The following is a 109,276-nucleotide window of genomic DNA, read 5'->3' as shown; positions in this document are numbered from 1 at the left end:
CGGTAGGACCATGGCGCGCCGGGGTCGGGATTGCAGGCATGCCAGGCGCCGGGCTCGATCAGCACCACGCCGCCCGCCTCCACGGGCTGCGGGCCGTGGGCATGGTGGAACACGGTGCGGCCCGCGTCCACGATGCCGATCGAGTACTCGGCATGCATGTGCAGCCGAAAGCAATGCGGCGAGCGCGCGCTGTCGCGCAGCTCGGCCCAGGGAGCGGCCGGATGGCGGTGGAATCGGTGGGGAGAGGCTGAAGTCATGGCGGCCAGCCATCATGCCAGCATGGCCGCCACGCTGGCGACCAGCAGCAGGGCCAGCAGGCGGTGGAACAGGCGCTGGCGGCGTTCGGTGCGCAGCCAGCCCGAAAGCAGCTGGCCCAGCAGCGCCCAGCTGCCGACCCCCACCAGGCAGGCCAGCAGCGAGATGGCGCAAAACTGCAGCAGCGCCCACGGCGCATTCGCGTGGGGCAGCACGAACAGGCCCACGCCGGCCAGCGCCACCAGCCAGGCCTTGGGGTTGAGCGTCTGCACGGCCGTGCCCTGCAACAGCGCTTGCAGCAGGGCCTGCAGCGGGCGCTGCGATCCGGCCTGCTGCTGCGCACCGGCCTGGCCCACAGGCGCGTTGGCCAGCCGCCAGGCCAGCCACAGCAGATAGGCGGCGCACAGCCACTGTGCGGCCGCAGACAGCTGCGGCAGCGTCTGCAGCAGCCACTGTGCGCCCTGGCCCATGACCCAGACCACGGCCGCATAGCTGGCGCTGGCGCCCAGCACATAGGCGGCAGAGACCAGGCGCGAGCGGGCTGCGCCGTGGCGCAGGGCCAGCACATTGACGGGGCCGGGCGTGATGGCACCCACGAGGGTGAAGACGCCCATGGCGAGCAGCGAGGAGGACATGAGATTTCGCGCGGACGCAGGACTGCACAAGGCCCGCAGTCTCCCCCCGCACGCCGCCCCTGTATTGAACGCAATTGCGGGGCGCCGGCATGTCCGTCACAGCCTCTAGGGGAGCATGGCGTAGGCCACGATCTCCAGCTTCATGCCCGGCACCACCAGCGCCGAAATCCCCATGCTGGAGCGGTTGGGATAGGGCGCCTCGAAGAACTCGCGGTACACGGCGTCGATGGCCGGCATGTCGGCCACGTCGGTCATGTAGATCAGCACCTGGGTCACATGCGCCAGCGTGCCGCCTGCGGCCTGCAGCGCGTTGCGCAGGTTGGTGAAGGTCAGGCGCGCCTGCTGTTCGATGGGGCCGGTGTCGATGCTGCCGTCGGGCCGCACGGGGCCGTGGGCCGTGAATAGCATCTGGCCGCTGGCCTTGACGGCCCAGGAGAAGGGCTGCTTGAGCGGCGGCAGTCCCACGTCGATGATTTGCTTCATGGTGTCTTGGTTCTTGGTGGTTGTTGTCAGGCGGAAGGCCTTACAGCGCGGTTCTCACGGACCAGATTTCGGGGAACAGCACCACGTCCAGCATCTTGCGCAGATAGCTGACGCCGCCCGTGCCGCCCGTGCCGCGCTTGAAGCCGATGACGCGCTCCACCGTGGTCACATGGCGAAAGCGCCACAGGCGGAAGGCGTCCTCGATGTCGGCGAGCTTTTCGCCGAGCTGGTACAGGTCCCAGTGCGACTGCGGGTCGCGGTAGACCTGCGCCCAGGCGGCCTCGACCTCGGGGCTGGCCGTGTAGGGCTGGGTCCAGTCGCGTTCCAGGTGCCCGGCAGGAATGGCCAACCCCTGGCGTGCCAGCAGGCGCAGGGCCTCGTCATAGAGCGAGGGCGAGCGCCATGCCGCCTCCACCTGGGCCAGCAGATCGGGCCGGTGGGCATGGGGCTGGAGCATGGCGGCATTCTTGTTGCCCAGCGCGAACTCGATGCAGCGGTACTGGTAGCTCTGGAAGCCGCTGGAGCTGGCGAGATACGGGCGCATGGCCGTGTACTCGGTAGGCGTCATGGTGGCCAGCACGGACCAGGCGCCGACCAGCTGCTCCATGATGCGGCTCACGCGGGCCAGCATCTTGAAGGCATCTGCATGGCGCTCGGCCGCCACGGCGGCCGTGGCGGCGCCCAGCTCGTGCAGCATGAGCTTCATCCACAGCTCGCTGGTCTGGTGCTGGATGATGAACAGCAACTCGTCATGCGTGGGCGACAGCAGTTGCTGTGCGCCCAGGATGGCGTCCAGCTGCAGGTAGTCGCCATAGCTCATGGACTGGCTGAAATCCAGCTGCGCCCTTTCCTCGGCGACGATGCGCTCGGTCAGGCCGCCATGGACGGGGCAGCCGCTCATTGCGGCGACTCCAGCACCGTGGCAATGGCGTCGGCCACGTACTGCACGTTGGCGCCGGACAGGCCCGACATGCACATGCGGCCCGAGCGGATCAGGTACACGCCATGCTCGTCGCGCAGGCGGTGGACCTGGGGCTCGGTGATGCCTGTGTAGCTGAACATGCCGCGCTGGGTCAGCAGGAAGCCGAAGTCGCGCCGCTCGCCAAAACGCTCCTGCAGCGCGCTGTGCAGCTGGGCGCGCATGTCCTTGATGCGCCCGCGCATCTGCGCCAGCTCCTGCGCCCATTGGGCGCTCAGTTCGGGCGACGCCAGCACCTGCTGCACCAGGCGCGCGCCACGGGTGGGTGGCGAGGAATAGTTGCTGCGCACCGTGGCCTTGAGCTGGCCCAGCACATTGCCGGCCGTGGACGCGTCGTTGCAGACCACGCTGAGGCCGCCCACGCGTTCGCCATACAGCGAGAAGTTCTTGGAAAACGAATTGGCCACGAAGGCCTGGGCGCCCGCGTCGGCCAGGGCGCGCACGGACCAGGCGTCTTCATCGAGCCCATCGCCAAAGCCCTGGTAGGCCATGTCCACAAAGGGGATCAAGCCGCGCTCCACGATCACCGGGATCAGTTGCTGCCACTGCTCGCGCGACAGGTCCACGCCCGTGGGGTTGTGGCAGCTGGCATGCAGCAGCACCACGCTGCCCGAGGGCAGTTCGCGCAGTGTTTGCAGCATGGCGTCGAAGCGCAGGCTGCCCGTGGCCGCGTCGTAGTAGGGATAGCTGTGGGTGCGCAGTCCCGCGCCCTGGAAGATGGCCAGGTGGTTGTCCCAGGTGGGATCGCTGAGCCAGACCTCGGCGCCGGGGAAATAGTGCTGGATGAAGTCCGCGCCCAGCTTGAGCGCGCCCGAGCCGCCCAGGGTCTGCACGGTGGCGATGCGCTGACTGCGCACGGCCTCATGACCGGCGCCGAACACCAGGTCCTGCACCAGCTGGCGGTAGGGAGCAATGCCTTCGATGGGCAGGTAGCCGCTGGGGCTTTGCTCGCGGGTCAGGGCATCGCCGGCCTGGCGCACGCAGTCCAGCACGGGCAGGCGGCCGGCCTCGTCGAAATACAGGCCGATGCTCAGGCTGACCTTGTCGGCGCGTGGGTCCTGCTGGAAGGCCTCCATCAGCGACAGGATGGGATCTCCGGGGTAGGGCGGGACGTGGCTGAACATCGAGGCGCGGGCGGTATCGAGGGGGGCAAGAGTCGTCATGTGTCTAAGGCAGAGAGAGAAACGGGAGGCCGGATGTCACCGGGCGGGAACCTGGGCTTGGGTGGATGTTGGGGTCTGGGTTGGGGTTGGGGTCTGAGGGGAGGGCTGGCCGGCCGGCCGGCGATACCAGATGGCGTAGACGGCGGCCAGCAGCAGCAAAAAGGGCAGGCCCGTGAGCACGGTCAGGCGGAATACGTCGGTGAACAGCGTGGACACCAGGGCGGCCAGCATCAGCGCCGCGCCCAGCAGCGTCAGCACCGGAAAGCCCCACATGCGAAAGGCCAGCGGCTTGTTGCCCTGGCGCACCCAGTGGATGCGGAAGAACAGGTGGGTCACGAAAATCATGAACCACGTGAACATGGCGCCGAACATGGCCACGGCCATCATCAGCATGAAGGACTGCTCGGGATTGATGATGTTGAACAGGGTGGCCACGGCAATGCCCAGGCACGACAGCAGCAGCGCCGGCAGCGGCACGCCGCGCGAGTTCACGCGGCCCAGCACGGCGGGCGCATGGCCGGCGCGCGAGAGGCTGAACATCATGCGGGTGGTGATGTACAGCTGGCTGTTCATGGCCGACAGGGCGGCCACCAGCACCACGAAATTGACCACGCTGGCCGCGCCGGGCAGGCCAATGATCTCCATCACCTTGACGAAGGGGCTGCCCTCCTTGCCGGCGGCCGACCACGGCACGATGGCCAGCATCAGCGCGATCGTGGCCAGGTAGAACACCACCAGGCGCACCATGGTGGAGCGGAAGGCGCTGGTGACGGCGCGCTGCGGGTCCTTGGCCTCGCCGGCGGCCACCGCGATCATCTCGATGCTCAGGTAGCTGAAGATGGCGATGATCACGCCCACCCAGGTCCCCCACAGGCCGTTGGGGAAGAAGCCGCCGTTGTTGACGTAGTTGGCAAAGCCCACGCCGTCCGGACGGGCGCCGAACACCACCCAGGCGCCGACCACGATGAAGGCCGCGATGGCGATGATCTTGATCATGGAGAAGCTGTACTCCACGGCGCCGAAGGCCTTGACGCTCATCATGTTCACGCCGATGAGCGCGCCCGAGAAGATCACCACCCAGGCCCAGCGCGGCACCTCGGGGAACCAGTAGCCCATGTACAGGCCCACGGCCGTCACCTCGGTGCCCACGGCCAGCACCACGCAGGCCCAGTAGGCATAGCGGACCATGAAGCCGGCCATCGGGCTGATGTAGTGCTCGGCATAGGCGCCGAACGAGCCCGAGGTCGGGTGGGCCACCGTCATCTCGGCCAGGCAGCCCATGAGCAGCAGCGAGATCACTGCGCCGATGGCATAGCTGATCAGCACGCTGGGCCCGGCAAAGCCGATGGCAAAGCCGCTGCCCAGGAACAGGCCGGTGCCGACGGCACCGCCGATGGCGATCATGGTCATCTGTCCGGCGGACAGCTGCTGTTTGAGTCCGGCTTCGCGCTGGACGATGTCTTCGAAGGCTGGCATGGGTTGTTGTCTCCGTTGCTGTGGGGGGCTTCGGAGGCGGATGCTATGGACGGCCTTCGCGGGGCGTTTAGTAGTTATCCCTAAATCGACTTGATCTTGGATAAGTTATTCTGTGAAACATGAATTCATAGGTGGTTTATGCCAATCGACATCGACAGAACGGACCGGCTGCTGATCCGCGCCCTGCAGGACAACGCGCGGCTGACCTCGGGTGAGCTGGCGCAGCGTGTGCATTTGTCGCAGTCACCGTCATGGCGGCGCATCAAGCGGCTGGAGGACGAGGGCGTGATCACCGGCTACCACGCCGCGCTGAGCCGGCGCGCCATAGGTTTTGGCGTGCTGGCCTTCGTGATGGTGGGCATAGACCACCAGAACGAGGAGTCCTCGCGCCATTTCCAGGAAGCGGTCTGCGCCATTCCCGAGGTCGTGATGTTCCACGGCATCTCGGGGCCGGAGGACTTCCTGCTGGTCGTCGTGGCGCGCGATCTCGACGCCTATTCCGATCTGCTGCTCAGCCGCCTGCACCGGCTGCCCGGCGTGCGCCAGGTGCACACGCATTTCTCGCTGCAGGAATTCAAGGGACAGCTGGCGGGGCTGCCGGTGGAATGACGGCCGGTGGCGCCTGGCAGGCTGCTACAGCAGGCCGCTGTCCAGCGCCTGCATGCCATGGCGCACGCGCACGCGGTTGCAGGCATCGCTGCCGGCGGCGAACTCGCGGCAGGGCGAGGGGCGCCATTCATAGATGCCGCAATGGGCCTTCTCGCCCACCTTGCCGACCAGGGCCGCGCAGCGGGGACGCGCCCAGTCGGTTCCGCGCATGCGGCAGGTGTGGTCGGTGACTTCCTCGGCCAGCCCGGCTGGCACGCGGCCGCCCTGCGCCTGCGACTCGTGCACGGAAAAGTCCACGCGAAACGATGCGCAGCAGGCGCCGCAGCTCAGGCAGGGATGGGTCATGGCGTGGGGAAGGGAGTGCGCAAAGGCCGTGTCGGCGTCGGCCGCCATTGTGCCGCGCGCCGCCCGCCTGGGCCCGCCAGGGGGCAAAGCCGGGAACGCAAAACCCTGTCCCGCACTCCGATACCATGCGCGGTCCCGCCGCCCGGGTTCGATCAAAATCAAAATGAGAATAAAAATCAATTGATACAACACGCCATGCATTCGATGAACCCCGCGACGGACGCTGCGGCTCCGTCCACGCTGTCCGCGCCTCCCATGTCCTCCTCTGCTGCCGTTGCCGCCGTTGCTGCCACCACGGCCATCACCCTTGATGCCCTGCCCCGCCAGGTATCGGCGCGCGTGGTCGAGCTCCATGCCGCACGCGATGCCAGCGAGCAGGAACTGCTGCTGCGGCTCATGGAGATCGGCTTTCTGCCCGGCGAGCCCGTGCGCATCCTGGCCGCGGGCTTTCCGGGCGACGACCCGCTGGCCGTGCGCGTGGGCCAGACCACGTTCGCTTTGCGCCGCCATGAGGCGGCCCTGGTGCGCGTGGCGCCGGAGGCGGTGGCATGAGCGCGTCGTCCTCTCCCAAACTCATTCAGCCGCTGCAGCCTGCCCAGGGCGGCGGCGGCAGCGGTGATTCCGCACTGCGCCTGGCCTTGCTGGGCAACCCCAACTGCGGCAAGACGGCGCTGTTCAACCTGCTGACCGGCGCACGCCAGAAGGTGGCCAACTACGCGGGCGTGACCGTGGAGCGCAAGGAAGGCTGGCTGAGCACGGCCAGCGGCCGGCGCGTGCGCGTGCTGGACCTGCCGGGCACCTACAGCCTGCACGCGCACAGCGAGGATGAGCGCATCACGCGCGACATCGTCTCGGGTCGCCATGCGCGCGAGGCGCCGCCCGAACTGCTGGTCTGCGTCACCGACGCCACCCATCTGCGCCTGAACCTGCGCCTGGTGCTGGAGGCCCAGCGCCTGGGTCTGCCCATGCTGCTGGTGCTCAACATGAGCGACATGGCCAGGCGCCAGGGCATCGATATCGACCGCGAGGCGCTGTCACGCGCCCTGGGCATGCCCGTGCTGTCCACGGTGGGCGTGCGCCAGGACGGCGCGCGCGAACTGCTGCAATGGCTGGACGGCCCCGAAGCCCGCGCCCTGGCGGCGCCGCAGCTGCAGGCCCCGGCCCGCCCGGGCGATGCGCGCGAGCAGGTGCTGGCCCTGCACCAGCAGGTGGCCCGCATCATGGCCGACTGCGTCAAGGAGCCCGTGGTGGACACCCGGCGCGACGACCGCATCGACGCCGTGGTGCTGCACCCGCTGTGGGGCATGCTGCTGCTGGCGGCCACGCTGTTCCTGATGTTCCAGGCCGTGTTCAGCTGGGCACAGCCGCTGATGGATGGCATCGAGGGCGGCGTTTCGGCCGTCTCGGCCCTGGTCAACGAGCACATGCCCGAAGGCGCGCTGCGCAGCCTGCTGGCCGATGGCGTGATCGCCGGCACGGGCGCCGTGCTGGTCTTCCTGCCGCAGATCCTGATCCTGTTCCTGTTCATCCTTGCACTCGAGGATTCGGGCTACCTGCCGCGTGCCGCCTTTTTGCTGGACCGCATCATGGGCAAGGTCGGCCTGTCGGGCCGCTCCTTCATTCCGCTGCTGTCCAGCTTCGCCTGCGCCGTGCCCGGCATCATGGCCACGCGCTCCATCACCAGCTGGCGCGACCGCCTGGTGACCATCATGATCGCGCCGCTGATGACCTGCTCGGCGCGCCTGCCGGTCTATGCGCTGCTGATCAGCGCCTTCATTCCCGAGCGCACGGTGGGCGGCATCTTCAACCTGCAGGGCCTGGTGCTGTTCGCGCTGTACGTGGCCGGCATCGCCAGCGCCATGGCCGTGGCCGGCGTGGCCAAGCTGGTGGGCCGCAGCGCCGGCCCCACGCCGCTGCTGATGGAGCTGCCCTCCTACCGCTGGCCCAGCCCGCGCAGCCTGGCCCTGGGCCTGTACGAGCGCGCCATGATCTTCCTGCGCCGCGTCGGCGGCATCATCCTGACCGTGAGCATCGTGCTGTGGTTCCTGGCCAGCTACCCGGCGCCGCCCGATGGCGTCACCGAAGCGGCCATCCGCTACAGCTTTGCAGGCCGCATCGGCGGCTGGCTGGAGGTGGTGCTGGCGCCGATCGGCTTCAACTGGCAGATCGCCATCGCCCTGGTGCCCGGCATGGCCGCGCGCGAAGTGGCCGTCAGTGCCATGGGCACGGTCTATGCACTGTCCGCTGCCAGCGACGAGGCCATGGCCGAGCAGCTGGGGCCGCTGATCGCCCATACCTGGTCCCTGGCCACGGCGCTGTCGCTGCTGGCCTGGTTCGTGTTCGCGCCCCAGTGCATTTCCACGCTGGCGGCCGTGTGGCGCGAGACCAATGGCTGGCGCTATCCGCTGCTGATGACGGGCTACCTGTTCGCGCTGGCCTACCTGGCCAGCTTCATCACCTACCGCGTGGCCCTCGCGCTGGGCGCGGGCTGAGGAGGGCATTGAGCATGTGGCAAAACATCATCGTGGGCGTGATCGTGGTGGTGGCGGCCGTGTCCCTGGTCTGGCGCTACCTGCCGGCGCGTTGGCGGCTGAAGGCCGGTCAGCTGCATCCGTCGCTGGCGCCCAAGGACGGGGGAGGCTGCGGCGGCTGCAGCGCCTGCGGCGGAGACAGCTGCGCACCGGGCAGGCGCCAGCCATAGCGCCAGATCGGTCGACAGGCCGGTCGCCGGGCCTCCGGCCGGTTGCACGCTCAGGCAGCGGCCAGCCAGATGCGGGCGCCGTCATCCAGCGCAGGCAGGCCATGCGCCAGGCGCGCAGCGTTGCAGCGGTCCGTGCCCATCTCGAATTCCCGGCAGGTCGATGAGCGCTGCTCGTAGATGCTGCATGCCACCTGTTCGCCGCAGCGGCCCGTGAGGGCCGTGCAGCGCACGGGGCGGCGCTCGGTGCCGTTCATGCGCCAGCGGTTGCCGTGGACCTCATGGGCCAGTTCATCGGGAACGGTGCCGCCCATGGAGCGCAGCTCGTAGACGGAAAATTCGACACGGAAGTGTTCGCAGCAGACGCCGCAGTTCAGGCAGGGATGCAGGGCTTCGGACATGGAAGTTCTTCTTCGGGAGACAGCAGGGCACGCACAGGCTTGCCGCGCCCGGTGCCCGGGGCGGCGCATAAGGCTGGGAAGAGGGGGTGCGGCCCTAGGTATGGCCCTGGAGGAACTTCAGATAGAAGGTGTGGATGCGCACGAACAGCGCACGCACCCGGGCCGCGAAATGCCGGCGCGGCCCGAAGAAGGAGGGCACGCGCGTATGGCGTGCAATGTGCGGATGGCGCAATGCGCAGCCGCCCAACGGAAACACCGCCTGGGGGCGCTTGGCCTGCAGGCGGTGTCTGGAGTGTTCGTGGCTCAGGTGCATGGGTGTGAGGGAATGCGCCTGGGCCAAAGGAGTGGGCGTGATCAGCCCGGCTGGCGGCCCAGCAGCAGGTACTCCATCAGTGCCTTTTGCACGTGCATCCGGTTCTCTGCCTCATCCCAGACCACGGACTGCGGCCCGTCGATGACCTCGGCCTGCACTTCCTCGCCACGGTGGGCGGGCAGGCAGTGCATGAACAGGGCGTCGGCACGCGCGGCGGCCATCATCTCGGCATCCACGCACCAGTCGGCGAAGGCCTTCTTGCGGGCCTCGTTCTCGGCCTCGTAGCCCATGCTGGTCCACACGTCGGTGGTCACCAGGTCGGCGCCCTTGCAGGCATCCAGCGGGTCCTTGAAGACCTTGTAGCAGCCCTCGCGCGGCGCCTTGCCGCCAAAGGCCAGCTTCTCGTCCACCTCGTACCCGCCCGGCGTGCTGACGTGGACGGTGAAGCCCAGCAGGTCGGCCGCCTGCAGCCAGGTGTTGGCCATGTTGTTGCCGTCGCCGACCCAGGCGACGGTCTTGCCCTGGATCGAGCCGCGGTGCTCGATGAAGGTGAAGATGTCGGCCAGGATCTGGCAGGGGTGGAACTCGTTGGTCAGGCCGTTGATGACGGGTACGCGCGAGTACTCGGCAAAGCGCACGATCTTGTCCTGGCCGTAGGTGCGGATCATCACCAGGTCGGTCATGCGGCTGATGACGCGCGCGCTGTCCTCGATGGGCTCGGCGCGGCCCAGCTGGCTGTCGCCCGTGGTCAGGTGGACCACCGAGCCGCCGAGCTGGTACATGCCGGCCTCGAAGCTCACGCGGGTGCGCGTGCTGGCCTTCTCGAAGATCATGGCCAGCGTGCGGTCGCTGAGCGTGTGGTGCTTTTCGTAGTTCTTGAACTTCTTCTTGATCAGGGCCGCGCGCTCGAGCACATAGGCGTACTCGTCGGCCGTGAAGTCGGAAAACTGCAGATAGTGCTTGATGGCAGTCATAGGCAGGTCCTCATTCGGACAGGAATTGCACGATCAGGGGCTTGAGCTTGGCGACCACTTCGTCGGCCTCGGCCTCGGTCATGATCAGCGGCGGCACCAGGCGCACCACGGTGTCGGCGGTCACGCTGAACAGCAGGCCGGCTTCGGCGCCACGGCCCAGCAGGGCGCCGCAGGGCTTGTTCAGCTCGATGCCGATGATCAGGCCCTGGCCGCGAACATCGACCACGCCCTTGACGTCGGCCAGCTCCTTTTGCAGCGTGGACTTCAGGCGGTCTCCCACCTTGGTGGCATGGGCCAGCAGGCCGTCTTCTTCCATGATGCGGATGGTTTCGATGCCCGCACGCATGGCCAGCGGATTGCCGCCGAAGGTGGAGCCGTGGTTGCCCGGCTGCAGCACGGTGGCCGCCTTGCCGTGGGCGACGACGGCGCCGATGGGCACGCCCGAGCCCAGGCCCTTGGCCAGGGTCATCACGTCGGGGACGATGCCGGCCCACTGGTGGGCGAACCACTTGCCCGTGCGGCCCATGCCTGCCTGGACTTCGTCGAACATCATCAGCCAGCCATTGGCATCGCACAGAGCGCGCACCTGCTGCATGTACTCGATGCGCATGGGGTGCAGGCCGCCTTCGCCCTGGATGGGCTCCATCATCACGGCCACCACGTCGGGGTTGTCGGCCGTGGCCTGTTGCAGCGCTTCGAAGTCATTGACCGGCACGCGCAGGAAGCCGTCGAGCAGCGGGCCGAAGCCGTCGCGCACCTTGGGGTTGCCCGTGGCCGTCATGGTGGCGATGGAGCGGCCGTGGAAGGCATGCTCGTAGACCACGATCACCGGCTTGGCGATGCCCTTGTCCACGCCGTACTTGCGCGCGATCTTGATGGCGGCCTCGTTGGCCTCCAGGCCCGTGCTGCAGAAGAAGACATTGGTCATCTTCGCGCGCTCGGTCAGCAGCTTGGCCAGCGTTTCCTGGCCGGGCACATGGTAGTAGTTGGAGGTGTGGATGAGCTTGGCCACCTGGTCCTGCAGCGCAGGCACCAGCTTGGGGTGGTTGTGGCCCAGCGTATTCACGGCAATGCCGCCCAGCGCATCGAGGTACTGCTTGCCGTTGACGTCCCACACGCGGCAGCCCTGGCCTCGCTCCAGAGCGATCGGTACGCGGCCATAGGTGTTCATCACGTGGGACGAGGCAGCCTCGATGAAAGCGGTCATTGCAAAAATCTCCTGAGCTGGAAAGTAAACGGCATCCGGGCGTTGCCGCCGCAGATGCCTGAAAAACAGCGAAGCCCGATTCTAGGGGCCGCGCAATGGCCTACCGTTGCGGTTTGCGCATCACAGCCATGCAATGAACCTACGCCACACTTGGTTAGTGCGCTGCACAACGGTCCAGCTCTTATATAAGAGATAAAATGCCCGCTTGGCCTGCCGGCAGCGATCCTGTCTGCGGGCTCTGACTTTTTTGAAGGACTTGCGCAAACAGGAAGTGGCAAGGTGCTGGGCCCCTTGGCAAGCCGCCTGTTTTGCTCCTTGTTGCGCAAGTCGTATTTTGGTGCGCATCCTGATGGTCTCTCCCTCCAGCAAAGAACTGTTCATCCAGGGCATCACCCACGAAGGCAAGACTTTCCGGCCCAGCGACTGGGCCGAGCGGCTGGCAGGCGTCATGAGCCAGTTCCGCCCCGGTGGTGCCCAGCGCGGCAGCCACCTGAGCTACTCGCCCTGGTGTGTTCCCACAACGCTCAACGGCGTCAAGTGCGTGGTCGTGCATCGCGACCTGCGCGACTACGAGCCCATGGCCTGGGATTTCTGCCTGAATTTCGCCAAGGACAACAACCTGCAGGTTGCCGAAGCCTGCCTGATACCGGACGAGCCGGCCCGCTGAGGCCGGCTTCTTTTTTTGCGGGGCCGGTTCCCGCCCGATGTGAAGCGCGCCTGGGGTGCGTTTTTTTTCGGCTGCGCTTTGCTGGAGCCGGGCTTTTCCTTCGGTGCGATTGCCGATGGCGGCGCTTTTGTCCAGGCACAAAAAAACCGCCCGAAGGCGGTTTTCTCGTTCGCTGACAGCGCACCCGTTACAAACGGCAGATGGCCGGGGCCATCCGTGCGGTTGCCTAAGTGGATTAGGCGGCGGGGGCTGCCAGGGCCTTGACCTTGGCGGACAGGCGGCTCTTGTCGCGAGCGGCCTTGTTCTTGTGGAAGATGCCCTTGTCGGCGATCGTGTCCAGAACGGATTGGGCTGCGGCAAACAGTTCGGTTGCCTTGGCCTTGTCGCCAGTCAGAACGGCCTTCTCGACCTTCTTGACGGCGGTGCGGTACTTGGAACGCAGCGAAGTGTTGGCTGCGTTGAGCTTGACGTCCTGGCGGGCGCGCTTGCGGCCGGATGCCAGGCGGGGGTTCTTCTTTACGGGCTTGGATGCCATGATATGTATTCCTAGTGTCTGAGGATGTTGTCGGCGAAGCGCGGGATTATAGCATGCAGTCCCTCCAGGGCCTGTGGGCCCCAGGCCGCGCAATCGGGCCTGTTGCAACGGAGTGCAAGAGCCGTCCGGCCCGCCCGGGCACGCAGCTCCGATGGCCGTGCCAGCGCATACACTCCCCACGGTGTCACTGTTCAAAGCCGCCTCCACCGTTTCCCTGCTGACGCTGGCCTCCCGTATCACCGGGCTGGTGCGCGATCTGCTCATGGCCTCCATGTTCGGAGCCAATGCGCTGACCGATGCGTTCAATGTCGCGTTCAGGATTCCCAATCTCTTCCGGCGCCTGTTCGCCGAAGGCGCCTTCAGCCAGGCCTTCGTGCCGGTGCTGGCCGCCAGCAAGGCCAAGGAGGGGGAGGAGGCCACGCGCAGGCTGATCTCCCATGTGGCCACGCTGCTGTTCTGGGTGCTGCTCGTGACCTGCGTGCTGGGCGTGGTCGGCGCGCCGCTGCTGGTCTGGCTGCTGGCCAGCGGCCTGCGCCAGTCGCCCGAAGGCTATGACGCAGCCGTGCTGATGACGCGCTGGATGTTCCCCTACATCGGCTTCATGTCGCTGGTGGCGCTGTCGTCCGGCGTGCTCAATACCTGGCGGCGCTTTGCCGTCTCGGCCGCCACGCCCGTGCTGCTGAACCTGGCCATGATTGCCGCCGCCTTCTGGGGTGCACCCTGGCTGCAGGCGCGCGGCATAGAGCCCATCTATGCCATGGCCGGCGGTGTGATGCTGGGCGGCGTGCTGCAGCTGGCGGTACAGCTGCCGGCGCTGGCAGGCCTGGGCCTGCTGCCGCGCATCGGGTTTTCTCCAGCTGCCTTGCGCCAGGCCTGGCAAGAGGCCGGCGTGCGCCGCATCCTCAGGCTGATGGCGCCGGCGCTGCTGGGCGTGGGCGTGGCCCAGGTCTCGCTGATGATCAATACCCAGATCGCCTCCTATCTGCAGCCGGGCAGCGTGACCTGGCTGTTCTATGCTGACCGGCTCATGGAGTTTCCGACGGCGCTGCTGGGCGTGGCGCTGGGCGTGGTGCTCACGCCCCAACTGGCCGCGGCCAAGGCGGCCGACGACTCGGAGCGCTACTCGGCCATGCTGGACTGGGGGCTGCGCCTGGTGGTGCTGTTTTCCGTGCCCTGCGCGGTGGGGCTGCTCACTTTCGCCGAGCCGCTCGTGGCCACGCTGTTCCACCGTGGCGCGCTGCAGGACAGCGATGTGGGCCAGATCGCGCTGGCGCTGGTGGGCTACGGCGCCGGCCTGGTGGGCCTGGTGGCCATCAAGGTGCTGGCGCCCGGCTACTACGCAAGCCAGGACATCCGCACGCCCGTCAAGATCGCCATCGTGGTGCTGATCATCACCCAGCTGCTCAACCTGGTGCTGGTGCCCTTCATGGCGCATACGGGTCTGGCGCTGTCCATCGGCCTGGCGGCCCTGGTCAATGCGGGCTGGCTGCTGTGGGGGCTGCTGCGCCGGGGCGTCTACCGTCCCAAGCCCGGCTGGGGGCGGCTGGCCTTGCAGGTGATTGCGGCCAGCAGTCTGCTGGCCGTGCTGCTGACCTGGGGAAGCCAGCATTTCGACTGGATTGCGCTGCGTGCCAACGGATGGCAGCGCGTGGGCCTGCTTGCCGGCCTGATGGCGGCCTCGGCCCTGCTGTACTTTGGCGCGCTGTGGGCGGCCGGGCTCAAGCTGCGGGCACTGCTGCGGCGCTAGCCCGAACCCGCATAATTGCAGGCCTGGGCGCTGCAAATTCACAAGGCATCATGAGCTGGAGCTACGACGACACGCCAACGGCCCTGCAATACTTTGCAGCGCTGGTGCAAAGCGATGAACACCTGCCGCTGATGGAGGCGGCAATCAGCATCGCCCAGGATGCCGTGCCCGATCTCGACCTGCAGGCGGCCAGCGCCGAACTGGACCGGCTGCAGGTGCGCCTGGTCCAGCGCCTGGCTGGCGAAACCGATCCGCTGCAGTGCCTGCGCGGACTCAACCAGTTCTTCTACGGCGAGCTGGGCTTTGGCGGCAATCTCAACGACTACTACGACCCCGCCAACAGCTACATCCACCATGTGCTGCAGACGCGGCGCGGCATTCCCATCAGTGTGGCGCTGATCTGGCTGGAGCTGGCTGCGGCCATCGATCTGCCGGCGCAGGGCGTGAGCTTTCCCGGCCATTTCCTGGTCAAGATGCGCCTGCCCCAGGGGCAGGTGGTGATGGACCCGTTGAGTGGCGAGTCCTTTTCGGCCAACAGCCTGGCCGAGCGGCTGGAGCCCTTCTGGCAGAGCGCGGGCCTGTCGGCCGAAGAGGCCGCTCCGCTGGGCATGTACCTGCAGGGCGCCTCGCCGCGCGACGTTCTGGAGCGCATGCTGCGCAACCTGCAGGAGATCCACCATGCCCGGCGCGACTGGCCGCTGCTGGTGGCCGTGCTCAACCGGCTGGCCGTGCTGCGGCCCGACATGCCCGAGATCCTGCGGGACCGGGGGCTGGCCTATGCGCAATGGGGGGTGACCGAGCGTGCGCTTGAAGACCTGGAGCGCTTCCTGCAGTCCCAGCAGGGCGCGCAGGCCGTGGCCGTGCGCGAGGTGATCCGGCGGCTGAGAGGGCTGTAGCCGCCCGCGCGTGGGCTGATCAGACCAGCCGGACGGCTTCCAGCTCTTTCTTGAGATAGGCGTAGAACAGCGGAGCCGCCACCAGGCCTGCAGGGCCGAACACCGATTCGGCCACGAACATCACCGCCAGCAGCTCCCATACGCCCATGTGCGTGCGCTGGCCCACGACCTTGGCGTTGATCACGTACTCGGCCTTGTGGATCAGGATCAGAAAGCCCAGGCAGGCGGCGGCGGCCACAGGGGACACCGACAGGCCCACGATGGTGATCACCGCATTGCACAGCAGGTTGCCCACGATGGGCACCAGGCCTGCAATGAAGGTCAGCGTGATCAGGGCTGGCGTGTAGGGCAGGGTCAGGTTCCAGTGCGGCAGCACGCCCAGAAGGAAGATGGCCGTGAGAAAGGTATTGAAGGCCGCAATCCAGAACTGGGCCGCCACGATCTGGCGGAAGGCCAGTCCCATGAGCCGGATGCGCTCGCGCAGCGCTGCCACCAGGGGCGGGCGGCGCGTGACCATGGGCCGCACGGCGGCCAGGGCGCCGATGATCAGGCCCACGTAGGCATAGAGCAGGCCGGTGAGCCAGGCGCGGCCCGCATGGGCCAGGGCGCCGGCCTTGGCGGCCAGGTAGCTGGCCAGCAGGTGCTGGATTTCCTGTGCGCCGTCCGGCAGCTGGTCGGCCATGTCGGCCGGAAGCTTGTCACGCAGCTCCAGCACCGTATGCGCCAGATAGTCGAGCAGCTCGCGGTACTGCTGTGGCGCGTCGGTGATGTAGGTGCGCGTGTGCGACAGCGCGCCGCTGAGCAGGGCCAGCGGCGCAAGAATGACGATGGTGGCTGCCACCAGTTGCGTCCAGCGCGGCAGCGAGCCGCGCCGGGACTTGGGCTGGGCGCGTGACAGCAGCCCGGCAAGCGCGCGCGTGACCAGAAAGCCCACGCAGACGCACAGCATGCCCGGCAGCAGCCCCTGCCACATGATCAGCAGCAGGGCGCCGGCCATCAGCACATAGCTGGACAGCGTCACGCCGCGCGTGGGCGCGGGCTGCGGGGAGATGATGGGCGAGGGCAGGTGCTGGGTCATGCGCTGCGGGCCCGTGGTCAGCGGACCTCGACAGGCTCGCCCTCGCCGCGTGCGGCGATGCGTCCGATGGTGTGGACCGTCTCGCCCAGCTTCGCGAGCGTGGCGGCCGTGGCTTCGGCAGCCTCGGCGGGCACGACAACGACCATGCCGATGCCGTTGTTGAAGGTGCGGTTCATTTCCACGGCGTCGATGCCGGCCGTCTTCTGCAGCCAGGCGAACAGCTCGGTCTGGGGCCAGCTGCCGGCATCCAGGTGGGCGGCCAGGCCTTCGGGCAGCACGCGGGGGATGTTCTCCAGCAGGCCGCCGCCCGTGATGTGGGCCAGCGCCTTGATGGGGTGCTGCTCCAGCGCCGCCAGCACGTTCTTCACGTACAGGCGCGTGGGTTCCATGATGGCCTGCTTGAACGGCTTGCCGTCCAGCGTGTCGGGCAGGCTGCCCTGGCTTTCGGCGCGCTCAATGCACTTGCGCACCAGGGAGAAACCGTTGGAGTGCACGCCGGCCGAGGCCAGTCCCAGCACCACGTCGCCAGCAGCCACGCTCTGGCCCGTGAGGATCTTGGACTTTTCGACGGCGCCGACGGCAAAGCCGGCCAGATCGTATTCGCCGGCCGGGTACATGCCGGGCATTTCGGCGGTTTCACCGCCGATCAGTGCGCAGCCCGACAGCTCGCAGCCGCGCGCAATGCCGCCGACCACGGCAGCGGCCGTGTCCACGTCCAGCTTGCCGCAGGCGAAGTAGTCGAGGAAGAACAGGGGCTCGGCGCCCTGGACCAGCACGTCGTTGACGCTCATGGCCACCAGGTCGATGCCGACGGTGTCGTGCATGTTCCACTCGAAGGCCAGCTTGAGCTTGGTGCCCACGCCGTCGGTGCCCGAGACCAGCACGGGCTCCTTGTAGCGCTTGGGCACCTCGAACAGTGCGCCGAAGCCTCCGATGCCGGCCATCACGCCTTCGCGCATGGTCTTCTTGGCCAGCGGCTTGATGCGCTCGACCAGCGCGTCGCCAGCGACGATGTCGACGCCGGCGTCTTTGTAGGAGATCGGGGTAGAGGAGGGGGCAGAAGAGCTCATGGATGGGTACGGTGCGGTAGGCCCGAGGCCGGGCTGGAACCCCGGGATTCTACGGCGCCGGCCGCCGGCAGGCGCGCGCGCCAGTGGGCTTCGAGGGGGCTTTCGTTGCACAAGCGGGCCGGCTGCCGCCGTGCCGTGCGCCGCGCAGACTAAAATCCCTGTTGCGCCCGGGAACGCCCCGGCGTCGCCCGCCTTGCCGCAGCGCTGCGGCAGGGCGGGCCTGTCTTTGCTATCAACCCAATGCCGTTGCCGATTCCTTTGCCTGCTTTTGCCGCATGGACCCGCCTGGACACAGGAAAGGGGGCGCTGCGCGTATGTCGCAGATGAAGCAGCTGGCTCTGGATATCAGCATGGCGTCGAGCCCGACGCTGTCGCGCTTTTTCGTCGGCCCCAATGCCGCGGTGATCGATCATTTGCGCCATTGGGTGGGCGATGGCCGCATGCAGACGGCCCGCACGCCAGTGCCCACTTATCTTTGGGGCGAATCGGGCTCGGGCAAGACCCATCTGCTCAAGGCCGTGCGCGAGGCCCTGCGCGAGCAGGGTGCCATGGTGGGCTGGATGGATGCCTCCACCCTGTTTCCGCCGCCCTTCGACGAGCGCTGGGCGGCAGTGCTGATGGACGATGTGGACATCTACACTCCGCTGCAGCAGGCGCGGGCCTTCAACTGGTTTGTGAATGCGACGAGCCCGGCCACGGGCTCGCCGCGCTGGGTGCTGGGGGCCGGCCCGCTGCCGCCGGCAGACCTCAAGCTGCGCGAGGATCTGCGCACGCGGCTGGGCTGGGGCCATGTGTTCCAGCTGCAGCTGCTCGACGAAACCGCGCGCCGCGCGGTGCTGCGCCAGGAGGCCGATGCCCGTGGCGTTTTTCTGGGCGACGATGTGATGGACTACATGCTCAAGCGCTTCTCGCGTGACCTGGGCAGCCTGATGCAGCTGCTCGACATGCTCGACGGCTTTGCGCTGCGCAACAAGCGCGCCATCACCATTCCGTTGCTCAAGACGATGCTGGAAACCGAATGAGCCCGCATTTTCTTGTGGGCAGGGACTGCGGGAGCCGGCGGAGCCTGCGTTGCAAGGGCAGCGCGGGACCCATTTTTTTAGGATATGCATGACCTCTGATCAGAAGCAACTCCGGCCCCGGCTGGCGTTGTTCGACCTGGACCACACGCTGCTGCCGCTCGATTCGGACTATGAGTGGGGCGAGTTCACGACGCGCATCGGCTGGACCGATCCGGTCGAGTTCGGCCGCCGCAATGCCGAGTTCTTCGCGCACTACCAGGCGGGCACGCTCGACGTGCACGACTATGTGCGCTTTGCCACCGAGGCCTTCTGCGCCCGTGGCGCGCAGCAGGCCGCCGAGGCGCACGAGCGCTTCATGCGCGAGGTGATCACTCCCGCCATCCGTCCCCAGGCACTGGAGCTGCTGCGCACGCACCAGCAGGCGGGCGACCAGATCATCATCGTCACGGCCACCAACGAGTTCGTGACGCGCCCCATCGCCGCCGCCCTCGGCGTGCAGGAATTGATCGCGGTGGAACTGGAGCGCGACGCGCAGGGCTGGTTCACGGGCGAGATCCGTGGCACGCCCAGCATGCGCGGCGGCAAGGTGCAGCGCATGCAGCAGTGGCTGGATGCGCGCGGCCTGCAGTGGAGCGGCGTGGAGACCTTCTTCTACAGCGACTCCTGGAACGACGTTCCCCTGCTCGAGCGCGTGGACCACCCCGTGGCCACCAACCCCGACACTCGGCTGCGCGCCCTGGCCCAGGAACGTGGCTGGCGCATTCTGGACCTGTTTGGCGAAGCACCATGATCAAGAACATCATCGACAAGCTGCTGGGCAAGGCCTCGGCCGCCCCACGGGCGCGCAAGTCGCCCTTCGGCAAGCGCCAGGAGGTGCCCGTGCAGGTGCACGGCATCGATCCCAACCTGGTGGACCGGCGTGCCCTCGACGTGGTCGAGACGCTGCAGGACGCGGGCTACGAGGCCTACATCGTCGGCGGCGCCGTGCGCGACCTGCTGCTGGGCCTGCGCCCCAAGGACTTCGACGTGGCCACCAATGCCACGCCCGAGCAGGTCAAGGGCCTGTTCCGCCGCGCCTTCATCATCGGCAAGCGCTTTCGCATCGTGCACGTGGTCTATGGCCGCGGGCGCGAGAACGAGGTCATCGAAGTCTCCACCTTCCGCGCCTTCCTGGACAACAGCGCGGCCGAGGCCGTGAGCGGCAACGAGCGCACCAGCAAGGCCCAGCTCGCCGGCATGCACCATGCGGTGGACGCCAGCGGCCGCGTGCTGCGCGACAACGTCTGGGGTCCGCAGGACCAGGATGCCACGCGCCGCGACTTCACGATCAACGCCATGTACTACGACCCGCGCACGCAGATCGTGGTCGACTATCACAAGGGCATTGACGACGCCAAGAAGCGCATGCTGCGCATGATTGGCGACCCGGCCACGCGCTACCGTGAAGATCCGGTGCGCATCATCCGCGCCGTGCGCTTCGCCGCCAAGCTGGCGGGCAAGGGCTTCAAGCTCGAGCCCAAGACGGCCAAGCCCCTGGTGGAGTGCGAGCCGCTGCTGGCCGATGTGCCGCAAAGCCGCCTGTTCGATGAAATGCTCAAGCTGCTGCAGACCGGCCATGCGCTGGCTTCGGTGGAGCAATTGCGCGGCCTGGGCCTGGCGCGCGGCATCTACTCGCTGCTGGATGTGGTGGTCGAGCGTGCCGAGCAGCCCTTCGTGCAGGCCGCTCTGACCGATACCGATCGCCGTGTCGAGGAAGGCAAGCCCGTGGCGCCCAGCTTCCTGCTGGCCTGCGTGCTGTGGCATGACGTGAAGACCGGCTGGGAGCGCCGCCTGAACCAGCGTCAGCACCCGTTTCCCGCGCTGCAGGAATCCATCGACGAAGTGTTCGACCAGCGCATCGGCGATGTCTCGGGACGCGGCAAGCTGGCCGCCGACATGCGCGAGATCTGGGTCATGCAGCCGCGCTTCGACAAGCGCACGGGCGCCACGCCGTTCAGCCTGGTGGCCCAGCCGCGCTTTCGCGCGGGCTTCGATTTCATGCGGCTGCGCGCCGACATCGGCGAGGTCGAGGAAAGCCTGGCCAGCTGGTGGCAGGAGTTCCAGAATGCCGACGACGCGCGCCGCGACGACCTGATCGCCCAGGCGCGCGACGAGCAGCGCGCCCGCCAGCGCAGCGCCGAACCCAAGGTGCACCGCGTGCCCAAGGTCCGCCAGCCGCGCGATGGCGTGAACCTGGCGGAAGGCGTGCAGCCTGAGGATCCCGCACCGGCACAGGCTGGCGGCGAGGAGGCTGCAGCGCCCAAGAAGCGGCGGCGCCGCCGCCGCAAGCCCCAGGGCGGGGGCGATGGCGGCATGGGCGGCGATGACTGAGCCAGGCCACTGGGTCGCCATCGGCCTGGGCGCCAACCTCGGTGACTGCGGCCAGGCCCTGGGCCAGGCCTTGAAGGCCATCGGCGGCCTGACGGGCACGCGCCTGCTGGCCGTCTCCTCGCTCTACAGCACGGCGCCCATCGATTCCAGCGGTCCCGACTATCTGAACGCCGTGGCCGCTGTGCGCACCACGCTGCAGCCGCTGGCGCTGCTCGATGCGCTGCAGGCCATCGAACTGGCGGCCGGGCGCGAGCGCCCCTACCGCAATGCGCCGCGCACGCTGGACCTGGACATCGAGCTGTGGGGCGACGAGCGCATCGCACTGCCGCGCCTGAGCGTGCCGCACCCGCGCATGCACGAGCGCGCCTTCGTGCTCGTGCCGCTGGCCGAGATCGCGCCTGAGCGCGTCACGCCCGCGCAGCTGCAGGCCGTGGCGGGGCAGGGCATCTGCCTGGCGCACAAGCCTGGCTGGCATCTCCGGCAAGCCTGAATCCCGACAGTGGCCTGAATGAAAAAGCCGCAGCGCCCTGAGGGCGGCTGCGGCTTTTTGCCAGGCGGGACGCGATGGATCGGCTCAGTCCACCTTCGCTCCGGAGGCCTTGACGATGGCCTGGTACTTGGCGCGCTCGGCCGCCATGAACCTGTCGAACTCGGCGGGCGTGGAGGACACGGGCTCGGCCATCAGGGTCTCGAAGCGGGTCTTGGTCTCGGGCGCGGCCAGTGCGTCGGCAAAGGCCCGGCTCAGCTTGTCCAGCACGGGCTTGGGCGTGCCGGCCGGGGCGACCAGGCCCCACCAGGTATCGATGGCAAAGCCGGGGAAGGTCTTGGACAGCGCGGGCACGCCGGGCAGCAGCGTGGTGGGGTTCAGCGAGGTCACGGCCAGCGCCTTGAGCTTGCCCGAGCGGATATTGGGTGCAGCGGCAGCCAGGTTGTCGATGTTGAAGTCCACCTCGCCCGACAGCAGGGCCAGCTGGGCCGGGTTGGCGCCACGGTAGGGCACGTGCAGGGCGAAGATGCCGGCTTTTTGCTTGAGCATTTCGCCGGCCAGGTGGCCTGCGCTGCCGTTGCCGCCGCTGCCGTAGTTGAGCTTGCCGGGGTGGGACTTGGCGTAGGCGATCAGGTCGGCCACGCTGTGGATCTTGAGCTGCTCGGCACGGGCCGCATTCATCACCAGCACGTTGGGCACGCGCACCATCTGGGTGATGCCCGCGAAGTCCTTGCCCGCGTCGTAGGGCATCTTGGTGTACAGCCAGGGATTGACGGCATGGGTGGCCGTGGCGGCCAGGCCGATGGTCATGCCGTCCGGCGTGGCGCGGGCAATGGCGTCGGCGCCGATGTTGCCGCCGGCGCCGGCCTTGTTGTCGATGATTACCACCCCCAGGGAGTCACGCACCCGCTCGGCCAGCGCGCGCGCGGTGATGTCCAGCGGACCGCCGGGCGCATAGGGCACGATCAGGCGGATGGGCTCTTGCGCCAGGGCAAGCGGGGAGGCCAGGGCAGCAGCGGCCGCCATGACCGAGAGAAGGCTGTTTCTACGGTTCATAGGGGCGCTATTGTGCAAAAAAATTGCGACACCTGGCTGCGCGCAGGTATGGGAAGCAGTTTTTCTGCGTATTGCTTGATCCGTGCCACCTTCTGCGCACTCAGGAAGCCTTGTCGGCCTCGGAGGTGAACGCGTCCGCGTAGAACTCTTCCGCCGGCAGGCCGCGTTGCTCCACATAGGCATGGCGTGCCGAATCGACCACGATGGGCGCACCGCAGGCATAGACCTGATGGCCGGACAAGTTGGCAAAGTCGTCCAGCACGGCCTGGTGCACGAAGCCCGTGCGGCCGGTCCAGCCGTCTTCCGGCAGCGCGTCGGAGACCACGGGCACATAGCACAGCTGGGGCATGGCCTCGGCCTGCTCGCGCACCCAGGCGTCGAGGTAGAGGTCCTCGGGCCGGCGTCCTCCCCAGTACAGGGTGACGGAGCGGGTGATGCCCTTGTGGCGGATGTGCTCCAGCAGTGCCTTGATGGGGGCGAAGCCCGTTCCCGAAGCCAGGAAGATGAGGGGCTTGTCGCTGTCCTCGCGCAGGAAGAAGCTGCCGAACGGGCCCTCCACGCGCAGGATTTCCTTTTCCTTCATGGCGCCGAACACGTGGTCGGTGAACTTGCCGCCCGGCATGTGGCGGATGTGCAGCTCCAGCCCCGGTGCCGTGTCCTGCACATGGGGGGCCGTGGCCATGGAGTAGGCGCGGCGGGCGCCGTCGCGCAGGATGAATTCCACGTACTGGCCTGCGTGGTAGCGGAACTTGTCTGCAGCGGGCAGCTGCAGGCGCACCTGCATCACGTCGTGCGACTTCTTCTCCAGCGTGGCCACGCGCACGGGCATCTTCTTGATCGGGAAGGCGCTGGCATCGGTCACCTGGCGCGACTCCAGCACCACCGAGGTGCTGGGCGTGGCGCAGCAGGTCAGCACATAGCCGTCGGCCTCTTCCTGGGCGGTCAACGCTTTTTCCGAGTGGGCGCCATGGGTGACCTCGCCGAGCAGCTTCTTGCACTTGCAGGAGCCGCAGGCACCGTCCTTGCAGCCATAGGGCAGGCCCACGCCGCAGCGGATGGCGGCGGCCAGGATGGTCTCGCTGCCCTGCGTGGCGAAGGCGCGGCCGCTGGGCTGTACGGTGATTTCGTGGGAAGCGTTGGCTATCTCGGTCATGTTCTCGGTATCCTCGGGGGCGCTGGCGGCGTGTGGAGCGCGCCGGCGATCTTCTTTCCCGGACGGACATGCCGCTGCCGCGACCGGCGGCGCGCGGGTGGCCGCCCTCGCAACAGGCCAGGATTTTGCCCTCAAACCAAAACCCATTGGGTGCGCTGCCGGCGCGCTTTCGACGCGAACGCGTGCTCATCGTCGGCTGCGGCGACGTGGGGCTGCGCGTGGCTGGTGCATTGGCGGGCGCGCCCGTCGCCCGTTCGGGTGCCGCACGACGGGGCCCGCGCGTGCTGGCCCTGACGCGTGGCGCCGAGCGCCTGCAGGATCTGCGCGGGCGCGGCATCACGCCGCTGCTGGGCGATCTGGACGCGCCTGCCACGCTGCGCCGTCTGGCCGGCCTGGCCACGCGCGTCGTACATTTGGCGCCGCCGCCCAATCCGCCTGCCGGCGAAGATGGCTGGTGGCTGGACCCGCGCACCACGGCTTTGCTGCGCGTGCTGCGCCTTCGCGGCCGGCCGGCCTGCCTGGTCTATGGCTCGACCTCCGGCGTCTATGGCAACTGCGAGGGCGCCTGGATCGACGAAAGCCGCCCGCCCGCACCGGCCACGGCGCGTGCCCAGCGCCGCGTGAACGCCGAGCGAGCCGTGCGCTTTGCCGGGCGCGGCGGCCTGCGCGCCAGCATTCTGCGCATCCCGGGCATCTATGCGCCGGACCGGGAAAACGGCACGCCGCGCGGGCGCCTGCTGCGAGGGACACCCCTGCTGTGCGCCGCAGAGGATGTCTATACCAACCACATCCATGCCGACGACCTGGCCCGCGCCTGCGTGCGGGCGCTGTGGCTCGGCCGGCCGCAGCGCATCTACCACGCCAGCGACGATACGCAGCTGCGCATGGGCGACTACTTCGACCTTGCGGCCGATCTCTATGGACTGCCGCGCCCCGCACGCATCACGCGCGAGCAGGCGCAGCGCGAGCTGCCGGCCAGCCTGCTGAGCTTCATGGGGGAGTCACGCCGCCTGCGCAACCAGCGCCTGAAGGAGGAGCTGGGCCTGAGATTGCGCTACCCGACCGTGGAGCAGGGGCTGCGCGCCTGAATCAGCGCGGGTGGATGCCGCCGTTGGTGTCGTAGCAGCGGAACACGTTGCAGTGCGAGATGGGGGCCGAAGGCGGCAGCGGCTGCGGCGGCACGGGGCGTCCGACGATCCACGGCCGGTTGATGGCATTGGGCTGCAATGCGCGCGATTGCTGCAGCTGTTCATAGGCCTTGGGGCCCAGGCAGGCCATCTCCATCTGCTGCTGGGCGGCCTGGCTGCGCGGGCCCCAGGTGGCGGGATCGGGATTGGCCTCGGCCAGGATGGTGTCCAGGCGGCGGCGCGCCTGCTGGCAGGCCGGGGAGTCGCCGCCGTCGCGCTGGGCCGAGTTCTCGCGCTCGCGCCGGCTGCGTGCCTCGCGCTCTTGCTGCTGGGCACGCGTGCGGCGCTCGGCCTCTTCGCGGGCCAGTTGCTGGTTCTTGCGCTCTATGGCGGCGGCGGACTGCGCGCGCTCGCGCTCCAGCTCTTCGGGGCTGGGGGCTTCCTGCACCTGCACGCGGTTTTCGCCGTCCTTGCAACTGCTGTTGGTGTAGGTGACGCGGCCGGTCTTGGCGTCCGTGCAGCGGATGACCTGGGCCGAGGCCGGGCCTGCAGTGAGCGCCAGCACCAGCGGTACAAACATCGGTACAAACATCTGTACAAGCGCCGCCAGCGCCCAGCGCGCGGCCGCCGATGAACGGCGGCCGGTGTGGCCAAGGTCTTGGGTGCGGTGCATGGCGGTTTCCTTTCCCATCACAAGCGGCACAAGGATGTGGTGTATTGCCGATTATGGTGCGGCGCCCAGGGGCTGGAAATGCCGCCGGTCAGCCGTTCAGCGCCAGTGGCGCGGATCCTGGGTGGGGTAGGGGTTGCCGCCGCCCTGGCTTTCACGCTGCATGCGCTCGATGGCGCGTTGCTGCTGCTCCCGGTCCCGTTGCTGGCGTTCGCGCTCGCGCTGCTGCTGGCCCTGGTCGCGTTCGCGCTCCCGCTGCTGGCGCTCGGCTTCGCGGCGCTGCTGCTCCTGCATGCGCTCGCGCAACTGGCGGTCACGGTCCTGGGCCTGGCGGTCACGGTCCCGGTCGCGCTCGCGCTCGCGCATTTCACGCTCGCGTTGTTGGCGGTCACGCCAGGCATCGCGGTTGCGTTCCTGCTGGATGCGCTCGCGCTCGTACTGCAGGCGCTCACGTTCGCGCTGCAGGCGCTGGCGCTCGTACCAGCCGTTGTCCGGATAGGCGGGCTGCGTGGGATACGAGGGGTAGACGACGCCGCCCGACGGATAGCTGGGATAGGACGGGTAGCTGGGATAGCTGGGGTAGCCGGAGCCCATGTCCGAATAGCCATCGGGCGGCACGGCGCAGGCGGTGACCAGGGCTGCAAGGCCAAGGCCGGCCAGCAGGCGCAGGGGGCGCAGGCCAGGCTGCGGGCGCTGCTGCGTGGGGGAGGCGTTGGTTCGGGTCATGGTGTGGTGTCCGGGCAAAGGCGTGTTTCCTGTCTGGATCTCTTCATATGACGTTTGACAGGCCTCAATGGTTGACCTGGATCGTCCTGGCGAGGCAACGACGGCGACAGCGGGACTTCTATTTTGATAGCAATTGGTCCATGTACTGTAGGTGCTTCCAGATGAAATCCGCAGGCACAGCGCGCAATGGCTGCGGTCGCCCCGATCGCCGCAATGGCATCTGCGCGGGACTAGAATGGCCGCTGTCTTTGGCGGCGCGCAGTCCGTGCGCCGCAAAGCAGCGTTCTCAGGGCGGGGTGAAATTCCCCACCGGCGGTATCTGGATCTGTCTTTCGGCATGTGTCCAGCAGCCCGCGAGCGCCCGGCTAGCCGCAAGGCCGGCCGGGGTCAGCAGATCTGGTGAGATGCCAGAGCCGACGGTCACAGTCCGGATGAAAGAGATCGCGCAGCACCTGCATGGCAGGCGCCATGCCCATGGTTGTCCCATGGGCTGTGCCGCGCCATGCGGCGCCATGGCGCGCGCCCTGATTCATTTGTCTCATCTCGAAAGAGCACCATGAATCAGACTCCTGTCTCCTTGAACTTCTCCGCACACGGCACGGCCTCGGGCACGCCGTGGAAGGCCGTCGCGGGCCGCAGCCGCGTGGCCGTGATCTGCGCGAGCTGGCATACCGATGTCGTGCACCAGGCGCGCGACTCCATGGCGGCCGAGCTGCAGGCCCAGGGAGTGGCCGCGCAGAACATCAGCCACTTCAACGTGCCCGGCGCCTTCGAGATCCCGCTGCTGGCCAAGAAGCTGGCCGACAGCGGCCGTTTCGACGCGGTCATCGCCTGCGCGCTGGTGGTCAACGGCGGCATCTATCGCCACGAGTTCGTGTCCTCGGCCGTGATCGACGGCCTGATGCGCGTGCAGCTCGATACCGAAGTGCCGGTGTTCTCGGCCGTGCTCACGCCGCGCGATTTCCACGAACATGGCGACCATGTGGAGTTCTTCCGTGCCCACTTCGTGAAGAAGGGCGTGGAAGTGGCGCATGCCTGCCTGGCGGCGCTGGACCAGCTGGCGCAGGTACAGGCACTGGGCCAGGCGCGCGCGGCCTGAGCCGACCAGCCTCCCAGCACAGCTTTGGCTGGGGATGGATTCTCGTAAACACTGAGTTGGGGCCGAGTGTCGCGGTCCCGTCACGCGGCGTGACGCGCCATTGCCAAGCCGCGATGACGGGAATAACGTGACGGCCTGTTTCAACTGAGGAGTGCGCGATGAAGATGTCCCGGAAGTTGTGTATTGCGGCCGTCGTGGCCGGCATGGGTGGCGTGGCCATGGCCCAGGAGCAGGTGATCCGCATCGGCCACATCGGCCCCGTGTCCGGACCCCAGGCCAATTTCGGCAAGGACAACGAGAACGGCGTGCGCATGGCCATTGACGACCTCAATGCCAAGGGCATGGAGATCGCCGGCAAGAAGGTCAAGTTCCAGCTGGTGGCCGAAGACGATGTGGCCGATCCCAAGCAGGGCACGGCCGCTTCGCAGAAGCTGTGCGACGACAAGGTCGCCGGCGCCGTGGCCTTCCTCAACTCGGGCGTGGCCATCCCCTCGTCCAAGGTCTTCCAGGACTGCGGCATTCCCATGATCACGGGCGCGGCCACCAACCCCGACCTGACCAAGCCCGGCTGGAACACCACCTACCGCGTGATTGCCAATGACAACGCGCTGGGCGCGGCGCTGGCCAAGTACGCGGCCGAAACGCTCAAGCTCAAGACCGTGGCCATCATCGATGACCGCACGGCCTACGGCCAGGGCCTGGCCAATGTGTTCAAGAAGGATGCGGAAAAGCTGGGCGTGAAGGTCGTGGCCTCGGAGTTCACGAACGACAAGGCCACGGACTTCATGGCCATCCTGACCTCGATCAAGGCCAAGAAGCCCGAAGGCATCTTCTACGGCGGCATGTATGGCCAGGCTGGCCCCATGCTGCGCCAGATGGCCCAGCTGGGCATGAACGATGCCAAGTACTTCGGCGGCGACGGCCTGTGCGTGCCCGAGCTGGCCAAGGTGGCCGCCGGCGCCAAGCCGCTGGACAACGTGATCTGCGCCGACGGCGGCGCCTCGCTGGCCAAGATGCCTGGCGGCACGGAATGGAAGAAGCGCTACGACGCCAAGTACCCCGGCCAGTTCCAGGTCTACAGCCCGTACTTCTACGACGCCACCATGATGCTGGCCGACGCCATGAAGCGCGCCAACTCCTGGGACCCCAAGGTCTATATTCCCTTCCTGCAGAAGGCCGACTACTCGGGCGTGACCTCCAAGATCGCTTTCGAGAAGAACGGCGAGATGAAGAACCCTTCGTACACGCTGAGCGTGTTCAAGAACGGCCAGAAGACGGCCCTCGACTGAGAGCCTGTCCTCCCTTCGTTTTCATGCCCGCCTTGTGCGGGCTTTTTTTATCGGCCCGGGACCTCGGCCGGGGCCTGCGCCGGCGCATCGACCACGCCGGGCAACTGCGCCAGATAGGCCTGCAGCGCGGCAATGGCCTGGCGCACCTTGGCGGGCTGGGCCTGGCGCTGCGGGGTGACGGCCCAGATGTCCAGGCCACCGAAGTCCCAGTCGGGCAGCAGGCGCACCAGGCGTCCTTCGGCCACCGCGTCGGCAACGTCCATGCTGCCCAGCAGGGCCAGGCCCAGGCCGGCCTCGCACATCTGCTGGAGGGACAGTTGGTTGTTGCTGGCCACATGGGGCTGCACCTGCAGGCTGTAGGTCTCGCCCGTGGCCGGGTGGCGTGCCTCGGCCCGCAGGGCCTGGCCCTGGCCTTCGCGCGCAAGGCCCAGCCAGCGCGCGCTGGCCAGCGGTGCCGGGTGGCGCCAGGCCGCGCCGCCGCCGTGCTCCTGTATCCATGCGGGCGAGGCGCACAGCCAGTTGCGCATGGCGCCCAGGCGCCGGGCCGCCCAGCCCGAGTCGGCCAGCCGGCCAAAGCGCAGCGCCAGGTCGATGCGGCTTTGGATGAGGTCGATGGGCGCATCGTCCACATCCAGGTGCAGGCGCAGTGCCGGATGCCGGGCCAGCCAGCTGCCCAGGGCCGGCGCGATATGGCGCGCAAAGCCCACGGTGGCCGACAGGCGCAGTTCGCCGCCGGGCTCGTCGCGCGCAGCGGCCAGTTCGGCCCGCGCCTGGCTGGCGGCCTGTGCCATGGCGGCGCACTGCTGGTAGTAGCGCTCGCCCGTGTCGGTGAGGGCGATCTGCCGGGTGGAGCGGTGCAGCAGGGTGACGCCGCCGTCGCGCTCGAGCTGGCGCACCTGCTGGCTCACGGCCGAGGGGCTCATGCCCAGGGCGCGCGCGGCGGCGCTCATCGATCCGTGCTGCACCACGGCGGCGAAAACGGCCATGCGTTTGTAGTCGTCCATAGGCTGTATTGTGAAGTGGTGCTTCAAGCTGTTGGTGAAAACTGCCGTCTTCCGCAGTGATTGTGAACGGCGTAATCTCAATGCCATCGTGAACAGGCGCCCAGGCGCCGCAAAGGAATGAAGATGAAAGTGGCACTCATTGGCGCAACCGGCTTTGTGGGGTCGGCGGTATTGAAGGAGCTGCTGCAGCGTGGTCACGAGGTCGTGGCCCTGGTGCGCGACCCCGCCAGGCTGGCGGCCCAGCCGCATCTGCACGCCGTGCAGGCCGATGTGCTGGATGCCGCCGCCGTGCAGCGGGCCGTGGCAGGCGCGGACGCCGTGGTCAGCGCCTACAACGCGGGCTGGGGCAATCCCGACATCTATGAGGACTTCATGCGCGGCTCGCGCGCCATCGTGGCGGGCACCAAGGCGGCTGGCGTCAAGCGCTATCTGGTGGTGGGCGGTGCAGGCAGCCTCTACATCGCGCCAGGCAGGCAACTGGTGGACACGCCCGAGTTCCCGGCCGCCATCAAGCCCGGCGCCTCGGCTGCGCGCGATGCCCTCAACGATCTGCAAAAGGAGCAGGGCCTGGACTGGACGATGCTGAGCCCGCCGATTGCCCTGCACCTGGGTGACCATGGCGAGCGCACGGGCCAGTACCGCACGGGCAAGGATGAGCCGTTGATGCAGGCCGACGGCCAGCCCGGCACCATCTCCGCCGCCGATCTGGCCGTGGCCCTGGTCGATGCGCTGGACAAGGGCCTGCACCTGCGCGAGCGCTTTACCGTCGCTTACTGAGCACCGGGGGCTCCCGGCTGGTGCGCAGGCGGCCTCCATGGCATGCTGGTGCCTGTCACGAACAGGCAGGAGCGCCGCCATGATCGATCACACGGGAATCCTCGTATCGGACTTCGACCGCAGCCGGGAGTTTTATGCGCGGGCGCTGGCTCCCCTGGGCTACGAGATCCTGATGGAGCTGTCCGCCGAGCTCACCGGCCACGGCGACACGGCCGGCTTTGGCGAGCCGCCCAAGCCTGATTTCTGGATCACCGGCGGCGAGCCCAACCAGCCGCCCATCCATGTGGCCTTTCGCGTGGACAACCGCAACATGGTCGATGATTTCCACGCGGCCGCCCTGGCCGCAGGCGGGCGCTGCAATGGCGAGCCCGGCCTGCGACCGCACTACCACGACGACTATTACGCAGCCTTCGTGCTCGACCCCGACGGCCACAACATCGAGGCCGTCTGCCACCTGCCGCCCGCCTGAGTCTCCCTGGCGGCACTGGGGCCTGCGCGGCAGCTGACATCAGGCGGTCGCATGGCGCAGCACAATATTGCGCTGCAACAAAAAAGGCCCCACGTTCCCCATGCCCCCTTCCGTTTCCGCTGCGGCCGGCTCCGTTTCCGCGTCATCCACACCCACGGCCGCCCAGGCCTGGCTCAGCGTGATCGCGCTGGCGCTGGGCGCCTTCGTCTTCAATACCACCGAGTTCGTGCCCGTGGGCCTGCTCAGCAGCATTGGCGCGAGCTTTGGCATGCCCACCGAGCAGGTCGGGCTGATGCTGACCATCTATGCCTGGATCGTGGCCCTGGCCTCGCTGCCCTTCATGCTGCTCACGCGCAATGTGGAGCGGCGCAAGCTGCTGATGGGCGTGTTCGCGCTGTTCGTGGCCAGCCATGTGCTGTCAGGCGTGGCCTGGAGCTTTGCCTCGCTCATGGTCAGCCGCATCGGCATTGCGCTGTCGCATGCGGTGTTCTGGTCCATCACGGCCTCGCTGGCCGTGCGCGTGGCGCCGCCCGGAAGGAAGGCCGTGGCGCTGAGCCTGCTGGCCACCGGCACCTCCATGGCCATGGTGCTGGGCATTCCGCTGGGCCGCATCGTGGGCGAATGGCTGGGCTGGCGCACGACGTTCCTGGCCGTGGGCGGGGTGGCCGCCATCGTCATGGTGGCCCTGGCCCGGCTGCTGCCGCGCCTGCCCAGCGAGAACGCGGGCAACCTGGCCAGCGTGCCCATGCTGCTGCGCCGTCCGGCGCTGCTGTCCATCTACATCCTGCTGGTGGTCGTGATCACCGGGCAGTTCACGGCCTACAGCTATATCGAGCCCTTCGTGCAGGACATCGCGGGCTTCGAGGGCAAGGTGACCACGGCCGTGCTGCTGCTGTACGGCGGCATGGGCATCGTGGGCAGCGTGATGTTCAGCTGGTGGGGCCTGCGCCATCCGCGCGGCTTTCTGCTGGCCGCCATTGGCGTGCTGTCGGCCAGCCTGCTGATGCTGGTGCCGGCCTCGGGCCATGAGGCATCGCTCTACGTGATGAGCTCGGTCTGGGGTGTCGCCATGATCTGCTTCGCCCTGGCCATGCAGTCCCAGGTGCTCAAGCTGGCTGCCGACGCCACCGATGTGGGCATGTCCATGTTCTCGGGCATCTTCAACATCGGCATTGGCGGCGGCGCGCTGCTGGGCAGCCAGGTCAGCATGCATGCGGGCATGCAGAACATCGGCTGGATCGGCGGCGGCCTGGTGGCGCTGGGCCTGGCCTGGTGCGTCTGGGCCTTCGTGCGCTGGTCTGCCGGCTTCCAGGCAACTGCGCACTGAAGTGGGTCAGCCGCCGGGTGCCCGCATGGCCTGGGCGTAGCGCTGCGGTGCCAGGCGAGACACCAGCGCGCAGACCACGAGCACGGCGGCCATCTGTGCCAGCCAGCCTGCGCTGAATCCGCCCGTGAACTGGTGCAGCCGGGCGATCACATAGGGCGCCAGCGCCGCAATCAGAAAGCCGCCGCCCTGCATCAGCGCATTGAGCGCCCCGGCCTGCGTGGGGTGGGGAAGATGGTCGAGCGCCACCACCATCATCAGCGCGAAGCAGCCACCCAGGCCGATGCCGAGGATGACGATGTTGAGCAGCGGCGCCGCATCAGGCCACCAGGCCAGCGCGGCCAGGCCGATGATCTGGCACAGCAGCGTGAACCCCAGCCATGGCCGCCGGTCGGCATGGCGCGCGGCCAGCACGGGCAGTCCCAGCGCGGCGCCGGCCTGTGCCACCGACAGCAGGGCGACCAGGCCGCCGCTTTGCGCGGGGCTCCAGCCGTGCGTCTGGTAGAAGGGCGCAAGCCAGGCCACCATGGCCGCATAGCCGCCGTTGATGAGGCCGAAGCAGGCCATCAGCAGCCAGGTGCGCGGGCGTTGGCGCAGCCAGCCGGTGTCTTGCGTGGCGTTGGCCCCTGCCATGGGCGCCAGAGCCGGCAACGCGCGCAGCGCATGCCGCGCCAGCGCCAATGCCAGCAGGGCGGGCGCAGTCCACAGCGCCAGTGCAAAGCGCCAGTCCAGCCCCCATTGCACGGCCAGCGGCGAGATCTGGGCACCGAGCGCCCCGCCGCCCATGAGCGCGGCCGAGTACAGCCCCATCATCTGGGCCATGCGTGCGGGCGACTGGCGCTTGATCAGGCCCGGCAGCACGCCTTGCACCAGGGCCACGCCAGCGCCGCACAGCGCGGCCGTGGCCAGCAGGGTGGCCGCACTGGAGCCCGCCACGCGCAGCGCGCAGCCCAGCGCAATCACCGCCAAGGACCCGACCACGGCGCGGCGCGGACCCAGGCGCTGAAGCGCGGCCGGGGCCAGCCAGGCGCCCACGCCCATCAACGCCATGGGCAGCAGCGTCAGCCAGGACAGCGTGGACAGATCCATGCCGGTGGCGGACTGGATCTGCGGTCCCAGCGGGCCGATGGCCGTGAGAAACGGGCGCAGGTTCAGCGTGACCAGCACGACGGTGGCCAGCCACAGCGCCGTTGGAATGGCGTGTGCTGCGGCAGGCGCCTCGGTGCGTGTGGGCGCAATGGACGACATGGCTTCAGGCCCAGGGGGCGTTGCCATACAGCTGGGCCGCCGTGATGCCCGTGTCCAGCCGCGTCAGGGGCAGCGGTGGCGGCTGCAGCGGCATGCGCAGCCGCTGGTAGGCGCCCTCGCTGGACAGGCCATACGGCTGTGCATCCGCGTTGTCGAAGGCGAAGAAAACCTGCTCGGCCCCGGCCATCACCAGCGCCGCCAGGCACATGGGGCAGGGGTGGCCGCTGGCGTAGATGGTGCAGCCGGCCAGGCTGGCGTTGGCCTGGGCGCGCGTGCCCGCGCGCAGCGCCTGCATTTCGGCATGGGCGCTGGGATCATGGCTTTGCACGATCTCGTTGACGCCCGTGGACAGGATCTGCCCCTCGCGCGCGAGCAGGGCGCCGAAGGGCCGCCCGCCCCGCAGGCGGTTGTCGTGCGCCAGCTGCACGGCATGGCGCAGCAGGCGGATGTGTTCTTGTTCTTGCATGGGGATGGCTGGGCAATCGGGAGCTGAGGCCGCAGTCTAGGACGGGGGCCATCAATTGGAAAATTAAATGATCAAATGCCGGGCAGTGACAAAGCCACTGAAATCCGCCCACGCCCATGCAACCCTCTTCCATAGACCCCACCCTGCTGCGCAGCTTCTGCGCCGTGGCCGAAACCGGCAGCTTCACGCGCGCGGCGCAGGGCGTGCACCTGACCCAGTCCACGGTCAGCCAGCAGATCCGCAGGCTGGAGGAGCAAATGGGCTGCACGCTGCTGGACCGCAGCGGGCGCCATGTGGAATGCACGCTGGAAGGAGAGCGCCTGCTGGCCTATGCGCAACGCATCCTCGCGCTCATGGACGAGGCCGTGGAGCAGTTGGCTGGCGCCACCGAAGCCGTGCTGCGCATCGGCGTACCAGAGGACTTTGCCGGCAATGCCTTGATGCCCGCCTTGGGCGCGCTGGCGCGCAGCCAGCCGCAGTTGCGCCTGGAGCTGACCAGCGGGCTGTCGCAGGCGATATGGCAGCAGTTCCAGTCCGGCGAGCTGGACCTGGCCATCGTCAAGCAGCGCAGCGGCAGCACGCCCGGCATGGCGCGCTGGCCTGAACCGCTGGCCTGGATAGACAGTGCGCGGCATCCCTGCCACGGGATGGATCCCTTGCCTTTGGTGGTGTTTCCACAGGGCGGCCTGTACCGCAGCGAGATGACGCATGCGCTGGATGCCGCCGGCCGGCGCTGGCGCCTGGCCTATGTGAGCGCCAGCCTGGCCAGCCTGGAAGCCGCCGTGGAGCAGGGCCTGGGCATCAGCCTGCTGCCGCGCCGGCTGGTCGGGCCCGGCCACCGCCTGCTCGACGGCATGGCCGGCTTCGCCCCCGTGCCTGATGTGGAAGTGGCACTGCACGTGCGCGCCCAGTTGTCGGCGCCTGGCCGGCGTCTGGCCGGGCGCCTGTGTGAGGTGTGCGAGGCGTTGCTGGGCGTGTCTTAGTCGAACAGCTCGGCGTGCGTGCCGGCTCGCACGAAAATGATCGATTCGTTGGCGCCCTGGCCATCGAGCCGGTAGATCAGCAGGAAATCGCCCCCCACGTGGCACTCCCTGTGATCGGCCCAGTCGCCGGTGAGGGCATGGTCAAGCCACTGAGGCTCCAGGGGGGCGTCGTTGGCAATCAGCAGCAGCATGGCCTCCTTCAACCGCTTCATGTCATGGCGGCCGGAATGCGACAGCCGGACCCAGTCCTTGGCGAAAGCCTTGGTCCGGTCCGATGCGCGGGGAAGGACTGCGCGCTTACTGCTCGCTGCCTTTTTCGAGGTCATGGAGCAAATCGTCCGCGGTGGCAAAGCGTGCCTTGCGCATGGCGCGTGCCTCCTGCATGGCTGCGCGCGTCTCGGCGTTGGGTGCCCTGAGGTCGAAGGGCAATTGCTGGTCGGCCACCACGCGCATCAGGAAGACACGTACGGCATCCGACACCGTCAAGCCCATGCCGGCCAGGGTTTCGGCGGCCTGTGCCTTGATCTCTTCATCCACGCGCACGTGGATCATGGTGGTGGTTGCCATGGTGTGCTTCTGCAAAAATGGGTGAGATACATTGTATCTCGCAGGGCAGAAGACAGGTAAGCAGGCAGGTTGCTGGGATGTCGCTTGGCGGCTCCCGCCTTCGAGCCCTCCAGTAAAAATCCCCGCCGTGGCGGGGATGGTCAGTGGGTGACGCGCAGGCTCAATCCATCGTCAGGTTCTGCTTTTGCACCACGTCCTTGTAGACCGCCAGTTCGGCCTTGATCTCTTCAAAGAAATGCTCGGGCGTGTCGGCCACGATCAGCGAGCCGGTTTCCTCGATGCGCTTCTTGATGGCCGGGTCCTGCAGCACCTTGCGCGTGGCGGCATTGACCTTGTCCACGATGTCGCGCGGCAGGTTCTTGGGGCCGACGATGCCGTAGTAGGCCATGCGGTTGACGGGGGCCAGGCCCACTTCCTTGAAGGTGGGCACATCGGGCAGCGCTGCCAGGCGCTGGGGCGCGGCCACCACGATGGGCACCAGGCGCTTTTCCTTGACGAAGCCCAGGGCCGAGGGCAGGTTGTCGAAGATCAGCGGAACCTGGCCGGCCACGGCGTCGTTCAGCGCGGGGCCGCTGCCACGGTAGGGCACGTGGGTGATGTCGGTGCCCGTGGACAGCTTGAACATCTCCATCATCAGATGGGTGATGCTGCCGTTGCCGGGCGAGGCGTAGGAGTACTTGCCGGGGTTCTTCTTCACCTCGGCCAGGAACTCCTGGTAGTTCTTGCCCGCGAACTTGGGGTGGGCCGCAATGATGTTGGGCGTGGCCGCGATGTTCACGATGGGCGTGAAGTCTGTCAGCACGTTGTACGGGATCTTGGGGTTGATCGCCGGGTTGGTGGCCGTGGTGGACACGGTGGCGATGCCCAGGCTGTAGCCGTCGGGCTGGGAGCGCGCCGTCTCGGCCGCGCCGATGCTGCCGCCGCCGCCGCCCTTGTTCTCGACCACCACGGGCTGGCCCAGGGCGCGGCCCAGCGGCTCGGCCACGATGCGCGCGATCAGGTCGGTGGTGCCGCCGGCCGCGAAGGGCACGAGCAGCTTGATGGGTTTGGCAGGGTAGCCCTGGGCATGGGCTGCGCCCGACAGCGCGAGGGCGCCGAGGATGCCGGCGAGCGCGATGCGAGTGGTGTGAGTCATGGTGTTGTCTCCTTGAATGGATGTTGTGAGCGTTTGTTGTGAGGCACCGACGGGTGGGAAGGCTGGGTTTTTTTAAGACATTCGTATGGCGGTGCTTGAGGAAAAAGATGGGGAGAAGGCGGTGTTGCCTGGCGCAGGTGATCAGACCACGCCGCGCGAGCGCAGCGCCTGGATGGCCATGGGCGCAATGCCCAGCTCGCCCAGCACTTCATCGGTGTGCTGGCCCAGGGAGGGCGGTGCGCTGCGCAGCACGGGCGGGGTATCGCTCAGCCGCATGGGGCTGGCCACGCCGGCGATGCGCGAGATGCCGTCGCCGGCCTCGCGCGGCAGCTCGACGCGTATGCCGCGTGCGCGCACCTGCGGGTCGTCGAAGGCCTGGGCGATGGTGTTGATGGGGCCGCAGGGCACGGCCTTGTCTTCCAGCAGCGCAATCCATTCGGCCGTGCCGCGTGTCTTCATGAGGGGCACCATCCGCTCCAGCAGCGCCTGGCGATTGCGCACGCGCGCGGTGTTGGTGGCAAAGCGCTCGTCATGCGCCCAGCCGGCTTCGCCGACGGCGGCGCAAAAGCGCGCGAACTGGCCGTCGTTGCCAATGGCCAGCAGCACGTTGCCGTTGGCCGTGGCGAAGTCCTGGTAGGGCGCCAGGCTGGGGTGGATGTTGCCGGCGCGGCCCGGCGATTCGCCCGTGGCCAGAAAGCCGGCGGCCTGGTTGGCCAGCACGGCCATGCCCACGTCGAGCAGGGCCATGTCGATGTGCTGGCCCCGGCCCGATGCCTGGCGCGCATGCAGCGCAGCCAGGATGGCATTGCTGGCATACAGCCCCGTGAAGACATCGATCACGGCCACGCCCACCTTGAGCGGGCCGCCTCCGGGCGCCTCGTCGGCATGGCCGGTGATGCTCATCAGCCCGCACATGGCCTGCACCATGAGGTCGTAGCCCGCGCGCTCGGCATACGGGCCGGTCTGGCCGAAACCCGTGACCGAGCAATAGATCAGGCGCGGGTTGAGCGCCTTGAGGCTTTCGTAGTCCAGCCCGTACTGGGCCAGGCCACCGACCTTGAAGTTCTCCACCAGCACGTCGGCCCCGGCCGCCATCTGGCGAATCAGCTGCTGCCCATCGGGGGTGGACATGTCGATGGTGACCGAGCGCTTGTTGCGGTTGCAGGCCGTGAAATAGCTGGCCTCCTGCGTGGCCTGCCCATCGTCGCGCGGCAGGAACGGAGGCCCCCAGTGGCGCGTGTCATCGCCGGCCACGGGCCGCTCGACCTTGATCACATCGGCGCCCAGGTCGGCCAGTGTCTGCGTGCACCAGGGCCCGGCCAGCACGCGGGAAAGATCAAGCACCTTGATGCCAGCCAATGCGGCCGGCGCGGAGGATGTGGAGGACATGAGAGGGAAGAAATATGAGCGCGCCCGATGCCGCTGGTAGTTCAGCTCAGGGCTTGAGCTTCCATCACCCATAGCGTGTGACATGGGCGTGGAGCAGGCCAGGGACGCCGAGCAAGAGCCGCCTCGCGGCGAGGGCGTCGTCCCCCTCCGCGAAGCGAGAAGGGGGAAGGCGCGAAGCGCCTCAGGGGGTCAGTTGGCAAAAGCTGCGATGCCGGTCTGCGCCCGGCCCAGGATCAGCGCATGCACATCGTGCGTGCCTTCGTAGGTGTTGACCACTTCCAGGTTGACCAGATGGCGGGCCACACCGAACTCGTCGCTGATGCCGTTGCCGCCCATCATGTCGCGCGCCATGCGGGCAATGTCCAGCGACTTGCCGCAGTTGTTGCGCTTGATCAGCGAGGTGATCTCGATCACGTTCTGGTGCTCGTCCTTCATGCGGCCCACGCGCAGCGCGGCCTGCAGGCCCAGGGTGATCTCGGTCTGCATGTCGGCCAGCTTCTTCTGCACCAGCTGGTTGGCGGCCAGGGGGCGGCCGAACTGCTTGCGGTCCAGCGTGTACTGGCGCGCCGTGTGCCAGCAGAACTCGGCTGCGCCCAGGGCGCCCCAGGCAATGCCGAAGCGTGCGCTGTTCAGGCAGGTGAAGGGGCCCTTGAGGCCGCGCACCTCGGGGAAGGCGTTTTCCTCGGGGACGAAGACATCGTCCATCACGATCTCGCCCGTGATGGAGGCGCGCAGGCCCACCTTGCCGTGGATGGCCGGGGCCGACAGGCCCTTCATGCCCTTGTCCAGGATGAAGCCGCGGATCTCGCCCACATGGCCGTCCTCGGTCACTTCCTTGGCCCAGACCACGAACACGTCGGCCACGGGGCTGTTGGTGATCCACATCTTGTTGCCCTTGAGGCGGTAGCCGCCGTCCACCTTGTAGGCGCGGCTGGACATGCTGCCGGGGTCGGAGCCGTGGTCGGGTTCGGTCAGGCCGAAGCAGCCGATGAACTCGCCGCTGGCCAGCTTGGGCAGGTACCTGTTCTTCTGGTCTTCGGTGCCGAATTCATTGATGGGCACCATCACCAGCGAGCTTTGCACGCTGGCCATGGAGCGGTAGCCCGAGTCCACGCGCTCGATCTCGCGCGCCACCAGGCCGTAGCTGACATAGTTCAGGCCCGCGCCGCCGTACTGCGTGGGGATGGTGGGGCCCAGCAGGCCCAGCTCGCCCATCTCGCGGAAGATGCTCACGTCGGTCTTTTCATGGCGGAACATTTCCAGCACGCGGGGTGCCAGCTTCTCCTGGCAGTAGGCATGGGCCGCGTCGCGGATCATGCGCTCGTCTTCGCTCAGTTGCTGGTCGAGCTGGAAGGGGTCATCCCATTGGAAGCTGTTGCGGGCCATGGCGTGGTTTCTCCAAAAAACAAAGAGGTCAAGGGCGGGTCGCTGCCATATGCCAAAGCCGGGCAGGCTGTGGCCATGGAGCGTTGTTGCGACGCATCTTAGAAGCGGGCCTGCGCGTGGCGCAAACGATGTTTGTTCATCCATGAATGCGTAAAACGCATGTATGAATGGGTTGTTGCGGGTTATTCCCTATGATGTGAGGCTCTGAAGTGCATTGAATTCATGAGATATGCGTAGAGCCCTGCCATCCACCCAAGCCCTTGCCTGCTTCGAGTCGGCCGCCCGCCACATCAGCTACACGCGTGCGGCGCAGGAGCTGTCGCTCACGCAAAGCGCGGTATCGCGCCAGATCATTGCGCTGGAGGAGTTCCTGGGCGTGCAACTGTTCCGGCGCACGCGCCACGGCGTGCTGCTGACGGAGGCCGGCACGCAGTACGCCCAGCAGGTCTCGCGCTGGCTGCACGGCCTGGAGCGCGACACGCTGGACATCATGGCCCACCAGGGCGAGGGAGGCCCGCTCAACCTGGCGGCCGTGCCCACCTTCGCCACGCGCTGGCTGCTGCCGCGCCTGCCGCAGCTGGCGCGCGAGCATCCCGAGGTCACGGTGCACATCGATGTGCAGACGCGGCCCTTCCTGTTTGCCGATACCGTGTTCGATGCTGCGCTCTATGCAGGCACGCCCGAGCAGGTGGCACGCTGGCCCGGTGTGCAGGCGCAATGGCTGATGGACGAAGAGGTGGTGCCCGTGTGCAGCCCGCAATTGCTGGCCACGGCGCAGGCGCGCGAGCCGGGCCGCGCCTGGCTGCCCGTGGGGGCGGACATCGTGGCCCGGATGCCGCTGCTGCAGCAAAGCACGCGGCCCTACGGCTGGCAGCAGTGGTTCGATGCCATGGGCGTGGCCGCGCCGCGCGCGCTGGACGGCATGCGGCTGGAGCTGTTTTCCATGCTGGCCGTGGCCGCCAGCCAGGGCCTGGGCGTGGCGCTGATGCCGCCTATGCTGATCGAGCAGGAGCTGGCGCGCGGCGACCTCATCATTGCCTGCCCCCAGCCGCTGCGCGGCAACCGCGCCTACTACCTGGTCACCCCGGCCCTGGCGCCCGATGCCCAGCCCGCGCCCGCCCTGCGCGTGTTCTCTTCATGGCTGCAGCAGCGCGCCAGGGAGCACCGGCCTGCCTGAAAATTAAGCAGGCCTTGGATTGTTCAACGATGACAGTCACTTAACTGACTTATCCTTGCTGCTGGCGGCGCTTGTCCACAGGCTTGTGGGGGTGTCTCTGGGGAAAACCCGCAATCGCGCTCAAAACCAGGGCAGCACGGCCAGGCACAGCGGCATGACCACGGCCGTGGCCACGCCGTTCAGGCCCATGGCCAGGGCCGAGAAGGCGCCCATGGTCGGATTCACCTGCAGCGCGCGTGCCGTGCCGATGGCGTGGGCCGTAAGTCCCAGGGCAAAACCCTGCACGGCCGGGTCATCGCTGCGCACCAGGCGGATCAGCAGCGGCGCCATCATCGTGCCCGCAATGCCGGTGATGGCCACGGCCACGGCCGCCAGCGAGGCCGGGCCGCCAAAGCGCTCGGCCATGGGCAGGGCGATGGGAATGGTGGCCGACTTGGGCGCCAGCGCTACCAGCGTCTGCACCGTGGCGCCCAGGCTCCAGCCAATCAGCAGTGCCGACAGCAACGCCACCACGCAGCCCACGGCCAGCGCCACGCTGATGGGCAGCCACAGCGCGCGTATGCGCTCGCGCTGGGCGTACAGCGGAATTGCCAGCGCGACGGTGGCCGGGCCGATCAGCAGTCCCAGCAGCGAGACGCCGCTGCGGTAGCTGGCATAGGAGGTGCCCGTGGCCAGCAGCACGCCCACGATGACGACGACGGCCGTGAACACGGGAATCAGGAGCGGATGGTTGCCGCTTCGGCGGTACAGCGCCATGGCCGCCAGGTAGACGGCCATGGTCAGCACCAGCCAGGGCAGGTGGGCGGTGGAGGCATTGCCGGACAGCGACTGCCAGGCGCTGTGCCAGTGGGTGGTGAGCACGCTCATGCCTTGTCTCCCTGGTGGGCAGCCGCTTCGCGGGCGCGCTGGCGCTCCAGGCACCAGCGGAAGGTGAAGGCCGTGGCCAGGAAGGTAATGGCCGCGCCGGCCACGCAGGCGATCACGAAGGGCTGCCATTCGCGCGACAGCCGGTCGAACTCCAGCATCACGCCTGCAATGACGGGAATGAACAGCAGCATCATGTTCTGCAGCAGCACGCCGGCGGCCTTCTCCAGCGACTCGGGCAGGCGGCCGTGCAGCAGCAGCGCCGCCAGCAGCAGCAGCGTGCCCATAAGCGCTCCCGGAAGCGGCAGCCCCGTGAGCTGGACGATGGCCTCTCCCAGCAACTGGAAGGCGAACAAGGCGGTGATGGCGTACAACATGAAAACCTGAATCCCTGGAGCAGATGGCAAGAGCGGAGAGCAGAGGGCGGCGGCAAGAGAGCGGGCTGCCCGTTTCCCGGACAGGGCAGTGCCCTGGCACCTGTGGGACGCCGCCGCAAAGCGTGCCATCATCGCCCACATCGCGAAAAAAGGTGCGGACACCGATTGCGCGGCGTCCCGGCCAACGCTATGTTGGGACCCATGCCTTGGGCAGTGCCGGGGCATGAGACTTTGAATAGCGAAGGAGTAGCGATGGCCGAAACCACATATCACGCACCCGTGTACGAGCCGACGGTGGATGAACTCGAAGTGCTCAAGAAGCTGGAAATGGGCGAGCCCGTGTCGCTGGAAAGCGCGGCGCGCGAGCATCTGTCCAAGAGGCTGCGCGAGCGTGGACTGGTCGAAGTGGACAGCAGCCATCAATGGCACATCACGGCGGCGGGCCGTGCCCAGATCCGCCGCTCCGATGCCTGAGGCGCGGCGCGACAGGTGACCCCGATTTCAAGGGTTTTCCCTTGGATTCAGGGGCTGCCTGATTTGCAGGCAGCCTAGCTTGCGGCCAGTGAATGCAAGCACTTGGACGCCTCGTTCACTTGCTGTTCACTGAATATCCACAGGGTTGTTCAAGGGTTCTGTGGAGAAAAAAAGCCACCCCAGGGTGGCTTTTTTCATGGGCATCACCAGGCTTTTGCAGCGGGCGCACCGGGCTGGTGCCCGCGCCGGAAATTGGCTGCATGGCGATGGTGCAGATACCGGTTTTCAGAGGGAAGGTGCCGGATTTCGCGCACTGGGCAAGGCTAGGGGGCAGGCCGCGGTGGGGGCGATTCGAGGCGGGCTGGACATGCGCCTGATTGCAGTCCGTTTCCGCCTTGGCGGTGGCTTGATGCCAAAGTTGTACACAGGTTGGGTGGTGTGCGGGTGAAAGCGCGCAGGGGCTATCCCGCCCAAGGCATGAGGACGCAGGATCTGGTCAGGCTGGAGGCCTTGAATTGCAGTGCAGCCGCTGAAAAGGGCTGGTGCAGGAAGGAGGGGTGTGCGGACACTGTGAAGACAGCGGCCGGAAAAGAAATAGCCGAAAAAGCAGCGGACTGCTTTTTCGGCTACGTAATCTCTGGTGCCCGGGGCCGGAATCGAACCGGCACGCCTTGCGGCGGGGGATTTTGAGTCCCCTGCGTCTACCAATTTCACCACCCGGGCTACTTAGCGCAGGGGCGAATTATGGCACAGTGTGAGGCTATGAAAATTTATCCGACCATCGAAGACGCCATCGGCCGCACGCCCCTGGTGGCATTGCAGCGCATCGGTGCGCAGTCTCGCCAGGAACGTGGCAACGTGGTGCTGGGCAAGCTGGAAGGCAACAATCCGGCCGGTTCGGTCAAGGACAGGCCGGCCCTGTCGATGATCCGCCGCGCCGAAGAGCGCGGCGACATCAAGCCCGGCGACACGCTGATCGAGGCGACCTCGGGCAATACCGGCATTGCGCTGGCCATGGCCGCCACGATCAAGGGCTACCGGATGGTGCTGATCATGCCCGAGGACCTGTCCATCGAGCGTGCCCAGACGATGAAGGCCTATGGCGCCGAGCTGATCCTCACGCCCAAGAGCGGCGGCATGGAATACGCGCGCGACCTGGCCGACCAGATGGTGGCCCAGGGCAAGGGCGTGGTGCTCGACCAGTTCGGCAACCCCGACAACCCGCGTATCCACTACGAGACCACCGGCCCCGAGCTGTGGGAGCAGACCGGCGGCGAGATCACCCATTTCGTGAGCGCCATGGGCACCACGGGCACGATCACCGGCGTGGCGAAGTTCCTCAAGGAAAAGAACCCTGCCATCCGCATCGTGGGCGCCCAGCCGGCCGAGGGCTCGCGCATCCCTGGCATCCGCAAGTGGCCCGAGGAATACATGCCCAAGATCTACGACGCCTCGCTGATCGACGAGACCGTGCTCGTGGGCCAGGACGATGCCGAAGACATGGCGCGCCGCCTGGCGCGCGAGGAAGGCATCTTTGCCGGCATCTCGGCGGCGGGCGCCTGCTGGGTGGCCCAGCAGATTGCCGAGCGCGAGAACAACGCCACCATCGTCTTCGTGGTCTGCGACCGCGGCGACCGCTATCTGTCCACGGGCGTCTTCCCCGCCTGACGCAGCGACAGGCCCGCCTTCCGGCGGGCCTTCCTGTTTGCATTGAGCCAGGACAGCAAAAAACCAGGAACAGCCCCATGCACTATGAAACCCGCTATTGCACGCACTGCGCCACCCCCCTGCAGTGGGTGATCCAGGCCGAGGACGGCGGCGATGTATCGCGCCTGCGCTGCCCCGAGTGCGGCTGGACGCACTGGAACAATCCCACGCCCGTGCTGGCCGCCATCGTGGAGCTGGACGGCAAGGTGCTGCTGGCGCGCAATGCGGCCTGGCCCGAGAAGGTCTTCGGCCTGATCACGGGCTTCATGGAGGCCGGCGAGTCGCCCGAGGAGGGCGTGGCGCGCGAGGTGGCGGAGGAAACCGGCCTGAAGGCCGAGTCGCTGGAGCTGATCAGCGTGCATGAGTTCCTGCGCATGAACCAGGTGATCATCGCCTTCCATGTGCGCGCCAGCGGCCAGGTCCGGCTGTCGCCCGAGCTGCTGGAATACCGCCTGCTGGAGCCCGAGAAAGTCCAGGCCTGGCCTTCGGGCACCGGCATGGCGCTGGCCAAGTGGCTGCGCAGCCGGGGGCATGATCCTGTGATCCGTGACTTCTGGAAGCGCGCCGAGCAGGCCCAGGAGGCTGAAGCGAGTCGCGCCGATCAAGACACTGCTGCCGGCCTCCGCCGCGATGCCGCCTAGAATCCCAGGCTCAAGAGGTGCATCCGATGGAAATTCACAAGGAAATCGACACGCGCGGGCTCAACTGCCCGCTGCCCATTCTCAAGGCCAAGAAGGCGCTGGCCGAACTGGACAGCGGCCAGTTGCTCAAGGTGGTGGCCACGGATACCGGATCGCTGCGCGACTTCCAGGCCTTCGCCAAGCAGACCGGCAATGAACTGGTGGAGCAGCAGACCGTGGGCGCGGAGTTCATCCACATCCTGCGCCGGCGCTGAGCGGCTGCACGCGGCTCGCTCCAAAGAAAAAGGCCTGCTTTCGCAGGCCTTTTGCATGGGGCAGGGGCGGCCCTGGGGCCCGGCCTCAGATGCTCAGGCCCTGCAGGTATTCGCGGAAGCTCGCGCCCACGTCCTCATGCTGTAGCGCCAGCTCCACCGTGGCCTGCAAAAAGCCTTCCTTGCTGCCGCAGTCGTAGCGCTTGCCCTGGTACTGGAAGGCGTAGACGGCTTCATGGGCCATCAGGCGTTCGATGGCGTCTGTCAGCTGGATCTCGCCGCCCACGCCCTTGGGCTGGTTGCGGATCTCCTCGAAGATGGCCGGTGTCAGCACGTAGCGGCCAGCCACGCCCATGCGCGAGGGCGCCTTCTCGGGCGCGGGCTTTTCCACGATCTTCTCGATGCGCATCAGCGCGCCGCCAGCCGGCTCGCCAGCCACGATGCCGTAGCGCTTGGTCTGCTCCAGCGGCACTTCCTGCACGGCCAGCAGGGAGCGGCCCTGTTTCTGGAAAGCCGAGGTCATCTGGGCCATCACGCCCGGGCCGCCGGACTCGCCCACCATCAGGTCGTCGGCCAGCAGCACGGCAAAGGGCTCGTTGCCCACCAGCGGCTCGGCGCACAGCACGGCGTGGCCCAGGCCCAGGGAGCGCGGCTGGCGCACGAACAGGCAGTTCATGTCGGCGGGGCTGATGCTGCGCACCAGCTCCAGCATGGCCTGCTTGCCGGCGTTCTCCAGCTCGTTTTCCAGCTCGTAGGCGGTGTCGAAATGGTCCTCGATGGCGCGCTTGCTGCGGCCGGTGACGAAGATCATGTCGCGGATGCCGGCCTCGTAGGCCTCTTCCACGGCGTACTGGATCAGCGGCTTGTCCACCACGGGCAGCATCTCCTTGGGAGAGGCCTTGGTGGCGGGCAGAAAGCGCGTGCCGAGCCCGGCAACGGGAAACACGGCTTTGCGGACACGGGTCTGGGTGCTCATAAACGGATCTTTCAACCCAGGCGGGCGAGTTGTTCCTGGATGCGGATCAGCGTTGCGCCGAAGTCGGCCACGCGCTTCTTTTCCTGGTCGATGACGGCCGGGGGTGCCTTGGCCACGAAGGCCTCGTTGCCCAGCTTGGCATTGGCCTTGGTGATTTCGCCTTCCAGGCGTGCGGCTTCCTTGGACAGGCGGGCCTTTTCGGCCGCCACGTCGATCTCCACGAACAGCGCCAGGCGCGCCTCGCCCACCACGCAGACGGGCGCGGCCTGGGCGGCCTCGGCCCAGGCGGCTTCGTCGTCGAACACCTTGACTTCGCTGAGCTTGGCCAGGTTCTGAAGCACGGCGGCGTTGGTGCGCAGGAACTGCGCCTCGTCGTCCGAGCTGGCCACGGCCAGCAGCGGCAGGCGCTGTGCGGGCGACACGCCCATCTCGCCGCGCAGCGTGCGGCAGGCGTCGATCATCTGCTTGATGCGGCCCACGTAGGCGATGGCGGCCTCGTCGATCTTCTCGGGCTGGGCCTCGGGGTAGCGGGCCACGGCCACGGACTCGCCGGGCAGGCCGGCGACCGGGGCGACCTTCTGCCACAGGGCTTCGGTCACGAACGGGATGATGGGGTGGGCCAGGCGCAGGATGGCCTCCAGCGTGCGGATCAGCGTGCGGCGCGTGGCGCGCTGCTGGGCCTCGCTGCCGGTCTGGATCTGCACCTTGGCGATTTCCAGGTACCAGTCGCAGAACTCGTTCCAGACGAAGTCGTACAGCGCGTTGGCCACGTTGTCCAGGCGGAATTCGGCAAAGCCCTTGGCCACTTCGGCCTCGACCTTCTGCAGCTGCGAGGTGATCCAGCGGTCGGGCTGGCTGAACTGCATGTAGCCCGCGAACTCGCCGCCGGCCTGGCATTGCTCCTTGGTGTGGGGCAGCAGGCCGCAGTCATGGCCTTCGCAGTTCATCAGCACGAAGCGGCTGGCGTTCCACAGCTTGTTGCAGAAGTTGCGGTAGCCCTCGCAGCGCTTGCTGTCGAAGTTGATGGAGCGGCCCAGCGAGGCCAGGGCCGCGAAGGTGAAGCGCAGCGCATCGGCGCCGTAGGCGGGAATGCCCTCGGGGAATTCCTTTTGCGTGTTCTTGCGCACCTGGGGGGCGGTCTCGGGGCGGCGCAGGCCCTGGGTGCGCTTGTCCAGCAGGGTGTCCAGGTCGATGCCGTCGATCAGGTCCACGGGGTCGAGCACGTTGCCCTCGGACTTGCTCATCTTCTTGCCCTGGGCGTCACGCACCAGGCCATGCATGTAGACATGGCGGAAGGGCACGCGGCCCGTGAAGTGCGTGGTCATCATGATCATCCGGGCGACCCAGAAGAAGATGATGTCGTAGCCCGTGACCAGCACCGAGCTGGGCAGGTAGAGGTTGTAGTCATCGTCGGCCGCCTCGGTCTGGTTCGGCCAGCCCATGGTGGAGAACGGCACCAGGGCCGAGGAGTACCAGGTGTCCAGCACGTCCTCGTCGCGCGTGAGCGTCTTGCCGGGGGCCTGGGCCTGGGCTTCTTCCTCGGTGCGGGCCACGTAGACCTTGCCGTCCTCGTCGAACCAGGCCGGAATCTGGTGGCCCCACCACAGCTGGCGCGAGATGCACCAGTCCTGGATGTTGTTCATCCACTGGTTGTAGGTGTTGACCCAGTTCTCGGGCACGAACTGCACCTGGCCGCTGGAGACGGCATCGATGGCCTTCTGCGCGATGGACTTGCCCGTGGCATCGCCTTCGCCGACCTTGTTCATTGCCACGAACCACTGGTCGGTCAGCATGGGCTCGATCACCTGGCCCGTGCGCGTGCAGATGGGCACCATGAGCTTGTGCTTCTTGGTCTCGACCAGCAGGCCGGCCGCGTCCAGGTCGGCCACGATGGCCTTGCGCGCCACGAAGCGGTCCATGCCGCGGTACTTCTCGGGCGCCTCGTCGTTGATGGTGGCCGTCAGCGTCAGCACGCAGATCATCGGCAGGCCGTGGCGCTGGCCCACGGCGTAGTCGTTGTTGTCATGCGCAGGCGTGACCTTGACCACGCCCGTGCCGAACTCGCGGTCCACGTAGTCGTCGGCAATGATGGGGATCTCGCGGCCCACCAGGGGCAGGATCACGGTCTTGCCGATCAGCGCCTGGTAGCGCTCGTCCTCGGGGTGCACCATCAGGGCTGCGTCGCCCAGCATGGTTTCCGGGCGCGTGGTGGCCACCACGAGCTGGCCCGAGCCGTCGGCCAGCGGGTAGGCGATGTGCCACAGCGAGCCGTCCTTTTCCTCGTTCTCGACCTCGAGGTCGGAGACGGCGGACATCAGCTTGGGGTCCCAGTTCACCAGGCGCTTGCCACGGTAGATCAGGCCCTGCTGGTACAGGCGCACGAAGGTCTCGTTGACGATGGACGACAGCTTGTCGTCCATGGTGAAGTACTCGCGGCTCCAGTCCACGCTGTCGCCCATGCGGCGCATCTGGCCGGTGATGGTGTTGCCGCTCTGGTTCTTCCACTCCCAGACCTTGCTCACGAAGTTCTTGCGCGCCTCGGGAGGCGTCGCGCCCATGTCGTGGCGGCTGGCGATGCCCTGCTCCTGCAGCTGGCGCTCCACCACGATCTGCGTGGCGATGCCCGCGTGGTCGGTGCCGGGCACCCAGACCGTGTTGTGGCCCTTCATGCGGTGGTAGCGCGTGAGGCTGTCCATGATGGTCTGGTTGAACGCATGGCCCATGTGCAGCGTGCCCGTCACATTGGGCGGCGGCAGCTGGATGGAGAACGAGGGCTGGGATGCATCTGCCTGGCCCGTGCCGCGCACGCCGGCTGCGCCGTAGCCGCGCTTTTCCCATTCGGGGCCCCATTGGGCCTCGATGGCGGCGGGTTCAAACGATTTGGACAGGCTGTCGAGGCCTGGCTGGGCAATGGTGTCGCTCATGGCTTGCTTGCGGGGAATTGTGCGAATGGCGTTTGGCAAATGAAAACGGCATCCGTTGAAGGGATGCCGTCTGCATATGCGAAATGGATGACGGTTTGACGGGGATTCTACCGACCCCGCCCGCCTGCCTGTTCGCCGGGTCTTATTCAGGCCGCTGCGTCGGGGACGAACTCGGGCCGGTCGTTGCTCTGGGGCTTGAGCGGCTGGGCGGCCTTGCCTTCGGCGCGTTCCTTGCGCCATTGCTCCTTGCGTGCCGTCCACTCGTTCAGGCGGGCGTGGGCGGTGGTGCTTTCGCGCGCCATCTGCACTTCGTCGGCCAGCTGGGCCGACAGCTCCAGGCGGATGCCGTTGGGATCGAAGAAATAGATGCTCTTGAAGATGTGGTGGTCGGTCACGCCCAGCACCTCGATGCCATGCGCCACCAGGCGGGCCTTGGTGTTCTCCAGTTCCTCGACGGTGTCCACGCGGAAGGCGATGTGGTTGATCCACAGCGGCGTGTTGGGCGAGGGCAGGGCCTTTTCGTCGTCGCCGATGTCGAAGAAGGCGATGAACGACCCATCCTTCAGGCGGAAGAAGAAGTGCGTGTAGGGGCAGTACTCGCCCGTGCTGGGCACGTAGTCGCTCTGGATGATGTGGTAGAGCGGCAGGCCCAGGATGTCCTCGTAGAAGTGGCGGGTCTCCTCGGCATCGCGGGCCTTGTAGGCGTAGTGGTGCAGCTGCTGCACGGCGGCGGGCGGTGGCAGTGTGGACAGGTCGGGACGGGCGCTTGTGTTCATCGAATGTCTCCTTGGTGGATGTCTTGATTCTACTATTCGTAATCAATTTACCTAAATGAAATGTTGCGATGGATGCAGGGATATGCGCGCTGCGGTGTCCGGGCCACCTGCGGTGCCGAGTTGCCGCCAGCACTTGACCTTCAAGTCACTTCACGCTTTCTCATCGAGGTCCGATCCCCCCGCTTGCCATGGTCGCCATGGATGCGGGGGCCCTCTGTTCACAACCGTTTTCAAGTCAAGGAACCTCATGAGCGACAGCCATCAGCACGGCGACGTGCGCGCCCTGCCGGAATCCCGTCTCTGGTTTGCCTTCGGATTGACCGGCACCTTCATGGTGGTGGAGATCATCGGCGGCATGGTCACGGGCAGCCTGGCCCTGATCTCCGACGCCATGCACATGCTGACCGACGCGATGGCGCTGCTGCTGGCCCTGGTGGCCATACGCGCCGGCCGCAAGGCAGCCGACCTGCTGCGCACCTACGGCTATGCGCGCTTCGAGATCCTGGCCGCCGCCGTCAATGCGCTGGTGCTGCTGGGCGTGGCCTTCTACATCCTGTATGAGGCCTACCGCCGCCTGTCGGCACCTGCAGAAATCCAGTCCCTGGGCATGATGGCGGTGGCGGCCGCGGGCCTGGTGATCAATCTGATCTCCATGCGCCTGCTGTCGGGCGGCAAGGACGAGAGCCTGAACGTGAAGGGCGCGTACCTGGAGGTGTGGGCTGACATGCTGGGCTCGATCGGCGTGCTCGCCGGTGCCGCGCTGATCTGGCTGACGGGCTGGCGGTGGATCGACTCGGCGGTGGCCGTGGGCATCGGCTTCATGGTGTTCCCGCGGACCTGGACCCTGCTGCGCGAGTGCATCAATATCCTGCTGGAAGGCGTGCCCTCGGGGATGAGCCTGCAGGCGGTGCGCGAGACGATTGCGGGCACGGCGGGCGTGGCAGCAATCCACGATGTCCACCTGTGGGCGGTCACGCAGAGCAAGCCCATGCTGACCGGCCATGTGGTGCTGCTGCCCGGCGCGGACGGCGAGCAGGTGCGTCGCGATATCGAGGACAGGCTGCAGGCCGGCTTCGACCTGCACCATACGACGCTGCAGATGGAGCGCGAGGACCGCTCCCCGGCAGAGCACATCCACTAGGATGCCAGTCTTCATGGACCACACCCGGAGTGCACCGATGCTTGAGCTTCGACCCAACTGCGAATGCTGCGACAAGGACCTGCCGCCAGAGTCTGCCGAGGCCCGCATCTGCACCTTCGAGTGCACGTTCTGTGCCGGCTGTGCGGATCATGTGCTGCACGGCGCCTGCCCCAACTGCGGTGGCGAGCTGGTGGCCAGGCCGCGCCGGCCGGCGGACAAGCTGGAGCGGTATCCGGCCTCGACGAAGCGGGTGCTCAAGGCCGGTGGCTGCGCTGTACGGGCCTGATCAGAGCACAGGCCTGGCTCTGCGGCCACGGAACGCAGCCTCCACCACCAGCACGGCTGCAAAACCCATCACATAGGCCAGCACATCCCACCAGTCGGCCGTGCTGCCCAGCACGATGCGCAAGGCGCGGTTGGGAATGTGCAACTGGAAGGTCGATGCCAGGAACTGGCCCAGCTCCACCAGCAGGCCCACGCACAGTGCGGCCGATGCCAGCGTCAGCACGCGCGCGGCGATCACGGTCTTGAACACGGCATAGACCCAGGCCACGGCCAACACGTCGCCGAAGAAGCTGCGCACCCAGCCCCAGCGTGCGCCGACGGTGGCCAGCAGCACGAGCAGGACAAACAGGGCCACCGCCCACACCAGGGAAACAGGATCAAAACGCCATCGCATGGCCGCCATCATCGGGCCAAAAGCGGGTCCGGTCAGCGAGCCGGGTGCGCAGTGCCTTGCGCAGCGGTGGCCAGCGGGTGCGCTATCCCGCCATCGCCGTAGCTGCCCACCACCTGGGCGATCACCACCTGGTAGCCCTTGAGCCAGCGCGCCTGCTGCCGCTTGGCCTCTATATGCGCAGGGTGGCGCATCAGCTCTTGCAGCGCCTCCCAGGTCTGCCAGTAGTAGACGTTGGAGACCAGGCCTGTGGCGGGGTTCTCCCAGGCCTCTTCGCCCAGGTAGCCGGGGATGGCGCGGGCGATCGCGGCGATCCGGCCGTCAAGGGCATGGAACTGCGCGTCGTATTCGCCCGGCGCGAAGGTGAAGGTGGATGTGTACATCGGTGGTTGGCAACCTGTGTGAGGGTGGCTGGCGCTAGATGCGCGGCGCCGCATCCATGGTGCGGGCCAGCGGCTCCTGTCCGCGCTCGCGCAGCGCGCCGATGGCGCCGTCCAGGTCGCGGGCCTGCCGGTTCTGGCTGAGCTTGGCCTTGCCCTCCAGGCGGGTGATGCGGATCTGCAGGCCGACGATGGCCTGCAGCATGCCGTCGATGAATTCACGCGGCGAGTCGGACATCTTCCAGGGCTGGGCCTGCGATGCCTCATGGACCCGGGTGAGCCGGCCGACCAGGCCGCGCACGAATCTCTCGTCGTCATGGATGCTGATTTGCCCGTGCACATGCACGGCCTCGTAGTTCCAGGTGGGCACCAGGCGGTGCGTCTCGTGCTTGCTTGGATACCAGCTGGGCGAGATATAGCCTTCGGCACCACGGAAGATGACCAGCACCTCGGCGCCGTCGCGGCACTGCTGCCAGATGGGATTGGCGCGGGCCACATGGGCGCTCAGCGTGCCCATCTCCCCTGGGGCCGCATCCAGCAGGAACGGCAGGTGGTTGGCGTCCAGCACGCCGTTGGCCTGGGTGACGAGCGTGCCCAGGGGGTGGCTGCGGATCAGGCCGTGCAGGCTGTCGGAATCGGTGAGGGAGAAATGGGCGGGCGTGTACATGGAGCTTGGTGCAACGGTGGACCGGCATCGGGGGAAACCGGACTATCCACCATCCCTGGCACAATGAAAAATCCAGTTTCGTGATTTTTTGGAAGACCAGTTGAAGTCCCATTTCGCTGCCGATACCGGGGCTGCGCCCGGCGCCCGCCGCATCCACGAATGGCTGAAATCCCAGATGGCCGACGGCAGCCTGGCCGTGGGCGCGCGCCTGCCTTCCACCCGCGCGCTGGCGCTGGACCTGGGTGTGTCGCGCACCACCATCACGGCGGCCTACGAGCAGCTTGCGGCCGAGGGCTATCTGGAGACTGCACAGGGCGCCCGGGCGCGCGTGGCAGCTGGCGCGGAGCAGCGCAGCCGCGCGCCCCGCATTGCGGCTGCGGCGCAGGATTGCCGTTCCCGCCTGTCTTCCTATGGACGGCGCGTGGATGCGCTGGCGCAGGCCCAGCCCGCTCGCGCCGGGGATGAAGGGCCTGCCGTGATCGACTTTCTGTACGGCGCCCTGGCCTTTGATGACTTTCCCACGCTGGCCTGGCGGCGCGCCTACAACCGCGCCATCGTGCAGCGCCAGTCCTCCCTGTCCTACGACGCGCCCGAAGGCGAGCCGGCGCTGCGCATGGCGCTGCAAGGCTATCTGCGAAGGGCGCGGGGGCTTGTCTGTTCGGCCGATCAGATCGTGGTGGTGCAGGGCTCGCAGCAGGCCATCGACCTGTGCGCGCGCGTGCTGGTCGATCCGGGCGAGACCGTGCTGATGGAAGAGCCCTGCTACCTGATGGCGCGCCGCGTGTTCGAGGCCCAGGGCGCATGCCTGCAGGAAATGGCCGTCGATGAACAGGGCCTGGATACCTCGGCGCTGGTCGGGCGCCAGGCGCGTCTGGCCTATGTCACGCCCTCGCACCAGTTTCCGCTGGGCGGCGTGCTGCCCATAGGCCGCAGGCAGCAGTTGCTGGCCTGGGCGCGCGCCACGGGTGCCTGGATTCTGGAGGACGACTACGACGGCGAGTTCCGCTACGGGCTGCGTCCCATCGACGCCCTGCAGTCCATTGACGAGGTGGGTTGCGTCATCCATGTCGGCACTTTCTCCAAGGCCTTGTCCCCGCAGATGCGCATGGGCTACCTGGTGCTGCCGCCGTCCCTGGTGCCCGTGTTCCGGGAAGCCCGTCGGCTGGCCGACCGGCATGCGCCGCGCCTGGACCAGCTGGTGCTGGCCGCGCTGATCGAGGACGGCAGCTACGAGCGCCATGTGCGCGCCGTCCGCCGCCGCAACGAAGGCCGCAGGGCGGCATTGCTGCAGGCGCTGGAGCGGCACCTGCCGGGCGCGGTGCAGGTCGAAGGTTCGGCCTCCGGCCTGCATGTGGTGGCCTGGGTGCCTGCCGTGCACCAGCGCGATGAAATTGCCCTGGTGCGTCTGGCGCGAGAGCGCGGCGTGGGCGTGCGCCCCATCTCGCCGCTCTATGCGGCCGGTGACGCCCATCGCCGCCAGTCCTGCGCCGGGCTGGTCCTGGGCTATGCGAGCCTGCAGCCTCAGGCCATCGAGCAAGGGGTGCGCAGGCTGGCGGGCGTGGTCAGTCAGTGGCAGACCCAATCCGCAACGCAAAAAAGCCCGTGACCGGGGTGCCGGTTCACGGGCCTTGGGTGCCGACGCCTCTAAAGGCGCTTTGCCCAGCGCGGTCTTACTGCTGCTTGACCGCTTCGATGGACATCACCAGGCGCACTTGCTTGGGGAAGCCGTAGTCCACGCCGTAGTTCACGCCGAAGGCGGTGCGGTCGATCACGGCCTCGAAGTCGCCGCCGCAGGTCTCGCGCTTTTGCAGCATGGCGTTGGGGTAGCAGGTGAACTTGTTGGCCTTGATGGTCACGGGCTGGGTCTTGTCCAGGATGGTCAGCTGGCCGGTGACTTCCTTGAGCTTGTCGCCGTCGAAGACGAACTTGTCGGAGACGAACTTGGCCTGGGGGAACTTGGCCACGTTGAAGATGTCGGCGCTCTTGAGGTGCTTGTCGAAGGCGGCGGTGCCCGAGCTCAGCGAGTCCATTTCCAGCACGACTTCGACCTTGCCGGCCTTGGCGTCACGGTCGAATTCCACGGTGCCGCTCTTCTTGTCGAAGCGCACGCGGTTGGTCGAGGCACCGTTGTGGTCGATCTCGAACGTGGCGAAGGTGTGCGTCGGGTCGATGGCGTAGGTTGCGGGAGCCGCCTGGGCAGCGGTGGCGAACAGGCCGGCAATGGCCAGGGCAAACACGGAAGTGCGCATGAAAGAACTCCTAGGTTGGGGTTGCACGAAACGGAAAAGAAAACGGCCAATCCTGGGCAAGAGTGCCGCTTACAGCTTGCCCACGCCGGTCAGGGCCAGCTTGAATTGCACCTGGACCTCGTCGGCCACCATGGAGGTATCGCCCCATTCGCCTTCGCCGATCTTGAACTGCAGGCGCTTGAGCGGCAGAGTGCCGGTGGCCGTGGTCGTGGTGCCGGACTGTGCCAGTTGCACGGGAATGCTCACGTTCTGGACCTGGCCCTTGATGCTGAGCTTGCCGTCCACCTGGTACTTGCCGCCGCCCAGCGCCTTGACGGCCGTGGAGTCGAAGACGGCCTGGGGGAATTTGGCGACATTGAACCAATCGGCCTTGGGCAGCTCGGCATCGGTTTCCTTGGCGCCCATGGTGGCGCTGCCGGTGTCCACGGTGAAGCGGATCTTGCTGGTGTCAGGCTTGGCCGTGTCGAACTGGACCTGGGCGTCGAATTTCTTGAAGTGGCCCTGCAGGGGCACGCCCATCTGCTTGGCCGTGAAGTTCACGGCGCTCTGGGCGGGAACGAGCTTTTGCTCGGCCAGGGCCGCCTGGGAGGTCAGGGCCGCAGCGGCCAGGGCAATGGTGGTCAGCGTGGCGGAAAAGCGCATGGCAGGACTCCTTTGGGGGGCGGGAAACATTCGATCGGGGATGGCTGGGGCGCGCGCAGCGCGGTGCGCAGGCCCTGGCTGGGGGAGAAAACTCAGGCGCGGCCCGGCAGCATGCGGGAGATGAGGCCGTCGCGGTCGATGAACTGGTGCTTGAGGGCGGCGCCCACATGCATGGCGATCAGCGCGACCAGGGCCCAGGCCGCCCAGCCGTGCAGGGGCTTGAGGGTTTCGGCCAGCTCGGGGCTTGCGCTCACGAAGTCGGGCAGGGGCAGCACGCCGAGGAAGACGATGGGAAAGCCGGCCGCCGAGCTGTAGGCCCAGCCCAGCAGGGGCACGGCAAAGAACAGCAGGTACATGGCGTGGTGGGTGCCGTTGTGGGCCCAGTGCTGCCATTGGGGCATGGCGCGGGCCACGGCGGCGGGCAGCTCGGGCGGGCGATGGGTGATGCGCCAGACCAGGCGCAGCAGGCTCAGCGTCAACAGCGTGACGCCCAGCCACTTGTGCCAGTTGTAGAGCTTCAGGCGCGAGGGCGAGAACGGCAGGCCTGTCATGTACCAGCCCAGGGCCAGGGCGGCGATCAGGCCCAGGGCCAGCAGCCAGTGGGCAGCCATGGCCACGCCGTTGTAGCGCGTGGCTTTGGGGGAGGATTTTGCTGGCGCGTTGGCGCGGGCTGAGGACTCTGTCATGGATGGCGGCAGGCTTTGGAACCGTTCAGGGCCCCTGCAAAGGGGCCCTGGATGGCAAGAAAGGGTGCGGTGCGCTCTGCGTGGACTTCGTGCACTGCGGACAACGTGCAGTGTAGGAAGCGGCAAATCCAAAAGAGTTCAGCGGTATTGACGGCTCGATTCAAAAAAGATGAAGGCTCGCCGTGCCGCGCGGAGGGCTCAGGGCCGGGTCGGATCGGCAGGCAGCACGACCACGGACTGCGCTGCCTGCTTCCAGGCGGCAGCCGCTGCATCGGCATCGCCGCGGTGCTCGGCCATCAGGGCCAGGCGCTGCCAGGCGCGGGTGCGCAGTGCGCTTTCCTGCAGGTGGGGGGCTGCGCGCAGCAACAGCTGCTGGGCCTTGCCCCAGAGCTGGCGCTGCACGCATGCCATGCCGGCCAGGTATTGCAGGCGGGCTTCGCGCGGATGGGCATTGCTGGCCGCCTCGATGCGAGCCAGCCAGGCGCCGTCCAGGCCGTCCAGGCAGGGCTCCAGCACCTGGACCAGGCGCGGCAGGTGGGATTCGCTGCGCGGGCCTGCGTGGGACAGCAGGCGCTCCCACACGGGCAGCAGCCAGGCACGGGCCTGCGCGGCCTCGCCGCCCAGGGCCATGAGGCGCGATGCGGCCGGCAGCGCAATCTCGGGCATGGCGCGCTCTTCCGTGTCCAGCGACAGCCAGAAGTGCTGCAGCTGCGTGGTGTCGCGTGCCTCGTTGATGCTCTCCAGCACCAGGCCGCGCACCACGCTGGCGGCGGCCGCAGGCGAGAAGGCGCGGTGCTTGGCCAGCAGGCGCGCCGTGTCCAGCGCCGTCGATGTCTGGCCTGCCAGGCGCGATGCCTTCAGGCGGATGCGCAGCGCGATCGTGCGGCGTGCCGCGCCCTGTGGCAGTTCGGCCAGGCGGCGCAGCGCGTCGGATGCGTCGCGGTCGTCCAGGGCCCAGCGTGCCGCGCGCATCTGTGCGCCTTCGCGCATTTCCTGCTCCTGGGCGTTGCCCTGGGCCGGTGCGTTGGCCAGGACCTCACGCCAATGGTGGTCGCGCTGCTGGCGGTCCTGCAGTGCATGGGAGGCATCGGCGGCCACCATGTGGGCGGCGGCGCGCAGCCGCATGCCGTGCGGCACGGCGGCATGGGTCTCGGCCAGGGACTCTTCCATGGCCAGGGCCGCCAGCGCGGACTTGCGTGCGCGCAGGAAGCGGCCGGCCTGCTGGTGCGACAGGGCTTCCAGCAGGCTGTGGTGCATGGCGCGCTCTTTCTGCTGGCTGCGCCAGCGCCGCGCCTGGTGCGGCATCTGCAGCAGCGCGGCCAGCGCGCGCAGCGCGGCATACAGCAGCACGAAGGCCAGCACGATGATGGCAATGGCCAGGTTCAGTGACAGGTCCAGGCGGTAGGGCGCCCAGAACAGGGTCACCGTGCCCTGGTTGGAGCCCGCGAACAAGGCGGCCGCAACGGCCATGCCGAACAAACCGATCAACCACAGTGCAGCGCGCATTCGTCTGTCTCCCGGCTGCTCAGCGGCCTGCGGCGGCTGTTGCCAGCGCCGCCAGGGTTTCTTGCAACGCCGGCTGTTCGGTGGTGCGCAGATTGGCCTGGATCTGTTGCAACTGGGCCTGCACGATCTGGGTGCGCCGCGCGGCAGGATCAAAGTACTTGTTCACGGCCATCCCGGAAGCTGCCAGGTCGGCCCGCGCCGCATCCCACTGGCGCGACAGCAGGGCCAGGCGCGAGTTCAGCAGCTTGAGCTTGAGGTTCTCGCGCAGGAAATAGGCCTGTTCCGGCGCCAGCAGGATGGCGTCCGGGTGGTCTATGCGGCTGACGCGCAGCAGGTCCTGGGCTTCTTCGCGCACGGCCGTCCAGCCGCGCTCGCCCCAGGATTGCCACCAGCGCCATTCGGTGGGGCTGCCCTCGATGGGGGCGGGCTCGGGCTGGCGGGCCGCCTGGCCGGCCACGCCGCGATGGCGGCTGGCGCGGGGCTGGGCCACGGCGTTGAGCAGGGGCATTTCGTCGACCAGGCGCACCAGGTCCTCGATGCGCGTGAGCAGGCCGGCGGTGTCGGTCACGCTCATGCGGGCCAGCCGTTCCAGGTCGCGGTCCAGCGCGCGCATGACCGGGGCCAGCCGGGGCTGGGCGGCGCGTTCAATGCGCTGGCGGGCGTTCTTGAGCGTGGCCACCAGCGGCTGCAGGCTGCCGGACAGCTCGGCCTGCTGCTGTGCCAGGCGGATGGACGATTCGATGTCCACCACCAGGTTTTCGTCGCGCGAGCGCGACATGCTTTGCAGGAGTTCGTCGAGCTGGGTGCGCTGCAGAGACAGCTCGGCAATGCGCGCCTCCATGACCGAGGTGCGCGCCGCGCTATCGCGGGCCAGGTCCTGGGCATCGCGCGCCAGGGTGCGGGCTTCGACCGACTGGGAGCCGGACTGCGCGGACTGGCGCGCCAGCTGTTCCTGGATATTGCCCAGGCGCTGCCACAGCATGCCGCAGGCAATGAGCGCCGCGACGGCCACGGCGCCCACGCCGTAGACCAGGGCCGAGGAGCCGCCGCGCAGGTCTGCAGCGGGGCTGCTTTGGGCGGAGCCGGCTGCGAAGGCTGCTGCGGAGGATGCGGGCGTTAGGTCCTGCGGGGTGGGGCGGTCTTGCGCTGCGTCGGAACTCATGGCGACGATTCTATCGACGCAACCACGTCCTCCAGAGCGGGCCGGCATTGCTTGACATCTCCGAATCCCATGTGTCTTGCCTGGGCAGCGATTCGCTCGTGCGTAGCGAGCGCTCGCGCTTTTTGCCACGATTGGCCCGGCAGGAGCTGTTGCAGGTTGGCAACGGATTCGGCGCTGCTGAGCAGCCACAGCGTGCCATCTTCGGCCGCCAGGCGTGCCAGTGCCGTCTGGGCTGCATCCCAGGCAGGCAGTTCGCGCTGGTACACGGCCAGCATTTCGACCTGGGCACCTGCCTCGCGCAGTCGGGCGGCCAGCCAATCGCGGCCGGCGCCTGCCGTGGCCGGCACGGTCCTGGGCGCTCCTGCCTGGCTGTCGCCACGCACGATGAGCACGCGGTCGCCCGCATGGATCTGGTCATGCACGCGCTGCCATAGCGTTTCGGATTCGAACTGGGCGGCGTCCGGTGGCGGGCCGTCGATCTGTGCTGGCGCAATGCCCAGGGCCAGCAGCGCCTGGGCGGTGCCGGGGCCGGGCGTCCAGGCGCGGGTGGAGGCCGGAAGCCGTGCGGGGTCGGTGCCGAAGAAATGCTGGACGGCGTTGCCGCTGACGAACATCACGGCGCGGTAGCCCGGGCCTTCGCGCAGCGCGTTGCGGGCGGCCTGCAAGGCCTGTTGCGTGGCCGCATCGCGGCAGGGGCCTATGGCCATCAGCGCCAGCGGCTGGGCCGGAAGGCCCCGGGCCTGCAGCGCATCCACCCACGCGGCCGCGTCATGGGCCGGGCGGGTGACGAGTATGCGCGGTGGCATGTGGGCGTGCCGTCTAGAGCTTGGGGACCGGCTGGGCGCCCGCCGCCTGCAGCAGCGCAGCCACGTGCTGGCCCAGTGCGTCGGCACTGGCGAAGTCGGTGACGGTGGCATCGGCGTGCACCTGCACCAGCGGCAGCCGGCCTTCCGGGTCTCCCCAGGCTGCGTCCAGGCGCAGTTGCTGGCCGTCGAAGGTGCCGTGCGCCGCCAGCGGCATGGAGCAGCTGCCGCCCATGCAGCGGCTGACGGCGCGCTCGGCGGTCACGGTCAGCCAGGTGGTCTGGTGGGCCAGCGGGGCCAGGGCGTCGATCAGGTCCTGGCGGTCGGCGCGCACCTCGATGCCCAGCGCGCCCTGGCCTGCGGCCGGCAGCATGCCGGCGGGCTCGAACCTGGCGCGGATGCGGTCGGCCAGGCCCAGGCGCATCAGGCCTGCGGCGGCCAGCACGATGGCGTCGTAGTGGCCTTCGTCCAGCTTGCGCAGGCGGGTGTTCACGTTGCCGCGCAGCGGCTCTATCTTCAGGTCGGGGCGCAGGGCCTGCAGCAGTGCCTGGCGGCGCAGGCTCGATGTGCCGACGACGGCGCCCTGCGGCAGCTCGGCCAGCGCGGCGTAGCGATTGGAGACAAAAGCGTCGCGCGGGTCTTCGCGTTCCATCACGCAGGCCAGCACAAAGCCTTCGGGCAGCTCCATGGGCACGTCCTTGAGCGAGTGCACGGCGATGTGGGCGCGTCCTTCTTCCAGCGCCACTTCCAGCTCCTTGACGAACAGGCCCTTGCCGCCCACCTTGGACAGCGTGCGGTCCAGGATCTGGTCGCCCTTGGTGGTCATGCCCAGCAATTCCACTTCATGCCCCCGGGCGCGCAGCAGTGCCTGGACATGCTCGGCCTGCCACAGTGCCAGCTGGCTCTCGCGCGTGGCGATCACGATGGAGTGGGGGATCAGTGGTTTGGTATTCATCAGGAGCCTCGGGGGGAGCGCGGGATGCTAGCATGCTGCGCCGCAGTAAACCCGGCACCAGGACCGAAGCCCAAGCAAACCGATACGCTGACCGATTCCAGGAGATTCGTTGATGGCCACCGCCCCCCGCAAGAGCAATGCGCGAGATGACAGGCGTGATGACAAGCCTGTCCGCAAGACGGACAAGGACCTGCCGCTGATCGAGGACATACGCCTGCTGGGGCGCATTCTGGGCGATGTGATCCGCGAGCAGGAAGGCGTGGCGGCCTTCGAGCTGATCGAGCAGGTGCGCCAGCTGTCGGTGACCTTCCGCCGCGATGCCGACGAGACCGCCGACCGCGCGCTCAAGCGCCTGCTCAAGGGCCTGACCACGGACCAGACGGTGAGCGTGATCCGCGCCTTCACCTATTTCAGCCATCTGGCCAACCTGGCCGAGGACCGCCACCACATCCGCCGCCGCGCCGTGCACGAGCGCGCGGGTAACACGCAGGAAGGCAGCATCGAAGTGGCGCTGGCGCGGCTGCGCTGGGCCGGCATCTCGGCCGGCACCGTGGCGCAGACGCTGGCCAGGAGCTATGTGGCGCCCGTGCTCACGGCCCACCCCACGGAAGTGCAGCGCCAGAGCATCCTGGTGGCCGAGCGCGACATCTCCCAACTGCTGGCCGCGCGCGAGGACATCGTGGCCCGCGCCCAGCTGTACAACAGCGCCAAGGACGCGCTCACCCCGCGCGAACTTGAACGCAACGAGGCCCAGCTGCGCGCCCGCGTCAGCCAGCTGTGGCAGACACGCCTGCTGCGCTACTCCAAGCTCACCGTGGCCGACGAGATCGAAAACGCGCTGTCCTACTACGAAGCCACCTTCTTGCGCGAGATTCCCAAGCTGTATGCGCAACTGGAGCAGGAGCTGGGCAACACCCTGCCCGTGCACAGCTTCCTGCGCATGGGCCACTGGATCGGCGGCGACCGCGACGGCAACCCCAATGTCACGGCCCAGAGCCTGGAGCTGGCGCTGTCGCGCCAGGCCGACGTGGCGCTGCGCCACTATCTGCGCGAGGTGCACTACCTGGGCGGCGAGCTGTCGCTGTCCCAGCGCCTGGCCGATGTCACGCCCGAGATGCAGGCGCTGGCAGAGCGCTCGCCCGACACCAACGAGCACCGCTCCGACGAACCCTACCGCCGCGCGCTCACCGGCATCTACGCGCGCCTGGCCGCCACGCTCAAGGTGCTGACCGGCGGCGAGGCCGCGCGCCATGCCGTGGCGCCGCAGAACGCCTATGCCTCGCCCGAGGAGTTCCTGGCCGACCTGCGCGTCATCGACGACTCGCTCAGCCGCAACCATGGCGAGGTGCTGGCGCCCCAGCGCCTGCGTCCGCTGATGCGCGCCGTGCAGGTTTTCGGCTTCCACCTGGCCACCGTGGATCTGCGCCAAAGTTCGGACAAGCATGAGGAGGTGGTGGCCGAGCTGCTGGCCACCGCGCGCCTGGAGCCCGACTATTCGGGCCTGCAGGAAGACGCCAAGTGCGCCCTGCTGGTGCGCCTGCTGGAAGAGGCGCGGCCGCTGCGCGTGGTGGGCGCCGACTATTCCGAGCATGCGCGCGGTGAACTGGCCATCTTCGAGGCCGCGCGCCGCCTGCGCGCGACCCTGGGCGCCGAGGCGATACGCCACTGCATCATCAGCCACACCGAGTCGGTCAGCGACCTGCTGGAAGTGCTGCTGCTGCAAAAGGAGGCCGGGCTGCTGCGCGGCACGCTGGACGACGGCGCCGTCTGCGACGTGATCGTCGTGCCGCTGTTCGAGACCATCGGCGACCTGCGCAGCGCCGCGCCCATCATGCGGCGCTACTTCCAGCTGCCCGGCGTGGCGGCCATGGTGCAGCGCAGCGGCGGCGAGCAGGACATCATGCTGGGCTACAGCGACAGCAACAAGGATGGCGGCATCTTCACCAGCAACTGGGAGCTGTACCGCGCCGAGATCTCGCTGGTCGAGCTGTTCGATGATCTGGCCGACAGCCATGGCATCAGCCTGCGCATGTTCCATGGCCGCGGCGGCACGGTGGGCCGTGGCGGCGGCCCCAGCTACCAGGCCATCCTGGCGCAGCCCCCGGGCACCGTGCGCGGCCAGATCCGGCTGACCGAGCAGGGCGAGGTCATCGCCTCCAAGTACGCCAACCCCGAGATCGGCCGGCGCAACCTGGAGACCCTGGTGGCCGCCACGCTGGAGGCCACGCTGCTGCAGCCGACCAAGCCGGCCACGCGCGCCTTCCTGGACGCGGCGGCGTTTCTGTCCGAGGCCAGCATGGGTGCCTACCGCGCCCTGGTGTACGAGACTCCCGGCTTCACCAGCTACTTCTTCAGCAGCACGCCCATCCGCGAGATTGCCGAGCTGAACATCGGATCGCGCCCGGCTTCGCGCAAGCCCTCGCAGAAGATCGAGGACCTGCGCGCCATTCCCTGGGGCTTCAGCTGGGGCCAGTGCCGGCTCACGCTGCCGGGCTGGTACGGCTTCGGCGCGGCGGTGCAGGCCTTCATCGGGCAGCCGGGCAAGGATGGCAAGGCCCAGCTGGCCCTGCTGCAGAAGATGTACCGCCAGTGGCCGTTCTTCCGCACCCTGCTGTCCAACATGGATATGGTGCTGGCCAAGAGCGACCTGAACCTGGCCTCGCGCTATGCCGACCTGGTGCCGGACGCACGCCTGCGCCGCCGCATCTTCAGCGCCATCGAGGCCGAGTGGCACAGCACCGTCGATGCGCTGGCGCGCATCACGGGCGACAAGCAGCGCCTGGCCCACAACGAGGCGCTGGCGCGCTCCATACGCCATCGCTTTCCCTACATCGATCCGCTGCACCATCTGCAGGTGGAGCTGGTGCGCCGCTGGCGCGGCGGCCAGACCGATGAGCGCATCAAGACCGGCATCCACCTGTCGATCAATGGCATTGCGGCCGGCGTGCGCAATACGGGCTGATCGAGGGCGCGAGCGGGCCGGGAGGCCCCTCGCGCCGCGATGCGCAGGGCGCCGGCCGGCCGCCGTGTAGGATGTGCTTCGGACAGGGGCGCATGACTCCTGCCGGGAAGTGAAGGGTGGGAGCTTATGGGCAACAAGACGCCATGGCCGGGGTTCCCGGACATGCAACTGTTCCTGACGCAGCGCCTGGCCAGGCTGGCCGGTGCCAACTCCATGCGGGCCATACGCGAAGGCCTGCTCTGGCTGGTCCCATGCCTGCTGGTCTCGGCCCTGTTTCTCATACTGTCGGCGCTGGCGCAGATGTCCGGCCAGCCCGAGCCCGTGGTGCAGCTTCTTGCGGGCCTGCATGCGCAGATCGGCAGCATCCTGCCGCTGCTGGTGGCCGCCTCCATCGGCTACATGCTCTCCATACGCCACAGGCTGCCGCGCCTGCCGGTGACCTTTCTGTGCTTTGCCCATGTGCAGATGGCCATCTTCCTGCTGCGCGAGCATCCGCGCGCGGCCGCCACGCTAGTGCTGTTCATCGCCATAGCCTCGCCCCTGATCACCGTGCCGCTGATGGCCAGGCTCAGCGCCATGCGCTGGACGCGCATTGCGCGCACGGGCTTTGTGGGCGAGAACGTACGCGAGGTGATGAACCTGGTCGTGCCCGGCTCCATCGTCGCGCTGCTGCTGGTGGTGCTGCTGCTGGGCCTGCAGCAGGTGCTGCCCGATATCACCCAGGCCGAACTGCCGCTGGCCATCGCCACCCCCGAGAGCCCCTATCGCAGCGGGTTGACGCTGACGCTGCTCAATTCCGTGCTCTGGTTCTTTGGCGTGCAGGGCTACTACGCCATGCAACCCTTCTTCCAGGTGCTGGACCAGGCCGTGCTGGCCAACGCCGCCGCCGTGGCCAAGGGGCTGGTGGCGCCCTGGGCGCTCAACGGCGGCCTGATGGGGTCCTTCGTCTTCATCGGCGGCTCGGGGGCCACGCTGTCACTGGCGCTGGCCGTGCTGCTGTTTTGCAAGGGGCGCGGCCTGCGCATGCTGGCGCTGGCCGCGCTGCCCATCTCCCTGCTCAACGTCAACGAGATCCTGCTGTTCGGCCTGCCGGTCATCCTGAACCTGCGCCTGCTCGTGCCTTTTCTGGCGGTGCCCGCCATCAACCTGGTCGTGGCCGTCACGGTGGTGCAGGCCGGCTGGGTGGCTCCGGCCTCGATGGTGCTGCCCCTGACCGCGCCCGTGGTCTTCAATGCCTACGTGAGCACGGGCGGCGACATGGGCGCCGTGGTGCTGCAACTGGCGCTGACGGTGTTGGGGGCGCTGGTCTATGCGCCTTATGTGCGCTCCATCGACCGGCTGGGCCAGGACGATGGCGCCATCGTGCTGCGCGCGCTGGACACCACGTTCTCCCGGCTGCCCGAGGAGGCAGGCCTGGTCACGCGCGATCCGCTGGTGCTGGCGCACGAGACCCAGGCCCGGCGCGAGACCATGCTGTCCCATATCCGCCGCATCAGCGAGTACGAATTCCACCTGGAATTCCAGCCCCAGGTCTCGCACCGCAGCGGCTTGTGTCTGGGCTGCGAGGCCCTGTTGCGCGCCCACGATTCGCAGGGCAGGCTGCAGCAGCCCGGCGGCTTTCTGCGCTGGCTGGGTGATGCCGGCCTGATGCGCGAGGTCGATCTGTGGGTGGCGGGCGCTGCCGTGCGCCAATGCCGGCTGTGGCGCCAGCACGGTTTTTCCCTGCCGATCAGCATCAATGTCACGGGCGCCACGCTGACATCGCCCGAGTACTGCTCGCGTCTGCTGATGCTGCTGGCGCAGGCCAGGGGCCAGGTGGGCGTGGAGATCACGGAGGAAGCGCTGGTGGGCGATGTGGAGGCGATCCGCAAGGCCATAGGCCAGATCCACGCGCTGGGCGCCAAGGTGGCCATAGACGACTTCGGCACCGGTTTCTCGTCCATGAGCTACCTGCACCAGTTCGACGTGGATGCCATCAAGATCGACCGCAGCTTCGTCGTGGCCAGCGGTCATGCCAAGGGCGCGCTGGTGCTGGACGGCCTGCTGCGCTTTTGCGAGGCGCTGCAGCTGAACGTGGTGGCCGAAGGCGTGGAGACCCAGGCGCAGCTGCAGGCCCTGGGCTTCGAGGGCGAGCTGCTGGTGCAGGGCTGGTACTTCAGCCGGGCCCTGCCGGGAGAGCAGTTGCCGCAGTTCGCCAGCGACTGCGCCGCCAGGGCAGGCGGCGAGACGGTCTGAATCCGTGCTGGTGCATCGCTGCGGCGATGCAGGGGCTCAATGCAGCATCAGGGAGCCGGCGCTCTTGCTCTTGCCGGCGCGTGCGGGCGGATTGCACAGGCCGCACTGGTAGTGGCGCTCGTTCTCGTAGGGCTCGGTCACGAACTGGCCCTTGCACACGGAGCACTGGGTGCGGGTCAGCATCTGCGCATCGACAAACTTCACCAGGCGCCATGCGCGTGTGAAGGACAGCAGCGCCTCCAGCTCGGCGGCCTGGATCTGCTCGGTATAGAGACGGTAGGCCTTGGTCAGTTGTTCAACGGCATCCAGCTCGGCGCCCTTGGACAGGTATTCGTAGATATTCAGGAACAGCGAACTGTGGATGTTCTCCTGCCAGGTCAGGAACCAGTCGGTCGAGAACGGCAGCTGGCCCTTGGAAGGCGACTTGCCGGCGATCTCCTTGTACAGGCGGATCAGGCGCTCGTAGGACAGCGTGGTCTCGGATTCGAGCACCTGCATGCGTGCACCCATCTCGATGAGCATGGCGGCACGCTCGATCTGCTTGGACTCGTTCAGGACACTTTTGACGGCGGTGGACATGGCGGGCTCCAGAGTTCTTCGGGCGGATCAGAGGACTTCGGAAACGCGGCTGGCCATCAGGATGTTGGCGTGCAGCGTATTGGTTGCACCGTTGCCGATCTTGTTGCTGCTGTGGTTGGTCAGCAAGCTCCAGACCATTTCGTCGTCCACGCGGAAGCTGGCGAGCAGGGTATTGCGCGAGGCCAGCTTCAGCACCTGGGCTGCCGACAGCGCGGCCAACAGGTCGCAGGATTCTTCGTTCAGTCCCAGGCGGAACACCGCTTCCGCCTTGTCCTGGCGGATCAGGGTCTGGGCCAGCATCAGGTAAGTGAGGTTGGCTTCGCGGATTTCGGCAAGCAGCTGTTCATTGTTCATAGGACCATCCTTTGCATCTCGGCAGCCGCAACACCGGGGTAGAAACAAGATGTTCAACCTGTTGCGATCTGTTGGGATGGATTGTGGAGGAGGGTCCCTGGCCGTTGAAGTCGGGGCAGGTCTGCGCCGGATGTCTGGTTGTGAGACGGCGTTTGTAAGATTTACCTTACACCTGTAGCAAGGTTTGGATGACTCGATTTCGCCCGGCCTCTGCCGTCCGGGGGCCTGGGAGCAGGCCGCTGCAGTGGTGTTGTTGCATGTCGGCCTTTTGACACAGTGCTGTCATTGTGCAGCCTCCCAGGGGCGGGCATAAGCCGAATTAGCCGCGCTCCACCGGCCTCTTCGGGTCACTGCACCACTCGCTCCAGCTGCCCGCGAAAAGCCGTGCCGGCGGCAGTCCTGCAATGCGCATGGCCAGCAGATTGGGCAGGGCGCTCACGCCGCTGCCGCACTGGTGGACCACGCTGGCCGGATCGCGGCCGGCCAGCAGCCGGTCGAACTCGGCGCGCAGCAGGGCGGCGGGCTTGAAGCGGCCGTCGGCCGCAATGTTTTCGGTGAAGGGCCTGTTCAGTGCGCCCGGGATATGGCCGGCCACGGGGTCCAGCGGCTCGACTTCGCCGCGATAGCGTGCCGGCGCGCGCGCATCGACCACGGTCTGGCCGGCGCTGCCCAGCGCATCGAGCACCTGCTGTGCCGTCACCAGCTGCTGCAGCGGCTCGTGCAGCTCGAAGTTGGACTGAAAGCGCGCGCTTTCCTCGCCCGATGCCACGGGCTGGCCTGCGGCCTGCCAGGCCTGGAGACCTCCGTCGAGCACGGCCACATCGCCATGGCCGGCCCATTGCAGCATCCACCACAGGCGCCCGCAGTAGTTGGCGCCGTTGCGGTCATAGACCACGGCCTGCATGTCGTTGGAAAAACCGATCTCCGACAGCCACATGGCAAACAGCTCGCGGCTGGGCAGCGGGTGGCGGCCGCCCGAGGCGGCCTGCTCGCTGGCCGCCACGCTGCCATGTGCGCCGGGCACGCCGTGTTTTGCGCTGAGGTCATGGTCCAGGTCGGCGAAGACGGCGCCGGGAATATGCGCCTGCAGGTACTGCGCCTTGCCGGCCGTGGGTTGGGCCAGGTCGAAGCTGCAGTCAAAGACCATCAGCGGACGGCCGCCGGACTGCAGCACGGCCAGTTCCTGGACGGAGATCAGGGTCTGGTAGGAGGAGGTGTTGGATGTCATGGATGCGGAACTCCGAAAGCCAGCGCAGGCGGCGGTGCGCCTGCGGCAAAAGGTCCGATCCATTATGCGACGGCCCCAGGCGGGCCGTCGCCGTCAGCCGCGTGAACGCAGGGCCGTGGCCAGTGCGCCGCTGGCCACTATCAGCACGATGCCGGCCCAGCCGATCAGCGGCACGCTTTCGCCGAACAGCGCCAGGCTCAGCAGGGCGGCAAAGACGATGCCCGAGTACTGCAGATTGGCCACCACCAGGGTATTGCGGCTGTTGCCGGCCGAAGCGTAGGCCGCCGTCATGCAGACCTGGGCCACGGCAGCCAGCACGCCCACGGGCAGCAGCCACAGCGCGCGCCAGCCCGGCCAGGCGGACACGCCCGTGAAGCACATGGCCAGGGCGCCGGCCACGGCCGAGCCCAGTGCGAAGTAGAAGACCACGCGCGCCTCGGGCTCGCCCATGCGCGACAGCGTGGCCACCTGCATATAGGCCATGGCGGCGAACACCCCGCCGATCAGGCCGCCCGCGCTGGCCACGAATTCCTGCGGCGCCGCGCTGGGGCGCAGCACCAGGATCACGCCCACGAAGCCCAGGGCCACGGTGGCGACCAGGCTCCAGGGAAACGGCGGCAGTGCGCGCAGCGCATGCGATTCGGGCTGGCGGCGCAGCTGGTGGCGCAGCAGCAGGCCCTGGCCGATCAGAAACACCGCCATCCAGATGCTGCTCATGGAGTTGAAGGTGGCGGCCGTGGCCAGCGGCAGGTGGCCGATGGAGTAGAACCAGGCGCCCATGGAAGTCACGCCCACGAAGCTGCGCCAGGCATGCTCGCGCGGGTAGCGCGTGGCCAGCGAAATGCCCTGGTGGCGCGCCAGCCACCACAGCGCCACCATGCTGACCAGCCCGCGGTAGAAGACGATCTCCGCCGCGTTGAAATCCTGGGAGGCGAACTTCACACACACACTCATGACCGCAAAGACGAATGCGGCCGCCACCATCCACAGGGCTTGCATATTAATGACCGGATAGAGCCGCACAAGGACCGCGGCGCTGGACGAGAAAAGGGTTGGGTTTTGTTTTTGGCGCATGCCGCCTGGCTGTCTACGGCCCGGGGCCGCGGCAGGGGCACGCGCAAGGCACTGTATTGCATAAGCCAAGACATTGGATCTGCCTCGGGATGCATTGCAGTCGCCAGCCCTGCCCATTGGGCACACCAGGGCGCTTGCATTCAGAAGAGCTGTGCGGCGGGCCTGCCGCTCGATGAAGGCGGCCCGATGCAGGAGGCCCAATGCAGACGGCCCGCACGAATGCGGGCCGTCGGAAGAGCCGGAGCCGATCAGCGTGCGGGGACTGCGTCGCCCATCACGCCGCGATACCACTCATGGAAGTGCTGCATGCCGTCTTCCATGGGGCTCTGGTAGGGGCCGACCTCGTTGTCGCCGCGCTCGTACAGCGCCCTGCGGCCGGCGTCCATGCGCTCGCCGATCTCGTCGTCCTCGATGCAGGTCTCCATGTAGGCGGCCTTTTGCGCCTGCACGAATTCGGGCTCGAAGGCGGCGATCTCTTCGGGGTAGTAGAACTCGACCACGTTCAGTGTCCGGTCCACGGCCAGCGGGTGCAGGGTCGAGACCGTGAGCACGTGCGGATACCACTCCACCATGATGTGCGGGTAGTAGGTCAGCCAGATCGCTCCGCGTTCGGGCAGCTCGCCGTTGCGGTAGGCCAGCAGCACGTCGTGCCACTTCCTGTAGGTGTCCGAGCCGGGCCGGGCAAAGCCGGGCGCCACGCCCACGGTCTGCACCGAGTACTCCCTGGAAAACTCCCACTGCAGGTCATCGCAGGTCACGAAGTTGCCCAGGCCCGGATGGAACGGGCCCACGTGGTAGTCCTCGAGGTAGACCTCGATGAAGGTCTTCCAGTTGTAGTTGCACTCGTGCATCTCGACATGGTCGAGAACGAAGCCCTCGAAGCTCAGCTGCTCGCGCAGCTTCATGCCGGCGAGGTCGGCCTCGATGTCGCGGCCGTTGTCCTCGAACAGCAGGCCGTTCCACTCGCGCAGCCGGTAGTTGTTCAGGTTCAGGCAGGGATCGTGGCTGAAGTGCGGTGCGCCCAGCAGCTCGCCGCTGGTGCTGTAGGTCCAGCGGTGCAGCGGGCAGACGATGTTGCCCCCCGCATGGCCCTTGCCTTCGGTCATCAGGTTGCCCCTGCCCTTGAGCATCACGGCCTGGCGGTGGCGGCAGACGTTGGAGATCAGCTCCACCTGCCCCCTGGCGTTGCGCACCAGCGCACGGCCTTCCTTTTCCTGGGGCAGGGCGTAGTAGTCGCCTATCTCGGGAACGGCCAGTTGATGGCCCACGTAGCGCGGGCCGCGTTGAAAGATGGTCTCCAACTCACGCTGGAACAGCGCAGGGTCGAAGTAGCTGGAAACTGGTAGTTGGCTTGCGGCCTGCTGCAGTTGAAGACTTAAATCAGACATGGGTGACCTGACCTAAAGACTCCCCACAGGGAGGGTGCGCGTGCGCACGGGATTGGAAAAAGCAAAACCGGCCGTTCCTGGACATGGAGACAGGCTTCACGACTTGAAAACAAGCGGCGCCCGAGGCGTCCTGTCTTGTCGGTGAGCCCGACCGCATGCCTAGGCAAGGGGCCGGTTTGGCGGGGAATGGGATTATAGCCCGTGGGGTTATTTCCGGATGCCCGGTACGTGTATTGCAAGCGGCCGATGGCGCCTGTCAAGGGCTGTCCGGTTATTGGCGGCGCGGTCGCGGAGGGACGCCTAGAATCGTCGGTTCCCCACAACGCACTGCCAACGCCACATGCCCAAGGCTGCCCCCAAGGCTCCCGCCGAGCCCACCAGTTACGAATCCGCGCTGCAGGAGCTGGAGCAGCTCATCGCGCAGATCGAGTCGGGCCAGCTGCCTCTGGAGCAGATGCTGGCCGGCTACCAGCGCGCGGCGCAGCTGCTCGGCTACTGCCGTGGCCAGCTCGACGCGGTGCAGGAGCAGGTCAAGGTGCTTGACGAGGGGACCCTGGCCCCTTGGAGCCAGGATTGAAGATTGCCATGAGTGCCCTGATGACTTCCGCTTCCGATGTTTCCCAGGCGCCGGGCCTTGGCGCGCTGGATTTTCCCTGCTGGATGAACGACCGCCTGGCGCGCACCGAAAGCGCGCTGTCCCAATGGGTGGGCGTGGATGCGCCGGCCGGCCTGGGCGAAGCCATGCGATACGCCGTGCTCGATGGCGGCAAGCGCCTGCGCCCGCTGCTGGTCTGGGCTGCGGCCGAGGCCGTGGCCGGCCTGCCGTCGGCCGCCGTGCGTGCCGGCTGCGCCGTGGAACTGATCCATGCCTATTCGCTGGTGCACGACGACATGCCCTGCATGGACAACGACGTGCTGCGCCGTGGCAAGCCAACGGTCCATGTGCAGTTCGGCGAGGCCTCGGCCCTGCTGGCCGGCGACGCGCTGCAGGCGCTGGCCTTCGAGCTGCTCGTGCCCGCGCCCGACGAGGCTGACGGCATGCCCGATGCGCTGCAGGCACGGCTGTGCCGGCTGCTGGGCCGTGCCGCAGGCGCGCAGGGCATGGCCGGTGGCCAGGCCATCGACCTGGCCAGCGTGGGCCTGCAGCTGAGCGAGGCCCAACTGCGCGAGATGCACCGCCTCAAGACCGGCGCCCTGCTGCATGCCAGCGTGCTCATGGGCGCAGCCTGCAAGGAGGGCGTGGATGCCCAGGCCTGGCAGGCGCTGTCCGACTACGGGCAGGCGCTGGGCGTGGCCTTCCAGGTGGTGGATGACATCCTCGACGTGGTGGCCGACTCGGCCACCCTGGGCAAGACGGCCGGCAAGGACGCGGCCAACGACAAGCCGACCTATGTCTCGCTGCTGGGCCTGGACCAGGCCCGCGCCCATGCCGACGAGCTGTGCGCCCTGGCGCACGCGGCGCTGGCGCGCAGCGGCCTGCCGGACACGCGGGCCCTGGCGGCACTGGCCGACATGGTCGTGAGCCGCACTCACTGACAATGAAGCACCCCCTGAGTCGCTTCGCGCCTTCCCCCTCTCTACCCGCTTCGCGGGGGAGGGGGACGACACCCTCGCTGCGGGGCGGCCCTTGCTCGGTGTCCCTTGGTGGGGGCGCGCTACTTGCAAGGGTGGCGTTCGATGCCACAGGCAACTGATACGAAAATATGGGCGATGGTCTTGCGGCCATCAAGATATCTAGCATGACCACGAACACCTACTCCCTGCTGCAGACCATCGACGATCCCGCGGATCTGAGGCGTCTGTCGCGTGCCGAACTCAAGACCCTGGCCCAGCAGCTGCGTGCCTATGTGCTCGACAGCGTCTCCAAGACCGGCGGGCATCTGAGTTCCAACCTGGGCACGGTGGAGCTGACGGTGGCGCTGCATGCGGTGTTCGACACGCCCTACGACCGCGTGGTCTGGGACGTGGGCCACCAGACCTATCCGCACAAGATCCTCACGGGCCGGCGCGAGCGCATGGCGTCGCTGCGCCAGTTCGGCGGCCTGTCGGGCTTTCCGCAGCGCGCCGAGAGCGAGTACGACACCTTCGGCACGGCCCACTCCTCCACCAGCATCTCGGCCGCCCTGGGCATGGCCCTGGCCGCCAAGCAAAAGGGCGAGGACCGCCGCGCCATCGCCGTCATCGGCGACGGCGCCATGACGGCCGGCATGGCCTTCGAGGCGCTGAACAACGCCGGCGTGACCGATGCCAACCTGCTGGTCATCCTCAACGACAACGACATGAGCATCAGCCCGCCCGTGGGCGCGCTCAACCGCTACCTGGCCCAGCTCATGAGCGGGCAGTTCTACGCCAAGGCGCGCGACATGGGCAAGAGCGTGCTCAAGCAGGTGCCGCCGCTTCTGGAGCTGGCCAAGCGGCTGGAGCAGCAGGCCAAGGGCATGGTCGTGCCGGCCACGCTGTTCGAGAACTTCGGCTTCAACTACATCGGCCCCATCGACGGGCATGACCTGGACTCGCTGATCCCCACGCTGGAGAACATCAAGAGCCTCAAGGGCCCGCAGTTCCTGCATGTGGTCACGAAGAAGGGCCAGGGCTACAAGCTGGCCGAGGCCGACCCCGTGGCCTACCACGGCCCCGGCAAGTTCGACCCCAGCGTGGGCCTGGTCAAGCCGGCCACGCCCCCGAAGCAGACCTTCACCCAGGTCTTCGGCCAGTGGCTGTGCGACATGGCGGACAAGGACCAGCGCCTGGTGGGCATCACCCCCGCCATGCGCGAGGGCTCGGGCATGGTGGAATTCCACAAGCGCTTTCCGGGCCGCTACTACGACGTGGGCATTGCCGAGCAGCATGCCGTCACCTTCGCGGCCGGCATGGCCTGCGAGGGGCTCAAGCCCGTGGTCGCCATCTACTCGACCTTCCTGCAGCGCGCCTACGACCAGCTGATCCATGACGTGGCGCTGCAAAAACTGCCCGTGGTCTTTGCGCTGGACCGTGCGGGCCTGGTCGGCGCCGACGGCGCCACGCATGCCGGTGCCTACGACATCGCCTTCGTGCGCTGCGTCCCCCACATGAGCATGGCCTGCCCGGCCGACGAGCGCGAATGCCGCCAACTGCTCACCACGGCCTACGAGCAGGACCATCCTGTGGCCGTGCGCTACCCGCGTGGGGCGGGCGTGGGCGTGGCCCCGCTGGAGAGCCTGCAGGGGCTGCCCTTCGGCAAGGGCGAGGTGCGCCGCGAATCGGCGGCGAAGAAGGTCGCCATCCTGGCCTTCGGCACCTTGCTGTATCCCGCGCTGACCGCAGCCGAGGCGCTGGACGCCACCGTGGTCAACATGCGCTGGGCCAAGCCGCTGGACGAGGAACTGCTGCGCCAGGTGGCCTCCACGCACGAGCTCATCGTCACCGTGGAAGAGGGCTGCATCATGGGTGGCGCAGGCAGCGCCGTGGCCGAGTCGCTGCAGGCTGCCGGCATCACGCGACAGCTGCTGCAGCTGGGCCTGCCCGACGAGTTCATCGAGCACGGCGATCCCGCCAGGCTGCTGGCCCTGCAGGGGCTGGACGCGGCCGGCATCGAGGCGTCGGTGCGCGCCCACCTGGCGCCCGAGCGCGCCGTGGCCTGAAGATGGGACGGGCCTGTGCCCCGCGATGGGGCGCATCGCGCATGCCGAGCAGGACTACGCGGGGGAAAACCCCGTCCGCGCTTGCTTTGCGGCGTTTTTAGAATCGATACCACCTGATACAGTGTGAATGCACGTGCGAACGTGCGTTTTTTTTGCCGCCGGGCCCCCAAGGCAGAAGCGGCCCCTCGGAGGGGCAGCGGACCTTGCGCAGCAAGGGGTGGTGGTGGCTTTTTCTGACTGACAACACATCGCGGAGAGACATTCATGGACCGTCGTTCGATCATCAAACATGCGGGAATCGCCGGCGTGCTGGCTGTGGGAGCCGCACCCGCAGTCCACGCCCAGGAGGCGGTCCGCTGGCGTCTGGCCGCGAGCTTTCCCAAGTCGCTGGACACCATCTTCGGCTCGGCCGAAATGTTCTCCAAGACGCTCAAGGCGATGTCGGGCGGCAAGTTCGAAGTCTCGGTGCATGCGGCCGGTGAGCTGATGCCCGCCTTCGGCGTGGTCGATGGCATCCAGAACGGCACCATCGAGATGGCGCTGACGGCGCCCTACTACTTCACCGGCAAGGACTACATCTTCGCCTTCGGCTGCGCCGTGCCTTTCGGCCTGACGGCGCGCCAGATGGATGCATGGATGGAGCACGGCGGCGGCCGCAAGCTCATGGACGAGTTCTATGCCCAGTACAACATCAAGAGCCAGAGCGCAGGCAACACGGGCACCCAGATGGGCGGCTGGTTCCGCAAGGAGATCAAGTCGGTGGCCGATCTCAAGGGCCTGAAGATGCGCCTGGGCGGCGGCCTGTTCGGCGACGCCATGCTCAAGCTCGGCGTGGTCGCGCAGAACATGCCTGTGGGCGAGGTCTACCAGGCGCTTGAAAAGGGCACGCTGGATGCCGTGGAATTCGTGGGTCCGTACGACGACCAGAAGCTGGGCTTCAACAAGGTCGCTCCCTACTACTACTACCCCGGCTGGTGGGAAGGCGGCGCCGAGCTGGAGTTCTTCATCAACACCAAGGCGTATGCGGCCCTGTCGCCCGAGTACAAGGCCATGGTCGATGCGGCCTGCAACGTGGCGGCACGCGACATGACGGCCAAGTACGACGCCAACAACCCCGTGGCGCTCAAGAAGCTGGTGGCCGACAAGACCCAGCTCAAGGCCTTCCCCAAGGACTTCATGGATGCCGGCTACAAGGCCGTCATGGAGATCATGGCCGAGCATGACGCCAAGTCGCCCATGTTCAAGAAGATCAACCAGAGCCTGCGCACCTTCCAGCGCGACCAGCTGCTGTGGGAGCGCTTCTCGGAGTTCCGCTACAACAGCTACATGACCACGGCCAAGCTGTAAGCAGGTCTGCAGCCAGCAGCACGCACAAGGACGGTCCATGCCTTCCACGCCTGCAGGCCAAGCCCGCGTCCCCTCTGCGAAATGCAGCGGGGACGGCGGGCTTTTTTGTTCCGATGATGTATGTGGGCCGAGCTGCCAAGAGCAGTCCGGCCTTTTTTGAATGCTCTCAAGCAGAGCGAATCAGGAGGAGACAGAGATGGACAGAAGAAAAGCACTCAAGCACGCCGGTCTGGCCGGCGTATTGACTGCCGCAGCGGCGCCAGCCGTTCATGCGCAGGCGGCGGTGCGCTGGCGCCTGGCGTCCAGCTTTCCGCGTTCGCTGGACACCATCTACGGCTCTGCCGAGGTGTTTTCCAAGGCGATCAAGGAAATGTCGGGCGGCAAGTTCGAGGTGTCGGTGCATGCGGCCGGCGAGCTGATGCCCGCCTTCGGCGTGGTCGATGGCGTGCAAAACGGCACGGTGGAGATCGCGCACACGGCGCCCTACTACTTCTTCGGCAAGAACGAGGCCTTTGCCATCGGCGGCGCCATTCCGTTCGGCATGAACTCGCGCCAGCTCACGGCCTGGAACGTGGACGGCAACGGCGGCAAGCTGATGCGCGAGTTCTATGCCGAATACGGCATCGTCAACTTCCTGGGCGGCAACACCGGCGCCCAGATGGGGGGCTGGTTCCGCAAGGAGGTCAAGACGACCGAGGACATCAAGGGCCTGAAGTTCCGCATCGGCGGCTTCGCGGGCCGGATCATCGAGCGCATGGGCGGCGTGCCCCAGAACATCCCGGGTGGCGAAATCTACCAGGCGCTGGAAAAGGGCACCATCGATGCGGCCGAATGGATCGGCCCCTATGACGACCTCAAGCTGGGCTTCAACAAGGTCGCGCCGTTCTACTACTACCCCGGCTGGTGGGAAGGCAGCCTGAACCTCGAGTTCTACGTGAACCAGAAGGCGCTGGCCGCGCTGACGCCCGAGCAGCGCGCCATGGTGCAGGCCGCCTCGCACGAGGCCCATGTGGTCACCCAGGCCCGCTACGACGCGCGCAATCCAGGCGCGCTCAAGCAACTGGTGGCCAGCAAGGCCAAGGTGCTGGCCTTCCCGCAGACCGTGCTCGATGCCTCCTACAAGACCACCATGGCGGTCTATGCGGAGCTGGCCGAGAAAAACCCTGCATGGAAGAAGATCTACAGCGACTACCGCAACTTCCAGCGCGACGAGGTGCTGTGGTTCCGCTTCGCCGAGGCGCGCTACGACGCCTTCATGTCGGCGCAGAAGCTGTGAAGTCGCGGCGCCCTCGGGCGTCATGCGCGAAAGAAAGCCGGGCACTGCCCGGCTTTTTTCATGCGCGCAGGGGACCGGCGCACGCCGGGGTCCGAACGAAAAAAGGCCCCGCGGTTGCGGGGCCTTTGCTGTCCTTGAGGGAGCCTGCGATCAGCTGCCGGACTTGCTCTCGCCCGGCGTGGCCGGCTGCTCGCGCTGCAGCTGGTCCTGCAGCGCCTTGAGCGCATCGTCCTCACCGCCCGCCGGGGCCGAGGGCTCGCCAGGGGTGCCCTCGGGTGCGGGGGGCTGGTTCGCGCCGTCGCCGTTGAACATGGGGTCGTTGAAGTCGATGGCCTCGGGCATGGATGCCTCCATCTCCTGGCGCACCTTGTCCAGGTCGTACTCCACCTTCTTGTCCAGCCCGCTGGAGACGATGCCGGGGAAGATGATGATCAGGGCCACCATGACCAGCTGGATCAGCAGGAAGGGGATGGCGCCCGCATAGATCTGCATGGTGGTCACGGGCTCGGTCATCTTCTTGGTGACCTTGTCCACGTAGGCCTTGGCCGGGGCCACGCTGCGCAGGAAGAACAGCGCGAAGCCGAAGGGCGGGTGCATGAACGAGGTCTGCATGTTCACGGCCAGCAGCACGCCGAACCAGACCAGGTCGATGCCCAGCTTGTCGGCCACGGGGGCCAGCAGCGGCACGACGATGAAGGACAGCTCGAAGAAGTCCAGGAAGAAGGCCAGCACGAAGATCATGATGTTGACCACGATCAGGAAGCCGATCTCGCCGCCGGGCAGGGACACCAGCAGTTCCTCCACCCACTTGGGGCCGTCCACGCCCTGGAAGGTCAGGCCGAACATGGTCGCGCCGATCAGGATGAACATCACGAAGCACGACAGCTTGGTGGTGGACATCAGCGCCTGCTTGAGCAGGTCCATGCTCAGCCGGCCGCGCACGAAGGCCATGACGGCCGCGCCCAGCGCGCCCATGGCGCCGCCTTCGGTGGGGGTTGCCACGCCCAGGAAGATGGTGCCCAGCACCAGGAAGATCAGCAGCAGCGGCGGGATCAGCACGAAGGTCACGCGCTCGGCCATGCGGCTGAGCAGGTGCAGGCCCGTGAGCTTGTTGAACATGGCGGCGATGAAGGCCAGCGCCACGCCGAAGCACATGGACACCACGATGGTCTCGTCCAGAGCGACCTTCTCCACCACATCGCCGGACCACCAGGTGTGCAGCTGGGGCATGTACTGGGCGACCACCATCGAGGCGGCCACGCACAGCACCGTCAGCACCAGGGTGGAGGGCAGGCCGGAGTTGCCATTGGGCTCGCGCAGCGTGCGCGCCTCGGGCGGCAGGGCGGGCACCATGGCGGGCTTGAAGATGGCCAGCACGACGATGAACAGCGCATAGAAGCCCGTCAGCATCAGGCCAGGCAGGAAGGCGCCCTTGTACATGTCGCCCACGCTGCGGCCCAGCTGGTCGGCCAGCACGATCAGCACCAGGGACGGCGGAATGATCTGCGCCAGCGTGCCCGAGGCCGCGATCACGCCCGAGGCGACCCGGCGGTCATAGCCGTAGCGCATCATGATGGGCAGGGAGATCAGGCCCATGGAGATCACCGATGCCGCGACCACGCCCGTGGTCGCCGCCAGCAGCGCGCCCACGAAGATCACCGCAAAGGCCACGCCGCCGCGCACGGGGCCGAAGAGCTGGCCCACGGTCTCCAGCAGGTCCTCGGCCATGCCGCTTCGCTCCAGTATCAGCCCCATGAGGGTGAAGAACGGTATGGCCAGCATCGTCTCGTTCTGCATGATGCCGAAGATGCGCAGCGGAAGGGCCTGCAGCAGGGCTTCGGGCAGCACGCCCAGTTCGATGCCGACAAAGGCGAAGAACAGTCCGCAGGCGCCCAGGCTGAATGCCACGGGAAAACCCACGAGCAGGAAAAGTATCAGCCCCGCGAACATGATCGGGGCCAGGTTGTGGATCACGAATTCCATGATGTCTGTTTCCCCGATCAGGCGCCTTGCCCGCTTTTGTCCTTGGCTCCTGCCAGCCCGCGCAGGGCTTCGGCCAGGTCTTGCTCTGCGGTCTTCTCGCCCTTCTTGGCCGTGGGATCGTCGATCAGGCCCTTCAGGAAGGCGATGCGCTTGATCAGCTCCGACATGCCCTGCAGCAGCAGCAGCCCGAAGCCCAGGGGAATCATCAGGTAGACGGGCCAGCGCACCAGGCCGCCTGCATTGCCCGACATCTCGCCGGTCTGGATGGCCTGGATCACGAACGGCGTGCCGAACCACAGGATGGCCAGCGCCATGGGGGTCAGGAAAAAGACGAAGCCGAAGATGTCGATCCAGATCTGCGTGCGCTTGGACAGGCGGCTGGCGATCACATCCACCTTCACGTGCTCGCCCTGCAGCAGCGTGTAGCCGGCGGCCAGCAGGAAGGAGGCGGCGAACAGGTACCACTGCACTTCGAGGTAGGCGTTCGAGCTGGTGTGCAACACCTTGCGCACGATGGCATTGATGCCGCTGATGACCGTCGAGGCCAGGATCAGCCAGATAAGGCATCGCCCGACCAGGCTGTTGAGCCAGTCGACCCCTCTTGAGAATTTGAGCAAAGCCTGCATGGTGTCTCCAAAAAGTAGGCTGTATTGGGTCCGTCGCCGTACGCCGGCCTGTAGGCCGGCGCGCAGCGCTCTTGTCGGCGCATGGACCAAAGCCGTCGATTCTACGGAGACCCGAACGCCGCAGGCGGCCTGCTCCCCCTAAAAGAAATCCGTGTGAACCCGAGGAAATGTCCCGTTCAGGTTGTCGCGCGGGGCCTGCGGGCTCCCAGTTTTCGGTACATCGTGGCCCGGCTGATGCCCAGCGCGCGGGCGGCCCGGGTCACATTGCCCTGGGCATCCTGCAGGGCCTGCTCGATCAGCACGCCCTCGCTGGCGCGCAGCGGGCTGGCCTGGGCGGCGGCAGCGAGTGCCGCCGTGCCCAGCGCAGGCAGCAGCTGGCGCAGCTGGGGGCCGGGCTGCACCAGCGCCTGCAGCCGCAGGCCCGACCACAGCGGCAGGCGCAGCGGTTCGTTGGGGCGCTGGCGCGCATGCTCCACCAGCGCCGTCCAGGGCATGGCCAGCAGTTCGCTGCAGTGCAGCGGCTGGCCCGGCTGCGCCAGCGGCTGGGGCACCAGCTGGCGCGCCAGGGTATTGCTGCCCGCCACATGCCCTTCGGCGTCCACGGCCAGCAGGCCTTCGCCCTCCTGACCCAGAGGCCCGCCGGGCCAGTTCAGGTGCAGCAGCAGCGCGTGGGGCAGGGCGCGCAGCAGCCGGTCCTCGATGGCGCGGGCGCAGCGCAGCGCCAGGTGCATCAGCTCGGGCCGCTCGGGCACGTCCACGCCCGTGATGTCCAGCATGCCCAGGCAGCGGCCGTCCGGGGCGTACAGCGGTGCGCCCGCGCAGCTGTAGTGGCGGTTGGCCTCGAAGAAATGCTCGGCCCGGTGCAGCCAGACGGGGCCGTGCTCGGCCAGGGCCGCACCGATGGCGGTGGTGCCCACGCCCTGCTCGGACAGGTCCACGCCCACACGGGCGATGGCCTGCACGCGGATGTCGCTGCGGTCCAGCGGCCCCTGCACGTCCAGCACGGTGCCGCGTGCATCGGTCAGCAGGCTGAAGTAGTGCATGGCGCCCACGGCGCCCACCAGCTGGGCCATCACGGGGCGCGCGGCCTGCAGCAGCACCTCATGGCCATCACGGGTCTGGCGCAGCGCATGCGGCCCCAGTGCTTCGTAGACCACGCGCTCGCCCGGGCGGCGGCCTGCCGCCAGGCAGCGCTGCCAGGAGCGCCACAGCCAGGGCGCGATGCCGGCAGGGGGGGCGGGCAGAGTGGCAGGCGGCATGCCGGCCAGCGCCTGCTCGAAGGCCAGGCTGCGGGCCCGGGCGATCTGCGCGTGGCGCGGATCGGCGGGGCAGGGCTGCGCGGCGTCGGGGCTCAGGGCGAACATGGGGCGGGGACTCCTGTGGCTGGCTGGCAAGGGATTGCGAACGGGCTGGCAGGCGGGCACGGTCGAAGCCGGGGGCGCAGGCGCAAGCGGTGCGGGCTGCGGCTGCGGTGACGACTGTGTCATTTTGAGAATATCCGCGCCGCCCGGCCCGGGCTTGCGGGTCAACCCTAGAACGGGCGCCTGCGGGCAGGGCGACCATGGCAGGCGAGGTTTCCGGCGTTCCCCCACGTTCCAGATCACCGCCGAACACAGGCAGGAGACAGCACGATGAATGTCCAGCTCACCGTCAACGGGCGCGCGCAGCGCATCGACGTTCCACCCAACACCTTGCTCGTGCATGCGCTGCGCGAGCACCTGCGCCTGACCGGCACGCATGTGGGCTGCGACACCAGCCAGTGCGGGGCCTGCACCGTCATCGTCGACGGCCACGCCGTCAAGTCCTGCGCCATGCTGGCCGTGCAGGCCGAGGGCTGCGAGGTGCGCACCATCGAAGGGCTGGCGGATATCGACGGCGGCCTGCATCCCATGCAGGCGGCCTTCAAGGAGTGCCACGGCCTGCAATGCGGCTTTTGCACGCCGGGCATGGTCATGAGCGCCGTGGACCTGTGCCAGCGCCAGCCGTGCGCGGGCGATCGCGAGATCCGCGAGGCGCTGGAGGGCAACCTGTGCCGCTGCACGGGCTACCAGAACATCGTGGCCGCCGTGAAAAAGGGCAGCCAGGCCATGGCAGGGCCTGCGGCCTGAGCGCCGCAGGTCACCACAAGGAGACAGCCATGGGTGCATCCGACTTTTCCAAGCTCCCCCACATCGGCGAGCCCGTCAAGCGCAAGGAGGACTACCGCTTCCTCACGGGCGCGGGCCAGTACACCGACGACATCGCGCTGGCCGCCCAGGCCCATGCGGTGTTCGTGCGCTCGCCGCACGCGCATGCGCGTGTGCGCTCCGTGTCCACCGACGCGGCCAGGGCCGCGCCCGGCGTCATCGGCGTGCTCACGGGCGCCGACGTGGCGGCCGACAAGATCAACGGCCTGCCCTGCGGCTGGCTGATCACCAGCACCAACGGCGAGCCCATGAAGGAGCCGCCGCATCCCATCCTGGCGCTGGACACCGTGCGCTACGTGGGCGACCAGGTCGCCATGGTCGTGGCCGAGACGCTGGAGCAGGCGCGCGACGCGGCCGAGCTGGTGGAGGTGGACTACGACCCGCTGCCCGCCGTGGTGCTGGTGGCCGACGCGGCGGCCGGCAGCGTGCCCGGCGCGGTGGTGCACGACATCGCCCCCGACAACCACTGCTACAAATGGGCCATCGGCGACAAGGCTGCCGTGGATGCCGTGTTCGCCGGTGCTGCCCACATCGCCCAGCTGGACCTGGTCAACAACCGCCTGGTTCCCAACGCCATGGAGCCGCGCGCGGCCATCGGCAGCTACAGCCGCGCCAATGACGAGTACACGCTGTACGTGGCCAACCAGAACCCGCACGTCGAGCGGCTGCTGATGACGGCCTTCGTCATGGGCCTGCCCGAGCACAAGGTGCGCGTGATCGCGCCCGACGTGGGCGGCGGATTCGGCTCCAAGATCTTCCTGTATGCCGAGGATGTCTGCCTGACCTGGGGTGCGCGAAAGCTCAACCGCAACATCAAGTGGACGGCCGACCGCAGCGAGTCCTTCCTCACCGACGCCCATGGCCGCGACCACGTCAGCCATGCCGAGATGGCCATGGACGCCAGCGGCAAGTTCCTGGCCATGCGCGTGCACACGGATGCCAACCTGGGCGCCTACCTGAGCACCTTCGCCAGCGCCGTGCCCACCATCCTCTATGCCACCTTGCTGGCCGGCCAGTACGCCACGCCCCAGGTCTATGTGGAGGTCGATGCCTGGTTCACCCACACCGCGCCCGTCGATGCCTACCGGGGCGCGGGCCGGCCCGAGGCCACCTACCTGCTGGAGCGCCTGGTCAGCCGCTGCGCCTGGCAGCTGAACCTGTCCCAGGCCGAGATACGGCGGCGCAACTTCGTCACCAGCTTCCCCTACCAGACGCCCGTGGCCCTGCAGTACGACGTGGGCGACTACGGCGCCTGCATGGACAAGGCCGAGGCCCTGGCCGACGTGGCCGGCTTTGCCGCGCGCCGTGCCGACAGCGAGGCGCGGGGCCTCAGGCGCGGCCTGGGCTACAGCAGCTACATCGAGGCCTGCGGCCTGGCGCCCAGCAACATCGCAGGCGCCCTGGGCGCGCGGGCCGGCCTCTTCGAATGCGGCGAGGTGCGCGTGCACCCCACGGGCAGCGTCACCGTGTTCACGGGCTCGCACAGCCATGGCCAGGGGCACGAGACCACCTTCGCCCAGGTGGTGGCCGCGCGCCTGGGGATACCCGTGGAGAACGTGGACATCGTCCACGGCGACACGGGCCGTGTGCCGTTCGGCATGGGCACCTATGGCTCGCGCTCCATCAGCGTGGGCGGCGCGGCCATCATGAAGGCGCTGGACAAGATCGAGGCCAAGGCCAAGAAGATCGCGGCCCACCTGATGGAGGCCAGCGACGCCGACATCGACTTCGCGGGCGGCGAGTTCACGGTGCGCGGCACCGACAAGAAAATCCCCTTCGCCCAGATCGCGCTCACCGCCTATGTGCCGCACAACTACCCGCTGGACAAGCTGGAGCCCGGCCTCAACGAAACCGCCTTCTACGACCCCACCAACTTCACCTTCCCCGCAGGCACCTACATCTGCGAGGTCGAGGTGGACCCGGCCACGGGCGTGGTGCGCGTGGACCGCTTCAGCGCCGTGGACGACTTCGGCACCATCATCAATCCCATGATCGTCGAGGGCCAGGTGCACGGCGGCGTGGCCCAGGGCATAGGCCAGGCGCTGCTGGAAAACTGCGTCTACGACCGCGAGACCGGCCAACTGCTCACCGGCAGCTTCATGGACTACGCCATGCCGCGCGCCGACGATTTCCCCGAATTCAAGCTCGGCACCGTCTGCACGCCCTGCACGCACAACCCGCTGGGCACCAAGGGCTGCGGCGAGGCGGGGGCCATAGGCTCGCCGCCCGCCGTCATCAATGCCGTGCTCGACGCACTGCATCCCCTGGGTGTCAGGGACCTGGACATGCCGGCCAGCCCGCACCGTGTCTGGTCGGCCATCGACGCCGCAGCCACCTCCTGAGGAGAGCGCCATGTACGCATTCACCTATGAAGCCCCTGGCAACACGGCCGACGCCGCTGCCCTGGCCGCCCAGGGCGGCCAGTACCTGGCCGGCGGGCAAAGCCTGCTGCCATCGATGCGCCTGCGCCTGGCGCGGCCCGAACAGATCGTGGACCTGAACCGCGTCCAGGGCCTGGCCGGCATCGCCGTCAACGGCCAGACCGTGGAAATCCGCGCCATGACACGCCACGCCGACGTGGCCGCCAACCCGCAGGTCCAGGCCGCCATCCCGGCCCTGGCCGAGCTGGCCGGCGGCATCGGCGACCGCCAGGTGCGTGCGCGCGGCACCATCGGCGGCTCGCTGGCCAACAACGACCCCGCTGCCTGCTACCCCAGCGCCGTGCTGGGCCTGGGCGCCACTGTCGTCACCGACCGGCGCGAGATCGCGGCCGACGACTTCTTCCAGGGCATGTACACCACGGCACTGGGCAGCGGCGAGCTGATCACGGCCGTGCGCTTTCCCGTGCCGAGGAAGGCCGCCTACCTCAAGTTCAAGCAGCCCGCCTCGCGCTTCGCCCTGGTGGGCGTCTTCGTCGCCCAGACCGACAGCGGCGTGCGCGTGGCCATCACGGGCGCCGGGCTCAGCGTGTTCCGCCATGCGGGGCTGGAGGCCGCGCTCAACCAGAGCTTCACGCCCGACGCGGCCGCCCAGGTGCTGATCGACCATGCCGACCTCAACAGCGACCTGCATGCCAGCGCGCGCTACCGGGCGCAGTTGATCAGCGTGCAGACGCAGCGTGCGGTATCGCAGATGCTGGGGTGACTATGGTGACCCCCTGAGTCGCTTCGCGCCTTCCCCCTTGAAGGGGGACGACACCCTCGGTGCGGGGCGGCCCTTCCTCGGTGTCCCTGAGTTGGATTGCGCCAGTTTTGCGCAGCGCAGACGAAGCGCAGTTCCATGACGATTGGATAAGGACTGAATGAAGGTTCCCGAGCAAGCCATTGCCTCCATAGACGCCCTGGTCGCCGCGCTGCAGGCCGAAGGCTATTTCGCCGACCGGCGCCTGGCCACGGCCGTCTTCCTGGCCCTGCGGCTGCAGCGGCCGCTGCTGCTGGAGGGCGAGCCTGGCGTGGGCAAGACCGCGCTGGCCCAGGCGCTGGCGCGAGTGCTGGAGCGCCGCCTGATCCGGCTGCAGTGCTATGACGGCATGGAGCAGCGCGAGGCGCTGTATGAATGGAACTACGCGGCCCAGCTGCTGCACCTGCGCGCGGCCGAGCTGGCTTCGGCGCAGCCCGCGGCTGCACCGCAGCAGGACCGACTGCAGCGCGCCGAGCAGGAGGTCTACCAGGAGCGCTACCTGGTAAGCCGCCCGCTGCTGCAGGCCCTGCAGCAGCCCGAGCCCGGCGCCGTGCTGCTGATCGACGAGATCGACCGCGCCGACGAGCCCTTCGAGGCCTTCCTGCTCGAATACCTGGGCGAGTACCAGGTCAGCATTCCCGAGCTGGGCACGGTGGCGGCACGCGTGCCGCCCGTGACCGTGCTCACCAGCAACCGCACGCGCGACCTGCACGACGCCGTCAAGCGCCGCTGCCTCTACCACTGGCTGGACTATCCCGGGCGCGAGCGTGAGCTGGCCATCGTGCGCGCCCTGGTGCCCGGGGCCGGGCAGGCCCTGACCGCCCAGGTGGCGAGCTTCGTGGGGCGGCTGCGCAGCCAGCCCTTTTCCGACGCCTTCCAGCGCGTGCCCGGCATTGCCGAAAGCGTGGAATGGGCCAAGGCCCTGGTGGCGCTGGACACCCTGGTGGTCGATCCCGAAGTCGTGCACGACACGGCCGGCATCCTCTTCAAGCAGCGCGAGGACGTGGCCGCGCTCACACCCGAGCGGCTGCAGCAACTGCTGGCGCCGGAGCCCGCGCCGTGACGGCGGGTGCAGCCGGTGCGGCCGGTGCCGCCGGTGCCGCCGATGGGGGCGAGCGCACCAGCTGGCTGGGCGATGCGCGCAGCGGCAAGCTGGCAGGCAACCTGGTCGGCTTTGCGCGTGCGCTGCGCCGCGCGGGCGTGCCCGTGGATGGCGGGCGCATGGCGCTGGCCCAGCAGGCCCTGTCCCTGGTCGGCCTGGCGCGCGAGGACATGGCCGCCGCGCTGGAGGCCGTATTTGTGAGCAACGCCCAGGACCTCGCCGTGTTCCGCGAACTGTTCGACGCCTACTTCCGCAATCCCGATGTGGCCCGGCAACTGCTGGCCCAGTTGCTGCCGCAGGCGCCCCGGCCGTCCGCGCCGCGCCACCGCCCGCGCGTGCAGGAAGCCCTGTCGCCCCGCCAGGCAGGCGAGGGCAGGGCCGCCGTCGATGAAGAGCTGAAGCTGGACGCCGCCATGACGGCCAGCGAGCGCCACCGCCTGCGCCATGCCGACTTCAACCAGCTCAGCGCCAGCGAATACCTGCTGGTGCAGCGCCTGGCCAGGGACATTGCCCTTCCCTTGCCCCGCTACCGCAGCCGCCGCACGCGCACCGGCCAGCGCGGCGCGGTGCCCGACTGGGCTGCCAGCCTGCGTGCGGCATCGCGCCACGGCGGCGAAATGCTGCAGCTGCTGCGGCGCGAACGGCGGCGCCTGCCGCTGCCCTGGCTGGCTCTGGTCGATGTCTCGGGTTCCATGGAGCGCTATGCGCGGCTGCTGCTGGCCTTCCTGCACGCGGCCACCGGCACGCAGCGCCATGCGGGCCTGCGCCGCCAGGTCTTCAGCTTCGGCACCGAGCTGCGCGACCTGGGCCCGGCCTTTGCCCAGGCCGATACCGACGCCATGCTCGAGCGCGCCAACGCCGCCATTGCCGACTTTGGCGGCGGCACCCGCCTGGGCAGCAGCCTGGGCGAACTGCGCCGCCTGCATGCGCGCCACCAGGTTTCAGGCCTGGTGGGCCGGCGCACCCTGGTGCTCATCATCAGCGACGGCCTGGACACCGGCGATGCCGCCGAGCTGGACCGCGAACTGGCCTGGCTGCGCCGCCACAGCGCGCGGCTGCTGTGGCTCAACCCGCTGCTGCGCTTTGACGGGTATGCCCCACTGGCCCAGGGGGCGGCCGTGCTGCATCGTCATGCCCATGCCATGCTTGCGGTACACAACCTGGAATCGCTGCAGCAACTGGCCGGTCACCTGGCGCGGCTGCTGGCGGCGCCAGGCCGCTGAGCCGCTTGCGGCCACCCCCATCGCAGAAAGGAATTGCCATGGAAATGCAAGCCAGCCGTTCCCTCGCCGTCAGCCAGCAGCAGGCCTGGGAGGCGCTCAACGATCCCGAAACGCTCAAGGCCTGCCTGGCCGGCTGCGACCGCTTCGAACCCCAGGGCGATGACCAGTACGCCGTGGGCATGGCGGTCAAGGTGGGGCCGGTATCGGCCAAGTTCAGCGGCAAGGTCACGCTGTCCGACATCACGCCGCCCGAGCGCTACCGCATCGCCTTTGAAGGCCAGGGCGGCGTGGCCGGCTTCGGCAAGGGCGAGGCCGACGTCACCCTCACCCCCGAGCCCGCTGACGCCGCAGGCCAGCCGCGCTGCCTGCTCAGCTACAGCGTGCAGGCCCAGGTCGGCGGCAAGATCGCCCAGCTGGGCCAGCGGCTGATCGACGGCGCCGCGCGCAACATGGCCGACGACTTCTTCGCGCGCTTCGACACGCTGATGCAGCAGCGCCACCCGCGCGCGCCCGCAGCGCCTGCCGATGCAGGCGACACCGCCGACCTGTCCCACCTGCCTGCCGGCCTGGCCGATGAAACCGGCCACATCGAGCCCACCGTGGACGCCCAGGCCTGGGAGCACGACGCCGCAGCCGGCGTGGCCACGCCGCTGGATGCCGCACCGGCCACCGAGGCCGAGGAACGCTCGCGCCGCGCCATCCCGCTGTGGTGCTGGGGGCTGGCCATCGTCGTCGTCCTGGGCGCCGGCTGGCTGCTTTCGCGGTACTGAGTCCTTGCGCCGACCCACGGCTTTTTCCACCTACCCTGAACGATGCGCGCTGGCGCAGCACAATAGCCGCCGAAAAGCGCCAGGCGCCCAGCTGCACAGGCAAGCCAGGTGCCGGCGTGGAGATTTGCAATGGAAAACCTGGATGTTCATGTTCTGCGCCACCTCGCGCAATGGCGCGCTCAGGGCGAGCGCGCGCTGCTGGCCACGGTAGTGCGTACCTGGGGCTCGTCGCCCCGGCCCATCGGCTCCATCATGGCGCTGGGGGCCTCGGGCGCCGTGGTCGGCTCCGTGTCCGGCGGCTGCATCGAGGATGACCTGATCGCCCGCTACAGCCACGCCTCGGACGCCGACGCCCTGCGCGACGGCGCGCCCCGGCTGCTGCGCTACGGCGTCAGCGCCGACGAGGCCCACCGCTTCGGCCTGCCCTGCGGCGGCACGCTGGAGCTGCTGCTCGAATTCAATCCCGACGCTGCTGCGCTGCAGCAACTCGTCCAATGGCTGGGCGAAGGCCGCATGGTGCGGCGCACCGTGGACAAGGCCACCGGCCAGGTCGCCCAGCAGGTCAGCGACGCGCCCGAGCCGCTGGTGCATGACGGGCAGCAGGTCGCCAACAGCTTCGGCCCCGAGTACCGCATGCTGCTCATCGGCGCAGGCCAGCTGTCCGAATACCTGGCCACCATGGCGCTGTTCAACGGCTTTGCGGTCACCGTCTGCGACCCGCGCGAGGAATACAGCCGCCACTGGAGCGTGGCCGGCGTGCAGCTGTCGCGCGAGATGCCCGACGACCTCGTGCGCACCATGCGCGCCGATGCGCGCACCTGCATCATCGGCCTCACGCACGACCCCAAGCTCGACGACCTGGCCCTCATGGAAGCCCTGGAATCCCCGGCCTTCTACGTCGGCGCCATCGGCTCGCGCCGCAACACCGCGCTGCGCCTGCAGCGCCTGAGCGAGCACTTCGGCCTGGGCGACGCACAGCTCGCGCGCCTGCGCGGCCCCATCGGCCTGTACATAGGCAGCAAGACGCCCCCCGAAATCGCCGTCAGCATCATGGCCGAGGTCCTGGCCGCCAAGAACGGCGTGGCCCTGCCGCGCGGCATGACCGTGGAAGAAGGCAAGCTCGCCGCCGCCCAGCCCCCGCAGCCGCTGGAGGATGACGGGCCCGAGGGCATCACGCCCCTGGTGTGCGGGGTGGGTTAGACGGGGCGCCGCAGGCGGGTGGCATGGGGCTGCAGTGACGGGAGTTGAGGCGCTATATTGATCGATCTTCTTTCATAGAGGGAGGCGATCATGTGTTTGGCTGGGAATGAGGCCGGCTTGCCCGGCACGATTGTCGGCAATCCTGTGGCGAAAGGGTTCGGAGGCGCGGCGTGAGCGGCGCTCGTCCGCTGGCTGCCGGCCTGACCGCCAGCCTCTCCGTGGCAACAGGCTATCTGCCGATTGCTTTTTCCTTTGGCGTGGCGGCCGTTCAGGCGGGTCTTGCTCCATCCATTGCGGTGCTGGCTTCCGTGCTGGTCTATGCCGGAGCCAGCCAGTTCCTGCTGATTTCGTTGCTGGCTTCGGGAGCCGGGCTGTGGACCGCTTTGCCCACGGTGCTGTTGATGAATGCGCGGCATGTGCTGTATGGCCCGGCCCTGCAGGTGGTGCTGGGGCCGCGGCAGCGCCTGGCCACGCCCTGGTTGGCCTTTGGCCTGACCGACGAGGTGTTTGCCACCGCCATGAGCAAGATGCAGGGCGTGCCAGAGGCCGAGCGCGAGCACTGGTTTCTGGGCCTGCAACTTGGCGCCTACGCGGCCTGGGTGGGCGGCACGGTGATGGGGGTGACGCTGGTGGGCGAGGTGGATCGGTGGCCGGCAGCCGTCCGCGAGGGGCTGGCCTTCGTTCTGCCGGCATTGTTCTTTGCGCTGCTGCTGGAGGCGGGGGTGCTGCGCTGGTGGCGTGCGGTGCTCACGGCCGCCGTGGTCGCTGCGGTGCTGGTTTGCTTCATTCCGGGCTACCACGCACTGGCGCTGGCGATCCTGTGCGGTGCGCTGGCGCATGCGGCCACGGCCGATAGGGGCTGATCACCATGTCGTACACATTCTGGATCTTGCTGTTGTGCGGTGCCGGCACCTTTGGCCTGCGCTGGTTGCCGTTGTGGCAGGCACGCCGCAGAGGGCACTCTGCACGGGCGTCCCCGCAGGTGCAGAGGTGGCTGGCGGGTGTCGGGCCCGCCGCCATCGCTGCCCTGTTCGTGGTGTCAACCTGGGGGCTGGTGGTCAGCGATGTCCGCTGGGGGCGGGTGGCCGTGATCTCCGTGGCTTTGCTGGCCATCTGCCTCGTACGCCTGGTGCGTGGAGGCATTGCCATGCCGACCTTGGCTGGTGCGCTGACCTACGGCCTGCTGGCTCATGTCAAGCCCTGGTGATGTCAGTGCGGCTGGGCATGGAAGGCCTTGTTGGCAATCTTCCAGCCGGCCTCGGTCTTGAGCAGCACGAAGTAGTCGATGAAGGTGATGGCACCGTGCACCAGGGTGATCTTGGCGCTGGCCGCCGTGCCGCCGATGTCGATGGCGTCGATGCTGCGGCGGCGCGTGGCCTCGTCGGCGGCGGGCTGGCCCTTGAAGCGGGCGCAGTAGGTGTCGATGTCCCAGGAGGTCAGCGGGCCTTCGCGCACGCTTTCGATGCGGGCGGTGGGCATGAAGGCGGCGCGCATGTGGGCGCTGTTGTCCTCGGCATGGCCGCGCATGTACAGCTCCAGCGGCACGCGCACGGCGGCTTCTTCGGGGTGGTCGGTCAGGCGTGGGTTGGCAGTCGTCATGGTGTTCTCCTGGGACGGATGGATGGCGGCCTGCGCCTGCAGGCCGGCGGCCGCGGATCGTAGCCACAAGCGCGGGGTGCAGTCCAACGGGGTGACAGGCGCGACCTGCGCCGGGTTGGGGTGCAATGCCTTGTTTTCAATGGACTTTTCGGCCGATGCGCCCCGCATTGGCCGTGCCTGAGTCAACAGTGTTGTGAGCGCCGTGCCCTGTCTGAGGCCCTGCCGACGGGTGGCCGACCTGTTTCCGAAAACGCTCTGGCCAGGGCGGGTAAAGCCGGGGTAAAGCGGGGGTAATGCCTGCGTAAAACGGCGATCTGCCTCGTTTTGGAGAGCATGGGACTGGCTACCATAGCCGCATCCGCCGCCGTGCCCCGTTCCGGGGCCGGGCCCACGGCTTCCTCCCACGATTTCCCGCAGTGACCATGAAACGCCTGTCCAGCAGCCCCCTTGTTGCAGATGCCCACGGCGTACGCCAATGTGGCCGGATACGGCCTGCCCTGATGTGGGGCGTGGTGGCATTGGCCCTGGTCGCGGGGGGCGGGCTGTGGTGGTGGAACAAGCGGGCGCCGGCGCAGGGCGAGCAGGCCTCGGCCGGTGCGCCCGGCCCGGGTGGCGGGCGTGCGGGAGGCGGCCGGCGCGGCCCCGGCGGCCCGGGTGGACCTGGCGCCATGGGTGCCCAGGCGCAGCCGGTGTCCGTGGGCGTGGTGGAGCGGCGCGACATGCGCGTGCTGATCAGCGCCATCGGCACCATGAACCCGCGCGCCACGGCCGTGGTGCGCGCCAAGGTGTCGGGCGAGTTGCTGCGCCTGCATTTCAAGGAAGGCGACGAGGTCAAGGCCGGCCAGCTGCTGGCCGAGATCGATCCGCGCAGCTTCCAGGCCAGCTTCAACCAGATCCAGGGCACGCTGCAGCGCGACCAGGCGCTGCTCAAGAACGCCCAGCTGGACCTGCAGCGCTACAAGGAGCTGCAGGCCCAGGATTCCATTGCCGGCCAGCAGGTCGATACCCAGGCTGCGCTGGTGCGCCAGTACCAGGGCACGGTGGCCGCCGACCAGGCCCAGGCCGATGCGGCCAGGCTGCAACTGAGCTACACGCGCATCACGGCGCCCATTGCGGGCCGGCTGGGCCTGCGCCAGGCCGACCGGGGCAATGTGGTCAACCCTTCGGATGCCAACGGCATCGTCACCATCACGCAGGTCAAGCCCATCGATGCGGTGTTCTCCGTGCCCGAGGCGCATGTGGGCACGCTGGCACGGCGCCTGGCCGAGGGCCGCGAGCTGCCCGTGGAGCTGTGGGACCGGGACCTGAAGCAGCAGCTGGGGCGCGGCCGGCTGAATGCGGTGGACAACAGCATCGACATCGCCACCGGCACCATCAAGGCCAAGGCCGCCTTCGACAATGCCGAGGGCCGGCTGTTCGCCAACCAGTTCGTCAACGTCAGGCTGGAAGTGGACCGGCTGGAGCAGGCGTTGACCGTGCCGACCACGGCCGTGCAGAACAACTACGTCTACCTGGTCCAGGAGGATGGCACGGTGACGCAGCGGCGCATCGCCGTGGGCGTGACCGATGGCGACCGGGTGAGCGTGAAGGGCGAACTCAAGCCTGGCGAGCAGGTGGTGGTCGATGGCATTGACCGCCTGCGCGAAGGCGCCAAGGTCACGGTGATCGAGCCCGACAAGGTGCAGAAGGTGGACCAGGCCGTGCAGGACGCCTCCAGCCAGCCGCGCGGCATGCGCAATCTGCCGCCCGATGTGCGCGCCAAGCTGGCGACCATGAACCCCGACGAGCGCAAGGCCTACCTGCAGAAGCTGCGCGCCGAGCGCGGTGGGCAGCGCAATGGCGGCACTGGCGGTGGCAACAGTGGCGGCGGCAATGGCGCCGGCAGCGGCGCACCGGCCGCCGAAGGTTCCGCGCCTGCATCCCAGGCACCTGCGCCGTCACCGGGCTCGCCCCAGCCATCGCCCGGCCCGGCGTCTGCCGCTCCGGCGGCTCCAGCGGCTCCCGCTCCTGCCGGGCGCTGAGCAGCGCCCGGCACCTGAAGACCGCAAGCCCTTCCAGGCGGCCCCATGAATCTTTCCCGCATCTTCATCCTGCGACCCGTCGCCACCTCGCTGCTGATGGTGGCGGTGCTGATCGCCGGCCTGCTGGCCTACCGGCTGCTGCCGATTTCGGCCCTGCCCGAGGTGGACTACCCCACCATCCAGGTCACCACGCTGTACCCGGGCGCCAGCCCCGACGTGATGACGTCCAACGTCACCGCGCCGCTGGAGCGCCAGCTCGGCCAGATGCCGGGGTTGTCGCAGATGTCGTCCACCAGTTCGGGCGGCGCCTCGGTGATCACGCTGCGCTTTGCGCTGGACATGGCCATGGACGTGGCCGAGCAGCAGGTGCAGGCCGCCATCAACGCGGGTGCCAACCTGCTGCCCAGCGACCTGCCCATGCCCCCGCTGTACAGCAAGGTCAATCCGGCGGATGCGCCCATCCTCACGCTGGCCATCACCTCGCCCTCGCTGCCGGTAATCCGCGTCAATGACCTGGTGGAAAACCGCCTGGCGCCCAAGCTCTCGCAGGTCAACGGCGTGGGGCTGGTGGCGATTGCGGGCGGGCGCCGGCCTGCCGTGCGCATCCAGGCCAACCCGACGGCGCTGGCCGGCCTGGGCATGACGCTGGACGATGTGCGCACCGCCATCGCCGCCGCCAACGTCAAGCAGGCCAAGGGCGGCTTCGACGGGCCGGCGCGCGCCTCCACCATCGATGCCAACGACCAGCTGCAGTCGGCGGCCGAGTACCGCAACCTCATCATCGCCTTCAAGAACGGCCTGCCCGTGCGCCTGTCCGACATCGCCCAGACCGTGGACGATGCCGAGAACACGCGCCTGGCCGCCTGGGCCGGCACGCCCGAGGGTGGCTCGCGCGCGGGCGTGATCCTCAACATCCGGCGCCAGCCCGGCGCCAACGTGATCGAGACGGTGGATCGCATCAAGGCGCTGCTGCCCCAGCTCAAGGAGACACTGCCGGCCTCGCTGGACGTGCAGGTGCTGACCGACCGCACGGTGACCATCCGCGCCTCGGTCAACGACATGCAGCTGGAGCTGATGCTGGCCATCGCCCTGGTGGTGGCGGTGATCTTCGTCTTCCTGCGCAGCGCCTCGGCCACGCTGATACCGAGCTTTGCCGTGCCGCTGTCGCTGATCGGCACCTTCGGCGTGATGTACCTGGCCGGTTTTTCCATCAACAACCTCACGCTGATGGCGCTGACGATCTCCACCGGCTTCGTGGTGGACGATGCCATCGTGATGATCGAGAACATCGCGCGCTTCGTGGAAAAGGGCGAGCCGCCCATGCAGGCCGCGCTCAAGGGCGCCAGGCAGATCGGCTTCACCATCATCTCGCTGACGATTTCGCTGATCGCCGTGCTGATCCCGCTGCTGTTCATGGGCGACGTGGTGGGGCGGCTGTTCCACGAGTTCGCCATCACCATGGCGGTGGCCATCCTGATCTCGGCCGTGGTCTCGCTGACGCTCACGCCCATGCTGTGCGCGCGGCTGCTGCGCCACCAGCCCGAAGGGGCCGAGGAGGAAAAGCATGGCCGCCTGTACCACGCCACGGGCCGTTTCTTCGACCGCACCATCGCCGGCTACGGCCGCATCCTCACCTGGGTGCTGGACCGCCGGGGCCTGACATGGATCGTCTTCCTGGCCACGCTGGCCGTGACCGTGCTGCTGTACTTTGCCGTGCCCAAGGGCTTCTTCCCGGACCAGGACACGGGCACCATCCAGGCCACGACCGAGGCCGACCAGTCCATCTCGTTTGCCGCCATGGCCGAGCGCCAGCAGGCCCTGGCCGAGCTGCTGCTCAAGGACCCTGCCGTGCAGAGCATCTCGTCCTTCATCGGCGTCGATGGCAGCAACACCACGCTGAACACGGGCCGGCTGCTGATCGACCTCAAGCCCCATGGCCAGCGCGATGGCGTGCCCGCCGTGCTGCGCCGCCTGTCCGACGATGCGCTGCAGATCCCGGGCATACGCCTGTATGCCCAGCCCGTGCAGGACCTGACCATCGAGGACCGCGTGGCGCGCACCCAGTACCAGCTGCTGATGTCCTCGCCCGACATGGCGCAGCTGGCCAAGAGCACCCAGGCCCTGGTCGAGCGCATGCACGACCTGCCCGAGCTGGTGGACGTGGGCAGCGACCTGCAGGACCAGGGCCTGCAGGCCTTCGTGCAGATCGACCGGGCCCAGGCCAGCCGGCTGGGCGTGACGGTCTCGGCCATCGACACGGCGCTGTACAACGCCTTCGGCCAGCGGCTGATCTCCACCATCTTCACGCAGTCCAACCAGTACCGCGTGGTGCTGGAGGTGGCGCCGCAGTTCAAGATCGGGCCCGAGTCGCTGCAGGCCATCTATGTGGCCTCCAGCGCGGGCGCGCCCGTGCCGCTGTCCTCGGTGGCCACGGTCAGCGAGCGGCCCATGGCCCTGGCCGTGAACCATGTGGGCCAGCTGCCCGCCGCCACCATCTCGTTCAACACCGCGCCCGGCGTGTCGTTGGGCCATGCCGTCAAGGCCGTGCAGGACCTGATGGCCCAGCTGCGCACGGAGGGCCATATGCCGCTGTCGGTGGACGCTGCCTTCCAGGGCGCGGCCCTGGCCTTCCAGGCCTCGCTGTCCAACACGCTGCTGCTGGTGCTGGCGGCGGTGATCACCATGTACATCGTGCTGGGCGTGCTCTATGAGAGCACCATCCACCCGGTGACCATCCTGTCCACGCTGCCCTCGGCCGGCGTGGGCGCGCTGCTGGCCCTGCTGCTGGCGGGGCTGGACCTGGACATCATCGCCATCATCGGCATCGTGCTGCTGATCGGCATCGTCAAGAAGAACGCGATCATGATGATCGACTTCGCGCTGGAGGCGCAGCGCGAGGAGGGGCATACGCCGCGCGAGGCCATCTACCAGGCCTGCCTGCTGCGGTTCCGGCCTATCCTGATGACGACCTTGGCGGCTTTGCTGGGGGCCTTGCCGTTGATGCTGGGGACGGGGGTGGGCAGTGAGTTGCGGCATCCGTTGGGGGTGACGCTGGTGGGGGGCTTGCTGGTGAGCCAGTTGCTGACTCTGTTCACTACGCCTGTGATTTATTTGACTTTTGAAGGGTGGGCGCAGCGGTGGCGGGATCGTCGGGGTGCTTCTTCGGAGCAGGCCCATGCTTGAGCTGGATCTGCGCTTTTGGCTGGCGCCGCTGGCCGGGGTTCGGCCCGGCGGCCGACCTACTTTCTTGTCGCGCGACAAGAAAGTAGGCAAAGAAGCGCGCCCCCACTGCCCACGACCCTTCGCTTCGCTGCGGGCAACCTGCGTTGGGCGCGATGCGGGGTGTGCCGCAGAACTCGCTTTGCGCTTCGCGCGCCGCTCAGACAACTGCGGCAAGTCAGATGACGAAGCAAGCCTGTCCTTCGGCAGGCTTGCCACCCCGCATCGCGCCCAACGCAGGCGTGGGCAGAGGGGGGAAGGCGGGGGGATGGGCCATCGCTTCGCTCGGCCTGAGGTTTTTGGGGCTGGATCATGAGCCAGCTTTCCAATCTCTCGGCGCCGTTCATCTTCCGGCCCATTGCCACCATGCTGATGACCATCGGCCTGGCGCTGGCGGGGGCGGTGTCGTATTTCCTGCTGCCGGTGGCGCCGCTACCGCAGGTGGACTATCCGACGATTTCGGTGTCCGCCAGCCTGCCGGGTGCAAGCCCCGACACGATGGCGGCGACGGTGGCGACGCCGCTGGAGCGGGCGCTGGGGGCGATTGCGGGGGTCAATGAGATCACGTCCAACTCCAGCCTGGGCAGTACGCGCATCACGCTGCAGTTCGATCTGTCGCGCACGGTGGACAGCGCGGCGCGCGATGTGCAGGCCGCCATCAATGCGGCGCGCACGCTGCTGCCTTCGGGCATGCCGGGCAATCCTACGTATCGCAAGGTGAATCCGGCCGATGCGCCGATCATGATCCTGGCGCTGACGTCCAGCGCGCTGACGCGCGGGCAGATGTATGACGCGGCGTCCACCGTGCTGGCGCAGAAGCTCTCGCAGGTGGAGGGCGTGGGCCAGGCGTCCATCAGCGGCGGGGCGCTGCCGGCCGTGCGCGTGGAGCTGGACCCGGTGAAGCTGGCGGCCAATGGCGTGTCGCTGGACCAGGTGCGTACCGCCATTTCGGCCACGAATGCCAACCGGCCGCTGGGCGCGGTGGAGCGCGAGGACCACTACTGGCAGGTGACCGCCAATGACCAGGCGCGCGTGGCGGCCGACTATGCGCCGCTGGTGCTGCGCTGGAGCAATGGCAATGCGATCCGGCTGCAGGACGTGGCCGATGTCACGGATTCGGTGCAGGACGTGCGCAACTACGGCGTGGCCAACGGCAAGCCCGCCATCCTGCTGCAGATCTTCAAGCAGCCCGATGCCAACATCCTGGAGGCCGTGGCGCGCGTGCGCTCTTTGCTGCCGCAGCTCAAGGCGTCCATCCCCGAGGCGATCGATCTGACCATCGTGTCCGACCGCACGCCCACGCTGCGTGCCTCGGTGGTGGAGGTGGAACGGGCGCTGTTGATCGCCGTGGCGCTGGTGATCCTGGTGGTGTTCCTGTTCCTGCGCAATGGCCGGGCCACGCTGATTCCGGCCGTGGCCGTGCCGGTGTCGCTGGCGGGCACGTTCGGCGTGATGTACCTGGCCGGCTATACGCTGGACAACCTGTCGCTGATGGCGCTGACCGTGGCCACGGGCTTTGTGGTGGACGATGCCATCGTGGTGCTGGAGAACGTGATGCGCCACATGGAGCGCGGCAAGACCGCGCTGCGCGCGGCGCTGGACGGGGCGCGCGAGATCGGGTTCACCGTGGTGTCCATGAGCCTGTCGCTGATCGCGGTGTTCGTGCCCATCCTGTTCATGGGCGGCATCGTGGGGCGGTTCTTCCGCGAGTTCGCGGTGGTGATGTCGGCGGCGATTCTGATCTCGATGGTGGTGTCGCTGACCACCACGCCCATGATGTGCGCGGCGCTGCTGCGGCCGCAGCGGCCTGCTGCACAGGCGCGTCCGCGCGGGCCAATGGGCCGCGCCTGGGTCCGCTTCGGCGCCTGGGTGGGCCGTGCCGAGCGGCGTGCCATGTCCGGCTACCGCGCAAGCCTGGCCTGGTGCCTGCGCCACCAGCCGCTGGTGCTGCTGGTGCTGGCCGGCGTGGTGGCGCTGAACGTGCACCTGTACATGGCCATCGACAAGGGCTTCATGCCCAGCCAGGACACGGGCCGCGTGATGGGCTTCATCCGGGCCGACCAGTCCACCTCCTACCAGGCCATGGAGCAGCGGCTCAAGCGCTTCCTGTCCATCGTGCAGGAAGACCCGGCCGTGGAGTACGTGACGGGCTTCACGGGCGGCGGCCAGCGCAATGCGGCCAACATGTTCATGTCGCTCAAGCCGCTGGCCGAGCGCAAGGTATCGTCCGACGAGGTGATCAACCGCCTGCGCGACAAGCTCAAGAACGAGCCCGGCTCGCGGCTGTTCATGGTCACGCAAAGCGATATCCGCATCGGCGGGCGGCAAAGCTCGGGCTCGTACGACTACACGCTGCAGGCCGACGACATCCAGGACCTGCGCACCTGGGAGCCGCGCATCCGCCAGGTGCTGTCGCAGCTGCCCCAGCTCACGGACGTCAATAGCGATGTCTCCGACTTCGGCCTGCAGACCTCGCTGGTGATCGACCGCGACGCGGCCACGCGCCTGGGGCTGACGGTGGCGCAGATCGACGGCACGCTCAACAACGCCTTCGGCCAGCGCCAGGTGGGCGTGATCTACAACCCGCTCAACCAGTACCGCGTGGTGATGGAGGCCGCGCCGCGCTACCTGCAAAGCCCCGAGACGCTGCGCGGCTTCTTCTTCGTGAACAACCAGGGCGAGCAGGTGCCGCTGACCTCGTTTGCGCGCATTACCACCACCAACACGCCGCTGTCCGTGAACCACGACCGGGGCACGCCGGCCAGCACCATCAGCTTCAGCCTGGCCGAAGGCGTGGCGCTGTCGGATGCCAGCGACGCCATCCGCGCGGCTGTGGCCGAGCTGGGCGTGCCCGTGTCGGTGCGCGGCAGCTTCAGCGGCACGGCAGGGGCCTTCCAGCAGGCGCTGTCGGGGCAGCCGCTGCTGATCCTGGCGGCCATCATCACCATCTACCTGGTGCTGGGCGTGCTCTATGAGAGCCTGGTGCACCCGCTGACCATCCTGTCCACGCTGCCTTCGGCCGGCGTGGGTGCGCTGATGGCGCTGATGCTGTTCAAGACGGAGTTCTCGCTGATCGCGCTGATCGGGGTGATTTTGCTGATCGGCATCGTCAAGAAGAACGCCATCATGATGATCGACTTCGCGCTGGAGCGGCAGCGCGCCGGCCATGCCACGGCTGCCCAGGCCATCTACCGCGCCTGCGAGCTGCGGCTGCGCCCCATCCTCATGACCAGCCTGGCGGCCATCTGCGGCGCACTGCCGCTGGCCCTGGGCCGGGGCGATGGCGCCGAGCTGCGCCAGCCGCTGGGCATTGCCATCGTGGGCGGCCTGATGCTGAGCCAGCTGCTCACGCTCTACACCACGCCCGTGGTCTATGTGCTGCTGGACAGGCTGCGCCAGCGTGTCATGGGCCTGCGTGGCCGCGTGCAGGGCAAGGACCGCGGCACCCCTGTGCCCGCCGCATCACCCCAGTGAACCGAATCCGAAAGCCTAAGGCCATGCAGCTGAAGACACTCCAAACCCCGGCGATCTGGCTGGCCGCCGCGCTGCTGGCCGGTTGCTCCACGCAGAGCGCCTACCAGCGCCCCGCACTCGAGGTGCCGGCCCAGTTCAAGGAAGCCACGCCCGAGGCGGCCGAGGCCGGCATCTGGCGGCCCGCGGACCCGTCGCGTGCGCAAGTGCCCGACAACTGGTGGGAGCTGTTCGGCGACGAGCAGCTCAACCGCCTGCAGCAGCAGGCCGCCACCGGCAACCAGAGCATCGCCCAGGCCGCCGCGCGCCTGCGTGCCGCGCAGGCGGCCGTGGCCAGCAGCCAGGCCGGGCTGTTCCCCACGCTGGGCAGCACGGCCGGCGCCACGCGCTCGCGCAGCGGCGGGGCCTCCGGTGCATCGGGTGCATCAGGCACGGGCGGCAACACCGGCAGTAGCGGCAACATCTCGACCAACTACTCGCTGGGCCTGAACGCCAGCTGGGAGCTGGACCTGTGGGGCCGCGTGTCGGGCACGGTCAGCGCCAGCCAGGCCAGCGCCCAGGCCAGCAGCGACGACCTGGCCGCCGCGCGCCTGTCGGCCCAGGCATCGATCACGCAGACCTATTTCTCGCTGCGCGCGGCCGATGCCAGTGTGCGGCTGCTGCAGGAAACACTGCAGAGCTACGAGCAAAGCCTGAAGCTCACCGACAACCGCTACCGCGCGGGCGTGGCCTCGTCGGCCGACGTGGCCCAGGCCGAGGCGCAGTACAAAAGCACCCAGGCCCAGCTCATCGAGGCGCAGACCAGCCGCGCCCAGCTGGAGCACGCCCTGGCCGCGCTGCTGGGCCTGCCTCCGGCCGCCTTCAGCCTGGAGGCCGGCGCCGAGCTGCCGCTGCCGCCCGAGGTGCCGGCCATGCTCTCGTCCCAACTGCTGGAGCAGCGCCCCGACATTGCTGCGGCCGAGCGCCGCGTGGCCGCCGCCAATGCCCAGGTGGGCGTGGCGCGCGCGGCCTTCTTCCCGGCGCTCACGCTGTCGGCCACGGCTGGCTACCGGGGTGCATCGCTGTCCAACCTGGTGAGTGCGCCCAACCTGTTCTGGTCGCTGGGCCCGTCGCTGGCGCTGGCGCTGTTCGACGGCGGCGCGCGCACGGCGGCCGTGGAGTCGGCGCGTGCCTCGCTGGACCTGGCCGCCGCCACCTACCGCCAGACCGTGCTGACGGCGTTGCAGGAGGTGGAGGACAACCTGGTCACCGCATCCGCCCTGGCGCGCGAGCAGCAGGTGCAGATCGAGGCCGTGGCCGCCGCGCAGAAGGCGCTGGATGTCGTCAACAACCAGTACCGCGCGGGTACGGTGGCCTATCTGAATGTGCTCAGCGCCCAGACCACGGTGCTGTCGGCGCGGCGCAGCCTGATCGATGTGCGCAACCGGCGGCTGGCCGCCGTCAACACCTTGCTCAAGAACGTGGCCGGGCGCTGGGAGCCGCTGGGGCCGGTCTCCGCGCAGGGGCCGCAGGCTGTCGCGCGCTGATGTTCAGTCCTGCAGCTCGAAGGCCTGGCGCAATGCTTCGCCGAAGGCCGCGCTGCCGCTGATCGACAGGTTCACCGTGGTGCGGCCATCCCCGGCCGCCACGGATTGCAGGCGCGCCGTGGCTGCGTCAAAGCGCCAGTCCAGCGGCTGGCCGCCGTCGTCCTGGGCCTGCAGCTCGTAGTCCCAGTCGCCGCCCTCCTCAATGGGGCCGCGCCGGCCCTTGAAGCGGCGGTGCGCCCAGGCCAGCAATTGCTCCACCTCGGCCGCCAGCGCCGGCACGCGCGTGGCGGGCACGCTGGCCATGGCGTCCCAGCAGCCCGTGCCTTCGTCGTCTTCGCTGTAGTCGAAATCCAGGTAGTCGAGGGTCATGGTGGCGGTCCGCATGCGTAGTGCGTGGTTGGAAAAGGGAAAGCCCGGCATTGTGCCGCGTGCACAATCGCCCGCATCGCAGAACCGGAAAGACATTCAGATGGACACCGCACAGCAATCGATGGCGCCGCCGATGGTGAGCGCGCAGGCCCTGCGCTTCGGGCAGCCGGGTCTTCTGCTGTGGGATGGCGCCTCGCACGACTGGCCCGTGGGCCTGTGCCTGGTGCGCGGCGGCGAGGGCTGCGGCAAGACCAGCCTGCTGCAAATGCTGGCCGGCCAGCTGCCTTTGCAGGCCGGGCGCCTGGTATATCCGCAGCAGCCGGACCCGTCGCAGCGCCCTGCATTGTTCTGGCGCGACCCGCGCGCCGAACTGTCCAATGCCGAGCGTGCCCGGCCCGCGCAGGAATGGGTGCAGGCACAGCGGCAATTGCACCCGGCCTGGAGCGAGGCGGCATGGCAGGCCCATGCCGACGGCCTGGGGCTGGAGCCCCATCTGCACAAGCCCCTGCTGGCCCTGTCCACGGGCAGCCTGCGCAAGCTGTGGATGGCGGCGGGCTGGTCCAGCGGCGTGCCGCTGCTGCTGATCGACGAGCCGCTGGCCGCGCTGGACCGGGGATCGATGGACCATGTGCAGCGCACGCTGGCGGGGCTGAACCGGGCCGGCCAGCAATCTGCGCCCGTGGCCGGGCACGGGCCGCGCTGCGTGATCGTCGCGCACTGGGACGAGATGCAGGGCGTGGCCTGGGACGACGTGCTGGACCTGCCCGATCAGCCGCCGCTGCGCTGACGGAGCCGGCGTCTACATCGCCACCTACATCGCCTTGAACCGCTGCGCGTAGAGGCGGCTGACGGCCAGTTTCTCCGCTCGCTCGCGCAGCTGCAGCCACAGCCGGCCGGCCTCGTCGCGCTGGGCGCTGGCAATGGCGGCTGCGCGCACCACGGTGCCACGGTGCACCTGCCAGAAATCCTCGGCGTCCAGCCGGGGCAGCAGTTCCTTGAGCGGCGTGCGCACCAGGTACTCATGCGAGGCCGTGAGCACGCGCACGTACTTGTCGGCGGCCTCGAAGTAGACGACGTCGTGCACGGGCACCATCTGGATCTGCGTGCCCACGCCGGCCTGGATCATCTGCAGCGGCGGCTCGGTAGCGGTGGCGGCGGGGGCCGTGGCACCGGCCAGGTGCCGCAATTGCTCCAGCGCCTGCGCCAGCGCAGCGCCGGCCGGGGCCGCCGTGCGCTGGGCCAGCAGCTCGCGCAGGCGCTGCACGCTGCGCGCCAGCCGCTCGGGCTGCACGGGCTTGAGCAGGTAGTCCACGGCCTGGGCCTCGAAGGCGTCCATGGCGTACTGGTCATAGGCGGTCACGAAGACCAGGATGGGAAACGGCTGCGCCTCGGGCCAGGCGTCGGCCAGTTCGGCAGCGGCCTCCAGGCCGCTTTGGCCCGGCATGCGGATGTCGAAGAACAGCACATCGGGCTGCAGCGCCAGCGCCTGCCGGGCGGCACTCAGGCCGTCGCCCACCATGGCGGCAATCTGCAGCTCGGGCCAGGCGCGGGCCAGGGCCTGGCGCAGGTCCTCGGCCAGCAGGGGTTCGTCTTCGGCGATCAGGGCGCGGGGGGCGTGGGTCATTTCAGTCTTCTATTTCACTTGCGCATGGCCGACAGCGTATGAAACTGGCGCGGCCCAACTCAGGGACACCGAGGAAGGGCAGCCCCGCACCGAGGGTGTCGTTCCCCTCCCGCGAAGCGAGAGAGGGCGCCGTGCACACGGGGGAAGGCGCGAAGCGACTCAGGGGGTGCATTTGAGGGTGATTCTGGCCAGAGTGCCGCCTTCGGGCAGGGCGGCCAGTTCGAAGTGCGCGGCGTCGCCATAGCGGCTGGCCAGGCGTTCGCGCAGCTGGGCCGTGCCGAAGCGGCTGCCGGGCAGGGCGGGTGCACCGGAATCCAGGCCCATGCCGTTGTCGGCAACGGTCAACTCCAACGGGCCGCCGTCCATGCGGCGCGCGCGCACGGCGATATGCCCGCCTTCCAGCTTGGGCTCCAGTCCGTGGCGTATGCAGTTTTCCACCAGGGGCTGCAGCAGCAGCGGCGGCACGGGCACCTGGCCCAGGTCCTCGGGCAGGTCCAGCGTGTATTGCAGGCGCGGGCCCATGCGGATGGACATCAGCGCCAGGTAGTCGCGCAGGCGTGCGAACTCTTCGCCCAGCGCATGCTCGGTGCTGCGCGAGCCGCCCAGCGTGGCGCGCAGGTAGGCGATCAGATGGTCCAGCATGGCCTGGGCGCGCTGCGGGTCGCTGGCTACCAGCACGCGCAGGTTGGCCAGGGTGTTGAACAGCATGTGCGGCTCCAGTTGGGCCTGCAGCAGGGTCAGTCGCGCCTCGGCCGCCTGGCGGCGGGCCTGCTCGGCCTGCATCTGCAGGTGGCGCGAGTAGCCCAGCAGGAAGAAGGCCAGCGACATCACCGTGCTGGCGACGATGGTGACGGCCAGCGGTATCCACAGCCGGTGCATCAGGGCCGTGCTGGCGTCGGGATCGGCCCACTGCCTGTAGGCCGTGCCGATCAGCGACCCGATCACGAACCCCGTCACGATGCCAGCCACCACCAGCGCGGCGCCGCGCCAGCCGCCGGGCCAGGGAATGTCCTGGCCCCGCGTCAGGCGCCAGCGGCCCAGTTCGATGGTGAGCCAGCTGGTCAGGCCGATCGACAGCGAGTAGATGAGGTTCACGTCCCAGCGGCCGTGGTTGCTCAGGCTGAATGCGGCGGCAATCAGGGCGCAGGCCGAGGTCGTCGCGATGCCGTGGCGCAGCAGCGTGGTCCGTTCCACGATGTGGCCAGGGGCGGCCGGCTGGCGTGTGGCGTTGGATGCGAGGTCGGGCATGGAGGGCAATGGTAGTCCCATGGCGTGTTTCAGCGGGCGCGGCCCTGGCGTGACTGCAGCGCCTGCCGCTCGCGCTCCACCATGCGCCCGTGCCAGCCGTTGCCCGGCAGGGCCAGCCAGACCACGGCGCCGTGGATGGCCAGCCCCAGGCCCCAGCCCAGGGCCGGGAAGATGGCCCAGTGCCGGCCCTGGGACAGCGACAGCGCCGCCAGCCCGAGGTTGACCAGCACATAGACGCTGGCGTGGATCATCCAGCCCAGCTTGGCGCCTGCGCGGCGGCGCGCCATGCGCTCCAGGGCATCGTCGTCGTGGCGGGCAGAGGGATCGAGGGGATCAAGGGGATCAAGGGTGCGCATGGGGAGTTCTCCGTCAGGGGGAAGGAAAGCGGCGTCAGGCCAGGCCCAACTGCTGCCACAGCAGGTCGCCCAGATAGCGGCCGGGCAGCAGGGTGAACAGGCCCGCCACGACGCAGGCGCCGATGTAGACGCTGCGCATGATCTTGCGGTGGCCGGCGATGTTGCCGTGGTACAGGTGCCAGAACGAGCGGCCCAGGCCGGCAAAGGTCAGCGGCACCAGCAGGTGGACGGGCGTGTAGCCGCCCCAGTTGGGCAGGCGGTAGTCGCGGATGAAGCAGGCGGACACCGCCGCGCAGACCATGAGCGTGACGAAGGCATGGCCGGCCGCGCGGTGCAGGCGGGGATGGGCGGCGGCCTGGCGGCGTGCCAGCAGGGCGATGGCGCCCGTGGCCGTGGCCCCGAGGGCGGCACTCATGTGGATGGCGATCAGCGGTGTCATTTGCATGGCGGTGTCCTGGCGTGCGGCCCGGGTTGGCGGGCCTGTATGGGACAGGACTGTCGCTGCCGGGCGCCGCCGGGGCCAGCGCCATGCGACGGACGGACGATGGCAGGGTGCCAGCTGCATCCTGGCGCCGCGAACGGCAGGCACGTCCACGGCATCTGGAGGATGCAGTCCGCAGGGTGGAGGCCAGGGTGAGTGCGCACGGACTATCGATCAGGGCCTTTGAAACCAATCACCCCCAGGATTGCTTCGATGCAACAGATTGAGAAAACTCATAGTTGCGTGCCCAGGTGGTTGGTAAGCTAACGGGTTCTGCAAATCATTCTCAATCCCATCCCCATGCCTTCCATTCGCCCCATATCCCTGGCCGTTCTTTGCCTGTGCAGCCATCAGGCGCTGATTGCCCAGACCCGGGGCGGTGACACCGTGCTGGAGGCCGTGACGGTAGAGGCCAGCGCCGACGCATCGGCCCAGGGCCTGTCCAAGCCCTTCGCAGGCGGCCAGGTGGCCACGGGGGCGCGCAACGGCGTGCTGGGCACGCTGGACTGGAAGAGCTCCTCGTTCTCCACCACCAGCTACACCCAGCAACTGATCGAGGACACCCAGTCCAAGAGCGTGGGCGACGTGCTGCTCAACGACCCGGGCGTGCGCCAGGCGCGCGGCTTCGGCAACTTCCAGGAGCTGTATGTGCTGCGCGGCTTCCCGGTCTATTCGGACGACATCGCCTACAACGGCCTGTACGGCCTGCTGCCGCGCCAGTACATCGCCTCGGAGTTCTTCGAGCGTGTGGAGGTGCTGCGCGGCGCCAATGCCTTCCTCAATGGCGCAGCACCCGGCGGCAGCGGCATTGGCGGCACCATCAGCCTGCTGCCCAAGCGCGCCGGCAACGATGCACTGACGCGCGTGGGCGCCGGCATACAGACGGGCGGCCAGGCGTTTGTCTCCACCGACATCTCGCGCCGCTTCGGCCCTGACCGGAGCACCGGCATCCGCCTGAACGCCGTGCGCCGCGACGGCGGCACGGGCGTGGATGGCGAAGACCGCTCGCTCACCGCCCTGGGCCTGGGCCTGGACTGGCGCAGCCGCAACGTGCGCCTGTCGGGCGACGTGGGCTACCAGCGCAACAGCTACAACGGCGGCCGCCCCAGCGTGACGCCCGGCAACTTCATCCCGGCCGTGCCCGACAACAAGACCAACTACGGCCAGAACTGGTCGTACTCCACCGAGCGCGACCTGTTCGCCACGCTGCGCGCCGAATGGGACATCAACGACACCACCACGGCCTGGGCTGCGGGCGGCCTGCGCCGCGGCAAGGAAGACAACTCCCTGAGCGGCGTGACCGTGAGCAATGCGGCCGGCGACACCACGGGCACGCGCTTCGACAACAAGCGCAAGGACAGCGTGGGCACGGGCGAGGTCGGCATCCGCACGCGCCTGGCCACGGGCAGCGTGGGCCACGAGCTGGTGGCCACGGCCAGCACCTACTCGGCCACCGAGCGCAATGCCTGGGGCATGGGCTTTGGCGTGGTCAACAACATCTACAACCCCTGGAGCAGCGCGCGCCCGGCGATGACGCTGTTCGGCGGCAACCTGGCCGATCCCACGCGCGTGGGTGAAACCCGGCTCAACAGCTTCGCCATCGGCGACACGCTGACGATGCTGGACGAGCGCCTGCGCCTGACCGTGGGCGTGCGCCGCCAGAGCATCGAGCAAAGCAGCTACGACTACAACACGGGAGCGCAGACCGACCACTACAAGAAGTCGGCCACCACGCCCATGCTGGGCCTGGTGTTCAAGACCAGCGAGAACACCTCGGTCTACGCCAACTACATCGAAGGCCTGACCAAGGGCGCCGTGGCGCCGCAGACGGCCAACGACCTGCCCGTGTCCAACGGTGGCCAGGTGTTCGCGCCCTACAAGTCGCGCCAGAAGGAAATCGGCTTCAAGTGGCAGGGCCGGCAGCTGGGCGCCACGGTGGCGCTGTACACCACGGACATGCCTTCGGCCTATGTGGCCAACCAGGTCTTCGGCCAGTACGGCAAGCAGCGCAACAGCGGCCTGGAGGCCACGGTCTTCGGCGAGCCCGTCAAGGGCCTGCGCGTGCTGGGCGGCGTGACCTTCAGCGAGGCCAAGATCCGCGAGGCCGCCGATGCCGCCACCATCGGCAACTACGCCATCGGCGTGCCCAAGCGCCTGCTCAACCTGGGCGTGGACTGGGATGTGCCCGGCGTCTCGGGCCTGACCCTCAATGCGCGCGTGATGCACACCTCCAGCCAGTACGCCAACGGCGCCAACACGCTGAAGGTGGCCTCGTGGACGCGCACCGACATCGGCGCGCGTTATCTCATGGACATCGGCAACAACCGCTTGCTGACCTTGCGCGCGCGCATCGACAACCTGTTCGACAAGGGCTACTGGTCGTCCGTGGGCGGCTACCCGGGCGCCAACTACCTGGTGCAGTCCATGCCGCGCACCTTCTCGCTGAGCGCATCGGTGGACTTCTGAGCCGGAGCGATCTGAAGCATGCGCGCGTTGTGGACGGTGGTGCACCGCTGGATAGGCCTGGTGCTGGCCGGCTTCCTCACCATGGCCGGCCTCACCGGGGCCGTGCTGTCCTGGGACCATGAAATCGACGAATGGCTCAACGCCGACATGCTGGAGACCCCGGCACGCGGCCCGCTGAAGACCCCGCTGGAGCTGGCTGCCGCCGTGCAGGCCAGCGAGCCGCGCGCCGAGATCAGCTACATGACCCTGGGCCTGGTCGAGGGCGAAGCCGCCATGTTCATGGTGCGCCCCCGGCCCGACCCGGCCACGGGCCAGGCGCCTGCGCTGGGCTATGACACGGTCTTCGTCGACCCGGTCAGTGGCCACATCACGGGCCAGCGCAACGGGCGCAGCTTTGCGCTCAGCCAGCGCAACCTCATGCCCTGGCTGCGCCACCTGCACGAAAGCCTGCTGGCCCCGCGCTTTTGGGGCACGGACCGCTGGGGCTACTGGTTCATGGGCAGCCTGGCCCTGCTGTGGGTGGCCGACAGCTTTGTCGCGCTGCTGCTGACCTTTCCCGTCAAGCTCAGGAAAGGCGCCCCGCGCCTGACGGCGGCCGTGGGATCGTGGTGGCGGCGCTGGCTGCCCTCATGGCGCGTGCGCTGGGGCGGCGGCGCCTACAAGCTCAATTTCGACCTGCACCGCGCGGGCGGCCTGTGGGTCTGGGCCGTCATCGTCATCGTGGCCTTCACCTCGTTCTCGCTGAACCTGTACCGCGAAGTCTTCTACCCGGTGATGAGCACCGTCTCCACCACCACGCCCGGCCCCTACGAAACCCTCAAGCCCGCGCCACAGGGCACGCTCCACGAGCCCAAGGTCTCATTCGCCCAGGCCATCGCCATCGCCCAGAGCGAGGCAAAGCGCCTGGGCTTCGCCCAGCCCGCAGGCGGCATCTGGTGGGGCGGCGACTTCCCGTTCTACAACATCTCCTTCTTCGACCCGCACGACGAAACCGGCGCCATGGGCATGGGCCTGTCCAACATCTACGTCAGCTCGGACAACGGCGAAGTCCTGGGCACCTACCGCCCCTGGCACGGCACGGCCGCCGACGTCTTCGTCCAGCTGCAGCTGCCCCTGCACAGCGGCCGCATCCTCGGCACCCCCGGCCGCGTGCTCATGTCCTTTGTCGGCGTGCTCGTCGCCGTCCTGTCGATCACCGGCGTCATCATCTGGTGGCGCAAGCGCAGAGCCAGGAAGATGACCCCCTGAGCGGCTGCGCCGCTTCCCCCTTCCCGCTTCGCGGAGGGGGACGCAGCCCTCACTGCGGGGCGGCCCTTGCTCGGCTGCCCGCGCTTGAGCCCTGCGAGTTTGAACGGCTGTCGGTAGTGCACGGCTCCATTGATAGCCAAATCAGAAAACTATCCGCCTAAACAGCAAAGCCACCGAAAACGGTGGCTTCAATGAAGGCTTGCTGCAGAAATAGGGCGCAGCCTCCAAATTTGGCGCGGCCCGACACCAGAGACGCCGAGCAAGAGCCGCCTCGCGGCGAGGGCGTCGTCCCCCTCCCCCGCGAAGCGGGTAGAGAGGGGGAAGCGGCGTCAGCCGCTCAGGGGGAGCTTCAATCCTTCTTCAAGCATTCACTCATGAACGCCTTGCGCTCGTCGCCCTTCTTGCCGGTGGCGTCGGCATTGCAGGTCTTCATGCGTTCCTGCTGGCGCTTCTTGCCGTCGGACAGGCAGGACTTCATGAACTCCTTGCGCTCGTCGCCCTTCTTGCCGGCGGCTTCGGTGTTGCAGGTGCCCATCAGCTTTTGCTGGGCCGTGGGGGCCTTGTCTCCGGCGGCCATGCCGATGCTGCAGGCCAGGGAGACAACTGCCAGAACAACGATTTTTTTCATGATGGAATGGTTTTGAAGGCGCGCCGAAATCCAGCGCCCCCACATTGCAGCACAGCGCCGGGCGCACAGCAACGTCGCGCGCCGGCCGTTGTAAAAGTTTGCGATTGCCGCCGGCGGGCCGGCAGGCGTCCATCGTCAGGCCATGGCCAGCGCAGATAATGGCGCACTTTTGCATTGCGACAGGACGCTTGCCGTGGACATTCTTTTGCTGGTCAAGGCCGCCATCATGGGCATCGTGGAAGGGCTGACGGAGTTCCTTCCCATCTCCTCCACCGGCCACCTCATCCTGGCCGGTTCGCTGCTGGGCTTCGACGATGCCAAGGCCAAGGTCTTCGACATCGCCATCCAGACCGGTGCCATCTTCGCCGTGGTGCT

At 68.0% G+C, this 109,276-nt stretch carries 106 protein-coding genes, 1 tRNA gene and 1 riboswitch (2 of these 108 only partly in view); of the genes, 50 read left to right on the top strand and 57 right to left on the bottom strand.

All coding sequences use genetic code 11. The features are described from left to right. The 6 genes from ACF8NF_RS25300 to ACF8NF_RS25275 all read right to left on the bottom strand — a co-directional run. On the bottom strand, positions 1-257 hold the 5' portion of the coding sequence (locus tag ACF8NF_RS25300; protein WP_392451495.1) for a helix-turn-helix domain-containing protein. The gene continues 529 nt to the left of window position 1, outside the view; only the first 257 of its 786 coding nucleotides appear in the window; its start codon is at positions 255-257; the stop codon falls past the left edge of the window. A 12-nt stretch (positions 258-269) separates the two neighbouring features. Further along, the gene (locus tag ACF8NF_RS25295; protein WP_277849565.1) at positions 270-890 is read right to left on the bottom strand and encodes a LysE family translocator; all 621 of its coding nucleotides are present in this window, start codon (positions 888-890) and stop codon (positions 270-272) included. A gap of 105 nt (positions 891-995) precedes the next feature. Further along, positions 996-1,373 (bottom strand): RidA family protein, encoded by a 378-nt coding sequence (locus ACF8NF_RS25290; protein WP_013803668.1) that lies wholly within the window; start codon positions 1,371-1,373, stop codon positions 996-998. A 40-nt stretch (positions 1,374-1,413) separates the two neighbouring features. Beyond that, positions 1,414-2,274: a tryptophan 2,3-dioxygenase gene (gene kynA / locus ACF8NF_RS25285; RefSeq protein WP_392451494.1), complete on the bottom strand. Its 861-nt coding sequence runs from the start codon at positions 2,272-2,274 to the stop codon at positions 1,414-1,416. Beyond that, entirely contained in the window at positions 2,271-3,476 is a 1,206-nt protein-coding gene (locus ACF8NF_RS25280; protein ID WP_392451520.1) for an aromatic amino acid transaminase, read from the bottom strand. Before ACF8NF_RS25280 ends, kynA begins: the two co-directional genes overlap by 4 nt. 75 nt (positions 3,477-3,551) lie before the next feature. Then, positions 3,552-4,991 carry an amino acid permease gene (locus ACF8NF_RS25275; RefSeq protein WP_203399827.1) on the bottom strand — a complete coding sequence of 480 codons (1,440 nt, stop codon included), beginning with the start codon at positions 4,989-4,991 and terminating at the stop codon, positions 3,552-3,554. A gap of 138 nt (positions 4,992-5,129) precedes the next feature. On the opposite strand from ACF8NF_RS25275, the gene ACF8NF_RS25270 reads away from it, so the two are divergent. Next, positions 5,130-5,600, top strand: coding sequence for an Lrp/AsnC family transcriptional regulator (locus tag ACF8NF_RS25270; RefSeq protein ID WP_016448991.1), 471 nt, complete (start codon positions 5,130-5,132; stop codon positions 5,598-5,600). Positions 5,601-5,624: 24 nt separating this feature from the next. Here ACF8NF_RS25270 and ACF8NF_RS25265 read toward each other — a convergent pair whose 3' ends face one another. Further along, positions 5,625-5,945, bottom strand: a complete 321-nt coding sequence (locus tag ACF8NF_RS25265; protein WP_026062772.1) for a YkgJ family cysteine cluster protein — start codon at positions 5,943-5,945, stop codon at positions 5,625-5,627. 195 nt (positions 5,946-6,140) lie between these two features. Between ACF8NF_RS25265 and ACF8NF_RS25260 the strand changes: the two genes are divergently transcribed. The 3 genes from ACF8NF_RS25260 to ACF8NF_RS25250 are packed head-to-tail and all read left to right on the top strand — an operon-like array spanning position 6,141 to position 8,646. Continuing rightward, positions 6,141-6,497 carry a FeoA family protein gene (locus ACF8NF_RS25260; RefSeq protein ID WP_016448989.1) on the top strand — a complete coding sequence of 119 codons (357 nt, stop codon included), beginning with the start codon at positions 6,141-6,143 and terminating at the stop codon, positions 6,495-6,497. Beyond that, complete coding sequence (locus tag ACF8NF_RS25255) at positions 6,494-8,437, top strand: ferrous iron transporter B (RefSeq protein ID WP_392451493.1); 1,944 nt, start codon at positions 6,494-6,496, stop codon at positions 8,435-8,437. Before ACF8NF_RS25260 ends, ACF8NF_RS25255 begins: the two co-directional genes overlap by 4 nt. Before the next feature lie 14 nt (positions 8,438-8,451). Then, on the top strand, positions 8,452-8,646 hold the full coding sequence (locus ACF8NF_RS25250; protein WP_277849569.1) for a hypothetical protein: 195 nt from the start codon (positions 8,452-8,454) through the stop codon (positions 8,644-8,646). 50 nt (positions 8,647-8,696) lie between these two features. Here the strand turns inward: ACF8NF_RS25250 and ACF8NF_RS25245 are convergent, their stop codons facing one another. The 4 genes from ACF8NF_RS25245 to ACF8NF_RS25230 all read right to left on the bottom strand — a co-directional run bounded on the left by ACF8NF_RS25245 (position 8,697) and on the right by ACF8NF_RS25230 (position 11,538). After that, a complete protein-coding gene (locus ACF8NF_RS25245; protein WP_016448986.1) occupies positions 8,697-9,044 on the bottom strand; it encodes a YkgJ family cysteine cluster protein in 348 nt (115 codons plus the stop codon). Between the two features lie 94 nt (positions 9,045-9,138). Further along, a complete protein-coding gene (locus ACF8NF_RS25240) occupies positions 9,139-9,357 on the bottom strand; it encodes a hypothetical protein (RefSeq protein WP_016448985.1) in 219 nt (72 codons plus the stop codon). A 41-nt stretch (positions 9,358-9,398) separates the two neighbouring features. Beyond that, entirely contained in the window at positions 9,399-10,331 is a 933-nt protein-coding gene (argF, locus tag ACF8NF_RS25235) for an ornithine carbamoyltransferase (RefSeq protein ID WP_016448984.1), read from the bottom strand. A 10-nt stretch (positions 10,332-10,341) separates the two neighbouring features. Further along, complete coding sequence (locus ACF8NF_RS25230) at positions 10,342-11,538, bottom strand: aspartate aminotransferase family protein (RefSeq protein WP_392451492.1); 1,197 nt, start codon at positions 11,536-11,538, stop codon at positions 10,342-10,344. A gap of 349 nt (positions 11,539-11,887) precedes the next feature. Here ACF8NF_RS25230 and ACF8NF_RS25225 point away from each other — a divergent pair, with 349 nt between their 5' ends. Beyond that, positions 11,888-12,205: a DUF3579 domain-containing protein gene (locus tag ACF8NF_RS25225; protein WP_012204103.1), complete on the top strand. Its 318-nt coding sequence runs from the start codon at positions 11,888-11,890 to the stop codon at positions 12,203-12,205. Positions 12,206-12,440: 235 nt separating this feature from the next. Here the strand turns inward: ACF8NF_RS25225 and rpsT are convergent, their stop codons facing one another. Further along, positions 12,441-12,740, bottom strand: coding sequence for a 30S ribosomal protein S20 (gene rpsT, locus ACF8NF_RS25220; RefSeq protein WP_016448982.1), 300 nt, complete (start codon positions 12,738-12,740; stop codon positions 12,441-12,443). Between the two features lie 181 nt (positions 12,741-12,921). Between rpsT and murJ the strand changes: the two genes are divergently transcribed. Together murJ and ACF8NF_RS25210 are read left to right on the top strand one after the other, a co-directional pair. Further along, positions 12,922-14,487 (top strand): murein biosynthesis integral membrane protein MurJ, encoded by a 1,566-nt coding sequence (gene murJ / locus ACF8NF_RS25215; RefSeq protein ID WP_016452589.1) that lies wholly within the window; start codon positions 12,922-12,924, stop codon positions 14,485-14,487. A 50-nt stretch (positions 14,488-14,537) separates the two neighbouring features. Next, positions 14,538-15,383, top strand: a complete 846-nt coding sequence (locus tag ACF8NF_RS25210) for a SirB1 family protein (RefSeq protein ID WP_016448980.1) — start codon at positions 14,538-14,540, stop codon at positions 15,381-15,383. A gap of 19 nt (positions 15,384-15,402) precedes the next feature. Here the strand turns inward: ACF8NF_RS25210 and ACF8NF_RS25205 are convergent, their stop codons facing one another. Continuing rightward, the gene (locus ACF8NF_RS25205) at positions 15,403-16,461 is read right to left on the bottom strand and encodes an AI-2E family transporter (RefSeq protein ID WP_016448979.1); all 1,059 of its coding nucleotides are present in this window, start codon (positions 16,459-16,461) and stop codon (positions 15,403-15,405) included. A 17-nt stretch (positions 16,462-16,478) separates the two neighbouring features. Continuing rightward, positions 16,479-17,531, bottom strand: a complete 1,053-nt coding sequence (gene purM, locus ACF8NF_RS25200) for a phosphoribosylformylglycinamidine cyclo-ligase (protein WP_074921603.1) — start codon at positions 17,529-17,531, stop codon at positions 16,479-16,481. 323 nt (positions 17,532-17,854) lie between these two features. Here purM and hda point away from each other — a divergent pair, with 323 nt between their 5' ends. From hda to folK, 4 genes are all read left to right on the top strand, one after another. Then, positions 17,855-18,553 (top strand): DnaA regulatory inactivator Hda, encoded by a 699-nt coding sequence (gene hda / locus ACF8NF_RS25195; protein ID WP_026062235.1) that lies wholly within the window; start codon positions 17,855-17,857, stop codon positions 18,551-18,553. 88 nt (positions 18,554-18,641) lie between these two features. Then, positions 18,642-19,343: an HAD family phosphatase gene (locus ACF8NF_RS25190; protein WP_016448977.1), complete on the top strand. Its 702-nt coding sequence runs from the start codon at positions 18,642-18,644 to the stop codon at positions 19,341-19,343. Beyond that, entirely contained in the window at positions 19,340-20,923 is a 1,584-nt protein-coding gene (gene pcnB / locus ACF8NF_RS25185) for a polynucleotide adenylyltransferase PcnB (protein ID WP_016452587.1), read from the top strand. The genes ACF8NF_RS25190 and pcnB overlap by 4 nt, the downstream gene beginning before the upstream one ends. After that, positions 20,898-21,413: a 2-amino-4-hydroxy-6-hydroxymethyldihydropteridine diphosphokinase gene (folK, locus tag ACF8NF_RS25180; protein ID WP_016452586.1), complete on the top strand. Its 516-nt coding sequence runs from the start codon at positions 20,898-20,900 to the stop codon at positions 21,411-21,413. The genes pcnB and folK overlap by 26 nt, the downstream gene beginning before the upstream one ends. Before the next feature lie 84 nt (positions 21,414-21,497). On the opposite strand, the gene ACF8NF_RS25175 is transcribed toward folK, so the two are convergent. Both ACF8NF_RS25175 and ACF8NF_RS25170 read right to left on the bottom strand, forming a co-directional pair. Next, a complete protein-coding gene (locus ACF8NF_RS25175; protein WP_026062233.1) occupies positions 21,498-22,466 on the bottom strand; it encodes a tripartite tricarboxylate transporter substrate binding protein in 969 nt (322 codons plus the stop codon). Between the two features lie 100 nt (positions 22,467-22,566). Further along, complete coding sequence (locus ACF8NF_RS25170; RefSeq protein ID WP_016448973.1) at positions 22,567-23,619, bottom strand: CDP-6-deoxy-delta-3,4-glucoseen reductase; 1,053 nt, start codon at positions 23,617-23,619, stop codon at positions 22,567-22,569. 68 nt (positions 23,620-23,687) lie between these two features. Here ACF8NF_RS25170 and ACF8NF_RS25165 point away from each other — a divergent pair, with 68 nt between their 5' ends. Next, positions 23,688-24,707 (top strand): SDR family oxidoreductase, encoded by a 1,020-nt coding sequence (locus tag ACF8NF_RS25165; protein ID WP_392451491.1) that lies wholly within the window; start codon positions 23,688-23,690, stop codon positions 24,705-24,707. 1 nt (position 24,708) lies between these two features. On the opposite strand, the gene ACF8NF_RS25160 is transcribed toward ACF8NF_RS25165, so the two are convergent. Further along, positions 24,709-25,419, bottom strand: coding sequence for a DUF4124 domain-containing protein (locus ACF8NF_RS25160; protein WP_241150340.1), 711 nt, complete (start codon positions 25,417-25,419; stop codon positions 24,709-24,711). Positions 25,420-25,515: 96 nt separating this feature from the next. Then, positions 25,516-26,142 carry a hypothetical protein gene (locus tag ACF8NF_RS25155; RefSeq protein WP_392451490.1) on the bottom strand — a complete coding sequence of 209 codons (627 nt, stop codon included), beginning with the start codon at positions 26,140-26,142 and terminating at the stop codon, positions 25,516-25,518. 278 nt (positions 26,143-26,420) lie between these two features. Further along, positions 26,421-26,589: riboswitch (FMN riboswitch) on the top strand. Positions 26,590-26,698: 109 nt separating this feature from the next. On the opposite strand from ACF8NF_RS25155, the gene ACF8NF_RS25150 reads away from it, so the two are divergent. After that, positions 26,699-27,241: a 6,7-dimethyl-8-ribityllumazine synthase gene (locus ACF8NF_RS25150; RefSeq protein ID WP_016448969.1), complete on the top strand. Its 543-nt coding sequence runs from the start codon at positions 26,699-26,701 to the stop codon at positions 27,239-27,241. A 158-nt stretch (positions 27,242-27,399) separates the two neighbouring features. Then, entirely contained in the window at positions 27,400-28,530 is a 1,131-nt protein-coding gene (locus ACF8NF_RS25145) for a branched-chain amino acid ABC transporter substrate-binding protein (protein ID WP_016448968.1), read from the top strand. A gap of 47 nt (positions 28,531-28,577) precedes the next feature. Here ACF8NF_RS25145 and ACF8NF_RS25140 read toward each other — a convergent pair whose 3' ends face one another. Further along, positions 28,578-29,534: a LysR family transcriptional regulator gene (locus tag ACF8NF_RS25140; protein ID WP_016448967.1), complete on the bottom strand. Its 957-nt coding sequence runs from the start codon at positions 29,532-29,534 to the stop codon at positions 28,578-28,580. A gap of 123 nt (positions 29,535-29,657) precedes the next feature. Here ACF8NF_RS25140 and ACF8NF_RS25135 point away from each other — a divergent pair, with 123 nt between their 5' ends. The 3 genes from ACF8NF_RS25135 (at position 29,658) to ACF8NF_RS25125 (ending at position 32,107) form a co-directional block, all read left to right on the top strand. Continuing rightward, on the top strand, positions 29,658-30,311 hold the full coding sequence (locus ACF8NF_RS25135; RefSeq protein WP_016448966.1) for an NAD(P)-dependent oxidoreductase: 654 nt from the start codon (positions 29,658-29,660) through the stop codon (positions 30,309-30,311). A 79-nt stretch (positions 30,312-30,390) separates the two neighbouring features. Next, on the top strand, positions 30,391-30,780 hold the full coding sequence (locus ACF8NF_RS25130; RefSeq protein WP_016448965.1) for a VOC family protein: 390 nt from the start codon (positions 30,391-30,393) through the stop codon (positions 30,778-30,780). A 100-nt stretch (positions 30,781-30,880) separates the two neighbouring features. Beyond that, complete coding sequence (locus ACF8NF_RS25125; RefSeq protein WP_016452582.1) at positions 30,881-32,107, top strand: sugar transporter; 1,227 nt, start codon at positions 30,881-30,883, stop codon at positions 32,105-32,107. Between the two features lie 6 nt (positions 32,108-32,113). Here ACF8NF_RS25125 and ACF8NF_RS25120 read toward each other — a convergent pair whose 3' ends face one another. Both ACF8NF_RS25120 and ACF8NF_RS25115 read right to left on the bottom strand, forming a co-directional pair. Then, positions 32,114-33,352, bottom strand: a complete 1,239-nt coding sequence (locus ACF8NF_RS25120) for a cyanate transporter (protein ID WP_392451519.1) — start codon at positions 33,350-33,352, stop codon at positions 32,114-32,116. Positions 33,353-33,356: 4 nt separating this feature from the next. Then, positions 33,357-33,818 (bottom strand): nucleoside deaminase, encoded by a 462-nt coding sequence (locus tag ACF8NF_RS25115; RefSeq protein WP_017404867.1) that lies wholly within the window; start codon positions 33,816-33,818, stop codon positions 33,357-33,359. Between the two features lie 116 nt (positions 33,819-33,934). Between ACF8NF_RS25115 and ACF8NF_RS25110 the strand changes: the two genes are divergently transcribed. Then, the gene (locus tag ACF8NF_RS25110; protein ID WP_047472796.1) at positions 33,935-34,801 is read left to right on the top strand and encodes a LysR family transcriptional regulator; all 867 of its coding nucleotides are present in this window, start codon (positions 33,935-33,937) and stop codon (positions 34,799-34,801) included. Here ACF8NF_RS25110 and ACF8NF_RS25105 read toward each other — a convergent pair. The 5 genes from ACF8NF_RS25105 to ACF8NF_RS25085 form a co-directional block, all read right to left on the bottom strand. Beyond that, complete coding sequence (locus ACF8NF_RS25105) at positions 34,798-35,127, bottom strand: type II toxin-antitoxin system YafQ family toxin (protein ID WP_026062230.1); 330 nt, start codon at positions 35,125-35,127, stop codon at positions 34,798-34,800. The two genes, ACF8NF_RS25110 and ACF8NF_RS25105, sit on opposite strands and share 4 nt — an antisense overlap. After that, complete coding sequence (locus ACF8NF_RS25100) at positions 35,099-35,368, bottom strand: type II toxin-antitoxin system RelB/DinJ family antitoxin (RefSeq protein WP_061288290.1); 270 nt, start codon at positions 35,366-35,368, stop codon at positions 35,099-35,101. Before ACF8NF_RS25100 ends, ACF8NF_RS25105 begins: the two co-directional genes overlap by 29 nt. Before the next feature lie 160 nt (positions 35,369-35,528). Further along, positions 35,529-36,503 carry a tripartite tricarboxylate transporter substrate binding protein BugE gene (locus ACF8NF_RS25095; protein WP_016452578.1) on the bottom strand — a complete coding sequence of 325 codons (975 nt, stop codon included), beginning with the start codon at positions 36,501-36,503 and terminating at the stop codon, positions 35,529-35,531. A 141-nt stretch (positions 36,504-36,644) separates the two neighbouring features. Next, positions 36,645-37,892: a CaiB/BaiF CoA transferase family protein gene (locus ACF8NF_RS25090; RefSeq protein WP_392451489.1), complete on the bottom strand. Its 1,248-nt coding sequence runs from the start codon at positions 37,890-37,892 to the stop codon at positions 36,645-36,647. A gap of 189 nt (positions 37,893-38,081) precedes the next feature. After that, a complete protein-coding gene (locus ACF8NF_RS25085; RefSeq protein ID WP_016448959.1) occupies positions 38,082-39,278 on the bottom strand; it encodes an acyl-CoA dehydrogenase in 1,197 nt (398 codons plus the stop codon). A gap of 229 nt (positions 39,279-39,507) precedes the next feature. On the opposite strand from ACF8NF_RS25085, the gene ACF8NF_RS25080 reads away from it, so the two are divergent. Continuing rightward, on the top strand, positions 39,508-40,455 hold the full coding sequence (locus ACF8NF_RS25080; protein ID WP_012204131.1) for a LysR substrate-binding domain-containing protein: 948 nt from the start codon (positions 39,508-39,510) through the stop codon (positions 40,453-40,455). Between the two features lie 120 nt (positions 40,456-40,575). Here the strand turns inward: ACF8NF_RS25080 and ACF8NF_RS25075 are convergent, their stop codons facing one another. Next, positions 40,576-41,322: an LrgB family protein gene (locus ACF8NF_RS25075; RefSeq protein WP_392451488.1), complete on the bottom strand. Its 747-nt coding sequence runs from the start codon at positions 41,320-41,322 to the stop codon at positions 40,576-40,578. Then, positions 41,319-41,696 (bottom strand): CidA/LrgA family protein, encoded by a 378-nt coding sequence (locus ACF8NF_RS25070; protein ID WP_126312443.1) that lies wholly within the window; start codon positions 41,694-41,696, stop codon positions 41,319-41,321. The genes ACF8NF_RS25075 and ACF8NF_RS25070 overlap by 4 nt, the downstream gene beginning before the upstream one ends. Before the next feature lie 252 nt (positions 41,697-41,948). Here ACF8NF_RS25070 and ACF8NF_RS25065 point away from each other — a divergent pair, with 252 nt between their 5' ends. Beyond that, on the top strand, positions 41,949-42,170 hold the full coding sequence (locus tag ACF8NF_RS25065) for a hypothetical protein (RefSeq protein ID WP_016452574.1): 222 nt from the start codon (positions 41,949-41,951) through the stop codon (positions 42,168-42,170). 638 nt (positions 42,171-42,808) lie between these two features. On the opposite strand, the gene ACF8NF_RS25060 is transcribed toward ACF8NF_RS25065, so the two are convergent. Continuing rightward, a tRNA-Leu gene (locus ACF8NF_RS25060) sits at positions 42,809-42,893 on the bottom strand. A gap of 39 nt (positions 42,894-42,932) precedes the next feature. Between ACF8NF_RS25060 and cysM the strand changes: the two genes are divergently transcribed. The 3 genes from cysM to ACF8NF_RS25045 all read left to right on the top strand — a co-directional run bounded on the left by cysM (position 42,933) and on the right by ACF8NF_RS25045 (position 44,772). Then, positions 42,933-43,838: a cysteine synthase CysM gene (cysM, locus tag ACF8NF_RS25055; protein ID WP_017407070.1), complete on the top strand. Its 906-nt coding sequence runs from the start codon at positions 42,933-42,935 to the stop codon at positions 43,836-43,838. A gap of 77 nt (positions 43,839-43,915) precedes the next feature. After that, positions 43,916-44,518: an NUDIX domain-containing protein gene (locus ACF8NF_RS25050; RefSeq protein ID WP_034365382.1), complete on the top strand. Its 603-nt coding sequence runs from the start codon at positions 43,916-43,918 to the stop codon at positions 44,516-44,518. A gap of 26 nt (positions 44,519-44,544) precedes the next feature. Beyond that, positions 44,545-44,772 (top strand): sulfurtransferase TusA family protein, encoded by a 228-nt coding sequence (locus ACF8NF_RS25045; protein WP_012204137.1) that lies wholly within the window; start codon positions 44,545-44,547, stop codon positions 44,770-44,772. An 85-nt stretch (positions 44,773-44,857) separates the two neighbouring features. Here the strand turns inward: ACF8NF_RS25045 and galU are convergent, their stop codons facing one another. From galU to ACF8NF_RS25030, 3 genes are all read right to left on the bottom strand, one after another. Next, positions 44,858-45,745, bottom strand: coding sequence for a UTP--glucose-1-phosphate uridylyltransferase GalU (gene galU, locus ACF8NF_RS25040; protein WP_016448953.1), 888 nt, complete (start codon positions 45,743-45,745; stop codon positions 44,858-44,860). Between the two features lie 11 nt (positions 45,746-45,756). After that, positions 45,757-48,669 (bottom strand): valine--tRNA ligase, encoded by a 2,913-nt coding sequence (locus ACF8NF_RS25035; protein WP_392451487.1) that lies wholly within the window; start codon positions 48,667-48,669, stop codon positions 45,757-45,759. Positions 48,670-48,815: 146 nt separating this feature from the next. Beyond that, on the bottom strand, positions 48,816-49,445 hold the full coding sequence (locus tag ACF8NF_RS25030) for a VOC family protein (protein WP_012204140.1): 630 nt from the start codon (positions 49,443-49,445) through the stop codon (positions 48,816-48,818). 247 nt (positions 49,446-49,692) lie between these two features. On the opposite strand from ACF8NF_RS25030, the gene ACF8NF_RS25025 reads away from it, so the two are divergent. Then, positions 49,693-50,586, top strand: coding sequence for a cation diffusion facilitator family transporter (locus ACF8NF_RS25025; RefSeq protein WP_074921595.1), 894 nt, complete (start codon positions 49,693-49,695; stop codon positions 50,584-50,586). A gap of 37 nt (positions 50,587-50,623) precedes the next feature. Continuing rightward, the gene (locus ACF8NF_RS25020) at positions 50,624-50,872 is read left to right on the top strand and encodes a DUF1272 domain-containing protein (RefSeq protein ID WP_012204142.1); all 249 of its coding nucleotides are present in this window, start codon (positions 50,624-50,626) and stop codon (positions 50,870-50,872) included. Here ACF8NF_RS25020 and ACF8NF_RS25015 read toward each other — a convergent pair whose 3' ends face one another. The 3 genes from ACF8NF_RS25015 to ACF8NF_RS25005 are packed head-to-tail and all read right to left on the bottom strand — an operon-like array spanning position 50,873 to position 52,309. Beyond that, positions 50,873-51,277, bottom strand: coding sequence for a DUF2809 domain-containing protein (locus ACF8NF_RS25015; protein WP_016448949.1), 405 nt, complete (start codon positions 51,275-51,277; stop codon positions 50,873-50,875). Between the two features lie 20 nt (positions 51,278-51,297). Beyond that, positions 51,298-51,645, bottom strand: coding sequence for an antibiotic biosynthesis monooxygenase family protein (locus ACF8NF_RS25010; RefSeq protein WP_392451486.1), 348 nt, complete (start codon positions 51,643-51,645; stop codon positions 51,298-51,300). A 34-nt stretch (positions 51,646-51,679) separates the two neighbouring features. Beyond that, complete coding sequence (locus ACF8NF_RS25005) at positions 51,680-52,309, bottom strand: FMN-binding negative transcriptional regulator (RefSeq protein WP_203399819.1); 630 nt, start codon at positions 52,307-52,309, stop codon at positions 51,680-51,682. A gap of 100 nt (positions 52,310-52,409) precedes the next feature. Between ACF8NF_RS25005 and ACF8NF_RS25000 the strand changes: the two genes are divergently transcribed. Continuing rightward, positions 52,410-53,915 (top strand): PLP-dependent aminotransferase family protein, encoded by a 1,506-nt coding sequence (locus tag ACF8NF_RS25000; RefSeq protein ID WP_244386643.1) that lies wholly within the window; start codon positions 52,410-52,412, stop codon positions 53,913-53,915. Positions 53,916-53,979: 64 nt separating this feature from the next. On the opposite strand, the gene ACF8NF_RS24995 is transcribed toward ACF8NF_RS25000, so the two are convergent. From ACF8NF_RS24995 to hemC, 7 genes are all read right to left on the bottom strand, one after another. Continuing rightward, complete coding sequence (locus tag ACF8NF_RS24995) at positions 53,980-54,558, bottom strand: YceI family protein (RefSeq protein WP_016448945.1); 579 nt, start codon at positions 54,556-54,558, stop codon at positions 53,980-53,982. A 69-nt stretch (positions 54,559-54,627) separates the two neighbouring features. Beyond that, positions 54,628-55,200 (bottom strand): YceI family protein, encoded by a 573-nt coding sequence (locus ACF8NF_RS24990; protein WP_016448944.1) that lies wholly within the window; start codon positions 55,198-55,200, stop codon positions 54,628-54,630. Positions 55,201-55,292: 92 nt separating this feature from the next. Then, on the bottom strand, positions 55,293-55,886 hold the full coding sequence (locus ACF8NF_RS24985; RefSeq protein ID WP_034365387.1) for a cytochrome b: 594 nt from the start codon (positions 55,884-55,886) through the stop codon (positions 55,293-55,295). A 198-nt stretch (positions 55,887-56,084) separates the two neighbouring features. After that, positions 56,085-57,392, bottom strand: coding sequence for a heme biosynthesis HemY N-terminal domain-containing protein (locus tag ACF8NF_RS24980; RefSeq protein WP_046986500.1), 1,308 nt, complete (start codon positions 57,390-57,392; stop codon positions 56,085-56,087). Between the two features lie 19 nt (positions 57,393-57,411). After that, entirely contained in the window at positions 57,412-58,554 is a 1,143-nt protein-coding gene (locus ACF8NF_RS24975) for a uroporphyrinogen-III C-methyltransferase (protein WP_034399587.1), read from the bottom strand. After that, a complete protein-coding gene (locus ACF8NF_RS24970; RefSeq protein WP_034365390.1) occupies positions 58,551-59,360 on the bottom strand; it encodes a uroporphyrinogen-III synthase in 810 nt (269 codons plus the stop codon). The genes ACF8NF_RS24975 and ACF8NF_RS24970 overlap by 4 nt, the downstream gene beginning before the upstream one ends. Before the next feature lie 13 nt (positions 59,361-59,373). After that, a complete protein-coding gene (gene hemC / locus ACF8NF_RS24965; RefSeq protein WP_392451485.1) occupies positions 59,374-60,312 on the bottom strand; it encodes a hydroxymethylbilane synthase in 939 nt (312 codons plus the stop codon). A 112-nt stretch (positions 60,313-60,424) separates the two neighbouring features. On the opposite strand from hemC, the gene ppc reads away from it, so the two are divergent. Together ppc and ACF8NF_RS24955 are read left to right on the top strand one after the other, a co-directional pair. Then, positions 60,425-63,274, top strand: coding sequence for a phosphoenolpyruvate carboxylase (gene ppc / locus ACF8NF_RS24960; RefSeq protein ID WP_017406380.1), 2,850 nt, complete (start codon positions 60,425-60,427; stop codon positions 63,272-63,274). 126 nt (positions 63,275-63,400) lie between these two features. Then, on the top strand, positions 63,401-65,509 hold the full coding sequence (locus ACF8NF_RS24955; protein WP_016448937.1) for an EAL domain-containing protein: 2,109 nt from the start codon (positions 63,401-63,403) through the stop codon (positions 65,507-65,509). Between the two features lie 36 nt (positions 65,510-65,545). Here ACF8NF_RS24955 and flhC read toward each other — a convergent pair whose 3' ends face one another. The 5 genes from flhC to ACF8NF_RS24930 all read right to left on the bottom strand — a co-directional run bounded on the left by flhC (position 65,546) and on the right by ACF8NF_RS24930 (position 70,132). After that, positions 65,546-66,088 (bottom strand): flagellar transcriptional regulator FlhC, encoded by a 543-nt coding sequence (gene flhC / locus ACF8NF_RS24950; RefSeq protein WP_016448936.1) that lies wholly within the window; start codon positions 66,086-66,088, stop codon positions 65,546-65,548. A gap of 27 nt (positions 66,089-66,115) precedes the next feature. Beyond that, on the bottom strand, positions 66,116-66,442 hold the full coding sequence (gene flhD / locus ACF8NF_RS24945) for a flagellar transcriptional regulator FlhD (protein ID WP_012204159.1): 327 nt from the start codon (positions 66,440-66,442) through the stop codon (positions 66,116-66,118). A 319-nt stretch (positions 66,443-66,761) separates the two neighbouring features. After that, positions 66,762-67,670 (bottom strand): sulfurtransferase, encoded by a 909-nt coding sequence (locus ACF8NF_RS24940; protein WP_343740285.1) that lies wholly within the window; start codon positions 67,668-67,670, stop codon positions 66,762-66,764. Positions 67,671-67,763: 93 nt separating this feature from the next. Then, on the bottom strand, positions 67,764-68,669 hold the full coding sequence (locus ACF8NF_RS24935) for a DMT family transporter (protein ID WP_016452492.1): 906 nt from the start codon (positions 68,667-68,669) through the stop codon (positions 67,764-67,766). 323 nt (positions 68,670-68,992) lie between these two features. Next, positions 68,993-70,132 carry an aromatic ring-hydroxylating dioxygenase subunit alpha gene (locus tag ACF8NF_RS24930; RefSeq protein ID WP_016448933.1) on the bottom strand — a complete coding sequence of 380 codons (1,140 nt, stop codon included), beginning with the start codon at positions 70,130-70,132 and terminating at the stop codon, positions 68,993-68,995. A 340-nt stretch (positions 70,133-70,472) separates the two neighbouring features. Between ACF8NF_RS24930 and xseB the strand changes: the two genes are divergently transcribed. From xseB to ACF8NF_RS24905, 5 genes are all read left to right on the top strand, one after another. Further along, positions 70,473-70,709, top strand: a complete 237-nt coding sequence (gene xseB, locus ACF8NF_RS24925) for an exodeoxyribonuclease VII small subunit (protein ID WP_016448932.1) — start codon at positions 70,473-70,475, stop codon at positions 70,707-70,709. Between the two features lie 8 nt (positions 70,710-70,717). After that, entirely contained in the window at positions 70,718-71,668 is a 951-nt protein-coding gene (locus ACF8NF_RS24920) for a polyprenyl synthetase family protein (protein WP_016452491.1), read from the top strand. A 203-nt stretch (positions 71,669-71,871) separates the two neighbouring features. Further along, complete coding sequence (gene dxs / locus ACF8NF_RS24915) at positions 71,872-73,752, top strand: 1-deoxy-D-xylulose-5-phosphate synthase (RefSeq protein ID WP_017405740.1); 1,881 nt, start codon at positions 71,872-71,874, stop codon at positions 73,750-73,752. Between the two features lie 264 nt (positions 73,753-74,016). Then, positions 74,017-75,099, top strand: a complete 1,083-nt coding sequence (locus ACF8NF_RS24910; RefSeq protein ID WP_016452489.1) for a TRAP transporter substrate-binding protein — start codon at positions 74,017-74,019, stop codon at positions 75,097-75,099. A 196-nt stretch (positions 75,100-75,295) separates the two neighbouring features. Beyond that, positions 75,296-76,375: a TRAP transporter substrate-binding protein gene (locus ACF8NF_RS24905; protein WP_016448928.1), complete on the top strand. Its 1,080-nt coding sequence runs from the start codon at positions 75,296-75,298 to the stop codon at positions 76,373-76,375. Positions 76,376-76,525: 150 nt separating this feature from the next. Here the strand turns inward: ACF8NF_RS24905 and ACF8NF_RS24900 are convergent, their stop codons facing one another. The 3 genes from ACF8NF_RS24900 to ACF8NF_RS24890 all read right to left on the bottom strand — a co-directional run bounded on the left by ACF8NF_RS24900 (position 76,526) and on the right by ACF8NF_RS24890 (position 80,348). After that, entirely contained in the window at positions 76,526-78,358 is a 1,833-nt protein-coding gene (locus ACF8NF_RS24900) for a TRAP transporter large permease subunit (protein WP_016448927.1), read from the bottom strand. A gap of 17 nt (positions 78,359-78,375) precedes the next feature. Further along, entirely contained in the window at positions 78,376-78,984 is a 609-nt protein-coding gene (locus tag ACF8NF_RS24895) for a TRAP transporter small permease subunit (RefSeq protein ID WP_016448926.1), read from the bottom strand. 176 nt (positions 78,985-79,160) lie between these two features. Further along, complete coding sequence (locus ACF8NF_RS24890; protein ID WP_392451484.1) at positions 79,161-80,348, bottom strand: helix-turn-helix domain-containing protein; 1,188 nt, start codon at positions 80,346-80,348, stop codon at positions 79,161-79,163. Positions 80,349-80,615: 267 nt separating this feature from the next. Between ACF8NF_RS24890 and ACF8NF_RS24885 the strand changes: the two genes are divergently transcribed. The 9 genes from ACF8NF_RS24885 (at position 80,616) to ACF8NF_RS24845 (ending at position 89,852) form a co-directional block, all read left to right on the top strand. Then, a complete protein-coding gene (locus ACF8NF_RS24885) occupies positions 80,616-81,092 on the top strand; it encodes a (2Fe-2S)-binding protein (RefSeq protein ID WP_013803615.1) in 477 nt (158 codons plus the stop codon). Positions 81,093-81,121: 29 nt separating this feature from the next. Then, positions 81,122-83,512 carry a xanthine dehydrogenase family protein molybdopterin-binding subunit gene (locus tag ACF8NF_RS24880; protein ID WP_046988109.1) on the top strand — a complete coding sequence of 797 codons (2,391 nt, stop codon included), beginning with the start codon at positions 81,122-81,124 and terminating at the stop codon, positions 83,510-83,512. A 10-nt stretch (positions 83,513-83,522) separates the two neighbouring features. Then, positions 83,523-84,314: a xanthine dehydrogenase family protein subunit M gene (locus tag ACF8NF_RS24875; protein WP_046241966.1), complete on the top strand. Its 792-nt coding sequence runs from the start codon at positions 83,523-83,525 to the stop codon at positions 84,312-84,314. A gap of 157 nt (positions 84,315-84,471) precedes the next feature. Continuing rightward, entirely contained in the window at positions 84,472-85,413 is a 942-nt protein-coding gene (locus ACF8NF_RS24870) for a MoxR family ATPase (RefSeq protein ID WP_043790495.1), read from the top strand. After that, entirely contained in the window at positions 85,410-86,675 is a 1,266-nt protein-coding gene (locus ACF8NF_RS24865; protein WP_392451483.1) for a VWA domain-containing protein, read from the top strand. Before ACF8NF_RS24870 ends, ACF8NF_RS24865 begins: the two co-directional genes overlap by 4 nt. A gap of 38 nt (positions 86,676-86,713) precedes the next feature. Next, positions 86,714-87,445: a CoxG family protein gene (locus ACF8NF_RS24860; protein ID WP_016448920.1), complete on the top strand. Its 732-nt coding sequence runs from the start codon at positions 86,714-86,716 to the stop codon at positions 87,443-87,445. Positions 87,446-87,574: 129 nt separating this feature from the next. Continuing rightward, entirely contained in the window at positions 87,575-88,645 is a 1,071-nt protein-coding gene (locus ACF8NF_RS24855) for an XdhC family protein (RefSeq protein WP_392451482.1), read from the top strand. A 170-nt stretch (positions 88,646-88,815) separates the two neighbouring features. After that, positions 88,816-89,508: an AzlC family ABC transporter permease gene (locus ACF8NF_RS24850; RefSeq protein WP_133072818.1), complete on the top strand. Its 693-nt coding sequence runs from the start codon at positions 88,816-88,818 to the stop codon at positions 89,506-89,508. 5 nt (positions 89,509-89,513) lie between these two features. Further along, positions 89,514-89,852 (top strand): AzlD domain-containing protein, encoded by a 339-nt coding sequence (locus ACF8NF_RS24845; protein WP_250438804.1) that lies wholly within the window; start codon positions 89,514-89,516, stop codon positions 89,850-89,852. 2 nt (positions 89,853-89,854) lie between these two features. Here ACF8NF_RS24845 and ACF8NF_RS24840 read toward each other — a convergent pair whose 3' ends face one another. Then, a complete protein-coding gene (locus ACF8NF_RS24840; RefSeq protein ID WP_013803605.1) occupies positions 89,855-90,244 on the bottom strand; it encodes a nuclear transport factor 2 family protein in 390 nt (129 codons plus the stop codon). A 422-nt stretch (positions 90,245-90,666) separates the two neighbouring features. Here ACF8NF_RS24840 and ACF8NF_RS24835 point away from each other — a divergent pair, with 422 nt between their 5' ends. The 4 genes from ACF8NF_RS24835 (at position 90,667) to ACF8NF_RS24820 (ending at position 100,481) form a co-directional block, all read left to right on the top strand. Beyond that, a complete protein-coding gene (locus ACF8NF_RS24835; RefSeq protein WP_343740289.1) occupies positions 90,667-92,265 on the top strand; it encodes an efflux RND transporter periplasmic adaptor subunit in 1,599 nt (532 codons plus the stop codon). A gap of 45 nt (positions 92,266-92,310) precedes the next feature. Further along, a complete protein-coding gene (locus ACF8NF_RS24830; protein ID WP_343740290.1) occupies positions 92,311-95,448 on the top strand; it encodes an MdtB/MuxB family multidrug efflux RND transporter permease subunit in 3,138 nt (1,045 codons plus the stop codon). Between the two features lie 348 nt (positions 95,449-95,796). Further along, positions 95,797-98,958, top strand: coding sequence for a multidrug efflux RND transporter permease subunit (locus ACF8NF_RS24825; protein WP_392451481.1), 3,162 nt, complete (start codon positions 95,797-95,799; stop codon positions 98,956-98,958). A gap of 23 nt (positions 98,959-98,981) precedes the next feature. Next, entirely contained in the window at positions 98,982-100,481 is a 1,500-nt protein-coding gene (locus tag ACF8NF_RS24820) for an efflux transporter outer membrane subunit (protein ID WP_392451480.1), read from the top strand. A 3-nt stretch (positions 100,482-100,484) separates the two neighbouring features. Here the strand turns inward: ACF8NF_RS24820 and ACF8NF_RS24815 are convergent, their stop codons facing one another. Further along, positions 100,485-100,850 (bottom strand): hypothetical protein, encoded by a 366-nt coding sequence (locus ACF8NF_RS24815; RefSeq protein ID WP_016454686.1) that lies wholly within the window; start codon positions 100,848-100,850, stop codon positions 100,485-100,487. 13 nt (positions 100,851-100,863) lie between these two features. On the opposite strand from ACF8NF_RS24815, the gene ACF8NF_RS24810 reads away from it, so the two are divergent. Continuing rightward, the gene (locus tag ACF8NF_RS24810; RefSeq protein ID WP_133073605.1) at positions 100,864-101,637 is read left to right on the top strand and encodes an ATP-binding cassette domain-containing protein; all 774 of its coding nucleotides are present in this window, start codon (positions 100,864-100,866) and stop codon (positions 101,635-101,637) included. A gap of 24 nt (positions 101,638-101,661) precedes the next feature. Here the strand turns inward: ACF8NF_RS24810 and ACF8NF_RS24805 are convergent, their stop codons facing one another. The 4 genes from ACF8NF_RS24805 to ACF8NF_RS24790 form a co-directional block, all read right to left on the bottom strand. Further along, complete coding sequence (locus tag ACF8NF_RS24805; protein ID WP_392451479.1) at positions 101,662-102,474, bottom strand: LytR/AlgR family response regulator transcription factor; 813 nt, start codon at positions 102,472-102,474, stop codon at positions 101,662-101,664. A 159-nt stretch (positions 102,475-102,633) separates the two neighbouring features. Next, positions 102,634-103,722 (bottom strand): sensor histidine kinase, encoded by a 1,089-nt coding sequence (locus tag ACF8NF_RS24800; protein WP_392451478.1) that lies wholly within the window; start codon positions 103,720-103,722, stop codon positions 102,634-102,636. Positions 103,723-103,751: 29 nt separating this feature from the next. After that, entirely contained in the window at positions 103,752-104,078 is a 327-nt protein-coding gene (locus ACF8NF_RS24795) for a 2TM domain-containing protein (RefSeq protein WP_016454690.1), read from the bottom strand. Between the two features lie 34 nt (positions 104,079-104,112). Continuing rightward, positions 104,113-104,523 carry a DUF2306 domain-containing protein gene (locus ACF8NF_RS24790; RefSeq protein ID WP_016454691.1) on the bottom strand — a complete coding sequence of 137 codons (411 nt, stop codon included), beginning with the start codon at positions 104,521-104,523 and terminating at the stop codon, positions 104,113-104,115. Between the two features lie 336 nt (positions 104,524-104,859). Between ACF8NF_RS24790 and ACF8NF_RS24785 the strand changes: the two genes are divergently transcribed. Together ACF8NF_RS24785 and ACF8NF_RS24780 are read left to right on the top strand one after the other, a co-directional pair. Further along, entirely contained in the window at positions 104,860-107,025 is a 2,166-nt protein-coding gene (locus tag ACF8NF_RS24785) for a TonB-dependent receptor (protein WP_392451476.1), read from the top strand. Positions 107,026-107,043: 18 nt separating this feature from the next. Further along, positions 107,044-108,273: a PepSY-associated TM helix domain-containing protein gene (locus ACF8NF_RS24780; RefSeq protein WP_392451475.1), complete on the top strand. Its 1,230-nt coding sequence runs from the start codon at positions 107,044-107,046 to the stop codon at positions 108,271-108,273. A 349-nt stretch (positions 108,274-108,622) separates the two neighbouring features. On the opposite strand, the gene ACF8NF_RS24775 is transcribed toward ACF8NF_RS24780, so the two are convergent. Beyond that, complete coding sequence (locus tag ACF8NF_RS24775) at positions 108,623-108,901, bottom strand: PsiF family protein (RefSeq protein WP_016454694.1); 279 nt, start codon at positions 108,899-108,901, stop codon at positions 108,623-108,625. 193 nt (positions 108,902-109,094) lie between these two features. Between ACF8NF_RS24775 and ACF8NF_RS24770 the strand changes: the two genes are divergently transcribed. After that, positions 109,095-109,276, top strand: the beginning of a protein-coding gene (locus ACF8NF_RS24770; RefSeq protein ID WP_016449688.1) for an undecaprenyl-diphosphate phosphatase. 646 nt of this gene lie beyond the right edge of the window; only the first 182 of its 828 coding nucleotides appear in the window; the start codon lies at positions 109,095-109,097; the stop codon falls past the right edge of the window.

The organism is Delftia sp. WSY_22, from assembly GCF_043104185.1.
Lineage (GTDB): Bacteria > Pseudomonadota > Gammaproteobacteria > Burkholderiales > Burkholderiaceae_C > Comamonas > Comamonas tsuruhatensis.
This window is presented reverse-complemented; position numbering and strand designations above follow the sequence as displayed.

Coding starts and splice junctions, on each gene's coding strand:
- ACF8NF_RS25295 (WP_277849565.1), bottom strand. CDS start 890: ATGTCCTCCTCGCTGCTCGCCATGGGCGTCTTCACCCTCGTGGGTGCC.
- ACF8NF_RS25290 (WP_013803668.1), bottom strand. CDS start 1,373: ATGAAGCAAATCATCGACGTGGGACTGCCGCCGCTCAAGCAGCCCTTC.
- kynA (WP_392451494.1), bottom strand. CDS start 2,274: ATGAGCGGCTGCCCCGTCCATGGCGGCCTGACCGAGCGCATCGTCGCC.
- ACF8NF_RS25280 (WP_392451520.1), bottom strand. CDS start 3,476: ATGTTCAGCCACGTCCCGCCCTACCCCGGAGATCCCATCCTGTCGCTG.
- ACF8NF_RS25275 (WP_203399827.1), bottom strand. CDS start 4,991: ATGCCAGCCTTCGAAGACATCGTCCAGCGCGAAGCCGGACTCAAACAG.
- ACF8NF_RS25270 (WP_016448991.1), top strand. CDS start 5,130: ATGCCAATCGACATCGACAGAACGGACCGGCTGCTGATCCGCGCCCTG.
- ACF8NF_RS25265 (WP_026062772.1), bottom strand. CDS start 5,945: ATGACCCATCCCTGCCTGAGCTGCGGCGCCTGCTGCGCATCGTTTCGC.
- ACF8NF_RS25260 (WP_016448989.1), top strand. CDS start 6,141: ATGCATTCGATGAACCCCGCGACGGACGCTGCGGCTCCGTCCACGCTG.
- ACF8NF_RS25255 (WP_392451493.1), top strand. CDS start 6,494: ATGAGCGCGTCGTCCTCTCCCAAACTCATTCAGCCGCTGCAGCCTGCC.
- ACF8NF_RS25250 (WP_277849569.1), top strand. CDS start 8,452: ATGTGGCAAAACATCATCGTGGGCGTGATCGTGGTGGTGGCGGCCGTG.
- ACF8NF_RS25245 (WP_016448986.1), bottom strand. CDS start 9,044: ATGTCCGAAGCCCTGCATCCCTGCCTGAACTGCGGCGTCTGCTGCGAA.
- ACF8NF_RS25240 (WP_016448985.1), bottom strand. CDS start 9,357: ATGCACCTGAGCCACGAACACTCCAGACACCGCCTGCAGGCCAAGCGC.
- argF (WP_016448984.1), bottom strand. CDS start 10,331: ATGACTGCCATCAAGCACTATCTGCAGTTTTCCGACTTCACGGCCGAC.
- ACF8NF_RS25230 (WP_392451492.1), bottom strand. CDS start 11,538: ATGACCGCTTTCATCGAGGCTGCCTCGTCCCACGTGATGAACACCTAT.
- ACF8NF_RS25225 (WP_012204103.1), top strand. CDS start 11,888: ATGGTCTCTCCCTCCAGCAAAGAACTGTTCATCCAGGGCATCACCCAC.
- rpsT (WP_016448982.1), bottom strand. CDS start 12,740: ATGGCATCCAAGCCCGTAAAGAAGAACCCCCGCCTGGCATCCGGCCGC.
- ACF8NF_RS25210 (WP_016448980.1), top strand. CDS start 14,538: ATGAGCTGGAGCTACGACGACACGCCAACGGCCCTGCAATACTTTGCA.
- ACF8NF_RS25205 (WP_016448979.1), bottom strand. CDS start 16,461: ATGACCCAGCACCTGCCCTCGCCCATCATCTCCCCGCAGCCCGCGCCC.
- purM (WP_074921603.1), bottom strand. CDS start 17,531: ATGAGCTCTTCTGCCCCCTCCTCTACCCCGATCTCCTACAAAGACGCC.
- hda (WP_026062235.1), top strand. CDS start 17,855: ATGAAGCAGCTGGCTCTGGATATCAGCATGGCGTCGAGCCCGACGCTG.
- ACF8NF_RS25190 (WP_016448977.1), top strand. CDS start 18,642: ATGACCTCTGATCAGAAGCAACTCCGGCCCCGGCTGGCGTTGTTCGAC.
- pcnB (WP_016452587.1), top strand. CDS start 19,340: ATGATCAAGAACATCATCGACAAGCTGCTGGGCAAGGCCTCGGCCGCC.
- folK (WP_016452586.1), top strand. CDS start 20,898: ATGGCGGCATGGGCGGCGATGACTGAGCCAGGCCACTGGGTCGCCATC.
- ACF8NF_RS25175 (WP_026062233.1), bottom strand. CDS start 22,466: ATGAACCGTAGAAACAGCCTTCTCTCGGTCATGGCGGCCGCTGCTGCC.
- ACF8NF_RS25170 (WP_016448973.1), bottom strand. CDS start 23,619: ATGACCGAGATAGCCAACGCTTCCCACGAAATCACCGTACAGCCCAGC.
- ACF8NF_RS25165 (WP_392451491.1), top strand. CDS start 23,688: ATGCCGCTGCCGCGACCGGCGGCGCGCGGGTGGCCGCCCTCGCAACAG.
- ACF8NF_RS25160 (WP_241150340.1), bottom strand. CDS start 25,419: ATGCACCGCACCCAAGACCTTGGCCACACCGGCCGCCGTTCATCGGCG.
- ACF8NF_RS25155 (WP_392451490.1), bottom strand. CDS start 26,142: ATGACCCGAACCAACGCCTCCCCCACGCAGCAGCGCCCGCAGCCTGGC.
- ACF8NF_RS25150 (WP_016448969.1), top strand. CDS start 26,699: ATGAATCAGACTCCTGTCTCCTTGAACTTCTCCGCACACGGCACGGCC.
- ACF8NF_RS25145 (WP_016448968.1), top strand. CDS start 27,400: ATGAAGATGTCCCGGAAGTTGTGTATTGCGGCCGTCGTGGCCGGCATG.
- ACF8NF_RS25140 (WP_016448967.1), bottom strand. CDS start 29,534: ATGGACGACTACAAACGCATGGCCGTTTTCGCCGCCGTGGTGCAGCAC.
- ACF8NF_RS25135 (WP_016448966.1), top strand. CDS start 29,658: ATGAAAGTGGCACTCATTGGCGCAACCGGCTTTGTGGGGTCGGCGGTA.
- ACF8NF_RS25130 (WP_016448965.1), top strand. CDS start 30,391: ATGATCGATCACACGGGAATCCTCGTATCGGACTTCGACCGCAGCCGG.
- ACF8NF_RS25125 (WP_016452582.1), top strand. CDS start 30,881: ATGCCCCCTTCCGTTTCCGCTGCGGCCGGCTCCGTTTCCGCGTCATCC.
- ACF8NF_RS25120 (WP_392451519.1), bottom strand. CDS start 33,352: ATGTCGTCCATTGCGCCCACACGCACCGAGGCGCCTGCCGCAGCACAC.
- ACF8NF_RS25115 (WP_017404867.1), bottom strand. CDS start 33,818: ATGCAAGAACAAGAACACATCCGCCTGCTGCGCCATGCCGTGCAGCTG.
- ACF8NF_RS25110 (WP_047472796.1), top strand. CDS start 33,935: ATGCAACCCTCTTCCATAGACCCCACCCTGCTGCGCAGCTTCTGCGCC.
- ACF8NF_RS25105 (WP_026062230.1), bottom strand. CDS start 35,127: ATGACCTCGAAAAAGGCAGCGAGCAGTAAGCGCGCAGTCCTTCCCCGC.
- ACF8NF_RS25100 (WP_061288290.1), bottom strand. CDS start 35,368: ATGGCAACCACCACCATGATCCACGTGCGCGTGGATGAAGAGATCAAG.
- ACF8NF_RS25095 (WP_016452578.1), bottom strand. CDS start 36,503: ATGACTCACACCACTCGCATCGCGCTCGCCGGCATCCTCGGCGCCCTC.
- ACF8NF_RS25090 (WP_392451489.1), bottom strand. CDS start 37,892: ATGTCCTCCACATCCTCCGCGCCGGCCGCATTGGCTGGCATCAAGGTG.
- ACF8NF_RS25085 (WP_016448959.1), bottom strand. CDS start 39,278: ATGGCCCGCAACAGCTTCCAATGGGATGACCCCTTCCAGCTCGACCAG.
- ACF8NF_RS25080 (WP_012204131.1), top strand. CDS start 39,508: ATGCGTAGAGCCCTGCCATCCACCCAAGCCCTTGCCTGCTTCGAGTCG.
- ACF8NF_RS25075 (WP_392451488.1), bottom strand. CDS start 41,322: ATGAGCGTGCTCACCACCCACTGGCACAGCGCCTGGCAGTCGCTGTCC.
- ACF8NF_RS25070 (WP_126312443.1), bottom strand. CDS start 41,696: ATGTTGTACGCCATCACCGCCTTGTTCGCCTTCCAGTTGCTGGGAGAG.
- ACF8NF_RS25065 (WP_016452574.1), top strand. CDS start 41,949: ATGGCCGAAACCACATATCACGCACCCGTGTACGAGCCGACGGTGGAT.
- cysM (WP_017407070.1), top strand. CDS start 42,933: ATGAAAATTTATCCGACCATCGAAGACGCCATCGGCCGCACGCCCCTG.
- ACF8NF_RS25050 (WP_034365382.1), top strand. CDS start 43,916: ATGCACTATGAAACCCGCTATTGCACGCACTGCGCCACCCCCCTGCAG.
- ACF8NF_RS25045 (WP_012204137.1), top strand. CDS start 44,545: ATGGAAATTCACAAGGAAATCGACACGCGCGGGCTCAACTGCCCGCTG.
- galU (WP_016448953.1), bottom strand. CDS start 45,745: ATGAGCACCCAGACCCGTGTCCGCAAAGCCGTGTTTCCCGTTGCCGGG.
- ACF8NF_RS25035 (WP_392451487.1), bottom strand. CDS start 48,669: ATGAGCGACACCATTGCCCAGCCAGGCCTCGACAGCCTGTCCAAATCG.
- ACF8NF_RS25030 (WP_012204140.1), bottom strand. CDS start 49,445: ATGAACACAAGCGCCCGTCCCGACCTGTCCACACTGCCACCGCCCGCC.
- ACF8NF_RS25025 (WP_074921595.1), top strand. CDS start 49,693: ATGAGCGACAGCCATCAGCACGGCGACGTGCGCGCCCTGCCGGAATCC.
- ACF8NF_RS25020 (WP_012204142.1), top strand. CDS start 50,624: ATGCTTGAGCTTCGACCCAACTGCGAATGCTGCGACAAGGACCTGCCG.
- ACF8NF_RS25015 (WP_016448949.1), bottom strand. CDS start 51,277: ATGATGGCGGCCATGCGATGGCGTTTTGATCCTGTTTCCCTGGTGTGG.
- ACF8NF_RS25010 (WP_392451486.1), bottom strand. CDS start 51,645: ATGTACACATCCACCTTCACCTTCGCGCCGGGCGAATACGACGCGCAG.
- ACF8NF_RS25005 (WP_203399819.1), bottom strand. CDS start 52,309: ATGTACACGCCCGCCCATTTCTCCCTCACCGATTCCGACAGCCTGCAC.
- ACF8NF_RS24995 (WP_016448945.1), bottom strand. CDS start 54,558: ATGCGCACTTCCGTGTTTGCCCTGGCCATTGCCGGCCTGTTCGCCACC.
- ACF8NF_RS24990 (WP_016448944.1), bottom strand. CDS start 55,200: ATGCGCTTTTCCGCCACGCTGACCACCATTGCCCTGGCCGCTGCGGCC.
- ACF8NF_RS24985 (WP_034365387.1), bottom strand. CDS start 55,886: ATGACAGAGTCCTCAGCCCGCGCCAACGCGCCAGCAAAATCCTCCCCC.
- ACF8NF_RS24980 (WP_046986500.1), bottom strand. CDS start 57,392: ATGCGCGCTGCACTGTGGTTGATCGGTTTGTTCGGCATGGCCGTTGCG.
- ACF8NF_RS24975 (WP_034399587.1), bottom strand. CDS start 58,554: ATGAGTTCCGACGCAGCGCAAGACCGCCCCACCCCGCAGGACCTAACG.
- ACF8NF_RS24970 (WP_034365390.1), bottom strand. CDS start 59,360: ATGCCACCGCGCATACTCGTCACCCGCCCGGCCCATGACGCGGCCGCG.
- hemC (WP_392451485.1), bottom strand. CDS start 60,312: ATGAATACCAAACCACTGATCCCCCACTCCATCGTGATCGCCACGCGC.
- ppc (WP_017406380.1), top strand. CDS start 60,425: ATGGCCACCGCCCCCCGCAAGAGCAATGCGCGAGATGACAGGCGTGAT.
- ACF8NF_RS24955 (WP_016448937.1), top strand. CDS start 63,401: ATGGGCAACAAGACGCCATGGCCGGGGTTCCCGGACATGCAACTGTTC.
- flhC (WP_016448936.1), bottom strand. CDS start 66,088: ATGTCCACCGCCGTCAAAAGTGTCCTGAACGAGTCCAAGCAGATCGAG.
- flhD (WP_012204159.1), bottom strand. CDS start 66,442: ATGAACAATGAACAGCTGCTTGCCGAAATCCGCGAAGCCAACCTCACT.
- ACF8NF_RS24940 (WP_343740285.1), bottom strand. CDS start 67,670: ATGACATCCAACACCTCCTCCTACCAGACCCTGATCTCCGTCCAGGAA.
- ACF8NF_RS24935 (WP_016452492.1), bottom strand. CDS start 68,669: ATGCAAGCCCTGTGGATGGTGGCGGCCGCATTCGTCTTTGCGGTCATG.
- ACF8NF_RS24930 (WP_016448933.1), bottom strand. CDS start 70,132: ATGTCTGATTTAAGTCTTCAACTGCAGCAGGCCGCAAGCCAACTACCA.
- xseB (WP_016448932.1), top strand. CDS start 70,473: ATGCCCAAGGCTGCCCCCAAGGCTCCCGCCGAGCCCACCAGTTACGAA.
- ACF8NF_RS24920 (WP_016452491.1), top strand. CDS start 70,718: ATGAGTGCCCTGATGACTTCCGCTTCCGATGTTTCCCAGGCGCCGGGC.
- dxs (WP_017405740.1), top strand. CDS start 71,872: ATGACCACGAACACCTACTCCCTGCTGCAGACCATCGACGATCCCGCG.
- ACF8NF_RS24910 (WP_016452489.1), top strand. CDS start 74,017: ATGGACCGTCGTTCGATCATCAAACATGCGGGAATCGCCGGCGTGCTG.
- ACF8NF_RS24905 (WP_016448928.1), top strand. CDS start 75,296: ATGGACAGAAGAAAAGCACTCAAGCACGCCGGTCTGGCCGGCGTATTG.
- ACF8NF_RS24900 (WP_016448927.1), bottom strand. CDS start 78,358: ATGGAATTCGTGATCCACAACCTGGCCCCGATCATGTTCGCGGGGCTG.
- ACF8NF_RS24895 (WP_016448926.1), bottom strand. CDS start 78,984: ATGCAGGCTTTGCTCAAATTCTCAAGAGGGGTCGACTGGCTCAACAGC.
- ACF8NF_RS24890 (WP_392451484.1), bottom strand. CDS start 80,348: ATGTTCGCCCTGAGCCCCGACGCCGCGCAGCCCTGCCCCGCCGATCCG.
- ACF8NF_RS24885 (WP_013803615.1), top strand. CDS start 80,616: ATGAATGTCCAGCTCACCGTCAACGGGCGCGCGCAGCGCATCGACGTT.
- ACF8NF_RS24880 (WP_046988109.1), top strand. CDS start 81,122: ATGGGTGCATCCGACTTTTCCAAGCTCCCCCACATCGGCGAGCCCGTC.
- ACF8NF_RS24875 (WP_046241966.1), top strand. CDS start 83,523: ATGTACGCATTCACCTATGAAGCCCCTGGCAACACGGCCGACGCCGCT.
- ACF8NF_RS24870 (WP_043790495.1), top strand. CDS start 84,472: ATGAAGGTTCCCGAGCAAGCCATTGCCTCCATAGACGCCCTGGTCGCC.
- ACF8NF_RS24860 (WP_016448920.1), top strand. CDS start 86,714: ATGGAAATGCAAGCCAGCCGTTCCCTCGCCGTCAGCCAGCAGCAGGCC.
- ACF8NF_RS24855 (WP_392451482.1), top strand. CDS start 87,575: ATGGAAAACCTGGATGTTCATGTTCTGCGCCACCTCGCGCAATGGCGC.
- ACF8NF_RS24845 (WP_250438804.1), top strand. CDS start 89,514: ATGTCGTACACATTCTGGATCTTGCTGTTGTGCGGTGCCGGCACCTTT.
- ACF8NF_RS24840 (WP_013803605.1), bottom strand. CDS start 90,244: ATGACGACTGCCAACCCACGCCTGACCGACCACCCCGAAGAAGCCGCC.
- ACF8NF_RS24835 (WP_343740289.1), top strand. CDS start 90,667: ATGAAACGCCTGTCCAGCAGCCCCCTTGTTGCAGATGCCCACGGCGTA.
- ACF8NF_RS24830 (WP_343740290.1), top strand. CDS start 92,311: ATGAATCTTTCCCGCATCTTCATCCTGCGACCCGTCGCCACCTCGCTG.
- ACF8NF_RS24825 (WP_392451481.1), top strand. CDS start 95,797: ATGAGCCAGCTTTCCAATCTCTCGGCGCCGTTCATCTTCCGGCCCATT.
- ACF8NF_RS24820 (WP_392451480.1), top strand. CDS start 98,982: ATGCAGCTGAAGACACTCCAAACCCCGGCGATCTGGCTGGCCGCCGCG.
- ACF8NF_RS24815 (WP_016454686.1), bottom strand. CDS start 100,850: ATGACCCTCGACTACCTGGATTTCGACTACAGCGAAGACGACGAAGGC.
- ACF8NF_RS24810 (WP_133073605.1), top strand. CDS start 100,864: ATGCGTAGTGCGTGGTTGGAAAAGGGAAAGCCCGGCATTGTGCCGCGT.
- ACF8NF_RS24805 (WP_392451479.1), bottom strand. CDS start 102,474: ATGACCCACGCCCCCCGCGCCCTGATCGCCGAAGACGAACCCCTGCTG.
- ACF8NF_RS24800 (WP_392451478.1), bottom strand. CDS start 103,722: ATGCCCGACCTCGCATCCAACGCCACACGCCAGCCGGCCGCCCCTGGC.
- ACF8NF_RS24795 (WP_016454690.1), bottom strand. CDS start 104,078: ATGCGCACCCTTGATCCCCTTGATCCCCTCGATCCCTCTGCCCGCCAC.
- ACF8NF_RS24790 (WP_016454691.1), bottom strand. CDS start 104,523: ATGCAAATGACACCGCTGATCGCCATCCACATGAGTGCCGCCCTCGGG.
- ACF8NF_RS24785 (WP_392451476.1), top strand. CDS start 104,860: ATGCCTTCCATTCGCCCCATATCCCTGGCCGTTCTTTGCCTGTGCAGC.
- ACF8NF_RS24780 (WP_392451475.1), top strand. CDS start 107,044: ATGCGCGCGTTGTGGACGGTGGTGCACCGCTGGATAGGCCTGGTGCTG.
- ACF8NF_RS24775 (WP_016454694.1), bottom strand. CDS start 108,901: ATGAAAAAAATCGTTGTTCTGGCAGTTGTCTCCCTGGCCTGCAGCATC.